This is a genomic window from Pseudomonas sp. NY11955 (assembly GCF_048068035.1).
Classification (GTDB): domain Bacteria; phylum Pseudomonadota; class Gammaproteobacteria; order Pseudomonadales; family Pseudomonadaceae; genus Aquipseudomonas.
In genome coordinates, this window is record NZ_JBLUPS010000019.1 from 1 (window position 1) to 100,096 (window position 100,096).

The 100,096-nt window shown below is 63.7% G+C and carries 80 protein-coding genes and 1 other RNA gene; 41 read left to right on the forward strand and 40 right to left on the reverse strand.

Translation table 11 applies throughout. The features are described 5' to 3' along the window. Window positions 1–348: 348 nt before the first annotated feature. On the reverse strand, window positions 349–1,698 hold the full coding sequence (locus ACNFBR_RS25550) for an NCS2 family permease (protein WP_416737307.1): 1,350 nt from the start codon (window positions 1,696–1,698) through the stop codon (window positions 349–351). 283 nt (window positions 1,699–1,981) lie between these two features. Here ACNFBR_RS25550 and ACNFBR_RS25555 point away from each other — a divergent pair, with 283 nt between their 5' ends. Together ACNFBR_RS25555 and aqpZ are read left to right on the forward strand one after the other, a co-directional pair. Further along, entirely contained in the window at window positions 1,982–2,737 is a 756-nt protein-coding gene (locus ACNFBR_RS25555) for a GntR family transcriptional regulator (protein WP_012273431.1), read from the forward strand. A 223-nt stretch (window positions 2,738–2,960) separates the two neighbouring features. Further along, the gene (aqpZ, locus tag ACNFBR_RS25560; protein WP_016711724.1) at window positions 2,961–3,659 is read left to right on the forward strand and encodes an aquaporin Z; all 699 of its coding nucleotides are present in this window, start codon (window positions 2,961–2,963) and stop codon (window positions 3,657–3,659) included. On the opposite strand, the gene guaD is transcribed toward aqpZ, so the two are convergent. From guaD to xdhA, 4 genes are all read right to left on the reverse strand, one after another. Next, window positions 3,656–4,960 (reverse strand): guanine deaminase, encoded by a 1,305-nt coding sequence (gene guaD, locus ACNFBR_RS25565; RefSeq protein ID WP_416737309.1) that lies wholly within the window; start codon window positions 4,958–4,960, stop codon window positions 3,656–3,658. The two genes, aqpZ and guaD, sit on opposite strands and share 4 nt — an antisense overlap. 10 nt (window positions 4,961–4,970) lie before the next feature. Further along, the gene (gene xdhC / locus ACNFBR_RS25570) at window positions 4,971–5,816 is read right to left on the reverse strand and encodes a xanthine dehydrogenase accessory protein XdhC (RefSeq protein WP_416737310.1); all 846 of its coding nucleotides are present in this window, start codon (window positions 5,814–5,816) and stop codon (window positions 4,971–4,973) included. A 145-nt stretch (window positions 5,817–5,961) separates the two neighbouring features. After that, on the reverse strand, window positions 5,962–8,361 hold the full coding sequence (gene xdhB / locus ACNFBR_RS25575; protein ID WP_416737311.1) for a xanthine dehydrogenase molybdopterin binding subunit: 2,400 nt from the start codon (window positions 8,359–8,361) through the stop codon (window positions 5,962–5,964). Then, window positions 8,354–9,808 carry a xanthine dehydrogenase small subunit gene (gene xdhA, locus ACNFBR_RS25580; protein WP_416737312.1) on the reverse strand — a complete coding sequence of 485 codons (1,455 nt, stop codon included), beginning with the start codon at window positions 9,806–9,808 and terminating at the stop codon, window positions 8,354–8,356. The genes xdhB and xdhA overlap by 8 nt, the downstream gene beginning before the upstream one ends. A gap of 268 nt (window positions 9,809–10,076) precedes the next feature. Here xdhA and ACNFBR_RS25585 point away from each other — a divergent pair, with 268 nt between their 5' ends. The 6 genes from ACNFBR_RS25585 to ACNFBR_RS25610 all read left to right on the forward strand — a co-directional run bounded on the left by ACNFBR_RS25585 (window position 10,077) and on the right by ACNFBR_RS25610 (window position 19,541). Then, on the forward strand, window positions 10,077–10,736 hold the full coding sequence (locus ACNFBR_RS25585) for a GntR family transcriptional regulator (protein ID WP_416737314.1): 660 nt from the start codon (window positions 10,077–10,079) through the stop codon (window positions 10,734–10,736). Between the two features lie 3 nt (window positions 10,737–10,739). Then, the gene (smc, locus tag ACNFBR_RS25590; protein ID WP_416737315.1) at window positions 10,740–14,228 is read left to right on the forward strand and encodes a chromosome segregation protein SMC; all 3,489 of its coding nucleotides are present in this window, start codon (window positions 10,740–10,742) and stop codon (window positions 14,226–14,228) included. 205 nt (window positions 14,229–14,433) lie between these two features. Then, a complete protein-coding gene (gene zipA, locus ACNFBR_RS25595; protein WP_416737317.1) occupies window positions 14,434–15,324 on the forward strand; it encodes a cell division protein ZipA in 891 nt (296 codons plus the stop codon). A 218-nt stretch (window positions 15,325–15,542) separates the two neighbouring features. Further along, a complete protein-coding gene (gene ligA, locus ACNFBR_RS25600) occupies window positions 15,543–17,873 on the forward strand; it encodes an NAD-dependent DNA ligase LigA (RefSeq protein ID WP_416737318.1) in 2,331 nt (776 codons plus the stop codon). Window positions 17,874–18,103: 230 nt separating this feature from the next. After that, an RNA gene (gene ffs, locus ACNFBR_RS25605) (signal recognition particle sRNA small type) lies at window positions 18,104–18,200 on the forward strand. 258 nt (window positions 18,201–18,458) lie between these two features. After that, window positions 18,459–19,541 carry a type I restriction endonuclease gene (locus ACNFBR_RS25610; protein ID WP_416737319.1) on the forward strand — a complete coding sequence of 361 codons (1,083 nt, stop codon included), beginning with the start codon at window positions 18,459–18,461 and terminating at the stop codon, window positions 19,539–19,541. 664 nt (window positions 19,542–20,205) lie between these two features. On the opposite strand, the gene ACNFBR_RS25615 is transcribed toward ACNFBR_RS25610, so the two are convergent. Both ACNFBR_RS25615 and ACNFBR_RS25620 read right to left on the reverse strand, forming a co-directional pair. Beyond that, the gene (locus ACNFBR_RS25615; RefSeq protein WP_416737321.1) at window positions 20,206–20,631 is read right to left on the reverse strand and encodes a hypothetical protein; all 426 of its coding nucleotides are present in this window, start codon (window positions 20,629–20,631) and stop codon (window positions 20,206–20,208) included. A gap of 98 nt (window positions 20,632–20,729) precedes the next feature. Then, window positions 20,730–21,140, reverse strand: coding sequence for a helix-turn-helix domain-containing protein (locus ACNFBR_RS25620; RefSeq protein WP_416737322.1), 411 nt, complete (start codon window positions 21,138–21,140; stop codon window positions 20,730–20,732). 82 nt (window positions 21,141–21,222) lie between these two features. Here ACNFBR_RS25620 and ACNFBR_RS25625 point away from each other — a divergent pair, with 82 nt between their 5' ends. After that, window positions 21,223–21,711, forward strand: coding sequence for a DUF2938 domain-containing protein (locus ACNFBR_RS25625; protein ID WP_416737323.1), 489 nt, complete (start codon window positions 21,223–21,225; stop codon window positions 21,709–21,711). Window positions 21,712–21,725: 14 nt separating this feature from the next. On the opposite strand, the gene ACNFBR_RS25630 is transcribed toward ACNFBR_RS25625, so the two are convergent. Together ACNFBR_RS25630 and ACNFBR_RS25635 are read right to left on the reverse strand one after the other, a co-directional pair. After that, window positions 21,726–21,905: a hypothetical protein gene (locus tag ACNFBR_RS25630; protein ID WP_416737324.1), complete on the reverse strand. Its 180-nt coding sequence runs from the start codon at window positions 21,903–21,905 to the stop codon at window positions 21,726–21,728. A gap of 32 nt (window positions 21,906–21,937) precedes the next feature. After that, window positions 21,938–22,132 carry a hypothetical protein gene (locus ACNFBR_RS25635; protein WP_416737325.1) on the reverse strand — a complete coding sequence of 65 codons (195 nt, stop codon included), beginning with the start codon at window positions 22,130–22,132 and terminating at the stop codon, window positions 21,938–21,940. A 456-nt stretch (window positions 22,133–22,588) separates the two neighbouring features. On the opposite strand from ACNFBR_RS25635, the gene ACNFBR_RS25640 reads away from it, so the two are divergent. Continuing rightward, window positions 22,589–22,858, forward strand: coding sequence for a hypothetical protein (locus ACNFBR_RS25640; RefSeq protein WP_416737326.1), 270 nt, complete (start codon window positions 22,589–22,591; stop codon window positions 22,856–22,858). A 348-nt stretch (window positions 22,859–23,206) separates the two neighbouring features. Here the strand turns inward: ACNFBR_RS25640 and ACNFBR_RS25645 are convergent, their stop codons facing one another. Then, entirely contained in the window at window positions 23,207–23,971 is a 765-nt protein-coding gene (locus ACNFBR_RS25645) for a substrate-binding periplasmic protein (protein ID WP_416737327.1), read from the reverse strand. Window positions 23,972–24,095: 124 nt separating this feature from the next. Here ACNFBR_RS25645 and dnaX point away from each other — a divergent pair, with 124 nt between their 5' ends. From dnaX to recR, 3 genes are all read left to right on the forward strand, one after another. After that, window positions 24,096–26,159 carry a DNA polymerase III subunit gamma/tau gene (gene dnaX, locus ACNFBR_RS25650; RefSeq protein WP_416737328.1) on the forward strand — a complete coding sequence of 688 codons (2,064 nt, stop codon included), beginning with the start codon at window positions 24,096–24,098 and terminating at the stop codon, window positions 26,157–26,159. 64 nt (window positions 26,160–26,223) lie between these two features. Next, the gene (locus tag ACNFBR_RS25655) at window positions 26,224–26,559 is read left to right on the forward strand and encodes a YbaB/EbfC family nucleoid-associated protein (protein ID WP_003254305.1); all 336 of its coding nucleotides are present in this window, start codon (window positions 26,224–26,226) and stop codon (window positions 26,557–26,559) included. Window positions 26,560–26,702: 143 nt separating this feature from the next. Further along, complete coding sequence (recR, locus tag ACNFBR_RS25660; protein ID WP_025754785.1) at window positions 26,703–27,305, forward strand: recombination mediator RecR; 603 nt, start codon at window positions 26,703–26,705, stop codon at window positions 27,303–27,305. Between the two features lie 139 nt (window positions 27,306–27,444). Here the strand turns inward: recR and ACNFBR_RS25665 are convergent, their stop codons facing one another. The 16 genes from ACNFBR_RS25665 to ccoN (ACNFBR_RS25740) form a co-directional block, all read right to left on the reverse strand. Further along, window positions 27,445–27,993, reverse strand: a complete 549-nt coding sequence (locus ACNFBR_RS25665; protein ID WP_009683910.1) for an adenine phosphoribosyltransferase — start codon at window positions 27,991–27,993, stop codon at window positions 27,445–27,447. Window positions 27,994–28,048: 55 nt separating this feature from the next. Beyond that, the gene (gene fnrA / locus ACNFBR_RS25670) at window positions 28,049–28,783 is read right to left on the reverse strand and encodes a Crp/Fnr family transcriptional regulator FnrA (RefSeq protein WP_012273416.1); all 735 of its coding nucleotides are present in this window, start codon (window positions 28,781–28,783) and stop codon (window positions 28,049–28,051) included. 186 nt (window positions 28,784–28,969) lie between these two features. Further along, window positions 28,970–30,352 carry an oxygen-independent coproporphyrinogen III oxidase gene (hemN, locus tag ACNFBR_RS25675; protein WP_416737329.1) on the reverse strand — a complete coding sequence of 461 codons (1,383 nt, stop codon included), beginning with the start codon at window positions 30,350–30,352 and terminating at the stop codon, window positions 28,970–28,972. A 185-nt stretch (window positions 30,353–30,537) separates the two neighbouring features. After that, window positions 30,538–31,221: a sulfite exporter TauE/SafE family protein gene (locus tag ACNFBR_RS25680; RefSeq protein ID WP_416737330.1), complete on the reverse strand. Its 684-nt coding sequence runs from the start codon at window positions 31,219–31,221 to the stop codon at window positions 30,538–30,540. Beyond that, on the reverse strand, window positions 31,214–31,429 hold the full coding sequence (ccoS, locus tag ACNFBR_RS25685) for a cbb3-type cytochrome oxidase assembly protein CcoS (RefSeq protein ID WP_416737331.1): 216 nt from the start codon (window positions 31,427–31,429) through the stop codon (window positions 31,214–31,216). Before ccoS ends, ACNFBR_RS25680 begins: the two co-directional genes overlap by 8 nt. Further along, window positions 31,408–33,882: a heavy metal translocating P-type ATPase gene (locus tag ACNFBR_RS25690; RefSeq protein WP_416737333.1), complete on the reverse strand. Its 2,475-nt coding sequence runs from the start codon at window positions 33,880–33,882 to the stop codon at window positions 31,408–31,410. Before ACNFBR_RS25690 ends, ccoS begins: the two co-directional genes overlap by 22 nt. Before the next feature lie 156 nt (window positions 33,883–34,038). After that, window positions 34,039–34,566 carry a FixH family protein gene (locus ACNFBR_RS25695; protein WP_416737334.1) on the reverse strand — a complete coding sequence of 176 codons (528 nt, stop codon included), beginning with the start codon at window positions 34,564–34,566 and terminating at the stop codon, window positions 34,039–34,041. Between the two features lie 15 nt (window positions 34,567–34,581). Next, window positions 34,582–35,997 (reverse strand): cytochrome c oxidase accessory protein CcoG, encoded by a 1,416-nt coding sequence (ccoG, locus tag ACNFBR_RS25700; protein ID WP_416737336.1) that lies wholly within the window; start codon window positions 35,995–35,997, stop codon window positions 34,582–34,584. 290 nt (window positions 35,998–36,287) lie between these two features. Then, window positions 36,288–37,265, reverse strand: coding sequence for a cytochrome-c oxidase, cbb3-type subunit III (ccoP, locus tag ACNFBR_RS25705; protein WP_416737338.1), 978 nt, complete (start codon window positions 37,263–37,265; stop codon window positions 36,288–36,290). After that, entirely contained in the window at window positions 37,262–37,459 is a 198-nt protein-coding gene (locus ACNFBR_RS25710; RefSeq protein WP_012273408.1) for a CcoQ/FixQ family Cbb3-type cytochrome c oxidase assembly chaperone, read from the reverse strand. The genes ccoP (ACNFBR_RS25705) and ACNFBR_RS25710 overlap by 4 nt, the downstream gene beginning before the upstream one ends. A gap of 5 nt (window positions 37,460–37,464) precedes the next feature. Further along, complete coding sequence (ccoO, locus tag ACNFBR_RS25715) at window positions 37,465–38,073, reverse strand: cytochrome-c oxidase, cbb3-type subunit II (RefSeq protein WP_016488340.1); 609 nt, start codon at window positions 38,071–38,073, stop codon at window positions 37,465–37,467. Next, entirely contained in the window at window positions 38,073–39,515 is a 1,443-nt protein-coding gene (ccoN, locus tag ACNFBR_RS25720; protein WP_003254284.1) for a cytochrome-c oxidase, cbb3-type subunit I, read from the reverse strand. Before ccoN (ACNFBR_RS25720) ends, ccoO (ACNFBR_RS25715) begins: the two co-directional genes overlap by 1 nt. A 613-nt stretch (window positions 39,516–40,128) precedes the next feature. Beyond that, entirely contained in the window at window positions 40,129–41,070 is a 942-nt protein-coding gene (gene ccoP, locus ACNFBR_RS25725) for a cytochrome-c oxidase, cbb3-type subunit III (protein WP_416737339.1), read from the reverse strand. After that, the gene (locus ACNFBR_RS25730; protein WP_336335866.1) at window positions 41,067–41,261 is read right to left on the reverse strand and encodes a CcoQ/FixQ family Cbb3-type cytochrome c oxidase assembly chaperone; all 195 of its coding nucleotides are present in this window, start codon (window positions 41,259–41,261) and stop codon (window positions 41,067–41,069) included. The genes ccoP (ACNFBR_RS25725) and ACNFBR_RS25730 overlap by 4 nt, the downstream gene beginning before the upstream one ends. Window positions 41,262–41,266: 5 nt before the next feature. After that, window positions 41,267–41,875 (reverse strand): cytochrome-c oxidase, cbb3-type subunit II, encoded by a 609-nt coding sequence (ccoO, locus tag ACNFBR_RS25735; RefSeq protein ID WP_264360190.1) that lies wholly within the window; start codon window positions 41,873–41,875, stop codon window positions 41,267–41,269. A 13-nt stretch (window positions 41,876–41,888) separates the two neighbouring features. Continuing rightward, the gene (gene ccoN, locus ACNFBR_RS25740; RefSeq protein WP_416737340.1) at window positions 41,889–43,313 is read right to left on the reverse strand and encodes a cytochrome-c oxidase, cbb3-type subunit I; all 1,425 of its coding nucleotides are present in this window, start codon (window positions 43,311–43,313) and stop codon (window positions 41,889–41,891) included. Between the two features lie 50 nt (window positions 43,314–43,363). Between ccoN (ACNFBR_RS25740) and ACNFBR_RS25745 the strand changes: the two genes are divergently transcribed. Next, window positions 43,364–44,056, forward strand: a complete 693-nt coding sequence (locus ACNFBR_RS25745; protein WP_416737341.1) for an alpha/beta family hydrolase — start codon at window positions 43,364–43,366, stop codon at window positions 44,054–44,056. A gap of 99 nt (window positions 44,057–44,155) precedes the next feature. On the opposite strand, the gene ACNFBR_RS25750 is transcribed toward ACNFBR_RS25745, so the two are convergent. Together ACNFBR_RS25750 and ACNFBR_RS25755 are read right to left on the reverse strand one after the other, a co-directional pair. Further along, a complete protein-coding gene (locus ACNFBR_RS25750; RefSeq protein ID WP_033699336.1) occupies window positions 44,156–44,440 on the reverse strand; it encodes a pyrimidine/purine nucleoside phosphorylase in 285 nt (94 codons plus the stop codon). A gap of 72 nt (window positions 44,441–44,512) precedes the next feature. Beyond that, window positions 44,513–45,064: an exonuclease domain-containing protein gene (locus ACNFBR_RS25755; RefSeq protein ID WP_416737342.1), complete on the reverse strand. Its 552-nt coding sequence runs from the start codon at window positions 45,062–45,064 to the stop codon at window positions 44,513–44,515. Between the two features lie 171 nt (window positions 45,065–45,235). On the opposite strand from ACNFBR_RS25755, the gene ACNFBR_RS25760 reads away from it, so the two are divergent. Together ACNFBR_RS25760 and ACNFBR_RS25765 are read left to right on the forward strand one after the other, a co-directional pair. Beyond that, window positions 45,236–46,036 carry a substrate-binding periplasmic protein gene (locus ACNFBR_RS25760; protein WP_416737379.1) on the forward strand — a complete coding sequence of 267 codons (801 nt, stop codon included), beginning with the start codon at window positions 45,236–45,238 and terminating at the stop codon, window positions 46,034–46,036. A gap of 63 nt (window positions 46,037–46,099) precedes the next feature. Continuing rightward, window positions 46,100–47,113 (forward strand): GNAT family N-acetyltransferase, encoded by a 1,014-nt coding sequence (locus ACNFBR_RS25765; protein ID WP_416737343.1) that lies wholly within the window; start codon window positions 46,100–46,102, stop codon window positions 47,111–47,113. Window positions 47,114–47,279: 166 nt separating this feature from the next. On the opposite strand, the gene ACNFBR_RS25770 is transcribed toward ACNFBR_RS25765, so the two are convergent. Further along, complete coding sequence (locus ACNFBR_RS25770) at window positions 47,280–47,810, reverse strand: RNA polymerase factor sigma-70 (RefSeq protein ID WP_012273397.1); 531 nt, start codon at window positions 47,808–47,810, stop codon at window positions 47,280–47,282. Between the two features lie 305 nt (window positions 47,811–48,115). On the opposite strand from ACNFBR_RS25770, the gene ACNFBR_RS25775 reads away from it, so the two are divergent. Further along, on the forward strand, window positions 48,116–61,069 hold the full coding sequence (locus ACNFBR_RS25775) for a non-ribosomal peptide synthetase (protein WP_416737344.1): 12,954 nt from the start codon (window positions 48,116–48,118) through the stop codon (window positions 61,067–61,069). Between the two features lie 71 nt (window positions 61,070–61,140). On the opposite strand, the gene dsbG is transcribed toward ACNFBR_RS25775, so the two are convergent. The 3 genes from dsbG to dsbD are packed head-to-tail and all read right to left on the reverse strand — an operon-like array spanning window position 61,141 to window position 64,452. Continuing rightward, complete coding sequence (gene dsbG / locus ACNFBR_RS25780; RefSeq protein ID WP_416737346.1) at window positions 61,141–61,899, reverse strand: thiol:disulfide interchange protein DsbG; 759 nt, start codon at window positions 61,897–61,899, stop codon at window positions 61,141–61,143. Between the two features lies 1 nt (window position 61,900). After that, window positions 61,901–62,737, reverse strand: coding sequence for a prolipoprotein diacylglyceryl transferase family protein (locus ACNFBR_RS25785; protein WP_416737347.1), 837 nt, complete (start codon window positions 62,735–62,737; stop codon window positions 61,901–61,903). Further along, complete coding sequence (dsbD, locus tag ACNFBR_RS25790) at window positions 62,737–64,452, reverse strand: protein-disulfide reductase DsbD (protein WP_416737348.1); 1,716 nt, start codon at window positions 64,450–64,452, stop codon at window positions 62,737–62,739. Before dsbD ends, ACNFBR_RS25785 begins: the two co-directional genes overlap by 1 nt. Window positions 64,453–64,732: 280 nt before the next feature. Here dsbD and ACNFBR_RS25795 point away from each other — a divergent pair, with 280 nt between their 5' ends. From ACNFBR_RS25795 to ACNFBR_RS25830, 8 genes are all read left to right on the forward strand, one after another. Beyond that, a complete protein-coding gene (locus ACNFBR_RS25795) occupies window positions 64,733–67,564 on the forward strand; it encodes a xanthine dehydrogenase family protein molybdopterin-binding subunit (protein ID WP_416737349.1) in 2,832 nt (943 codons plus the stop codon). Next, window positions 67,557–68,093 (forward strand): (2Fe-2S)-binding protein, encoded by a 537-nt coding sequence (locus tag ACNFBR_RS25800; RefSeq protein WP_416737350.1) that lies wholly within the window; start codon window positions 67,557–67,559, stop codon window positions 68,091–68,093. The genes ACNFBR_RS25795 and ACNFBR_RS25800 overlap by 8 nt, the downstream gene beginning before the upstream one ends. A gap of 2 nt (window positions 68,094–68,095) precedes the next feature. Beyond that, window positions 68,096–69,307, forward strand: coding sequence for a cytochrome c (locus tag ACNFBR_RS25805; protein WP_416737351.1), 1,212 nt, complete (start codon window positions 68,096–68,098; stop codon window positions 69,305–69,307). Between the two features lie 3 nt (window positions 69,308–69,310). Beyond that, window positions 69,311–70,282: an XdhC family protein gene (locus tag ACNFBR_RS25810; protein WP_416737352.1), complete on the forward strand. Its 972-nt coding sequence runs from the start codon at window positions 69,311–69,313 to the stop codon at window positions 70,280–70,282. Further along, a complete protein-coding gene (locus ACNFBR_RS25815; protein WP_416737353.1) occupies window positions 70,279–70,869 on the forward strand; it encodes a nucleotidyltransferase family protein in 591 nt (196 codons plus the stop codon). The genes ACNFBR_RS25810 and ACNFBR_RS25815 overlap by 4 nt, the downstream gene beginning before the upstream one ends. A 46-nt stretch (window positions 70,870–70,915) precedes the next feature. After that, a complete protein-coding gene (locus ACNFBR_RS25820) occupies window positions 70,916–71,599 on the forward strand; it encodes a response regulator (RefSeq protein WP_416737354.1) in 684 nt (227 codons plus the stop codon). Continuing rightward, on the forward strand, window positions 71,596–72,918 hold the full coding sequence (locus ACNFBR_RS25825) for an ATP-binding protein (protein ID WP_416737355.1): 1,323 nt from the start codon (window positions 71,596–71,598) through the stop codon (window positions 72,916–72,918). Before ACNFBR_RS25820 ends, ACNFBR_RS25825 begins: the two co-directional genes overlap by 4 nt. Window positions 72,919–73,118: 200 nt before the next feature. Next, window positions 73,119–74,510: an aspartate aminotransferase family protein gene (locus ACNFBR_RS25830; protein WP_416737356.1), complete on the forward strand. Its 1,392-nt coding sequence runs from the start codon at window positions 73,119–73,121 to the stop codon at window positions 74,508–74,510. A 40-nt stretch (window positions 74,511–74,550) separates the two neighbouring features. Here the strand turns inward: ACNFBR_RS25830 and ACNFBR_RS25835 are convergent, their stop codons facing one another. Both ACNFBR_RS25835 and ACNFBR_RS25840 read right to left on the reverse strand, forming a co-directional pair. Beyond that, window positions 74,551–75,519, reverse strand: a complete 969-nt coding sequence (locus tag ACNFBR_RS25835) for a siderophore-interacting protein (RefSeq protein ID WP_416737357.1) — start codon at window positions 75,517–75,519, stop codon at window positions 74,551–74,553. A gap of 73 nt (window positions 75,520–75,592) precedes the next feature. After that, window positions 75,593–76,714 (reverse strand): cupin-like domain-containing protein, encoded by a 1,122-nt coding sequence (locus tag ACNFBR_RS25840; protein ID WP_416737358.1) that lies wholly within the window; start codon window positions 76,712–76,714, stop codon window positions 75,593–75,595. 141 nt (window positions 76,715–76,855) lie between these two features. On the opposite strand from ACNFBR_RS25840, the gene ACNFBR_RS25845 reads away from it, so the two are divergent. Next, the gene (locus tag ACNFBR_RS25845; RefSeq protein ID WP_416737359.1) at window positions 76,856–77,824 is read left to right on the forward strand and encodes an alpha/beta hydrolase; all 969 of its coding nucleotides are present in this window, start codon (window positions 76,856–76,858) and stop codon (window positions 77,822–77,824) included. A gap of 38 nt (window positions 77,825–77,862) precedes the next feature. On the opposite strand, the gene ACNFBR_RS25850 is transcribed toward ACNFBR_RS25845, so the two are convergent. Both ACNFBR_RS25850 and pvdM read right to left on the reverse strand, forming a co-directional pair. Then, window positions 77,863–79,155, reverse strand: a complete 1,293-nt coding sequence (locus tag ACNFBR_RS25850; protein WP_416737360.1) for an aminotransferase class V-fold PLP-dependent enzyme — start codon at window positions 79,153–79,155, stop codon at window positions 77,863–77,865. Between the two features lie 17 nt (window positions 79,156–79,172). Next, a complete protein-coding gene (gene pvdM / locus ACNFBR_RS25855; RefSeq protein WP_416737361.1) occupies window positions 79,173–80,519 on the reverse strand; it encodes a pyoverdine-tailoring dipeptidase-like protein PvdM in 1,347 nt (448 codons plus the stop codon). A gap of 187 nt (window positions 80,520–80,706) precedes the next feature. Here pvdM and ACNFBR_RS25860 point away from each other — a divergent pair, with 187 nt between their 5' ends. After that, window positions 80,707–82,308: a PvdJ/PvdD/PvdP-like protein gene (locus tag ACNFBR_RS25860; RefSeq protein ID WP_416737362.1), complete on the forward strand. Its 1,602-nt coding sequence runs from the start codon at window positions 80,707–80,709 to the stop codon at window positions 82,306–82,308. A 166-nt stretch (window positions 82,309–82,474) separates the two neighbouring features. Here the strand turns inward: ACNFBR_RS25860 and ACNFBR_RS25865 are convergent, their stop codons facing one another. Genes ACNFBR_RS25865 through ACNFBR_RS25875 form a run of 3 tightly spaced genes read right to left on the reverse strand, consistent with a single transcriptional unit; the run spans window position 82,475 to window position 87,031 of the window. Further along, the gene (locus ACNFBR_RS25865) at window positions 82,475–83,890 is read right to left on the reverse strand and encodes an efflux transporter outer membrane subunit (RefSeq protein WP_416737363.1); all 1,416 of its coding nucleotides are present in this window, start codon (window positions 83,888–83,890) and stop codon (window positions 82,475–82,477) included. A 3-nt stretch (window positions 83,891–83,893) separates the two neighbouring features. Continuing rightward, window positions 83,894–85,858 carry a MacB family efflux pump subunit gene (locus ACNFBR_RS25870; RefSeq protein ID WP_416737364.1) on the reverse strand — a complete coding sequence of 655 codons (1,965 nt, stop codon included), beginning with the start codon at window positions 85,856–85,858 and terminating at the stop codon, window positions 83,894–83,896. Beyond that, window positions 85,859–87,031, reverse strand: a complete 1,173-nt coding sequence (locus ACNFBR_RS25875; RefSeq protein WP_416737365.1) for an efflux RND transporter periplasmic adaptor subunit — start codon at window positions 87,029–87,031, stop codon at window positions 85,859–85,861. A 238-nt stretch (window positions 87,032–87,269) separates the two neighbouring features. Here ACNFBR_RS25875 and ACNFBR_RS25880 point away from each other — a divergent pair, with 238 nt between their 5' ends. The 5 genes from ACNFBR_RS25880 to ACNFBR_RS25900 all read left to right on the forward strand — a co-directional run bounded on the left by ACNFBR_RS25880 (window position 87,270) and on the right by ACNFBR_RS25900 (window position 90,587). Further along, a complete protein-coding gene (locus ACNFBR_RS25880) occupies window positions 87,270–87,746 on the forward strand; it encodes a sigma-70 family RNA polymerase sigma factor (RefSeq protein ID WP_416737366.1) in 477 nt (158 codons plus the stop codon). Between the two features lie 168 nt (window positions 87,747–87,914). Further along, window positions 87,915–88,394 carry a histidine kinase gene (locus ACNFBR_RS25885; protein ID WP_416737367.1) on the forward strand — a complete coding sequence of 160 codons (480 nt, stop codon included), beginning with the start codon at window positions 87,915–87,917 and terminating at the stop codon, window positions 88,392–88,394. Window positions 88,395–88,466: 72 nt separating this feature from the next. Then, window positions 88,467–89,792, forward strand: coding sequence for an MFS transporter (locus tag ACNFBR_RS25890; RefSeq protein ID WP_416737368.1), 1,326 nt, complete (start codon window positions 88,467–88,469; stop codon window positions 89,790–89,792). Between the two features lie 94 nt (window positions 89,793–89,886). Further along, window positions 89,887–90,183 carry a type II toxin-antitoxin system MqsR family toxin gene (locus ACNFBR_RS25895; protein WP_416737369.1) on the forward strand — a complete coding sequence of 99 codons (297 nt, stop codon included), beginning with the start codon at window positions 89,887–89,889 and terminating at the stop codon, window positions 90,181–90,183. A 2-nt stretch (window positions 90,184–90,185) separates the two neighbouring features. Continuing rightward, window positions 90,186–90,587, forward strand: a complete 402-nt coding sequence (locus ACNFBR_RS25900) for a type II TA system antitoxin MqsA family protein (RefSeq protein ID WP_416737370.1) — start codon at window positions 90,186–90,188, stop codon at window positions 90,585–90,587. Window positions 90,588–90,659: 72 nt separating this feature from the next. Here ACNFBR_RS25900 and ACNFBR_RS25905 read toward each other — a convergent pair whose 3' ends face one another. Next, a complete protein-coding gene (locus ACNFBR_RS25905) occupies window positions 90,660–92,342 on the reverse strand; it encodes an electron transfer flavoprotein-ubiquinone oxidoreductase (protein WP_416737371.1) in 1,683 nt (560 codons plus the stop codon). A gap of 532 nt (window positions 92,343–92,874) precedes the next feature. Between ACNFBR_RS25905 and ACNFBR_RS25910 the strand changes: the two genes are divergently transcribed. The 9 genes from ACNFBR_RS25910 to ACNFBR_RS25950 all read left to right on the forward strand — a co-directional run bounded on the left by ACNFBR_RS25910 (window position 92,875) and on the right by ACNFBR_RS25950 (window position 99,998). Further along, window positions 92,875–93,624, forward strand: coding sequence for an electron transfer flavoprotein subunit beta/FixA family protein (locus ACNFBR_RS25910; protein WP_207830090.1), 750 nt, complete (start codon window positions 92,875–92,877; stop codon window positions 93,622–93,624). Further along, the gene (locus ACNFBR_RS25915) at window positions 93,625–94,554 is read left to right on the forward strand and encodes an electron transfer flavoprotein subunit alpha/FixB family protein (protein WP_416737372.1); all 930 of its coding nucleotides are present in this window, start codon (window positions 93,625–93,627) and stop codon (window positions 94,552–94,554) included. It abuts the gene before it with no gap. Window positions 94,555–94,776: 222 nt separating this feature from the next. Next, window positions 94,777–95,598 (forward strand): substrate-binding periplasmic protein, encoded by an 822-nt coding sequence (locus ACNFBR_RS25920; protein WP_416737373.1) that lies wholly within the window; start codon window positions 94,777–94,779, stop codon window positions 95,596–95,598. Between the two features lie 9 nt (window positions 95,599–95,607). Continuing rightward, a complete protein-coding gene (locus ACNFBR_RS25925; protein WP_416737374.1) occupies window positions 95,608–95,961 on the forward strand; it encodes a DUF4398 domain-containing protein in 354 nt (117 codons plus the stop codon). Further along, on the forward strand, window positions 95,958–96,770 hold the full coding sequence (locus ACNFBR_RS25930; protein ID WP_416737375.1) for an OmpA family protein: 813 nt from the start codon (window positions 95,958–95,960) through the stop codon (window positions 96,768–96,770). The genes ACNFBR_RS25925 and ACNFBR_RS25930 overlap by 4 nt, the downstream gene beginning before the upstream one ends. 215 nt (window positions 96,771–96,985) lie before the next feature. Further along, the gene (locus tag ACNFBR_RS25935; protein ID WP_416737376.1) at window positions 96,986–98,428 is read left to right on the forward strand and encodes a PLP-dependent aminotransferase family protein; all 1,443 of its coding nucleotides are present in this window, start codon (window positions 96,986–96,988) and stop codon (window positions 98,426–98,428) included. Between the two features lie 64 nt (window positions 98,429–98,492). Continuing rightward, window positions 98,493–98,975, forward strand: a complete 483-nt coding sequence (locus ACNFBR_RS25940) for a hypothetical protein (RefSeq protein WP_416737377.1) — start codon at window positions 98,493–98,495, stop codon at window positions 98,973–98,975. 129 nt (window positions 98,976–99,104) lie between these two features. Then, window positions 99,105–99,359, forward strand: coding sequence for a YkgJ family cysteine cluster protein (locus tag ACNFBR_RS25945; protein ID WP_416737378.1), 255 nt, complete (start codon window positions 99,105–99,107; stop codon window positions 99,357–99,359). Between the two features lie 33 nt (window positions 99,360–99,392). Further along, window positions 99,393–99,998 carry an START domain-containing protein gene (locus tag ACNFBR_RS25950; protein WP_416737380.1) on the forward strand — a complete coding sequence of 202 codons (606 nt, stop codon included), beginning with the start codon at window positions 99,393–99,395 and terminating at the stop codon, window positions 99,996–99,998. Window positions 99,999–100,096: the final 98 nt, after the last annotated feature.

A 100,096-nucleotide genomic window follows, 5' to 3' on the forward strand; every position in this document is an offset into this window, starting at 1 on the left:
GTGAGATCGAGCGCCGCCCGCGCGGCGCATCGCGAGCGAAGCTCGCTCCTACATTTGTTTCGGGCCAATCATGCCTGTGGGATTTGCGCGCGAACGCCTTGGCGCATGGCTCGATATCGCGTCGTACAAACAAGGCGGTCGCGCGCGCCTGTCACAGGCGTTACTGGCCAAAACAAATGTAGGAGCGAGCTTCGCTCGCGATGCGCCGCGCGGGCGGCGCTCGATCTATGCACCACCTCAAAACCCAAGGCGGGCACCTGGTGGCCTCGACCCTACCTCTCGGCGAGCACATCTGCGGCTAAACCAGAAAAGGGCGCCGAAGCGCCCTTTTGGTCGGCGTATCAGTGCTCAGAGGAACACGAACTTGGCAATGAAGATCGCGCACAGCACCCACAGGCTGGCGGAGATTTCCTTGTATTTGCCAGTGCCCGCCTTCAATGCCACATAGCTGATGAAGCCCAGGGCAATACCGTCGGCGACCGAGAAGGTCAGCGGCATCATGATCACCGTGACGATCGCCGGAATGCTGTCGGTGGCTTCATCCCAGTGGATATGCGCCATGCTGCCCATCATCAGCATGGCCACGTAGATCAGCGCACCTGCAGTCGCATAGGCCGGAATCATGCCTGCCAGCGGGGCGAAGAACATGGCGGCGATGAACAGGATACCGACGACCACAGCTGTCAGGCCCGTACGACCGCCTGCCGCTACGCCCGCGGCACTTTCCACATAGCTGGTCACGGGCGGCACACCCACCACCGCACCGAACACGCTCGATGCACTGTCGGCCTTCAACGCCTTCGACAGGTTCTCGATGCGTCCGTCCGGCGCCACCAGGTTGGCCCGTTGCGCAACGCCCATCAGCGTGCCGGCGGTGTCGAACATGTGCACGAACAGGAAGGCCAGCACCACGCTGATCATGCTGACATTGAACACGCCTGCCACGTCCATGGCCATCCAGGTCGGTGCCAGGCTCGGCGGCATCGACATCACCCCGCCGAACTTCACCAGGCCCAGACCCCAACCGGCCAGGGTGACGCCAATGATGCTGATCAGGATCGCACCGAACACCCGCTTGTAGCTGAGGATGGCGATCAGCAGGAAGCACACGGCCGCCAGCAGCGGCCCTGGCTCATGCAGCGAGCCCAGCTTGATCAGCGTGGCGGGGCTGTCGACGATGATGCCTGCCGTCTTCAGGCCGATCAGCCCGAGAAACAATCCGACGCCGGCCCCCATGGCATGGCGCAGGCTGACCGGGATGCTGTTGAGCAACCATTCGCGCACTTTCGACAAGGTCAGGAACATGAACAGCACGCCCGAGACGAACACCGCCCCCAGCGCCGTTTCCCAGTTGTAGCCCATGGTGCCGACCACGGTGTAGGTGAAGAACGCGTTAAGCCCCATGCCCGGCGCCAGGCCCACCGGCCAGTTGGCGTACAGGCCCATCAGCAGGCAGCCCAGCGCGGCGGCGATGCAGGTGGCGACGAAGGCGGCACCATGGTCGATGCCGGCGTCGGCCATGATGTTGGGGTTGACGAAGATGATGTAGGCCATGGTGATGAAGGTGGTCACCCCGGCGATCATTTCGGTTTTGACGGTGCTGCCGTGTTGCTTGAGTTTGAAAATCCGCTCCAGCCAGCTCGTTTCGAGCGGTGGGGCAAGATCCAGCGTAGGGGCTTCGGATTTGCGGCTTTCCACAGCGAGTACTCCTCAAGTCTTTCTTGTTGTTATGGAGCCAGTTTCCTGCGCAATGCACTTGGCGGCTCCGCGAGGGAAGGCAGACGTCCGACCGTTTTGTTGACTCATGGGTCAAGAAGTTGCTCGGTGGATTATGCTTTTGTGTACAAAGAATGCAAATAATGTTTTATGTTTTGTGTGCGCAATGCGTCGTACAACGGCTATATAGGTAAAACGCCCCCTGCGGAATCGCCTCAGCCTGTGTACAATGGCGCCATACTTTCTCTTCGTGCCTCGAGAGCCCATGAACGAACAGCTGCAACCTCTGAAGAAACCTGCACGTGTCGGCAAGGCCGGCCGCAGCGGTACCCAGGACGACATCGTCTACGCGCATATTTTCGAGGCGATCCTCGAGCAGCGGCTGGCACCGGGCACCAAGTTGAGCGAGGAAGCGCTGGGCGAAATCTTTGGCGTCAGCCGTACCATCATCCGCCGCGCCTTGTCGCGTCTGGCCCATGAAAGCGTGGTGCTGCTGCGGCCTAATCGCGGCGCGGTAGTCGCCAGCCCGACCGTGGAAGAGGCACGCCAGGTGTTCTTCTCGCGGCGCATGGTCGAACGCGCCATCACCGAGCTGGCCGTACAGCACGCCACCCTCGACCAGCTCAACGAGCTGCGGCAAATGGTGCGTGAAGAGCGCGACAGCTTCTCGCGCGGTGATCGCGGTGCCGGCATTCGCCTTTCCGGCGAGTTCCACCTCAAGCTGGCCGAAGCCGCGGGCAATGCACCGCTGGTGAGCTTCCAGCGCAGCCTGGTGTCGCAGACCTCGCTGATCATTGCCCAGTATGAAAGCGGCAACCGCTCGCATTGCTCATATGACGAGCACATGCAGTTGATCGATGCCATCGAAGCGCGCGATGCCGAGCAGGCGGTGAGCCTGATGATGCATCACATGGACCACATCGACAGCAAGCTGAACCTGGACGAGGAGAGCGCCTCGGACGATCTGCACGCGGTGTTCTCGCACTTGCTGAAAAAGCCCAAGGTTTCGGCCAAGGGTTGATCGTTTGCCTGGGGCTGCTTTGCAGCCCATTCGCAGCACAAGGCTGCTCCTACAGAAATCGCGTAACCCTGTAGGAGCAGCCTTGTGCTGCGAATGGGGCGCGAAGCGCCCCCCAGCCATTACTGGCCATCAGCCAAACGTCTGCTAAATTCTTGTGAGCAAACCTTCATCAAGCAGTTGGGCTTGCGCATTCGTTGCGTTCAACTTCTTGAGGAATGGATTCATGAGCATGTCCCTCGGTAAGCGAATGGGTGCCGAACTGGTCGGTACTTTCTGGCTGGTGCTTGGTGGCTGCGGCAGTGCGGTACTCGCAGCCAGTTCTCCTGTAGGCATCGGCGTACTCGGTGTCGCTTTCGCCTTCGGCCTCACTGTGCTGACCATGGCGTTCGCCATCGGCCATATCTCCGGCTGCCACTTGAACCCCGCCGTCTCGTTCGGGCTGGTGGTGGGCGGGCGCTTCCCGGCCAAAGAGCTGCTGCCCTACGTGATCGCGCAAGTAATCGGCGCCATTCTGGCGGCAGGAGTGATCTATCTCATCGCCAGCGGCAAGGCTGGTTTCGAGCTGTCCTCGGGGCTGGCTTCCAATGGCTATGCCGACCATTCGCCTGGTGGTTACACGCTGGGCGCGGGCTTTATCAGTGAAGTGGTGATGACCGCGATGTTCCTGGTGGTGATCATGGGCGCGACCGATTCCCGCGCACCAGCAGGCTTTGCGCCCATCGCCATTGGCCTGGCCCTGACGCTGATACACCTGATCTCCATCCCGGTGACCAACACCTCGGTCAACCCCGCGCGCAGCACGGGGCCAGCCTTGTTCGTCGGTGGCTGGGCCCTGCAGCAGCTGTGGCTGTTCTGGGTGGCGCCGCTGATCGGGGCTGCAATCGGCGGCGCGCTGTACCGGGGCCTGGCGAAAGAACCTTAGCGCTGGTGCACGCAGCGCCCGGCGGCGTAGGTTTCACGCACCGTGCGGTCATCGCCCAGGGTGGTGAGCACGAACAAGGTTTCTTCGATGCTGTTGGACTGCTGAATGCGGTAGTCCAGCAGCGGCGTGGCCTTGTAGTCCAGCACCACGAAGTCGGCGTCGTTGCCCGGGCGCAGGCTGCCGATGCGGTCATCCAGGCGCAGCGCGCGGGCGCCGCCGAGGGTGGCCAGGTACAGTGACTTGTAGGGGTGCAGGCGGGCGCCTTGCAGCTGCATCACCTTGTACGCCTCGTTCAGCGTGTTGAGCAGCGAGAAGCTGGTGCCGGCGCCCACGTCGGTACCCAGGCCCACGTTGACCTTGAAGCGCTCGGCTTGGGGCAGGTTGAACAGGCCGCTGCCCAGGAACAGGTTGGAGGTGGGGCAGAAGGCCACGGCCGAGCCGGTTTCGGCCAGGCGTTGGCACTCGTCGTCGCACAGGTGCACGCCGTGGGCAAATACTGAGCGCTCGCCCAGCAGTTCGAAGTGGTCGTATACGTCCAGGTAGCCTTTCTGCTCGGGGAACAGCGACTTGACCCAGTCGATTTCCTTGAGGTTTTCCGACAGGTGCGTGTGCATGTACACGCCGGGGTGTTCCTTGAGCAGTTGGCCGGCCAGGGTCAGCTGTTCCGGCGTGCTGGTGGGCGCGAAACGCGGGGTGACCGCATAGTGCAGGCGACCTTTGCCGTGCCAGCGCTCGATCAGCGCCTTGCTTTCGGCATAGCCGGACTCTGCCGTGTCGGTCAGGTAGTCCGGGGCGTTGCGGTCCATCATCACCTTGCCGGCGATCAGGCGCAGGTCCAGGCGCTCGGCTTCTTCGAACAGCGCATTGACCGATTCCGGGTGCACGCTGCCGAACACCAGCGCGGTGGTGGTGCCGTTGCGCAGCAACTCCTTGAGGAAGATCTTCGCCACCTGGTCGGCGTGCGCTTTATCGGCGAACTGCTTTTCGCAGGGGAAGGTATAGGTGTTCAGCCAATCCAGGAGCTGTTCGCCGTAGGAGCCGATCATGCCGGTCTGCGGGAAATGGATGTGGGTGTCGATGAAGCCTGGGGTGATCAGCGCATCCTGGTAGTGCTCCACCGGGATGCCGGCGCCCAGCGTCGGCAGCAGGTCGCTGGCGTGGCCAATGGCGCTGATGCGGCCATCGTCGACCACCAGCAGGCCGTCTTCGAAGTATTCATGGGAAGCCTCCAGGCCCACCTCGGCCGGGTCGGCGATGCTGTGCAGGATGGCGGCACGGTAGGCTTTGCGGGTAACGGTCATAACACACTCGTCAAATGGCTTGGCTGCGCCGGGAGGGCGGCAGCAACTGGGCAATGGGGCCGGCATTGGCACCAGCGTCGTGCTGGCCGAAGCAGGCGTTGTAGGTGGCGATGATTTCACCGGCAATGGACACGGCGATCTCGATGGGCAGCTTGCCCTTGACCTCGGCCAGGCCCATCGGGCAGCGCATGCGCGCCATCACGGCTTCGTCGTAGCCGCGCTCGCGCAGGCGGTGTTCGAATTTGACCCGTTTGGTTTTCGAGCCAATCAGGCCGAACCAGGTGAAGTCGTTGCGCTTGAGAATGGCGGCGGTCAGCTCCAGGTCGAGCTGGTGGTTGTGGGTCATGACGATGCAGTAGCAGCCTGACGGCAGCTCCGCGACTTCGTCGACCGGTTCCTCACTGACCACCTTGGTCACCCCGTTGGGGATGAGTTCGGGGAATTCCTGTTCGCGCGAGTCGATCCAGCGTACCCGGCAGGGCAGCGCGGCGAGCAAGGGTACCAGAGCCCGGCCGACATGGCCCGCGCCGAACACGGCGATCTGCGCCTGCACGGCGGCCATCGGTTCGAACAGCAGCACGGTGGCGCCGCCACAGCACTGGCCCAGGCTGGCGCCGAGGCTGAAGCGCTCCAGGTGCGGGGTGGTGCGTTGCTCTTCGAGCATTTGCCGGGCGATGTGCAGGGCCTTGTATTCCAGGTGGCCGCCGCCGATGGTGTCGAACAGGCCGCTGGTGCTGACCACCATCTTCGAGCCTGCGTTGCGCGGGGTTGAGCCGCGCTCCTCGATGATGGTTACCAGTACGCAGGCTTCGCCGCGGGACTGGTGGTCGGCGAGGGCGTTGATCCATTGGTGCATGATGCAACCTCTCTACGTTGCGCCGCAGATCCTGTGGGAGCAGGCTTGTCGAGGCGTCGAACCGCCGCGAACACCGGCAGAGCCGGTGCCATTCACGGTGTCGTCTTCTTCGCGGGCAAGCCCGCTCCCACAGGGTTCCTCGCTGTCAGTGGGTGACGGTTTCCAGCTCTTGAGCCGATGGTTTGTGTTGGGTCACCGCCTTGCGCATCTGCTCGCAGCCCCACAGCACCCGCTCCGGTGTCGCGGGTGCGTCGATGTTTGGCTGCACCCGGTAATCGGCAAGGCTGGCCACGGCATCCTTGATCGCACACCAGGCGGCGATGCCGAGCATGAACGGCGGCTCACCCACGGCCTTGGAGTGGAACACGGTGTCCTCCGGGTTCTTGCGGTTTTCCACCAGCTTCACCCGCAAATCCAGCGGCATGTCGGCCACTGCCGGGATTTTGTAGCTGGCCGGGCCGTTGGTCATCAGCTTGCCTTTGGCGTTCCACACCAGCTCTTCGGTGGTGAGCCAGCCCATGCCCTGGATGAATCCACCCTCCACCTGGCCGATGTCGATCGCCGGGTTCAGCGAATCGCCCACGTCGTGCAGGATGTCGGCACGCAGCATCTTGTACTCGCCGGTCAAGGTGTCGACGATCACTTCCACGCAGGCGGCACCAAAGGCGTAGTAGTAGAACGGCCGGCCGCGTGCCTGGCTGCGGTCATAGAAGATCTTCGGCGTGCGGTAGAACCCGGTGCTGGACAGCGACACCTGGGCGAAGTAAGCCTGCTGCACCAGTTGCTCGAAGCTGACGATCTGGTCGCGCACGCGCACATGGCCGTTGCGGAACTCGACGTCTTCCTCGGTCACCTGATAGTGCCGTGCGGCGAACTCGGTCAGGCGCCGCTTGAGGATTTCAGCGGCATTCTGCGCCGCCTTGCCGTTCAGGTCGGCACCGCTGGAAGCAGCGGTCGGCGAGGTATTGGGCACCTTGTCGGTATTGGTGGCGGTGATCTGGATGCGGCTGAAATCCACCTGGAAGATCTGCGCCACCACCTGTGCCACCTTGGTGTTCAGGCCCTGGCCCATCTCGGTGCCACCGTGGTTCAGGTGGATGCTGCCATCGGTGTAGATGTGGATCAGCGCACCGGCTTGGTTGAGGAACGTGGCGGTGAACGAAATGCCGAACTTGACCGGCGTCAGCGCCAGGCCCTTCTTCAGTACCGGGCTGTTGGCGTTGAAGCGGCGGATCGATTCGCGGCGCTCGGCGTAGTCGCTGCTGGCCTCCAGGTCGGCGGTCATCTCTTCGAGCATGTTGTGCTCGACGGTCTGGTAGTAGTGGGTGACGTTACGCTCGGTCTTGCCGTAGTAGTTGGCCTTGCGCACCGCCAGCGGGTCGCGGCCCAGGTGGCGGGCGATATGGTCCATGACCTGCTCGATGGCGACCATCCCCTGCGGGCCGCCAAAGCCGCGATAGGCCGTGTTGGACGCGGTGTTGGTTTTGCAGCGGTGGCCGTGCACGGTGGCATCGCCCAGGTAGTAGGCGTTGTCCGAGTGGAACATGGCGCGGTCGACGATCGAGCCGGACAGGTCGGGTGAATAACCACAGTTGCCGGCCAGGTCAAAATTGATGCCGTGCAGCCGGCCGTTATCGTCGAAGCCCACGTCGTACTCGACGTAGAACGGGTGACGCTTGCCGGTCATGGTCATGTCTTCGACCCGTGGCAGGCGCATCTTGGTCGGCTGGCCGGTCAGGCGCGCAACCACCGCGCACAGGCATGCCGGGCTTGCCGCCTGGGTTTCCTTGCCGCCAAAACCGCCACCCATGCGGCGCATGTCCAGCACCACCTTGTTCATTGGCACGTCGAGCACTTCGGCGACCAGTTTCTGCACTTCGGTGGGGTTCTGCGTGGAGCAGTAGACGATCATGCCGCCGTCTTCGGTAGGCATCACCGAGGAAATCTGAGTTTCCAGGTAGAAGTGTTCCTGGCCGCCAATGTGCAGGGTGCCCTGAATGCGGTGCGGGGCGCTGGCCAGGGCGGCAGCGGAATCGCCACGCTGGTGGGTGTGGCTGTCGAGCACGAAGTGCTTCTTGCGCAGTGCCTCGACCACGTCCAGCACGGGTTCAAGGTCTTCGTACTCGACGATGGCGGCCATGGCCGCGCGGCGTGCGGTTTCAAGGTCGCGGGCAGCGACGGCCAGCACTGGCTGGCCGAAGAACTCGACCTTGTCGATGGCCAGCAGTGGGTCGCCGGCCACCACCGGGCCGATGTCCTTCAGGCCGGGGATGTCTTCGTGAGTGATGGCGATGCGAACGCCGTCGAAGGCATAGCATGGCGTGGTGTCGATACGCAGGATGCGCGCATGGGCACGGTCGGCGGTGCGCGCATAGACATGCAGCTGGTTGGGGAATTCCAGGCGATCGTCGATGTACAGTGCCTCGCCAGACACATGCTTGTCGGCGCTGTCGTGCTTGACGCTGCGGCCCACCCCAGTGGTCAGGTCCTGTCTGAACAGCTCGGCCATCTCGGCCTGGCTCTTGGCTACGTGATGGTTAGACATAGGCGGTCACCCGGGTTTCGATGTACGGCGTTTGCTGTTCGATGAAGTACTTGCGCAACAGGTTCTGCGCGGTCAGCAGGCGGTATTCCTTGCTGGCGCGGAAGTCGCTGAGCGGGGTGAAGTCCTCGGCCAAGGCTTGGCAGGCACGCTCGATGGCGGCCTGATCCCACGGCTTGCCGCGCAGCGCCGCCTCGCAGGCGCGGGCGCGCTTGGGGATCGCCGCCATGCCGCCGAAGGCGATGCGCACACCGCTGACCACGCCGTTTTCGATGCTCAAGTTGAATGCCCCGCACACGGCGGAGATGTCATCGTCCAGGCGTTTGGACACCTTGTAGGCGCGGAATGCCCAGTCGCGGGTGGCACGCGGCACGATGATCTTCTCGATGAACTCGCTGTCCTGGCGGGCGGTGATGCGGTAGTCGATGAAGTAATCTTCCAGTGGCATCACCCGTTGGCGCTCGCCTTGGCGCAGGACGATTTGCGCATCCAGGGCGATCAGCAGGGGTGGCGAGTCGCCGATCGGCGAGGCGTTGCCGATATTGCCGCCGAGAGTGCCCTGGTTGCGGATCTGCAGCGAGGCGAAGCGGTGCAGCAGGGCGCCGAAGTCGGGGTATTCCTCGTTCAGTGCGCCGTAGCAGTCGGTGAGTGGCGTGGCGGCCCCGATTTCCAGGTGGCTGGCGGTTTTCTCGATGCGCTTGAGCTCCGCCACATGGCCGACGTAGATCATGACCGGCAAGGTCCTGTGGAACTGGGTGACCTCCAGCGCCAGGTCGGTACCACCGGCCAGCAGGCGGGCTTCGGGGTGCGAACTGTACAGGTCGGCCAGGTCGGCCACGGTCAGCGGCACCAGGCAGCGCTTGTCGCCACTGTTGAGCTCGCCGGTCTGGGTTGGGGCAATGGCTTTTAGGCGGCTGATGGTTTGCGCCTGCTGGGCATCGAACTGATCGCTGCACGGCTGGCGGCAGCTTTGCTCGGCGGCGTCGAGGATCGGCCGGTAGCCAGTGCAGCGGCACAGGTTGCCGGCCAGGGCTTCCTGGGCTTGGTGTAAGTCGGGGCCATTGCTGTTCTTTTGCAGGGCAAACAGCGACATGACGAAACCTGGGGTGCAGAAGCCGCATTGCGAACCATGGCAATCGGCCATGGCCTGTTGCACGCTGTGCAGCTGGCCCTGGTGCTTGAGGCCTTCGACGCTGATCAGTTGCTTGCCGTGCAGCGACGAGACGAAGGTCAGGCACGAGTTCAGGCTGCGGTAGCGCAGGCTGTCGTTGCCTTGTTCGTCCTGGGTCAGTTCACCGATCACCACGGTACAGGCGCCGCAGTCTCCGCTGGCACAGCCCTCCTTGGTACCGGGTTTGCCCAGGTGCTCGCGCAAGTACTGCAGCACCGTCATGTTCGGGTCCAGGGCGTGCTCACTACGCAGCTCCTGGTTGACGAGAAACTGGATCACGGGGATGGCCTCGCAATGGTTTTATTGTTGTTGGGCGGACTCTAAGCAAGACCTGTCTAGCAGGTCAATATTTTTCTGACTTTAAGGTCAAGAAATTGCTCATGTCCATGCCCGGCCGAACACATTGCCCATATCCCAAGCATAGATCGCGCCGCGCGCCTGGCTGTCTGGCAGGTCAAATAAACCGCTTGGCCCCTCTGCGCGATTACCGCCCAAGTACGCTACAATCCGCCCCTTGTGCCCAGTTCAATGATTTTGAAGGAAAACCATGACGTTCAAGGCCCCGGACAGCCTCTCCGAGCAGATTGCCGATTACCTGGCCGAACGCATCATCCGCGGCGAGCTGGCACCAGGCGAGCGTATCCAGGAGCAGAAGGTTACCCAGGCGCTCAACGTCAGCCGCGGTTCGGTGCGCGAAGCATTGCTGATCCTCGAACGCCGCCACCTGGTGGCGATCTTGCCGCGCCGGGGTGCCCATGTGACCGAACTGGATGAGCGCAGTGTGCGCAGCCTGTGCGCGCTGATGGGCGAGTTCTACATCCTGCTGGGCAACGCGGTTGCGCAAAAATGGCGCACCGAAGCCGACTTGCGCCCATTTCTGGAGATTCAGCAGCGCCTGCAGCGTGCCCATGACCAACTCGACATCAAGACGTTCGTCGCCGAAAGCTTTGCGGTCATGCGCGCGGCCTTTCCGTTCGCCGACAACCCGTTCCTGCAGGAAACCGTGGAAAACCTGCAGCCAGCCATGAGCCGTGCCTACTACCTGTCGCTGGACCAGCGCCAGGCCAACATGATCGACTATCTCGACCTGTTCGCCCGCCTGCTCGAAGCCGTGGTCGCCCGTGACCTGCCGCGCATTCGCGAGGTGCTCACCGCCTATGGCCAGCGCAGCTGCGAACTGGTGCTGGCGGCACTGGCCCGAGGCTGACCGATGCGCCTGAAGTGCATTCGTCTGGCCGGGTTCAAGTCGTTCGTCGACCCGACCACGGTCAACTTCCCCAGCAACATGGCAGCCGTGGTCGGCCCCAATGGCTGCGGCAAGTCCAACATCATCGACGCAGTACGCTGGGTGATGGGCGAGAGTTCGGCGAAGAACCTGCGCGGCGAGTCGATGACCGACGTCATCTTCAATGGCTCCAGTGGTCGCAAGCCGGTCAGCCAGGCCAGCATCGAGCTGGTGTTCGACAACAGTGAAACCACCCTGGTCGGCGAATATGCCGCCTACGCCGAGATTTCGATCCGCCGCAAGGTGACCCGCGACGGGCAGAACAGCTATTACCTCAACGGCACCAAGTGCCGCCGCCGCGACATTACCGACATTTTCCTCGGCACTGGCCTGGGGCCGCGCAGTTACTCGATCATCGAACAGGGCATGATCTCCAAGCTGATCGAAGCCAAGCCCGAGGAACTGCGCAACTTCATCGAAGAAGCGGCCGGCATCTCCAAGTACAAGGAGCGCCGCCGCGAGACCGAGAGCCGCATCCGCCGAACCCAGGAGAACCTGGCACGCCTGACCGACCTGCGCGAAGAGCTTGAGCGCCAGCTGGAGCGCCTGCATCGCCAGGCCCAGGCGGCCGAGAAGTACCGCGAATACAAGGCCCAGGAGCGCCAGATGAAAGCGCGCCTGTCGGCCTTGCGCTGGCGCGACCTTGACGAGCGGGTACGCCAGCGCGAGTCGGTGATCGGCGACCAGGACGTGTCCCATGAGGCGTTGGTGGCCGAGCAGCGCAATGCCGATGCCAGCATCGAACGCCTGCGCGACGGCCATCACGAATTGTCCGAGCGCTTCAACCAGGTGCAAGGCCGTTTCTATTCGGTGGCCGGTGACATCGCTCGGGTCGAGCAGAGCATCCAGCACGGCCAGCAGCGCTTGCGCCAGTTGCAGGATGACTTCAAGGAAGCCGAACGCACGCGCCTGGAAACCGAAGCGCACCTGGGCCACGACCGCACCCTGCTGGCCACCTTGGGCGAAGAGCTGGCCATGCTCGAACCCGAGCAGGAAATGACCCTGGCCGCCGCCGAAGAAGCCGCTGTCGCACTCGAAGAGGCCGAGCTGGGTATGCACGGCTGGCAGGAACAGTGGGACAGCTTCAATAGCCGCTCCGCCGAACCGCGCCGCCAGGCCGAAGTGCAGCAGTCGCGCTTGCAGCAGTTGGAAGCCAGCCTAGAGCGCCAGGCTGAACGCCAGCGCAAGCTGGGTGAGGAGCGCGAGCAACTGGGCAGCGACCCGCAGGACGCCGCCATGCTTGAATGGGCCGAGCAATTGGCCAGCAGCGAAATGTTGCTGGAAGAATTGCAGTTGTCCGAAGAACAGGTGGTCGAGCGCCTGGAAGACGCGCGCGAGCAATTGCAACAGGCCACCCAGGCCCAGCAGCAGGCGCAGGGCGACTTGCAGCGTCTGGGCGGTCGCCTGGCCTCGCTGGAGGCCTTGCAACAGGCTGCGTTGGAGCCGGGCGCAGGTGCTGCGCAGTGGCTCCACGGCCAAGGGCTGGAGCGACAGCCGCGGCTGGCCGAAGGCTTGCGGGTGGAGCCCGGTTGGGAGATGGCCGTGGAGACGGTGCTTGGCGCCGATCTGCAGGCCGTGCTGGTGGACGATTTCAACAATCTCGATTTTGCCGGTTTGGAGCAGGGCGAGTTGCGTTTACTGCTGGCCAGCGGCAGCAGCTTGCCCTTGCCCGGCAGCCTGCTGGAAAAGGTCGAGGGCGGTATCGACCTGGCGCCCTGGCTGGGCCAGGTCAAGCCTGTGGAGGACTTGGCCCAGGCACTGGCGCAGCGCATGTCGCTCGGCGAGGGCCAGAGCCTGGTCAGTCGCGATGGCTACTGGGTTGGCCGGCATTTCCTGCGGGTGCGCCGTGGTGGCGAGGCTGAAGGTGGCGTGCTGGCGCGCGGCCAGGAAATCGAACGTCTGGGCCAGGAGCAGCTGGAGCAGGAAGCGGCGCTGGAACAGCTCGATCAACAGCTGCAGGCCCTGCGCGAGCAGCAGTTGGGGCTGGAGGAACAACGCGAACAATTGCGCCGCCGCACCCAGGAAGAGAACCGCCTGCACGGCGAGCTGAAGGCCAGCCTTTCGGCCAGTCGGGCGCGTGCCGAGCAGGTCGAGCTGCGGCGTCGGCGCCTGCAGGAGGAACTGAGCGAACTGGAAGAGCAGCGCGCCCTGGAGCACGAGCAGCTGGGCGAAGCACGCCTGCTGCTGCAAGAGGCCCTGGAGCTGATGGCCCAGGATACCGAGCAGCGCGAACAGTTGATGGCTCGCCGCGACACCCTGCGCGAAAGCCTCGACCGGGTGCGCCAGGAGGCTCGCCAGCACAAGGACCACGCCCACCAACTGGCGGTGCGCCTAGGGTCGCTGCGGGCCCAGCACGATTCCACCCGCCAGGCCCTTGAGCGTCTGGAACAGCAGGCCGCACGCCTGACCGAGCGCCAGGAGCAACTGAGCCTGAACCTTGAGGAGGGCGAGGCGCCGCAGGAAGAATTGCGCCTGAAGCTGGAAGAGCTGCTGGAGCGGCGCATGAGCGTCGACGAGGAAATGCGCCAGGCCCGCCTGCACATGGACGAAGCCGACCGCGAACTGCGCGATGCCGAAAAACGGCGTACCCAGGCCGAGCAGCAGGCCCAGTTGCTGCGTGGCCAGCTGGAGCAGCTGCGCCTGGAGTGCCAAGGCCTGGATGTGCGGCGCAAGACCCTGCAGGAGCAATTGCTGGCCGATGGCTATGACCTGCAAGGCGTGCTCGCCACCCTGGAGGCCGAGGCCAGCGAGCAGGGTACCGAACAGGAGTTGGAGCAATTAGAGGCACGCATCCAGCGCCTGGGGGCAATCAACCTGGCGGCCATCGAAGAGTATGAGCAGCAGTCCGAGCGTAAACGCTACCTGGACGCCCAGGACGCCGACTTGGTTGAAGCGCTGGAGACGCTGGAAAACGTCATTCGCAAGATCGACAAGGAAACCCGCAACCGCTTCAAAGATACCTTTGATCAGATAAATGCCGGATTACAGGCACTTTTCCCAAAAGTTTTCGGTGGTGGCAGCGCTTATCTGGAACTGACGGGCGAAGATCTACTCGATACAGGGGTGACGATCATGGCGCGTCCGCCGGGCAAGAAGAACAGCACCATCCATCTGCTGTCTGGCGGTGAGAAAGCACTGACCGCCTTGGCGCTGGTGTTCGCCATCTTCAAGTTGAACCCCGCACCGTTCTGCATGCTCGACGAGGTCGATGCGCCGCTGGACGATGCCAACGTCGGGCGCTATGCGCGTCTGGTCAAGGAAATGAGTGAAAGCGTGCAGTTCATCTACATCACCCATAACAAGATTGCCATGGAGATGGCGGATCAATTGATGGGGGTGACCATGCATGAACCCGGTTGTTCACGTCTTGTTGCAGTTGATGTGGAGGCGGCAATGGCCATGGTCGACGCTTGAAGCGCGACGATGGGGGCACATTCTGTAGCGAAATGCCCCCGTCATGTGCGACAGACGGTGTAAAGTTGTCTTTGGTCGTGCTAGCTTAATGTCACTCGTTTTTTGCGTGGGTAAAACGCCTGTCAGAACATAGAGTTGGCGCCACGTGTTAAAGGGCTTTGAACCCTTTGTTTTCAAGCATATTTTTATAGAGGCACGGGATTACATGGAAATCGGTCTGCGCGAGTGGCTGATCGTCATCGGCATCATTGTCATTGCCGGGATTCTTTTCGACGGCTGGCGCCGCATGCGCGGCGGGAAAGGCAAGTTGAAATTCCGTCTGGATCGCAGTTATTCCAACCTGCCGGACGAAGAGGGCGGCAGTGCCGAAGTGCTCGGCCCGTCGCGAGTGCTGGACACCCACAAGGAGCCTGAGCTGGACGAAAGCGACCTGCCGTCGCTGAGCGCTTCTGGGCGGGATCGCGAGCGCGAGCCCAAACCGGCCAAGGCCAGCAAGCGTGGCAAGCGCGCCACCGCGGCTGCCGATGTGCAGCAGGGTGACCTGAACCTGAGCGCCGAGCCGCGCGAGCCCGACCTGTTTGCCGACAGCGATGATGACTTTGCCGCCGACAACACCCGCGGCAACGCTGCGCCGGCTGCCAGCAGCGTCAAGGACTTGCCGCCAGCCGAAGAAGTGCTGGTGATCAGCGTGATCTCCCGCGACGAGGGCGGCTTCAAGGGCCCGGCGTTGCTGCAGAACATCCTGGAAAGCGGCCTGCGTTTCGGCGAAATGGACATCTTCCACCGGCACGAAAGCATGGCCGGCCACGGCGAAGTGCTGTTCTCCATGGCCAACGCAGTCAAGCCTGGCGTATTCGACCTGGACGACATCGACCACTTCAGCACCCGCGCAGTGAGCTTCTTCCTGGGGCTGCCGGGCCCGCGCCATCCGAAGCAAGCCTTCGACGTGATGGTGGCCGCCGCGCGCAAGCTGGCCCACGAACTGAACGGTGAGCTCAAGGATGACCAGCGCAGCGTGCTGACCGCCCAGACCATCGAGCATTATCGCCAGCGCATTGTCGAGTTCGAGCGCCGTGCGCTGACCCAGAAACGCTGACAGATCCAGACGAAAGAGCAGCCTGAGGGCGTGCTGGTCGGTTCAGGTATCGTTGTTGCCTGTTCCGGCCTCTTCGCGGCACAAGGCCGCTCCTACAGGCGACCGCGTTCCCTTGTAGGAGCGGCCTTGTGCCGCGAAGAGGCCGGAACAGGCAACACCAATCCTGACCCCATGCCCTTCCTGGCTGCTCTTTTGCTTTGCAAGAGAAGACAACGCCCATGACCGCCGAAACCCGTATCCACGAACTGCGTGCCGAACTCGACCAGCACAACTACCGCTATTACGTGCTCGACGAGCCTAGCGTGCCCGATGCCGAATACGATCGCCTGTTCAACGAGCTCAAGGCGCTGGAAGCCGAACACCCACACCTGGTAACCCCTGATTCGCCCACCCAGCGCGTTGGCGGTGCTGCCTTGGCCGCGTTCAGCCAGGTGCGCCACGAAGTGCCCATGCTCAGCCTGGGCAACGCCTTTGAAGAAGCCGACCTGCGTGAATTCGGCCGCCGCGTGGTAGAAGGCCTCGACCAACCCGGCGCGGTCGACTACAGCTGCGAACCCAAGCTCGACGGCCTGGCCGTGAGCCTGCTGTACCGCGACGGCCAGTTGGTACAGGGCGCCACCCGTGGCGACGGCACCACCGGCGAAGACATCAGTGCCAACGTGCGCACCGTGCGCAACATCCCGCTCAAGCTGCAGGGTGAGGGCTGGCCAGCGATACTGGAAGTGCGCGGCGAGGTGTACATGAGCAAGGCCGGTTTCGACCGGCTCAATGCCACTCAGGCCGAAGCCGGTGGCAAGACCTTCGCCAACCCGCGCAACGCAGCTGCTGGCAGCCTGCGCCAGCTGGACTCGAAAATTACCGCCAGCCGCCCGCTGGAATTCTGCTGCTATGGCGTTGGCCAGGTGTCCGAGAGCATTGGCGATAGCCATATCGGCGTGCTCGAACAGCTCAAGGCCTGGGGTATGCCGATTAGTCGCGAGCTCAAGCACGCGGCGGGTATCGAAGAATGCCTGGCCTATTACCGTGACATCGGCGAGCGGCGTAATGGCCTGCCGTATGAAATCGACGGTGTAGTGTTCAAGGTCAACAGCCTGGCTGCCCAGCGCGAGCTGGGCTTCCGCGCCCGAGAGCCGCGCTGGGCGATTGCCCACAAGTTCCCGGCCATGGAAGAGCTGACCGAGGTCCTGGACGTCGAGTTCCAGGTTGGCCGTACCGGTGCGGTGACGCCTGTGGCGCGCCTGAAACCGGTCAAGGTGGCGGGTGTGACCGTGTCCAACGCCACGTTGCACAACATGGACGAAATTGCCCGCCTGGGGCTGCGCATCGGCGACACGGTGATCATTCGCCGTGCTGGTGACGTGATCCCGCAGGTGATGCAGGTAGTGCTGGAGCGCCGTCCGGACGATGCCCGCCCGGTAGAAGTGCCGAGCGAGTGCCCGGTGTGTGGTTCGCAGGTCGAGCGTACCCAACTGGTCAAGCGCAGCAAAGGCAAGGAAACCACCAGTGAAGGCGCGGTGTACCGCTGCGTTGGTCGCCTGGCCTGTGGCGCCCAGCTCAAGCAGGCGATCATCCACTATGTGTCGCGCCGTGCCATGGACATCGACGGCCTGGGCGAGAAGAGCGTCGAGCAGTTGGTGGACGAAGGCCTGATTGGCTCGCCGGCTGACCTGTACAAGCTGGAGTTCGAGCAGATCGTGGGTCTTGAAGGCTTCGCCGAGGTGTCCAGCAAGAAGTTGCTCGATGCTATCGAAGCCAGCAAGCGTCCGAGCTTGGCGCGGTTCATCTACGCGTTGGGCATTCCGGACGTCGGCGAAGAGACCGCCAAGGTGCTGGCGCGCTCGCTGGGTAGCCTGGCGCGTGTACAGCAGGCATTGCCGCAGGTGCTGACTTATCTGCCGGACATTGGCCTTGAAGTGGCATACGAGATCCACAACTTCTTCGAAGACGAGCACAACCAGAAGGTTATCCAGCAACTGCTCGATAGCGGCATGCAGCTACAGGACGAAGGCGAGCTGGCAGTTGAATTCGCTGCCAGCACCACCCTGGCCGGGATGATTGCCAAGCTCGACATCGCCTCGGTGGGCCCGACAGGTGCCGAAAAGCTGGTGGCCAAGCTCGACAGCCTGGACAAGATCATCGCGGCCGATGGCATTGACCTGCGCCAGGCTCTGGCGGCGAAGCAGGCCGACGCGGTGCGTGAGTTCTTCAAGGATGAAGCGAACCAGAAGTTGGCCCGGGACATCGAAGCGCAGTTGCTGGCGTTTGGCATGCACTGGAGTAGTGAGAAGAAGGTTGCCGAAGGCCTGCCGCTTGCTGGCCAGACCTGGGTGCTGACCGGCACCCTGGAGCGCATGAGCCGCGACATCGCCAAGGACAAGCTGGAAAGCCTGGGGGCCAAGGTGGCGGGTTCGGTTTCTGGCAAGACCCACTGCGTGGTGGCAGGGCCGGGTGCGGGCTCCAAGTTGGCCAAGGCTGCTGAGCTGGGGGTGAAGGTGCTGGACGAAGAGGCCTTTGTCGCATTCCTGGCAGGGCAGGGCATCACTGTCTAGAGGCACTTGCAGGTGCTGGCTTGCCGGCGATCACCGCGGCGCCTTCTTCGCGGGCACGCCCGCTCCCACAGGTCTTGTGCCGAACTTGCCATCGGCGCTAGCCCTGTGCCAGCTAAACCCGGACAAGTCATTGAGAAATGATGACTTTTTCTGCTTCAGAGGTTGTATCTGCCCTCAAGACCGGTACAATGGCGCCACTCGCTGCTCAGCGAGGCATGTAGTGGTGGCCCCATCGGTCCCCCCGCATTGATTACCCGTTAACCTGGTCAGGCCCGGAAGGGAGCAGCCATAGCGGGAACATCGAGTGCCGGGGTGTGGCTGGTGGGGCTGCCTCCATTCCAGGTCTTTGAATTTTCAAGGATTTCTCGCATAAGAATCTTGCAGTTGAACAGCGCTTGGGTATGCCTAAGTGGTGCGTTATCGCAAGTCTCGCCTTCTCTTCAGCTCTCTCAGTCTGTTGGCTTGTAACGGCCCCGAGGCCCCTGCTTGATCCTGCTTAGCTTGCTCCCTTTACTCCCGTTTGATTGGTAATTGCCATCATGGCGCAGTGCTACTAGGATGTGGCATCTGAGCGAGGAGCTAGAGATGGAATTCATAGAGCGACTGAACGCGTTATCAGCCAAAATCCGCCAGCAGGGCCCTGCTATTCAAACTGAAGAGGCAACCAAAATTGCCTTTGTCATGCCCTTCATCAACTCCGTCCTGGGCTACGACGTCTTTGACCCTTCAGAGGTGACCCCAGAGTACGTCTGCGACGTTGGAACAAAAAAGGGAGAGAAGATCGACTACGCCATCATGAAAAATGGCGAAATCCAGATTCTGATTGAGTGCAAGAAGATCGGTGAGCCACTGCACATCAATCATGCAAGTCAGCTTTTCCGATATTTCCATGTCACCACGGCCCGTATCTCGATCCTTACCAACGGCCAGGTTTATCGATTCTTTACTGATCTTGATGCTCCTAATAAGATGGATGAGAAGCCATTCTTGGAGCTGGATCTTCTAGATATAGATGAGCACGCTCTTCCTGAGCTGCAGAAACTGACTAAGTCCGCATTCGATGTAGACTCTATTATCAGTGCCGCTGGTGAGCTGAAGTACGTTGGGCAGATCAAAAAAGAGATGGCCTCGCAGTTCAGTCAGCCAAGCGACGACTTCGTTAAGTTTTTCGCTACTCGGGTCTACGACGGGATCATCACCCAGAAGGTTAGGGAGCAATTCACAACCTTGACCCGTAAGGCTGCAATCCAGTTTTTGGGGGATCAGATCAATGATCGGTTGAAGTCGGCTATGAGTGGCGCGGTTGAGCCGTCATATGCGATGGAGGTTGTCGAAAATAGCCCAGTTTCGGAGCCTGCTGAAGATAGTCCTGAAGACCAGATCCAGACGACGCTTGAGGAATTGGAAGGATTCCACATCGTCAAGGCAATCGTAAGGGCGGTTGTTGATGCGAAGCGAATCGTCCATCGAGATACGAAGAGCTACTTTGGTGTCTTGCTTGATGATAATAACCGTAAACCTATCTGTCGTCTGCACTTCAATCGAAGTCAGAAATACATTGGTCTATTTGATGCTGACAAAAATGAGACCCGCCATCCTATCACCTCATTGGATGAGATTTATGGGTTTGCAGAGCAGTTGAAAGGTGTCATCTCCTTGTACGAATAAGAATGCATGTCTCCTCATGCCGAGGGCAGATAGATGACCTCGGTATGGGGTGTTCAGCGAGTCTTGGGTTGGGACGCCATCAGCAATGCGATTTGTACTATTATTTCTTGGAATTTCCCTTCTTGCTTCCTGCAGCATGAAGTCTATTGATGAGTTGAGAGAATCGCTGCCTGCCGAAATTTACAAAAGTGAGCGCTCTCCGGAGTCACTGGCGGAGTGCGTCGTTGGTGTGTTCAACGGTAGTGCGCGGGGATTTGAAATGATCCGGTTCGATGGTGCCAAAAGCTACCGTCAGGGAAACAGGATTACTATTACGGCGATAACCGGGTATCCAATGTACTTCTTGGATGTCACACCAAATAGCCAGGATAATAACGGTTCTTTAGTTGAAGAGCGAAGTCTTGAGCGAATGCCAATTGGCTACCTCGAACGGTTTCAAGGTCTCACCAGGAGCTGCCTACTCTGAGAGATAATGCTTCTGCCAACCTTGGCTGGGGCCGGAGATGGCTGTGGTCGTTGAACCTGACGGTAAAATTTAGCACTTGGCTGAAAGACTCCAGTATCTTCAGTCTCGAAACCGTTGTTACATCGTTGATCAAAGGCCAAAGCGTTGGAATGTCTCGCCAAGGCCTTAGATCGAGTATTGCGCTAATCAGCAGAACCCTTACAGGTTGTACTTTTCATCGATCCTGCGTTTGTCGAGCGTGTATCGCTTGAGGTCGATCACGTCAGACTCCAACTTGGTATCAAGCTCGTCCATGTCATGCTTTTTAAGCGCTGCAACGTGAGCTTTGGTGGCTTGGTAGTTGATGAACTCTGCAGCGTCATGCCCACTCACTGGGTCCCAGAGAATGGAAAGCGGCCAGAACAACAGGTTCACCACGCCAAAACCGTAGGCGCGACCATAGAACGAACCGCCACCCGGAAGCAGGCCTAGGCCGGCAGCAAGCCCAGGGCTTTTTTCTTCAACCGCGAGGTTTTTGGCGCGGTAGCTGGCAAGTTCCGACTCTTGGGCCGAATTGAGGCCGGTAGCGCAACCGGTGGTCAGCGTTATAAGGGCGGCAGCGGTCAGATTTCTAATTGTGGACATGCAACATTTCCTAAGCGTAAGTGCTGTTCTCGCGCGCGGGAGGGCGGCGAGGCGCGTAACTTTACACTGAGTAGTGGCTTATTAGAATCATTTCGCCATCATTTCGCTAAGGTAGTGCAGCCCTTGTTTTTACCAAGCCCTGCAGCCGAGAGCTTCATTAGCCTTTGGAATTTCGGGCATGCCAAATGATCCTCTTCCGGACACTGTGCTGCGTGCCGCAAGCCCTTGCTCATCGCCTGCAACCGTCTGATACGCGCATCCAGTTCGTCCGCCTTGGCCATCAGCATCTGCCGGTCCACCTGCAGGTCCACCAACATCGCCCCCACTTCATCCAGCGAAAACCCCGCAGCTTGCCCCAGGGCGATCAGTGCTAAACGGTCTGCCACATCGGCCGCAAACTGCCGTCGTTGGCCACGCCCGGCCAGTGACTTGAGCAAGCCTTTCTTCTCGTAGTAACGCAGTGTCGATGCGGGTACGCCTGTGCGTTTGGCGACGTCGGCAATGTCCATTTCGGGCCCTTGACTTGAAGTTGACTTCAACTTCTATGCTGCGCGGCATGGTGATGAGCGTCAATCTTGGAGGGACTTTTCAATGACGTTAACTGCGATGTTTGCCGCTGCCTTGCCGATTGGTGTCGGTGCCACGGTGGTCATGGACCTGTGGGGGCTGCTGCTCAGGCGGCTGGGGGTTGCCACGCTGAACTTTGCCATGGTCGGGCGTTGGGCGGGGCATTTGCTGAGCGGGCGTGTGCGGCATCAGGCGATTGCCAGGGCGGAGCCGGTGCGGCATGAGCTGGTGTGGGGGTGGGTGATTCATTACGCGATCGGTGTGCTGTTCGCGATGCTGCTGGTTGCGGTCGTGGGGGAGGGCTGGTTGCTGTCGCCCACCTTGGTGCCCGCGGTCGTTGTCGGTGTGGGTACGGTCGTGGCGCCGTTGTGCTTCATGCAGCCGGTGATGGGGGCCGGGTTCTTTGCGTCCAGGACGCCTACGCCTGCTCGTAACTGCCTGAAGAGCCTGGTAACGCATTTTGTGTTTGGCGTGGGGTTGTACTTGAGTGCGGGTTTGCTGGCTTTGGTGTGAGGGCGGGAGCTCGGTCAGAGCGAGCGCACAATCAGCATGCCTGCTACCAGCAGTACCAGGGCAAACCCTGCACCTATGCTAAACGGGACCAAAGCCTCCCAAGGGGAGGATTCTCTGAGCTTGCGTATCTCCTCGGCAAGCATCTCGGCTTCGCTGTGTAACTGCTCGGAGTGGTTTTGGGCAGGCTGGGGCATTTGTAACTCCTAACATCCGGATTGATGAAGTTTCAAAGTTTGCTGGTCAACGCCATGATGCCCGCGACGGCCGTCACGACCGTCGCTCCAACCAACAGCGGGTACCAGAATGTCTCTCGCTTGAGCTTACGCGTTTCTGCCACGAGTTTGTGAGTCTCGGCGACAAGCTTGCTGTTTCCAATTTGTAACTTTTCAAGTTCGAGGTGTTCACGATCATCCTGAAGCATCGGCCTGTCTATTCGTTGCGGCGATGTGCCATGGGCTATGCATGATTGTGTGCGGTTTTGGGTTGGGGGCGAAATCGCCGTCTTCCCGTGGATGTTGTAGTCCAACTGCCCTCAGTATCGTCCTTCATCTCGCGGCTGAGGATTTTCTAGACGAATCTGATATCAATTTAAGAAAGCTCCTACGTATCAGTCAGGTGCAGCGAATTATCCTACGATCTCCGTCGACTCCCGTCTGATTGTCCCGGGAAACCCCGCCCACTAGGCTTTTGCGGTCGCTGTCAGTTCAGCGATCGGGTGTGGAAGCCTGGGTGGTTTGGTAGCTGTCTATATGACAGTTGTACGTGGGAGGTCTTCGGGCCTGCCAGGTTTGCCATACCCCTGGTCTTCCACCCCGCGTACAACTGTCACCCTAAGTGTGGAAGCGAAAGGGTGTCCTCAGCCTGGTATGGTGAAGTCATGAAAAAACTGGTCCCCGATCCACCCCACATTTTCGATCTTCCCAAAGGTAAATCTCTTTCCCGCGCCATCAGCGAAGGCATCGTGCCGATGGAGTTCGCGATGATGAATGTTTCCCATTACTTGATGTTCGCCTACAGCGATAGCCGCCGGGCGCTTGAGCGCATTCAGGATGAAGAAACCAGGCAGCTATTGGAGCATGGGCTGCGGGCCATGCAGATTGCCTGGGGGCAGGCGGATGCAGTGGCGTTGGCGGTTGAGCGGCGGTGAAGTTACCGGTGCTGAGCGTTGGCGTGTAATCGTGTGATGGCTGCTGGGTGCTTGGCTTGGGTTGTTTGGCGCCTGTGAGATCGAGCGCCGCCCGCGCGGCGCATCGCGAGCAAGCTCGCTCCTAAATCTGTTTCGGGCCAGTTAATCCTGGGGCAGATGCGCACGACCCTTTGGCGTCCACCCCGATTATAGTGCGGAGCAAACAAGGCGGTCGCGCGCGCAGGCGCAGGCGATACTGGCCCGAAACAGATGTAGGAGCGAGCTTGCTCGCGATGCGCCGCGCGGGCGGCGCTCGGTCTCACAGGCAACAAAAAACGATCGGCGTACACCTGTCAGCCCTAACCAAGATCAAGGCTGGGCCACCGGAGCATCCCAAACCCCCACCCCCCCATACCGCTGCAAAATCCGCTCAATCTCCCCCGACTGCTTCATCCGCACCAGCGCCCGTAGCACCCCCTGGGTGGGTATCGCCGGGTCATTGCGCACCATGCACCCCAGGTCCTGTTCTTCCAGCACCGCCAGCGCCTGCAATCGCTGCTCAGCTGGCAACCCCTGGTTGAACCACTGCAACGACAGCTGGTTGCTCACCGCATGTCTATAGCGCCCGGCCTGCAGCTTCTGCAGCACCAGCAACTGGCTGCGGCTGTCCTCACGGTGCAGCCGGCCTTGGTCCAGCAGCGGTTGCAGGGTCGAATAGGTGTACCCCAGCACCGTGCCGATGGCCTGGGGCGGCAGTTGCTCCGGCGGCATCGGCGCGCTGTCGCCGACACGCCCCACCAACAGGTCACGCTGATGAATCAGCGGGATACTCCAGACAAAATCCCCCGGACGATCATTGAACCACTGGGTGCTGACATAGCAGCGCACATCGATATCACCGCTATTCATGGCTTCCTGCAGGCGCAGGCGGGCCATCACGTGGTACTGGGGCCGCACGCCCACTTCCTTGGCCAGCGCCTCGATCAGCTCGAACACCAGGCCTTCCACGGGCTGGTCAGCTTCGATGCGCACCAACGGCATGCTCCAGCTCTCTGCGATAGAGAAACGCAGCACCGGCTGTTCAGCCAGGCTGTGGGCGGACCAGAGCAGCAGAAGGGCCAGCAATATTGGCAAAGGCGTATCCTCCTTGAACAACGCGCCTGCATCCAAGCTTAGACGACTCGCGCAGGGTGCAATTTTGCCCCCGCTCCGCTAGCATTAGCGATCTTCCGCTCTATCAGGCTACGATGGTTTTTCGATGAGTTATCAGGTTCTTGCACGTAAATGGCGTCCGCGCTCGTTCCGCGAAATGGTCGGCCAGACCCATGTGCTCAAGGCCTTGATCAATGCCTTGGACAACCAGCGCCTGCACCATGCCTACCTGTTCACCGGTACCCGAGGTGTGGGCAAGACCACCATCGCCCGTATCATCGCCAAGTGCCTGAACTGTGAAACCGGCATTACCTCCACGCCGTGCGGCACCTGTTCGGTGTGTCGGGAGATCGACGAAGGCCGTTTCGTCGACCTGATCGAGATCGACGCCGCCAGCCGCACCAAGGTCGAAGACACCCGCGAACTGCTCGATAACGTGCAGTACGCCCCCAGCCGTGGGCGCTTCAAGGTCTACCTGATCGACGAAGTGCACATGCTCTCGACCCACTCGTTCAACGCCTTGCTCAAGACGCTGGAAGAGCCGCCGCCCTACGTCAAGTTCATCCTCGCCACCACCGACCCGCAGAAGCTGCCCGCCACCATCCTGTCGCGTTGCCTGCAGTTCTCGTTGAAGAACATGAGCCCGGAGCGGGTGGTCGAGCACCTCAGCCACGTACTGGCCGCCGAAAACGTGCCGTTCGAGCCGGATGCCCTGTGGCTGCTGGGCCGTGCCGCCGATGGCTCGATGCGTGACGCCATGAGCCTGACCGACCAGGCCATCGCCTTTGGCGAAGGCAAGGTACTGGCCGCGGATGTGCGGGCCATGCTGGGTAGCCTCGACCATGGCCAGGTCTATGGCGTGCTGCAGGCGCTGCTCGAAGGCGACGCCAGGGCTTTGCTAGAGGCCGTGCGCAACCTGGCCGAGCAAGGGCCTGACTGGTCGGGCGTGCTGGCCGAAATGCTCAATGTGCTGCACCGTGTGGCCATTGCCCAGGCACTCCCCGAAGCGGTGGACAACGGCCAGGGCGACCGTGAGCGGGTGTTGGCACTGGCTTCGGCGTTGCCGGCCGAGGATGTGCAGTTCTATTACCAGATGGGCCTGATTGGCCGCCGTGACCTGCCATTGGCGCCGGACCCGCGTGGTGGTTTCGAAATGGTCCTGCTGCGCATGTTGGCGTTCCGCCCGGCCGACGCGGACGACGCGCCGAAACCGGTGCTAAAGCCAGTGGGGATCAGCCAGGCCACAGCTGATCCTGCAGCCCCGGTGGCAGCCTTGGCATCGGCCGAGCCTTCACCGCCTGCCGCGGTCGTGCCGCCTGAGCCTGTGGTGGCCGCTGCGCAGTTGGAAGTGCCTGCACCGGCCACGGCCGACCATGTGCCGGAGGCCGAGCCAGAGGTTGAACTGAAGGCCGAGATCGAGGCCATTTCCGTGCCCGAACCGGTCGCCGAGGTGGTCGACCTGCCGTGGGAAGAGCCTGCACCCGCGCCGGTACCAGTTGCAGCTGCGCCTGCCCCGGCACCGGCGCCTGTCGTTCCGGCAGCGCCCCCGCAGGCCGCGCCAGCGCACGATGAGCCGCCTTTCGACCCGTCCGCCTACGCCGCCGTAGGCATGGACCGTGACGATGAGCCGCCGCTGGATGATGACTATTACAGCGGCGAAAGCGACCCGGTCGGTTTCAGCTACCTCGACGAACTGGCGGAGCATGTCCAGGAGGAAGCGCCCAAGCCTGCGGCTCAACCGCTGCCAGCCGCCAAGCCGGCCACCGGTCTGGCCCTGCAATGGCTGGAATTATTCCCACAGTTGCCTGTGTCCGGGATGACAGGCAACATCGCCGCAAACTGTACGCTGATTGCCGCCGATGGCGACGATTGGCTGCTGCACCTGGACCCGGGCCAGGGCGCGCTGTTCAATGCTACCCAGCAGCGGCGCCTGAACGAGGCGCTCAACCAGCACCTGGGGCGTACGCTGAACCTGCGCATCGAGCTGATTCTGCCCGAGCAGGAAACCCCGGCCCAGGCTGCAGCGCGCAAGCGTGCCGAGCGCCAGCAGGACGCGGTCACTTCGATCGAGCAGGATCCGTTGATCCAGCAGATGATCAAGTTGTTCGGCGCCAAGGTGCGGCAGGATACTATTGAGCCTGTAGAAGCCCTGGTCGATCAGGGCCAGTAACGGATAACCATGCGGCCGGCCCAGTGCCAGGCCGCATCACATGACCCAATCGAGGTATACCCCCATGATGAAAGGTGGCATGGCCGGCCTGATGAAGCAGGCCCAGCAGATGCAAGAAAAGATGCAAAAGATGCAGGAAGAGCTGGCCAATGCCGAAGTCACCGGCCAGTCCGGTGGCGGCCTGGTGAGCGTGGTGATGACCGGTCGTCACGACGTCAAGCGTGTCAGCATCGACCAGAGCCTGATGTCGACCGATGAAGACGACAAGGAAGTGCTCGAAGACCTGATCGCCGCTGCGCTGAACGACGCGGTGCGCAAGGTAGAGCAAAGCAGCCAGGAAAAGATGGGCGGCATGACCGCCGGCATGCAACTGCCGCCGGGCTTCAAGATGCCGTTCTAAAGGCATTGCGATTGCCAAAACCGCCGCTGACAACAGTGGCGGTTTTTTTTGCAGAGATTTCAACCCAGGCGCGGTCTACTGATTTGACGGCAATGCCCCCGCTGGGTATAAACCGCCTCTTATTGAATTGTCAGGCCTTTCCCATGAGCTTCAGCCCCCTCATTCGCCAACTGATCGATGGCCTGCGCATCCTGCCCGGTGTCGGCCAGAAAACCGCCCAGCGCATGGCTTTGCAGCTGCTCGAGCGTGACCGCAGCGGCGGCCTGCGCCTGGCCCAGGCCCTGACCCAGGCCATGGAAGGGGTAGGCCATTGCCGTCAGTGCCGCACCCTGACCGAGCAGGAGCTGTGCCCGCAATGTGCCGACACGCGCCGTGACGATACCCAGCTGTGCGTGGTCGAGGGGCCGACCGATGTGTATGCGGTGGAACAGACGGGCTACCGTGGCCGTTACTTCGTGCTCAAGGGCCACCTGTCGCCGCTGGATGGCCTGGGGCCGGAGGCGATCGGCATTCCGCAACTGATGGCGCGGATCGAAGAGCAGGGCACCTTTACCGAGGTGATCCTGGCGACCAACCCGACGGTGGAAGGGGAGGCGACGGCGCATTACATTGCGCAGTTGCTGAGCGAGAAGGGGCTTGTGGCTTCGCGGATTGCCCATGGCGTGCCACTGGGCGGGGAGCTGGAACTGGTGGATGGCGGGACCTTGGCCCATGCCTTTGCCGGGCGGCGGCCGATTTCGCTCTGATTCATTGGGGCCGCTTTGCGGCCCATTCGCGGCACAAGGCCGCTCCTACAGGGGTTCGCGAAATATCCGAAAATTGCGCCGTCCCTGTAGGAGCGGCCTTGTGCCGCGAATGGGCTGCGAAGCAGCCCCAAAAGCCAACTCAATATTCGCTAAGCGAAAACTCGGTCAGGCAAAAAGTCGGCACACCCGCCGCTTGCAGCCGGCGCGACCCGTCCAGCTCCGGCAGGTCAATGATCGCCGCCGCCTCGAACACCTGCGCCCCGGTACGACGCACCAGGTTGGCCGCTGCCAGAAGCGTGCCGCCAGTCGCAATCAAGTCATCGAAGATCAGCACCGAATCGCCTTCGCACAGGCTGTCGGCATGCACTTCCAGGAAGGCTTCGCCGTACTCGGTCTGGTAACCCTCGCTCAGCACGTCAGCCGGCAGCTTGCCCTGCTTGCGGAACAGGATCAGTGGCTTGTTCAACTGGTGGGCGATGATCGAGCCGATCAGGAAGCCCCGCGCGTCCATGGCGCCGATGTGGCTGAACTCAGCCTCGACATAGCGCTCGATGAACTGGTCGGCCACATAGCGAAGCCCGCGTGGCGACTGGAACAGCGGGGTGATATCGCGGAAGATCACACCCGGTTTGGGGAAGTCCACTACCGGGCGGATCAGGGCTTTGAGGTCGAAGGCGTCGCTGTGCATCGTTGCGGGTATCCTGGGAAAACGAATGCCCAAGTATACCCGCTAAACACCGGCCTCAGGCCTCGATTGCACCACCGGCCAGCGCACATAGCTGGATCGGGTCGAGGATATGCACTTCCTTGCCTTCAGCGCGCAGCAGGCCGTTTTGCTGGAAGCGAGTGAACACCCGCGACACGGTTTCTACCGCCAGGCCCAGGTAATTGCCAATTTCGTTGCGCGACATGCTCAGGCGGAACTGATTGGCCGAATAGCCGCGGGCGCGGAAGCGTGCCGACAGGTTGACCAGGAAGGTGGCGATACGCTCGTCGGCGGTTTTTTTCGACAGCAGCAGCATCATTTGCTGGTCGTCGCGGATTTCCCGGCTCATGACCCGCATCAGCTGGCGGCGTAGCTGAGGCAGCTGCACCGACAGCTCGTCAAGCCGCTCGAACGGGATCTCGCACACCGAGGTTGTTTCCTGGGCCTGGGCCGATACCGGGTAGGCCTCGGTGTCCATGCCCGACAGGCCGACCAGCTCGCTGGGCAGGTGGAAGCCGGTGATCTGCTCTTCACCGCTGTCGCTGAGGCTGAAGGTTTTCAGGGCGCCGGAACGTACTGCGTAGACCGAGCCGAAATTGTCACCCTGGCGGAACAGGAACTCGCCTTTCTTCAGCGGGCGGCCGCGTTTGACGATTTCATCCAGTGCATCCATGTCTTCCAGGTTCAGCGAAAGAGGCAGGCACAGGGGGGCCAGGCTGCAATCCTTGCAATGGGCCTGGTTGTGTGGGCGCAGTTTGACTGGCTCGGACATTTGAATCGATCCTTGTGGGAAAGCACACATAAGTCGTAAGGGTAACCCACGACATAGGGTGTAGGCCAGTGTGCGCGATGATGGTGCGCGCTGGCGAAACCCCGACAGGTGGCCTGCCGGGAGTCCTTGTACGCCCATAGTGTGCTTGGCAAGGACACTTGTCCATGCGGTCGAACGCCTCGGTTTTCAGATCACCCGCGAGAAGCGCTGGCGGTTTTGCATCGCCAGGTAGGCGTCGAACACCATGCATACCGAGCGCGCCAGCAGGCGGCCGGCCGGCAGAATGCGAATGCCCTTGTCGTCCAGGCTGATCAGGCCGTCGCGCTGCAAGGTCAGTAGCTCAGGCCAGAGGTCGTTGAAGTAGCCACGAAAATCGATGGTGAAGGCCTGTTCGATGGGTTCGAAATCCAGCTCGAAATGGCAGATCAGCTGCTGGATCACCGCCCGGCGTACACGGTCGTCGTGGTTGCACAGCAAGCCACGCTGGGTGGCCAGCTGGGCGTTGGACAGGCTGTCCTGGTAGGTGTTGAGGTCACTGCTGTTCTGGCAGTACAGGTCGCCGATCTGGCTGATCGCCGACACGCCCAGGCCAATCAGGTCGCAGTGACCGTGGGTGGTGTAGCCCTGGAAGTTGCGCTGCAGGGTGCCTTCTTCCTGGGCAATGGCCAGCTCGTCGTCCGGCAGGGCGAAGTGGTCCATGCCGATGTAGCGGTAGCCGGCGGCGGTCAGTTGGTCGATGGTGGCGTGCAGCATCTCAAGCTTGGCAGTGGCGCTGGGCAGGTCGTTGCTGTCGATGCGCCGTTGCGGCATGAAACGCTCGGGCAGGTGGGCATAGTTGAACACCGACAGGCGGTCGGGCTGCAGGCGGATCACCTCGTCGACGGTGCGGGCAAAGCCTTCCGGGGTTTGCTTGGGCAGGCCGTAGATCAGGTCGAGGTTGACCGAGCGGAACTGCAGCGTGCGTGCCGCCTCGATCAGGGTGCGGGTCTGCTCCAGGCTCTGCAGGCGGTTGACCGCGCGTTGCACGGCCGGGTCAAGGTCCTGCACGCCCAGGCTGACGCGATTGAAGCCCAGTTCGCGGAGCAGGCCCATGGTCGACCAGTCGGCTTCGCGGGGGTCGATCTCGATGCCATAGTCGCCGGAGTCGTCGTCCAGCAAGTGGAAGTGCTGGCGCAGGGTGGCCATCAGCTGGCGCAGTTCCACATGGCTGAGGAAGGTCGGTGTGCCGCCGCCAAAATGCAGCTGCTCGACCCGCTGTTTAGGGTCCAGGTGGCAGGCGATCAGCTGGATCTCCTGTTCCAGGCGCTGCAGGTAGGGCGCGGCACGGGCGCGGTCCTTGGTGATGACTTTGTTGCAGGCGCAGTAGTAGCAGATGTTGGCGCAGAACGGCACATGCACGTACAGCGACAGCGGGCGCACGGCCCGACGGCTCTCGCGCAGGGCGTGGAGCAGGTCGAACGAGCCCACCTCGCTGTGCAGTTGCACGGCGGTCGGGTAAGAGGTGTAGCGAGGCCCGGCCAGATCGTAGCGGCGGATCAGGTCGGTATCCCAACGAAGGTCGTCGAGCATGAGGGCGGTCCCCGGAAAGAGCAGCAGTGCACCGGAGTCTATGGCTGTCTGTGGGGATCCGTGTTGACTTGTATCAAGGGCATTGGGGCTGCTCCGCAGCCCTTCGCGGGCTCGCCCGCTCCCACAGGGGGCGCATGTTCCTGTGGGAGCGGGCAAGCCCGCGAAGGGCCGCAAAGCGGCCCCCGTCAATGCCCCATCAACCAGTGCTGGTGTGGCCCTGGCAGGGTCCAGAGGCCAAACAGCATCACCAGCATCCCGCCAGCTACCCGCACGCTGCGCCGCCGCAACAACGCGTTCACCCGCTCCGCCGCCAGCCCCGTGGCCAGCAAAACCGGCCAGGTACCCACCCCGAACGCCAACATCAACGCGGCGCTGTGGCCGGCATTGCCCTGGCTGGCCGCCCACAGCAGCGTGCTGTACACCAACCCGCACGGCAGCCAGCCCCACAGGGCACCCAGCAGCAACGCCCGGGGCAGACTGGACACCGGCAGCAAGCGCGATGCCACTGGCTGGATATGCCGCCAAAGCCCGCGGCCCAGCGCTTCGATACGGGTCAGCCCGCTCCACCAGCCGGCCAGGTACAGACCCATGGCAATCAGCAGCAGCGCCGCCACCACCCGCAGCGCCAATGCCGCCGGGCTGCTGGCCACGGCCCAGCCGGCCAGGCCCAGCAACAAACCGGCACTGGCATAGCTGAGAATACGCCCCAGGTTGTAGGCCAGCAGCAGGCGCAGGCGCTTGCCCCGTTGTTCGGGTGGGATGGCCAGGGTCAGTGCACCCATCAGGCCGCCGCACATGCCCAGGCAGTGGCCGCCACCGAGCAGGCCAAGGACCAGTGCCGAGCCAAGCAGAGGAAGCAGGTCAGGCACGGGGTGGTGGTTCCTTGTCGGCGTCGGCCGGGGCGTCGTCGGGTTTCACCGCCGCTTGGTGGCGTGGGTCCTGGTCGTCGAACAAGATGCTGTGGGCGGGGCCTTCAAGGTCGTCGTACTGGCCGCTGTCCACCGCCCAGAAGAAGATGTACACAGCCACGCCGACCAGCAGCAGGGCTGCGGGGATCATGACATAGAGGGCGGGCATGGCGACTTCCTCCCAGGCAAGGGCGCATCGTGGGGCGGCGAGCCCGATACCAATGGCATGCGGGTCAGGCGCAGGGCGTTGAGCACTACGATCAGCGAGCTGACCGACATGCCGATGGCGGCCCATACCGGGGTGATCCAGCCGAGCGCGGCAAACGGCAACATCAGGCCATTATACAGGGTCGCCCACAGCAGGTTTTCGAGGATGTTGCGGCGGGTGCGGCGCGCCAGGTCGAAGGCTTGCACCAGCGCCTGCAGGCGGTTGGACAGCAGCACGGCATCGGCACTGGTTTTGGCCAGGTCGGTGGCGCTGCCCATGGCGATGCTGATGTCGGCGGCGGCCAGCACCGGCACATCGTTGACGCCGTCACCGAGCATCAGCACCTTGCACCCTTGTGCCTGCAGCGCCTTCAGCCGGTCCAGTTTGTCGTCCGGGCGCAGGCCGCCAATGGCCTGGTCGATGCCCAGTTGCGCGGCCACTTCGGCAACCATCGGTGAGCTGTCCCCCGATAGCAGCAGGGTGCGCCAGCCACGCGCCTTGCAGGCCGCGAGCAGGGCCGGGGCATCATCGCGCAGGCGGTCGTCCAGGCCGAACCAGGCCAGTGGCCCCTGGCGGTCGCCCAGCAGCAGCCACTGGCCGCGTGGCTCCGGCACGCCGGGGATTTCCGTGCCGCTCAAGGCGCAGACGAAGGTGGCTTGGCCTATGCGCAAGCGCTGGCCGTCCACTAGCCCCTCCAGCCCCAGGCCGGGCACGGTCTGGACATCCTCGGCAGGCGTGGCGGTACGGCCGAAGGCGCGGGCGATGGGGTGTTCGGAGCGGTTTTCCAATGCGGCGGCAAGGGCCAGGCAGCGGTCGGCTGGCTGGCTGCCGAGCGGGCGAATGCTGCGCAGGGTCAGGCGGCCTTCGGTCAGCGTGCCGGTCTTGTCGAAGATGACCGTGTCGATCTGGTTCAGGCCTTCCAGCACATGGCCGCGGGTCACCAGCAGGCCGAGCTTGTGCAAGGTACCGGTGGCCGCGGTAAGCGCTGTTGGCGTGGCCAGGGACAGCGCGCAAGGGCAGGTCGCCACCAGCATCGCCAGCACGATCCAGAACGCCCGCGTTGGGTCCAGGTGCCACCACCACAGGCCGATGGCCACGGCGGCCAGCAGTGAAAACAGCAGGAACCACTGCGAGGCGCGGTCGGCAATCTCCGCCAGGCGCGGTTTTTCGGTCTGGGCGCGCTCCAGCAGGCGCACGATGGCCGACAACCGTGAGTCGTGGCCGAGAGCTTCGACTTCCACGTTCAGGGTGCTTTCGACATTCAGCGTGCCACCGGTCACCCGTTCGCCAACCCGGCGCGGTTGCGGCAGGTATTCGCCGGTCAGCAGTGATTCGTCGACACTGGAGCGGCCCTCGACGATGCGCCCGTCGGCGGGGATTACCGCACCTGGCAGCACTTGCACGGTGTCACCGCAGTGCAGCTCGCTGAGCAGGATGCGTTCGCTGCGGCCGATGGCGTCCAGGCGCAGGCACGAGGCCGGCAGCAGGTTGACCAACTGCGCGGTGGCCGCGGCCGTGCGTTCGCGGGCACGGCGCTCCAGGTAGCGGCCAGTGAGCAGGAACAGGGCGAACATGCCCACCGTGTCGAAATACAGCTCGCCGCTGCCGGTGATGGCCGTCCAGATGCCGGCACCGAAGGCCAGGCCAATGGCCAGTGACACCGAAACGTCCATGGTCAGGTGGCGGGTGCGCAGGTCGCGCGCCGCGCCTTTGAAGAACGGTGCACAGCTGTAGAACACGATGGGAATGGTGAGGAACAGCGCCACCCAGCGCAGGATGGTGTGCAGCTCGGGCGACAGGTCGATGTTGAATTCCGGCCAGGTGGCCATGGTTGCCATCATCGCCTGGAACCACAGCAGCCCAGCCACGCCCAGACGACGCAGGGCGCTGCGGTTTTCTCGGGCCAGCTGTTCGGCGGCCTGGTCGGGCTGGTAGGGGTGGGCGGCGTAGCCGATCTGGCGCAGTTCGGCCAGCAGGCGCGAGAGCGGAATCTGCTTGTCGTCCCAGTTCAGCAGCAGCCGGTGGTTGGACAGGTTCAGACGTGCCTCGGCGACGCCGGGCAGGTTGCGCAGGTGCTTTTCGATCAGCCAGCCGCAGGCGGCGCAGCTGATGCCTTCGACCAGCAGGGTGGTTTCGGCCAGCGCGCCTTGGTGGCGGACGAAGGTTTGCTGCACGTCGCTGCGGTCATAAAGGGCCAGCTCGTCATGCAGTTGCCTGGGCAGGGCCTCGGGATTGGCGCTGTTGTCACTGCGGTGTTGGTAATAGTGTTCCAGGCCACCGGCGACGATCGACTCGGCCACCGCCTGGCAGCCGGGGCAGCAGAACTGTCGGGGCTGGCCGAGGACCACGGCGGTGAAGCGGCTGCCGGCGGGGACGGGCAGGGCGCAGTGGTAGCAGGGGGTGGGCTGGGTCATTACTTCATTGCCTTACACAAATCGGCCGGTCGGGCACGCATCCCTGTAGGAGCGGCCTTGTGCCGCGAAAGGGCTGCAAAGCAGCCCCAACAAACCATGCTGCGAAGCCGAGGTCGTGGGGCCGCTTCGCGCCCCTTTCGCGGCACAAGGCCGCTCCTACAAGTGCTCTGCGCCTTGAATGGCTTCATCACCCAGTTGCAATGTAACCCCGTGTTCGACTTTTTCCTCCTCGAACAAGCGCCACACCTGGCTCCCTTCGCTGCCCAGCAGTTCGACAAAGCGGCGCCCGTCGACCTTGTCTTCCAGTTGCCCCACGTAGCGCCCTGCCTCGACCCGGCTCAACAGCACCTTGCGGTCTTTCTCTGGCTGGGTGGGTGAAATCAGGTTCAACTCCAGGCTTTGCGGGTCGCTGCTACCGGTCAGGCGCAGGTCCACTTCGCCCGTCAGTTCGTCCAGGTGCACGCTGGCCTTAAGGCCCAGGTTCTGCGCCAGCAACTCACGGTCCAGCGAGCGGTTGATGCCCTTGCCGGCCTCGTAGTAGTTGTCGTTCACCAGGTTGTCCGGGTTGTTCACGGCGATGCTGACCATGGTCAGGCTCAGGCACACCGAAGTGGTGAGGATGCCAATGATGATCCAGGGCCAGAGGTGCTTGTACCAGGGGCTGGCGGCGGTGGCGGCAGGCATTGTGGGTTATCTCTCTTAGCGGATCTGTGGGCCGATGAACCGGCTCTTGGCTTCAACCTGGGCGTCGCTGTCGTCGGCGCTCTTGAGGATGAAGGTGATTTCATTGGTGGTCGATGGCAACTTCTCGGGGGCGACCGACAGTTGCACCGGCAAGCTGACGATATCACCCGCGGCCACGCGGATCTCGCGCTGGCCTTCGAGTTTGAGGTCCGGCAGGCCGGCGGCATCCAGCACGTAGACGTGGTCGCGCTGGTCCTTGTTCATCACCTTCAGGCTGTACACGTTCTCGATCCGGCCCTGAGCGTTTTCGCGGTACAGCACGCGGTCCTTGCTGACGTCGAAACCGACCAGCGAACGGGTGGCGAAAGCGGTGGCCAGGCCGATGATCATCACCAGCAGTACCACGGCATAGCCGATCAGGCGCGGGCGCAGCATGTGGGTCTTCTGCCCGGACAGGTTGTGTTCGGTGGTGTAGCTGATGAGCCCTTTGGGGTAGTTCATCTTGTCCATGATGCTGTCGCAGGCGTCGATGCACGCGGCGCAGCCGATGCACTCGATCTGCAGGCCGTCACGGATGTCGATGCCGGTAGGGCAGACCTGTACGCACATGGTGCAATCGATGCAGTCGCCCAGGCCTTGGGCCTTGTAGTCGGCGTCTTTTTTCCGTGGCCCGCGGGTTTCGCCACGGCGCGGGTCGTAGGACACGATCAGCGTGTCCTTGTCGAACATCACGCTCTGGAAGCGTGCGTAAGGGCACATGTAGACGCACACCTGCTCGCGCAGCCAGCCGGCGTTGCCATAGGTGGCGAGGGTGAAGAAACCGACCCAGAAGTAGGCCCAGCCATCGGCCTGGCCCGTGAAGAACTCGATCACCAGTTCACGGATTGGCGAGAAGTAGCCGACGAAGGTCATGCCGGTGACGAAGCCAATCAGCAGCCACAGGCTGTGCTTGGCGAACTTGCGCAGGAACTTGTTGCCGCTCATGGGGGCTTTGTCGAGCTTCATGCGCTGGTTGCGGTCACCCTCGGTGACCTTTTCGCACCACATGAAAATCCACGTCCATACGCTTTGCGGGCAGGTGTAGCCGCACCAGACGCGGCCTGCGTATACGGTGACGAAGAACAGGCCGAAGGCGGCAACGATCAGGATGCCCGACAACAGGATGAAGTCTTGCGGCCAGATTGTGGCGCCGAAGATGTAGAACTTGCGTTCGGGCAGGTTCCACCACACGGCCTGGTGGCCGCCCCAGTTCAGCCACACGGTGCCGAAGTACAGCAGGAACAGCACTGCCCCACCGACCATGCGCAGGCGACGGAACAGACCGGTAAAGGCGCGGGTGTAGATTTTTTCGCGGGAGGCGTAGAGATCGACGGAATCCTTCCCTTTGTTGGCAGGCGGGGTTACATCATGTACCGGAATTTGCTTGCTCATCATCAAGTCCCACGGCAGTGGAGAAACGCCGCGGCCAGTGCGTGCCGGCCGCAGTCTCGCGCAATCTGCTAGCGCTCTGCGGTCCATGATACGCCGCTGTTGGCGGTATGGGGCCGCACTGCGACGTTTAGTCGCGTTGGGTTCGTGGTGTGAATCGTGTTATGGCGGGTGTCAATTGATCCAGGTCATCAGCCTGTGAGAAATGCTTGACTGTACCGGCCTCTTCGCGGCTGAAGCCGCTCCCACAGGGGTCGTAGGAGCGGCTTCAGCCGCGAAAGGGCCGGGCCTGCTTACTCAGCCTTGGCCGGTTCGGCCTGGTGCGACAGGCTGTAGACATAAGCCGCCAGCAGATGCACCTTGTCATTACCCTGCAGTTGCTCCTGGGCCGGCATCTGCCCTTGGCGACCATAACGAATGGTCTGCTGCAGCTGGGCAAAGCTCGATCCGTAGATGAACGCCTGCGGGTGGGTCAGGTTCGGCGCGCCCATGGCGGGTGTGCCTTTGCCTTCCGGGCCGTGGCAAGCCACGCAGTTGGCGGCGAAGATCTTCTGCCCGTTCTCGGCATCGGCCTTCGCGCCTTCTGGCAGCGTGCGGCCATCGAGCTTGCTGACCACGAACGCCGCCACGTCAGCCACACCCTGGTCGCCGATCACCTCGGCCCAGGCCGGCATCACGCCATGGCGGCCGCCCATGATGGTGGTTTTGATGGTGTCTGGCTCGCCGCCCCAACGCCAGTCGTTATCGGTCAGGTTGGGGAAGCCGAAGGCGCCCTTGGCGTCGGAACCGTGGCACACCGAGCAGTTCGAGGCGAACAGTCGCGCGCCCATTTTCAGTGCTTGCGGGTCCTTGGCCACGTCCTCGATGGGCATGGCGGCGAACTTGGCGAAGATCGGCCCAAAACGGGCGTCGGCCTTGGCCATTTCCTTTTCCCACTCGTGCACGCCGGTCCAGCCCGGCTGGCCGTTGGAAAACTCGGTCTGCTTGTCGTTATCCAGGTACGAATAGCCCGGCAGGATGCCTTTCCAGTTGCCCAGGCCCGGGTACAGCACCAGGTAGCCGAGGGCGAAGATGATGGTGCCGACGAACAGCCAGAACCACCATTTCGGCAGGGGGTTGTCGTACTCCTCGATGCCATCGAAGGCATGCCCGACGGTTTCGTCGGTAACCTCTTCGCGCTGGCCCTTGCGGGTCGACAGCAGCAGCCAGGTCAACGAGAAGATGGTGCCCAGGGTCAGGACGGTAACGTACAGACTCCAGAAGGTTGTCATTGTTGTTTGCTCCCAGAAGCTTTTGCGTGCTCTTGCTCGACGTGGCGGCAGGCCTCGGGGTCATCCGCGAAGGGCAGTTGGGTCGCTTCGTCGAAGTCCTTTTTGCGCCGTGGGTTGAACACCCACAGCGCCAGGCCCACGAAGGCCACCATCACCACGACGGTGCCCAGGCCGCGAATCATCCCGATATCCATCAGCGTCACCGTTTGCTCTTGATGATGGTGCCAAGACCCTGCAGGTACGCGACGATGGCGTCCATTTCGGTCTTGCCCTTGACCGCGTCACGTGCGCCAGCAATGTCGGCGTCGGTGTACGGGGTACCGAGTGTGCGCAGCACTTCCAGCTTTTTCGCGGTGTCCTTGCCGTCGAGCTTGTTCTCGACCAGCCACGGGTAGGATGGCATCTTCGATTCCGGTACTACGTTGCGCGGGTTGTACAAGTGCGCACGGTGCCAGTCATCGGAGTAGCGGCCACCGACGCGGGCCAGGTCCGGCCCGGTGCGCTTGGAGCCCCACAGGAACGGGTGGTCCCACACGCTCTCGCCGGCCACCGAGTAGTGGCCGTAGCGCTCGGTTTCTGCGCGGAACGGGCGAATCATCTGCGAGTGGCAGCCTACGCAGCCTTCGCGGATGTAAATGTCGCGGCCTTCCACTTCCAGCGCGGTGCGCGGCTTCATGCCTTCCACCGGTTTGTTGGTAACGTCCTGGAAAAACAGCGGGACGATCTGGGTCAGGCCACCGACGCTCACGGCGATGACCATGAAGAAGGCCAGCAGGCCTATGTTCTTCTCGACGGCTTCATGCTTCATCAGTGCGCTCCCACAACGACGATCTTGGCGGCTTCCTCAGCCTGTGCCGGGTTGGCGGCACGCACGGTACGGAACACGTTGTAGGCCATCAGCAGCATGCCGCTGGCGAAGAACGCACCGCCCAGGGCGCGGACGATATAGCCAGGGTGGCTGGCCTGCAGGGCTTCGACGAAGGAGTAGGTGAGGGTGCCGTCATCGTTGATGGCGCGCCACATCAGGCCTTGGGTGATGCCGTTGACCCACATCGAGGCGATGTACAGCACGGTACCGATGGTGGCCAGCCAGAAGTGCGCGTTGATCAGGCCGATGCTGTGCATCTGCTCGCGGCCGTAGAGTTTCGGGATCATGTGGTACACGGCGCCGATCGAAATCATTGCCACCCAGCCGAGGGCGCCGGCGTGGACGTGGCCGATGGTCCAGTCGGTGTAGTGCGACAGCGAGTTCACGGTCTTGATGGCCATCATCGGGCCTTCGAAGGTGGACATGCCGTAGAACGCCAGCGAAACGACCAGGAAGCGCAGGATCGGGTCGGTGCGCAGTTTGTGCCAGGCACCGGACAGGGTCATCATGCCGTTGATCATGCCGCCCCAGCTTGGTGCCAGGAGGATGATCGACATCACCATGCCCAGCGACTGCGCCCAGTCAGGCAGGGCGGTGTAGTGCAGGTGGTGCGGGCCGGCCCAGATGTACAGGGTGATCAGCGCCCAGAAGTGCACGATCGACAGGCGATACGAGTAGATAGGCCGTTCGGCTTGCTTGGGCACGAAGTAGTACATCATCCCCAGGAAACCGGTGGTGAGGAAGAAGCCCACGGCGTTGTGGCCATACCACCACTGGATCATCGCGTCGGTGGCGCCGGAGTAGGCCGAGTACGACTTGAACAGGCTCACCGGCAGCGAGATGTGGTTGACGATGTGCAGCATCGCGGTCACCACGATGAAGGCGCCGTAGAACCAGTTGCCGACATAGATGTGCTTGGTCTTGCGCTTGACGATGGTGCCGAAGAACACCAAACCGTAGGTCACCCAGACGATGGCCAGCAGGATCGCCAGCGGCCACTCGAGCTCGGCGTATTCCTTGGTGGTGGTGTAGCCCATCGGCAGGGTGATCAGCGCGCCGACGATCACTGCCTGCCAACCCCAGAAGGTGAAGGCGGCCATGCTGTCGGAGATCAGCCGGGTCTGGCAGGTGCGCTGCACCACGTAGTAGCTGGTGCCGAACAGCGCACAGCCCCCGAAGGCGAAGATCACCAGGTTGGTGTGCAGCGGGCGCAGGCGGCCGAAGCTGGTCCAGGGCAGGTCCAGGTTCAGTTGCGGCCATACCAGCTGCGAGGCGATGAAGACGCCGAGGCCCATGCCAAGGATCCCCCAGACCACCGTCATGATGGCGAACTGGCGGACGACCTTATAGTTATAAGCAGTCGGACTGATTGCTGTGCTCATTCTAAGGTTCCACGGTTTTGATGTTCTTGTTGGTCGAAAAATCGGCGCCAGTATTGATAACCAGCACGGTTACCGCAACGCAACTTTGGTACGCCGACCCGTGTCCGAGCCCGTTCACTGATGTCCCGCAGTGATCGGGTCTGGACGATTGTACACAAATAAATATTTGTAATGTGTACCGTTTTTCATCTTTTTCTGATCGAACGGTCAAGCTTTTTCGGGGCGGCGACAGGCTATGCGCCGCGTCTGCTTCGGTCCTTTCGGCGCGAAGCCCACTGAGGCAACAAGCTTAGTTCTGTTCGGAGGGGGTGCAAGGGAGGGGGTGGAGCGGGAGGGGGGCTTGAGTGTTGTGGTGGGGCGGATATCGAGCGCCGCCCGCGCGGCGCATCGCGAGCGAAGCTCGCTCCTACATTTGTTTCGGGCCAGTAACGCCAGCGCCAACGCGCGCGCCCGCCTTGTTGGTACGACGTGATATCGAGCCATGTACCAAAGCGTTCGCGCGCAAATCCCACAGGACTAACTGGCCCGAAACAAATGTAGGAGCGAGCTTCGCTCGCGATGCGCCGCGCGGGCGGCGCTCGATCTCACAGACGCCGAACCTCTCTCGGCGAACTCACTTGGCAGTCACAGTTTCAGCAGCACCCTCCTGCGACAGGCTATACACGTAAGCCGCCAGCAGGTGCACTTTGTCATTGCCCTGGATCTCGGCCTGCGCCGGCATCTGCCCCTGGCGACCATAACGAATGGTCTGTTGCAGCTGGGCAAAGCTCGACCCATAGATGAACGCCTGCGGGTGAGTCAGGTCGGGCGCGCCCATGGCTGGGGTGCCCTTGCCTTCAGGCCCGTGGCAGGCCACGCAGTTACCGGCGAAGATCTCCTTGCCCTTGGCCGCGTCGGCCTTGATCCCTTCCGGCAGGGTGCGGTCATCGAGGTTGGTCAGCACGAACGCTGCCACATCGGCCACGCCTTGCTCGCCGATCACTTCAGCCCAGGCCGGCATCACGCCATGGCGGCCGTTCATGATCGAAGCCTTGATGGTCTCCGGTTCGCCGCCCCAGCGCCAATCCTTGTCGGTGAGGTTGGGGAAGCCGTAGGCGCCCTTGGCGTCCGAGCCGTGGCACACCGAGCAGTTGGATGCGAACAGGCGGCTGCCCATCTTCAGCGCCTGTGGGTCCTTGGCCACTTCTTCCACGGGCATGGCGGCGTACTTGGCAAAGATCGGCCCGAATTTGGCATCGGCCCTGTCCATTTCCTTCTGCCATTCATTCGCCCCGGTCCAGCCATTTTCATAGCCCGGCAGGATGCCTTTCCAGTTGCCCAGGCCTGGGTAGAGGATCAGGTAGCCAACCGAGAACACCAGGGTGCCGACGAACAACCAGAACCACCACTTGGGCAGCGGGTTGTCGTATTCCTCGATGCCGTCGAAGCTGTGGCCCATGGTCTGATCGGTGGTGTTCTTGCTCTCGCCCTTGCGGGTGGCGAGCAGCAACCAGGTCAGGCCAATCAGGCTACCGATGGTCAGTACGCTGATATACGTACTCCAGAAGGTGGTCATTGCCCGTTACTCCTTTTTGCAGCAGGTTCCTGTCCGGCAGGGGGCAGGCGGTCGTCGACGAAGGGCAGCAGGCGCGCTTCGGCGAAATCACGGTCACGGCGGCGGTTGAAAACCCACAGCGAGAGGCCAATGAAGGCGATCATCACCACCAGGGTGCCCAGGCCGCGGATCATGCCGATATCCATTTCCATCGCACTCACCTCTTGTTCTTGATCGCGGTGCCGAGCACCTGCAGGTAGGCGACCAGCGCATCCATCTCGGTCTTGCCCTTGACCGCGTCGCGGGCACCGGCAATGTCGTCGTCGGTGTACGGCACGCCCAAGGTGCGCAAGGTGCGCATCTTGACGTCGGTATGGCTGTTGTCGACCTGCTGGGCGACCAGCCACGGGTACGACGGCATCTTCGACTCCGGCACCACGTTGCGCGGGTTGTACAGGTGCGCACGGTGCCAGTCGTCCGAGTAGCGCCCGCCGACCCGGGCCAGGTCTGGCCCGGTGCGCTTGGAGCCCCACAGGAACGGGTGGTCCCATACGCTTTCACCGGCCACCGAGTAGTGGCCGTAGCGCTCGGTTTCGGCGCGGAACGGGCGGATCATCTGCGAGTGGCAGCCCACGCAGCCTTCGCGGATGTAGATATCGCGGCCTTCCAGCTGCAGCGCGGTGTAGGGCTTCATGCCTTCCACCGGCTTGTTGGTGACGTCCTGGAAGAACAGCGGGACGATCTGGGTCAGGCCGCCGATGCTGACGGCGAACACCATCAGCAGGGCCATCAGGCCGACGTTTTTCTCGATGACTTCATGTTTCATCAGGCGTTTCTCCTCAAGCCAACTGGGCGTTCGCAGGGGCGACGTCAAGCGCTGGCGAACGCACGGTGCGCCAGGTGTTCCAGGCCATCAGGAACATGCCGCTGAGGAAGATCGCGCCGCCGACGAAGCGCACGACGAAGCCGGGGTGGCTGGCCACCAGGGTTTCGACGAACGAGTAGGTGAGCGTGCCGTCGCTGTTGACCGCCCGCCACATCAGGCCCTGGGCGATGCCGTTGACCCACATCGAGGCGATGTACAGCACGGTGCCGATGGTGGCCAGCCAGAAGTGCGCGTTGATCAGCCCGAGGCTGTACATGCGCTCCTTGCCGAACACTTTGGGGATGGTGTGGTACAGCGCACCGATCGAGATCATCGCTACCCAGCCGAGGGCGCCGGCGTGCACGTGACCGATGGTCCAGTCGGTGTAGTGCGACAGCGAGTTCACGGTCTTGATGGCCATCATCGGGCCTTCGAAGGTGGACATGCCGTAGAACGCCAGCGAAACGACCAGGAAGCGCAGGATCGGGTCGCTGCGCAGTTTGTGCCAGGCGCCCGACAGGGTCATCATGCCGTTGATCATGCCGCCCCAGCTCGGTGCCAGCAGGATCAGCGACATCACCATGCCCAGCGACTGCGCCCAGTCGGGCAGCGCGGTGTAGTGCAGGTGGTGCGGGCCGGCCCAGATGTACAGGGTGATCAGCGCCCAGAAGTGCACGATCGACAGGCGATAGGAATACACCGGGCGTTCGGCCTGCTTGGGCACGTAGTAGTACATCATCCCCAGGAAGCCCGCGGTCAGGAAGAAGCCCACCGCGTTGTGGCCGTACCACCACTGCACCATGGCGTCGGTGGCGCCGGCGTAGACCGAGTACGACTTGGTCAGGCTGACGGGCAGTTCCAGGTTGTTGACGATGTGCAGCAGTGCCACGGTGAGGATGAAGGCACCGAAGAACCAGTTACCCACGTAGATATGCTTGGTGTTGCGCTTCATCAGCGTGCCGAAGAACACGATGGCGTAGCCCACCCAGACGATGGTGATCAGGATGTCGATCGGCCATTCCAGCTCGGCGTATTCCTTGGAGCTGGTGTAGCCCAGCGGCAGGCTGATGGCCGCCAGCACGATCACCAGTTGCCAGCCCCAGAAGGTGAACGCGGCCAGGCCCGGTGCGAACAGGGTGGTCTGGCAGGTGCGTTGCACCGAATAATAGGAGGTGGCGAACAGCGCGCAGCCGCCGAACGCGAAGATCACCGCATTGGTATGCAGGGGGCGCAGGCGGCCGAAGCTGGTCCAGGGGAGGTCAAAGTTGAGGGAAGGCCAGGCGAGCTGGGCGGCGATGAAGACGCCGAGCCCCATCCCGACGATTCCCCACACCACCGTCATGATGGCGAATTGGCGGACCACCTTGTAGTTATAGGCGGTACTGCTGGTTGTGTTCATGTATGGGTTCCCATCCACGGTTATTTGGCAGGCTTTACAGCGAGGCAAGCATGATTAATGGGCAAAGTGCCGGTATTGACGGGGATCAATGGGCGAAGGTCGCAAATGTCCCAGGCTTGCGCTGCGATCTTGCGCGGGGCGAAGGGAAAGATGGCTACAAGGGCTGTTTGATCCTGGCCCATGGCGCGGGTGCGCCGATGGACAGCGGGTTCATGGACGAAATGGCGCAAAGGCTTGCGGCGCTTGGGGTAGCGGTAGTGCGCTTCGAGTTTCCGTACATGGCCGAGCGCAGGGTTGGCGGCGGCAAGCGGCCGCCCAACCCACAGAAGGTGTTGCTGGAATGCTGGCGCGAGGTGTACCGGCAGGTGCGACCTTTGGTCGCGGGAAAGTTGGCCGTGGGTGGCAAGTCCATGGGCGGGCGCATGGCCAGTTTGCTGGCCGATGAATTGGGCGCGGACGCGCTGGTGTGCCTGGGGTATCCGTTCTACGCGGTGGGTAAACCCGAGAAGCCGCGGGTCGAGCACTTGGCCGCGTTGAAAACCCCGACGTTGATCGTGCAGGGCGAGCGAGATGCGCTGGGTAACCGCGAGGCGGTGGCAGGGTATGCGTTGTCGCCGGCGATCGAGGTGAGCTGGCTAGTGGCGGGTGACCATGACCTGAAGCCGTTGAAGGCCTCTGGGTTCAGCCATGAGCAACATATGCAGGCGGCGGCTGAGAAGGTTGCTGATTTCCTGGGGAAATAGTGCTGGATGCTTCGCGGGCGTGCCCGCTCCCACAAGGACTGCAGCGCAGCACCCTGTGGGAGCGGGTTTACCCGCGAAGAGGCCGGTACAAGCCGGCGCTTAGTCGCGGTACTCGCACAGGTAAGCGGTATCCACCGCCACCTTCAGCTGGAACTTGCTGTCGGCGGCAACATTGAACTTGTCGCCGGCATTGAAGGTTTCCCAGTTGTCGCTACCTGGCAGTTTCACGGTCAGTGCGCCCGATACCACGTGCATGATCTCGCGCTTGGCAGTGCCGAACTCGTATTCGCCCGGGGCCATGACGCCGACAGTGGCCGGGCCTTCTTCGCCCGCGAATGCGATCGACTTGACGGTGCCGTTGAAGTACTCGTTGACCTGGAACATGGGCGACTCCTGAAAAGGGGATGAAAAAGGGCTGGCCAGTATGCCCAAGCCCACAGGCCTCGTCATCTGCTTTCAGGGGCTGTTGGCGGGCAGGGTCAAGGGTAATAGCCGCGCCGTGTTGCGCGCATCTTCCAGGGCCCGGTGCTGCTGCCCGCAAAAGTGCATGCCGGCCAGCTGCAGGGCACCGTTCAGGCCGGTCGGGCGCTGCAGATGGCGGGCTTTGGCAAAGCGTTGCTTCAGGTTGATGTGAGGCAATGTGCGCAGCAGGCTGTCGAGCCCATGCTGCTGCCATTCCTGGTGCAACTGCTGGCGGTCGTAGTCGCCCCAGCTGACCCAGGCCTGAAGTTGCCCACGGTGGTGCCCGAGCCATCGTTCGAAGTTTGCCCATACCTCGCGAAATGGCGCGGCGCTGTCCACGTCTATCTGGCTGATATGGGTCAGCTCACGGCAGAACGGGGTCAGTTGCGGCCGCCGCCGTGGCCTTACGAAACGCTGGAAATGGTCGACCTCGCGGCCTTCGCGGGTGACCAGGCTTGCACCAATTTCAATGACTTCCATCTCTGTGACCGGCCACCCACCCTCGTCGGTGGTGGCTTCCAGGTCGATCACCAACCAATGGCCCATACCAGGCTCCCTTGCAGATCCTGCTAGAGCGTAGCCAATGTCTGGGCATACGGCACCCTATGGCATTTTGCCGCCTGCTTTGGCACAAAGAGCAGGCTCCGGCAGTTGTGCCGCCCCTGGAAAACGCCTAGCTTAAGCGAACCCAGGCATGAACCGTGATGAGTGTCCGTCTTGACTCCAGCGCCCGGCCAAAAGGCCTTGTCCACCCTGATGCTGCTGGCCGTGTTCTGGTTGGCGGCACCGGCATGGGCGGGCGATGCTGTTGAGGTGAAGATTGGCGCGGCGCATTTCCCGCCCTACACGGTGCGCCCCGAACAAGGCGCCGACACCGGCCTGTTGCCGCAACTGGTCGACGCGCTCAACCGCTTGCAGCAGGGTTATCACTTTGTCCTGGTGCCCACGTCCATCCAGCGGCGTTTCGGTGACTTCCAGCAAGGCCGCACCGACATGGCTATTTTCGAGAACCCGCAGTGGGGCTGGGAGCAAATTGCCCACCAGACCGTGGACATGGGCCTGGAGGATGCCGAAGTGTTCGTCGCCCGCCAGGCAAACGGCAGCGACCCGCATTACTTCGATGACCTGCGCGGTAAACGCCTGGCGTTGTTCAATGGCTACCACTACGCGTTCGCCAACTTCAACCCCGACCCGGGCTACCTGCGCAAGACGTACAACGCGACCCTGACCTATTCCCATGACAGCAACCTGCTGATGGTGCAGGCAGGCCGTGCCGATATCGCCCTGGTCACGCGCTCCTACCTCAGCGATTTCCTCGCACGCAACCCGGCGAGCAAGGCGCAGCTGGTGCCTTCGCAACGCATTGACCAGGTCTATCACCACTACGCCTTGCTGCGCCCGGGGGCGCCTATTGGCGAGCAATCGTTCGCCGGCCTGCTGCGAGACCTGCGCAACAGCGGTGAACTGGCGCGGATCTTCGAGCCCTACCGCATCACGGTCTCGGCCCCCGGCGACTAAATTCACGCAGCGCGGCAACGTTCACAGCAGTGAGCCTTTTCTTCATTTTCGTGAGTCAAGCCCATGCCGTTCGATGCCGCTTCGCAGCCCCAGTCACCGCCACGTTGGCGCAGTCTCAGTGCCGAGGAGGGTGACAGCTGGCTGAGCCTCACCCTTGAAGGCCGTCCACTGATTCAGGTTCGCCTCGAGGCGGGCGCCACCCTGCACGTCCACCTTGATCGGCTGTGCCCCGAGCGCCCTTATCAAGCCTTGTGGGCAGCCTGCTATTGGTTGCTGTCCCGCGACACGGCATGCCAGCGCCTGGTCTGGCATTTGCCCGAGGTGCAGCCCCAGGCGCTGGCCAGTGGCTTGCTGCTGGTGGCTGAGCAGCCCGGCCAGTATCTGTGCGAGCGGGCGCTGTTCTGGCAGTTGCCACAGCCTTGGCTGGGTGAGTCGATGGCGGCGGTGTACCCGCAGCAGATGCAGATCAGCCATGGCAAGCGCCACCCGCGTCGCGCGCCCAAACCCCGTGGCGAAGTGTATCGGCGCTTCGATGCGCGCCTGGGTAGCTGGGTGTCGCTGCGTACGCTGGAGATCGAACACGACCTGGAGCGCTTCAACCGCTGGCAGAACAACCCGCGTGTGGAAGCGTTCTGGCAGGAAGGTGGCACCCTTGCGCAACATCATGAGTACCTGAGCAAGCTCGAGGCCGACCCGCATACCCTGACGCTGATTGGCTGCTTCGATGATCAGCCGTTTGCCTACTTCGAGGCGTACTGGGCCAAGGAGGACCGCATTGCGCCGTTCTACCCGGCCGATGACTACGACCGCGGCATCCACATGCTGGTAGGGGAGGAGAGCCATCGCGGGCCGCACAAGGTGGCCAGCTGGCTATCGGCGCTGGTGCACTACCTGTTCCTGGATGACCCGCGCACCCAGCGGGTGGTGGCCGAGCCGCGCGCGGACAACGGCAAGATGATCGGCTACATGCACGACCAGTGCTTCCATTGCGACAAGGAGTTCGACTTCCCGCACAAGCGCGCGGCGCTGATGATTCTGGGGCGGGAGCGGTTCTTCGATCGTTGCAAGCTGGTTTGAGGGGTGTGGCAGCTCCTGCAGGGGATGGTGGTCTCTTGTAGGAGCAGCCTTGTGCTGCGAAGAGGCCGGCAAAACAAGCGATGTGTTGTGCCGGGTCTGGCCTCTTCGCAGCACAAGGCTGCTCCTACCTCGGGCCGGGCAGGTCTGCAGGACGTCGCAAAGGGGTTCAGGCCTGCCGATTGGCTGTCTTGCGGCAGTGCACCAGCGCATCGCGAATCATGAAGTTGACCAGTGTCGGCGACACCCCCAGCTCCTTGGCGATGTCTTTCTGTGGCACGCCATGCAGGCGGTACATCTCGAACGCATAGCGGGTACGCTGCGGCAGCTCGTTCAGCGCCTCGGCAATGTCGTCCAGCGCGGCAAGGTTGATATGGGTCGCTTCGGGCGAGGCGTTCTGGATGACCACATTCAGGCCTTCCTCCTCGGTGCCGGAATACTTCAGCTCCATCGCCTGCTTGCGGTAGTGGTCGATCGCCAGGTTGCGCACGATCTGGAACAGGTAGCTGAGCTGCGCCTTGAACGACGAAGTGATCTGCGGAGCTGCGCTGAGCCGGAAGAAGGCGTCCTGCACCACATCTTCGGCACGCGAGCGGCAGCCGGTGATGCGGGCAGCGATCTTGACCAGGATGCTGCGGTTGTCGACGAAGGCCTGCAGTAATGGTGAATCGCACTTACTTGTGGATAGTTGTTCCGCCATGGAAATCACCTTGTCACAGAGGGGAAAGGAGGCACCCGGGGCTGGGAAGCTTCCTACGACGTGCGACAAACTATTCATAATGATAATGATTGTCAAATACGAAACGTAATTAGTATCTGTATCTTTCAGTTCTAAGGCCGTCGTGTGAAACCGTTCACCCCTGGCCCCGGCTACACCCGCACAATCCCGCTAATTTCTGCACCCGCCCATCCGTTCCCCTGTGTACATCCTCGGCCGCCATTCGCTGTCCGCCCACGTTCGCGGAGCAGCCGGCACGCCCCAACAGACACTGGCAGGAACACCCCATGACGGACGCCTTCGAACTCCCGCACTCGCTGGTCCAGGCCCTGGCGCAACGCGCTGCGCAAACCCCGGACAAGATCGCCCTGCGCTTTCTGGCCGACGCCCCCGGCGAGCAGGCCGTGCTCAGCTACCGGGACCTCGACCAGCGTGCGCGCACCATCGCCGCCGCCTTGCAGGCCCGTGCCGGTTTCGGCGACCGTGCAGTGCTGCTGTTCCCCAGTGGCCCGGACTACGTCGCGGCGTTCTTTGGCTGCCTGTATGCGGGCGTGATCGCGGTGCCGGCCTACCCGCCGGAATCCGCGCGCCAGCACCACCAGGAGCGTTTGCTGTCGATCATCGCCGACGCCGAACCGCGCCTGCTGCTGACCGTGGCGGCCTTGCACGGCAGCCTGCAAGGCCTGGAGGCGCTGGCAACGGGCAACGCGCCCGAGCTGCTGGCCGTGGATGGCCTGGACCCGGTATTGGCCGCCAATTGGCAAGCGCCCACGCTCAAGGGCGATGACATCGCCTTCCTGCAGTACACCTCCGGCTCCACCGCGCTGCCCAAGGGCGTGCAGGTCAGCCATGGCAACCTGGTGGCCAACGAGCAACTGATCCGTTGTGGCTTTGGCATCGACCTCAACCCCGATGACGTGATCGTCAGCTGGCTGCCGCTGTACCACGACATGGGCCTGATTGGCGGCCTGTTGCAGCCGATCTTCAGTGGTGTGCCCTGCGTGCTGATGTCGCCGGGTTACTTCCTGGCCCGGCCGCTGCGCTGGTTGCAAGCCATCAGCGAGTACGGCGGCACCATCAGCGGCGGCCCGGATTTCGCCTACCGCCTGTGCAGCGAGCGGGTCAGCGAGGCCTCGCTGGCCGGGCTCGACCTGAGCCGCTGGCGGCTGGCCTATTCCGGCTCCGAGCCGATCCGCCAGGACAGCCTGTCGACCTTCGCCGACAAGTTCCAGGCTTGCGGCTTCGACCCGCAGAGCTTCTTTGCCAGTTATGGCCTGGCCGAAGCCACCCTGTTCGTCAGCGGCAGCCGCCGAGGCCAGGGCATCGCTGCACTGGAGCTGGATGCCGAAGCCTTCGCTGGCAACCGCGCCGAGCCGGGTAAAGGCAGCGTGCTGATGAGCTGTGGCTACCCGCAGCCTGGGCATGCGGTGCGCATTGTCGAGCCGCAGCACTTGCAGGTGCTGGGCGACAACCAGGTCGGTGAAATCTGGGCCGGTGGCCCGAGCATCGCCCTGGGTTACTGGCGCAACCCTGAAGCCAGCGCCCGTACCTTCGTCGAAATGGACGGCCAGACCTGGCTGCGTACCGGCGACCTGGGTTTCATGCGCGAAGGCGAAGTGTTCGTGACCGGGCGCCTCAAGGACATGCTGATCGTGCGTGGGCAAAACCTGTACCCGCAGGACCTGGAAAAAACCCTTGAGCGTGAAGTCGAGGTGCTGCGCAAAGGCCGTGTGGCGGTGTTCGCCGTCGAGCATCAGGGCGAGGAGGGCATCGGCGTGGCGGTGGAGATCAGCCGCAACGTGCAAAAGGCAATCAAGCCTCAGGACCTGATCAAGACCCTGCGCCAAGTCATCGCCGACGCCTGCCGCCAGGCCCCAGCCGTGGTCCTGCTGCTGAACCCCGGTGCGCTGCCGAAGACGTCCAGCGGCAAGTTGCAGCGCTCGGCCTGCCGCCTGCGCATGGACGATGGCAGCCTGGATTGCTATGCCCGTTTCCCGCAGGTGAGCGAAGCCGTTGCCAGTGAGGCTGCCGAAGACCCATTGCAAGCACGTATCGCCGCGGTGTGGCGCGACATCCTCAAGGTAGAGGCGGTGGCGGCAGACGACCACTTCCTGTTGCTGGGCGGTAACTCCATCGCCGCTACCCAGGCCACTGCGCGCCTGGCCGATGAGCTGGGCATCGATCTTGGCCTGCGTACCCTGTTCGAGATGCCGGTACTGGCCGACTACAGCAAGGCCGTGGCCGCGATCATCGCCGAAGGCGGCGCACAGGCAGGCCCAATCGCCACCCTTGAGCGCGCCCAAGCGTTGCCCCAGTCATTGGCACAAAACCGTCTGTGGTTACTGTGGCAACTGGAACCACAATCGGCGGCCTACAACATCCCGGCCGGCCTGCACCTGCGTGGCGAGCTGGATGAAAGTGCCCTGGAGGCGGCCTTCCAGGCACTGGTGACGCGCCATGAATCATTGCGCACCGTGTTCAGCGAAGTGAACGGTCAGGCCCTGCAGCACGTTCTGGCGCCGCAGCCATTCGGGCTCCAACGCCTAGATCTTGAAGGGCAGGCCCATGAGCAGGTGGCTGCGCTGCGTGAAGCCGAAGCGCGCCAGCCGTTCGACCTCACCCAGGGCCCACTGCTGCGGGTAACGCTGGTGCGCCTGGGCGACGAAGATCATCAGCTGTGGGTGACCCTGCACCACATCGTCGCCGACGGCTGGTCGCTGAACATTCTGCTCGACGAATTCGCCAAGCTGTACGCCGCTCGCTGCCAAGGCCTGGAGGCCAACCTGGCGCCGCTGACCCTGGGTTACGCCGACTATGGCACCTGGCAGCGCCAATGGCTGGCCGAAGGTGAAGCCGAACGGCAATTGCAATACTGGAAGGCCCAACTGGGTGATGAGCTGCCGGTGCTCGACCTGTGCACCGACCATTCGCGCGCCAGCCAGCGTGAGCACAGCGCTGCGCGCTTCAACCTCAAGGTGCCCGCCAAGCTCGGCGACGCGCTCAAGGGCCTGGCCCGCGAGCAGCAGGCTAGCCTGTTCATGGTCCTGCTGGCCGGTTGGCAGGCGCTGCTGCAGCGCTACAGCGGCCAGGCCGATATTCGCGTCGGCGTGCCCAACGCCAACCGCCCGCGCCTGGAAACCCAAGGCATGGTCGGCTTCTTCATCAACACCCAGGTGCTGCGCGCGCAGTTCGATGGCCGCCAGTCGTTCAACCAGTTGCTGGCCCAGGTACGCCAGGCCACTTTGCAAGCCCAGGCCAACCAGGACCTGCCGTTCGAACAGCTGCTCGAAGCCCTGCCCGAGGCGCGTGAACAGGGCCTGTTCCAGGTCATGTTCAACCACCAGCAACGTGACCTGTCGGCGCTGCGCCGCCTGCCGGGGCTGCTGGCCGAAGAGCTGCCGTGGCACAGCCGCGAAGCCAAGTTCGACTTGCAGCTGCACAGTGAAGAAGACCACCAGGGCCGCCTGAGCCTGGCCTTCGACTATGCCGCCGAGCTGTTCGACGCGACTACCGTCAAGCGCCTGGCCCAGCACCTGCTGGCGCTGCTGGAGCAAGTGTGCGCCATGCCGCAGCGGGCGCTGGGCGAGGTGCAATTGCTCGATGAGCCCGCCCGTGCACAGCTGCTGGGTTGGGGCCAGGCGCCAGCCGCCGCACCGCGGCACTTGCTGGTCGAGCAACTCAATGAGCAGGCCCGCCTTACCCCGCAGCGCACCGCCCTGGTGTGGGAGGGTGGCAGCCTGGACTACGCCGAGCTGCACCAGCAAGCCAACCGCCTGGCCCACTACCTGCGTGACAAAGGCGTCGGTCCCGACACCTGCGTGGCCATTGCCATCGAGCGCTCGCCGCAGTTGCTGGTCGGTTTGCTGGCCATTCTCAAGGCTGGCGGTGCTTACGTGCCGCTGGATGTCGACTACCCGGCCGAACGCCTGGCCTACATGCTGGCCGACTGCAACGCCGGCCTGCTGCTGAGCCACAGCAGCCTGCTGGGCAAACTGCCGCAGGTCGCCGGCGTCAGCGCCATTGCCCTCGACCAGTTGCACCTGGACAGCTGGCCCAGCCAGGCCCCCGGCCTGCACCTGCACGGCGACAACCTGGCCTACGTGATCTACACCTCCGGCTCCACCGGCCAGCCCAAGGGCGTGGGCAACACCCACGCGGCGCTGGCCGAACGCTTGCAGTGGATGCAGGCTACCTACGCCCTGAACGACAGCGACGTGCTGATGCAGAAAGCGCCGATCAGCTTCGATGTGTCGGTGTGGGAGTGCTTCTGGCCATTGATCACCGGCTGCAAGCTGGTGCTTGCCGGGCCGGGCGAACACCGCGACCCGCAGCGCATTGCCGCACTGGTACAGGCCCATGGTGTGACCACGCTGCACTTCGTGCCGCCGCTGTTGCAGGTATTCGTCCAGGAGCCGCAGGCGGGCGCCTGCAGCAGCTTGCGCCGGTTGTTCTCGGGCGGCGAAGCGCTGTCCGCCGCGCTGCGTGACCGCGTGCTGCAAGTGCTGCCGCAGGTGCAACTGCACAACCGCTATGGCCCGACCGAAACTGCCATCAACGTCACCCATTGGCACTGCCAGGCGGCGGACGGCGAGCGCTCGCCGATTGGCCGCCCGCTGGGCAATGTGCTGTGCCGCGTGCTCGACGATGAGCTTGAACTGACTGCGCCCGGCGTACCGGGCGAGCTCTACCTCGGTGGTGCAGGGCTGGCCCGTGGCTACCTGGGTCGCCCAGGCCTTACCGCTGAGCGCTTCGTGCCCCAGGCCGACGGCAATGGTCAGCGCCTGTACCGCAGCGGCGACCGCGCGCGCTGGCAGGTGCAGCATGAGGCGCTGGAGTACCTCGGCCGCCTCGACCAGCAGGTAAAGGTGCGTGGCTTCCGTGTGGAACCTGAAGAGGTGCAGGCCTGCCTGCTGGCGCAAACGGGGGTCGAACAGGCGCTGGTGCTGATTCACAAGGACGCCGTTGGCGCGCAACTGGTCGGCTATTACAGTGGCAGCGCCCAGCCTTCCGACTTGCTGGCCGTGCTGGCTGAGCAATTGCCCGCCTACATGGTGCCGGCGCAACTCATCGCGCTGGCGCAGATGCCGCTGGGCCCTAGCGGCAAGGTCGAGCGCAAGGCACTGCCGGCCCCGGTCTGGCAGCAGCGTGAACACGTCGAGCCGCAAACCGAGCTGCAGCAACAGGTTGCGGCCATCTGGCGCGAGGTGCTGAACCTGCCGCGCATCGGCCTGCAGGACGATTTCTTCGCCCTCGGCGGCCACTCGTTGCTGGCCACCCAGATCGTTTCGCGCACGCGCCAGGCCTGCGATGTCGAATTGCCGCTCAAGGCCCTGTTCGACGCCAGCGAGCTGGGTGCCTTCTGTACCGAGATCGCTCGCATTCGCGCCGCCGGTGAGCGCAACCTGCAAGGTGAAATCGCCCGGGTCGACCGCCGCCAGGCGGTGCCGCTGTCGTACTCGCAGCAGCGCATGTGGTTCCTCTGGCAAATGGAACCGAACAGCCCGGCATACAACGTAGGCGGCATGGCCCGCCTGCGCGGTACGTTGCATGTGGACGCCTTCGAGCGGGCGCTGCAGGCGCTGATCGTGCGCCACGAAACCTTGCGCACCACGTTCCTCAGCATTGACGGCGTGCCGTACCAGTGCGTGGCCGATGACAGCGGCCTGCACCTCGACTGGCAAGACTTCAGCGCCTTGTCAGCCGACGCCCGCCAGCAACGCTTGCAGCAACTGGCCGACGATCAGGCCCATCAGCCGTTCGACCTGGAGCGTGGTCCGCTGCTGCGCGCCTGCCTGGTCAAAGCCGACGAGCGTGAGCACTTCTTCGTGCTGACCCTGCACCATATCGTCACCGAAGGCTGGGCCATGGACATCTTCGCCCGCGAGCTGGGCGAGCTGTACGAGGCCTTCGTCGATGACCGCGAGTCGCCACTGGCGCCGTTGCCGGTGCAATACCTGGACTACAGCGTGTGGCAACGGCAATGGCTGGAGAGCGGCGAGGGCGCTCGCCAGCTGGCTTACTGGAAGGATCGCCTGGGTGACGAGCACCCGGTGTTGGCATTGCCCGCCGACCGCCCGCGCCCGGCGGTGCAGAGCCACCGCGGCGAGCTGTACCGTTTCGAACTCGACCCAGCGCTGGTCGCCCGCGTGCATGCCTTCAACAGCCAGCGCGGCCTGACCCTGTTCATGACCATGACCGCCACCCTGGCCGCCTTGCTGCACCGCTACAGCGGCCAGCGCGACCTGCGCATCGGTGCGCCGGTGGCCAACCGCATCCGCCCGGAAAGCGAAGGCCTGATCGGCGCCTTCCTCAACACCCAGGTGCTGCGCTGCGAACTGGACGGGCAGATGACCGCCAGCGAGCTGCTGGAGCAAATGCGCCAGGCCGCCATCGAAGGCCAGTCGCACCAGGACCTGCCGTTCGACCAGTTGGTCGAGGCCCTGCAGCCGCCGCGCAGCAGCGCCTACAACCCGCTGTTCCAGGTGATGTGCAACGTGCAGCGCTGGGCCTTCCAGCAAAGCCGCCTGCTTGCCGGCATGCAGGTGGATTACCTGGTCAACGATGCCAGTGCCACCAAGTTCGACCTGTACCTGGAGGTGACCGACCTCGACGGCCGCCTGGGCTGCTGCCTGACCTACAGCCGCGACCTGTTCGACGAGCCGCGCATCGCGCGCATGGCCGAGCACTGGCAGCAACTGCTGGTTGGCTTGCTCGACAACCCGCAACAGCGCCTGTGCGAGCTACCGATGCTGAGCAGCGCCGAACAGCAGGTGCTGGTGGGCCAGTTGCAGGGCGAGCACGATTTCGAGCTGGACCAGACCTTGCACGGCCTGTTCGCCGCCCAGGCGGCGCGCACACCCCAGGCGGGTGCGCTGACCTTCGCCGGCCAGCACATGACCTATGCCGAACTCGATCAGCAGGCCAACCGCCTGGCCCGCGCCCTGCGCGAGCGCGGCGTCGGCCCGCAGGTGCGTGTGGGGCTGGCGCTGGAGCGCTCGCTGGAAATGGTCGTCGGTCTGCTGGCCATCCTCAAGGCTGGCGGTGCCTACGTGCCGCTCGACCCCGAGTACCCGCTCGATCGCCTGCGCTACATGATCGAAGACAGCCGTATCGGCCTGCTGATCAGCCAAGCTGAGCTGCTCCAGACCCTGGGCGAACTGCCTGAAGGGGTGGCGCGCTGGAGCCTGGAGCAAGACACCGCCAGCCTGTCGGCCTACAGCGATGCGCCGCTGGACAACCTCAACCTGCCGCAGCACCAGGCTTACCTGATCTATACCTCAGGCTCCACCGGCAAACCCAAGGGCGTGGTGGTCAGCCATGGCGAGTTCGCCATGCACTGCCAGGCGGTGATCGCCGCATTCGGTATGCGCAGCGATGACTGCGAGCTGCATTTCTATTCGATCAACTTCGACGCTGCCAGCGAGCGCCTGTGGGTGCCGCTGCTGTGTGGTGCCCGCGTGGTGCTGCGTGCCCAGGGCCAGTGGGGTGCCGAGGAGATCTGCCAGTTGGTGCGTGAGCAGCGGGTGAGCATTCTGGGCTTCACCCCCAGCTACGGTAGCCAGCTGGCGCAGTACCTGGGCGGGCAGGGCGAGCAACTGCCGGTGCGCCTGGTGATCACCGGCGGCGAAGCGCTGACCGGTGAGCACCTGCAGCGTATTCGCCAGGCCTTTGCGCCGCAGCGGTTCTTCAACGCCTACGGCCCGACCGAAACCGTGGTCATGCCACTGGCCTGCCTGGCGCCAGAGACGCTGCCCGCGGAGCTTGGCAGTGTGCCGATCGGCCGCGTCATCGGTAGCCGTACAGCCTACATCCTCGACGAAGACTTGGCCTTGTTGCCGCAAGGCGGCATTGGCGAGTTGTATGTCGGTGGTGCCGGCCTGGCCCAGGGCTATCACGACCGCCCCGGCCTTAGCGCCGAGCGCTTCGTCGCCGACCCGTTCAGCAGCGAAGGGGGCCGCTTGTATCGCACCGGCGACCTGGTGCGCCTGGGCAGCGATGGCCTGGTCGAATACGTCGGGCGTGCCGACCAGCAGGTGAAGATTCGCGGTTTCCGCATCGAGCTGGGCGAAATCGAGAGCCGCCTGCAGGCGCATGCCGATGTCGACGAGGCCGTGGTGCTGGCCTTGGACTTGCCGGGAGGCAAGCAACTGGTGGGTTATCTGGTGTGCAAGCAGGCCACTGCCGCTAGCGAGGCGCAACAGCTGCTGCGCGAAGCAGTGAAAGCCGATGCTCGCCAGCACCTGCCGGACTACATGGTGCCTGCACACCTGGTGCTGCTCGACAGCCTGCCGCTGATGGGCAACGGCAAGCTCGACCGCCGTGCGCTGCCGCTGCCGGACCTGGAGCAGGCACGTCAGCAGTACCAAGCCGCTGGCAACGCGGTGGAGGCGCAACTGGCGCAGATCTGGCGCGATGTGCTCAACGTCGCCCGGGTTGGCGTGCAGGACAACTTCTTCGAACTGGGCGGCGACTCGATCCTGTCGATTCAGGTGGTCAGCCGCGCCCGCCAGGCCGGCCTGCAGTTCACCCCGCGTGACCTGTTCCAACACCAGACCATCCAGACCCTGGCGGCTGTGGTTCAGCACAGCGAAGCCGTCCCCCGCATCGAACAGGGCCAGCGCCAGGGCCAGAGCGGGCTGACGCCTATCCAGCACTGGTTCTTCGACAGCGAAGTGCCACAGCCACAGCACTGGAACCAGGCGGTACTGCTGAAAGCGCGTCAGCCGCTGGACGAAGCCGCACTGGCACAGGCACTGGCTGCGCTGGTGCAGCACCACGACAGCCTGCGCCTGCGTTTCAGCGAGGCCCAGGGCGGTTGGCAGGCTCAGTACGCGCAGCCCGCTGCCGAGCAACTGCTGTGGAGCGCCACCGTCGCCGACGTTGCAGACTGCCAGACGCTGTACACCGACCTGCAGCGCAGCCTCGACCTGCAACAAGGTCCGCTGCTGCGTGGCTTGTTGGTGCGTGACGGGCAGGGCGGCCAGCGCCTGTTGCTGGCGATCCATCACCTGGTGGTCGATGGCGTGTCCTGGCGGGTGCTGCTGGAAGACCTGCAGGCGCTGTACCGTGGCCAGCCGCTGCCGGCCAAGACCCACGCCATGGGTGACTGGGCCGCGCGCCTGGCCAGCTACGCCGGCAGCGATTCGCTGCGCGACGAACTGGGCTGGTGGCAAGGCCAGCTGGGCGGTGTGCGCCGCGAACTGCCGTGCGATCATCCGCAGGGGGGCAACCTGCATCGCCATGCCCGCACCCTGGCCATCGGCCTGGACGTGGAGCAGACCCGACAACTGCTGCAGCAGGCCCCGGCGGCCTATCACACCCAGGTCAACGATTTGCTGCTGACGGCGCTGGCACGCGCTTTGTGCCGCTGGAGTGGCGATGAAGAAGTGCTGGTGCAACTCGAAGGCCACGGCCGTGACGGGTTGTTCGAAGATATGGACCTGACCCGCAGCGTCGGCTGGTTCACCAACGCCTATCCACTGAGCCTGCGCCCACTGCCAGGCGAAGACGACGTGGCGCGCGCCGGTTCGATCAAGCGCATCAAGGAGCAACTGCGCCAGGTGCCGCACAAGGGCTTGGGCTACGGTGTACTGCGTTACCTGGCCGACTCGGCCGGGCGCGAGCAGATGGCGGCCTTGCCACAGGCACGTATCACCTTCAACTACCTGGGCCAGTTCGACCAGCAGTTCGACAGCGCGGCGCTGTTCCAGCCGCTGGAGGCACCGACCGGCCTGGCGCATGACCTCGATGCGCCACTGCCCAACTGGCTGAGCGTCGATGGCCAGGTGTATGGCGGCGCCCTGCAACTGCGCTGGACCTTCAGTGCCGAGCGCTACGACGAGCGCACCATCGCAACCTTGGCCGAAGCCTATCGCCAAGAGCTGCTGGCGCTGGTCGCCCATTGCCTGGCCGATGGCAACGGTAGTTTCACCCCGTCGGACTTCCCGCTGGCGCACCTGACGCAGGCGCAGATCGACGCCTTGCCGGTGCCGGCTGCGCAGATCGAGGATGTCTACCCACTGACGCCGATGCAGGAAGGCATGTTGCTGCACACCCTGCTGGAACCGGGCACTGGCCTCTACTACATGCAGGACCGCTACCGCATCAACAGCGCCCTTGACCCTGAGCGTTTCGCCCAGGCCTGGCAGGCTGTGGTGGCGCGCCATGAAGCGTTGCGCGCCTCGTTCAGCTGGAACAGCGGCGAGGCGATGCTGCAGATCATCCACAAGCCGGGCCACCTGGCGGTGGACTACCAGGACTGGCGCGGCCTGGCTGACGACGCCCAGGAGCAGCGCCTGCAGGCCCTGCACAAGCAAGAGCGCGAGGCCGGTTTTGCCCTGCTCAGCGAAGCCCCGTTCCACCTGCGTCTGGTGCGTGTGGCCGACGAGCGCTACTGGTTCATGATGAGCAACCACCACATCCTGATCGATGCCTGGTGCCGCTCGCTGCTGATGAACGACTTCTTCGAGGTCTACCAGGCCCTTGGCGAAGGTCGCCAGGCCCAGTTGCCGGTGCCGCCGCGTTACCGCGATTACATCGGCTGGCTGCAGCGCCAGGGCCTGGATGACGCACGCGCCTGGTGGCAGGCCAACCTGGCCGGTTTCGAACGCGCCACGGCCATCCCCAGCGATCGCCCGCTACGGCATGACCACGCCGGCAGTGGCATGGTCGTCGGCGACTGCTATACCCGCCTGGCGGTAAGCGATGGCGTGCGCCTGCGCGAATTGGCCCAGGCTCACCAGCTCACCGTCAATACCTTCGCCCAGGCGGCGTGGGCCCTGGTGCTGGCGCGCTATAGCGGCGACCGCGATGTGGCCTTTGGCGTGACCGTGGCGGGGCGCCCGGTCAGCATGCCGCAGATGCAGCGCACCGTCGGCCTGTTCATCAACAGCGTTGCCCTGCGTGTGCAACTGCCCGCCGGCGGTGAGCGCTGCAGCGTGCGCCAGTGGTTGCAGGGTTTGCTGCAAAGCAACATGGAGCTGCGCGAGTACGAATACCTACCGCTGGTGGCGATTCAGGCGTGCAGCGAACTGCCCAAGGGCCAGCCGCTGTTCGACAGCCTGTTCGTGTTCGAGAACGCGCCGGTTGAAACCGCCGTGCTCGACCACGCCCAGCACCTGAATGCCAGCTCTGACTCGGGCCGCACCCACACCAACTTCCCGCTGACGGCGGTGTGCTACCCAGGTGATGACCTGGGCCTGCATCTGTCGTTCGACCAACGCTACTTCGACTACCCGACCGTCGAGCGCCTTTTGGCGCAATTCAAGCGCCTGCTGCTGGCGCTGGTGCAGGGCTTCGATGGAGAGGTGGGCGAGCTGCCGTTGCTTGGCGACGATGAACAGCGCTTCCTGCTGGAAGACTGCAACCGTAGCGAGCGGGCTTATCCTCTGGAGCAAAGCTACGTCGCCCAGTTCGAAGCACAGGTGGCCGCGCATCCTGAGCGTACCGTGGCCCGCTGCCTGGAGGCGTCCTATGACTACGCCGGGCTGAACCTGGCGGCCAACCGGCTGGGCCATGCCCTGGTGGCTGCCGGCGTCAGCGTGGACCAGCCAGTGGCCCTGCTGGCTGAACGCGGCTTGCCGCTGCTGGGCATGATCGTTGGCAGCTTCAAGGCCGGCGCCGGCTACCTGCCGCTGGACCCGGGCCTGCCAGCGGCGCGCCTGCAAAGCATCATCCAGCTCAGCCGCACGCCGGTACTGGTGTGCAGCGCGGCCTGCGCCGAGCAGGGGCGACAGCTACTGGCCGAACTGGACACCGTGGGACGGCCACAGCTGCTGGTATGGGAAGACATCCAGGCCAGCCCGATTGCCAGCCACAACCCAGGCATTCACAGCGGGCCGGGTAACCTTGCCTATGTGATCTACACCTCAGGCTCCACTGGTCTGCCGAAAGGGGTGATGGTCGAGCAGCGCGGCATGCTCAACAACCAGCTGAGCAAAGTGCCGTACCTGGCGTTGAGCGAGCAGGACGTGATTGCCCAGACCGCCTCGCAGAGTTTCGACATTTCGGTGTGGCAGTTCCTTGCCGCGCCGCTGTTCGGGGCCAAGGTGGAGATCGTGCCGAATGCCATCGCCCACGACCCGCAAGGGCTGCTGGCGCATGTGCAGGCCACCGGCATTACCGTGCTGGAAAGCGTACCGTCGCTGATCCAGGGCATGCTGGCCAGCGATCACCAGGCCCTGGACGGGCTGCGCTGGATGCTGCCGACCGGCGAGGCGATGCCACCAGAGCTGGCGGCGCAGTGGCTGCAGCGCTACCCGCTGATCGGCCTGGTCAACGCCTACGGCCCGGCGGAATGCTCCGATGATGTGGCGTTCTTCCGTGTCGATGCCGCGTCGACCCAAGGCAGTTACCTGCCGATCGGCACCCCGACCGACAACAACCGCTTGTACCTGTTCGGCGAGGACCAGGCGCTGGTGCCGTTGGGCGCGGTGGGTGAGCTGTGCGTGGCCGGCACGGGTGTTGGTCGCGGCTATGTCGGCGACCCGTTGCGTACCGCGCTGGCGTTCATCCCTCACCCTTACGGTGCACCGGGCGAGCGCCTGTACCGCACCGGCGACCTGGCGCGGCAGCGCCCGGACGGTGTGCTGGAGTACGTGGGGCGCATCGACCATCAGGTGAAGATACGCGGCTACCGCATCGAGCTGGGCGAGATCGAAGCTCGCCTGCACGAGCAGGCGGAAATCCGCGACGCTGCGGTAGGCGTGCAGGAGGGTGTCAACGGCAAGCACCTGGTGGGTTACTTGGTGGCGCATCAAGGCATTACTGCCGACGCCGGATTGCTGGAACAGCTGAAGCAGCGTTTACGAGGCGAGTTGCCGGAATACATGGTGCCGCTGCACTGGGGCTGGTTCGACAGCCTGCCGCACAACGCCAACGGCAAGCTCGACCGCAAGGCGCTGCCGGCCATCGATATCGGCGGCCAGCACAGCCAGGCCTATCAGGCGCCGCGCAACGAGCTGGAGGAGGTATTGGCGGGGATCTGGGCCGATGTGCTCAATGCCGAGCGGGTGGGGGTGCATGACAACTTCTTCGAGCTGGGCGGGCATTCGCTGTTGGCCACGCAGATCGCCTCGCGGGTGCAGAAGCAGTTGCAGCTGAATGTGCCGTTGCGGGCGATGTTCGAGTGCAGCACGGTGGAGGAGCTGGCTGAGTATGTGCAGGGGCTACAGGGCAGTGCGCTGGATGATGACAAGGTCGACCGGCTCAGTGACCTGATGGCGGAGTTGGAGGGGTTGTAGGGCTAGGGTTCGCCTTGGGTTTTGCAGGGCGGCGCTCGATTTCCGCTCCACTGCAAAACTCAAGACATGCACTACCGCTTGCCGAGAATCTTCCCAAGCATCTCCGGCCGCGGCGCCCCTTGCTGGCTCTGCAGGTTGCCCTGCTCATCCTGATAAAAAATCGCCGGGGTCGCCTGCAACCCCAGCTCTTCCATCAACGCCATGTTCGCCGCCAGCTTCTGCTGCACGGCCTCCGGCACCTGCTCCAATGCCTTCAGCTTGCTGGCCTTGCCGGCCTTCTCATGCTCCTGCAAGGCCTTGGCCGGGTCTTTCGCCGCCAGCAGCGCCGCCGACTTGCCTGGGCTGTCCTCGCGGATGATGCCGACCATGATATGGCGCAACTGCACCTTGCCCGACTCCACCCACGGCCTTGCCTGCTCCCAGAACATGTTGCAGTACGGGCAGTTGGGGTCGCTGAACAGGTACACCTTGCGCGGCGCGTCGGCCTTGCCATCGGCGATCCAGGCGGTCTTTTCCATCTTGGCCCAGATTGCCTTGCTCATCGGCGCATACACCAGCTTCTCCAGTGGCTCGGCGCTAAGGTCCTTGCCCTGTTCGTCGAACAGGCTGCCGACCAGCACATGCTTGCCGTCGGGGGTGAGGTACAGGGCCAGGGCGTTGTTCTGGTATTCGGCAGCGTAGCCGCGCAGGCCGTTTGGCGCATCGAAGCTGCCTTTGATCACGGCCCCCTTGGCTTGCAGTTGCTGAACGGCCTTGGGCAGTTCTTCGGCCTGCAGGGCAGGGGCGGCCAGCAAGGCCAGGGACAGGGGCAGCAGTGCAGTCAATCGCATGTCAGTTTCCTTGTGCGGCAGGGGCAGGCGCAATGGCCCGGTCGAAGGGTTCCAGGGCGTGGCGCAGGCTGGCCCGGGACAGCTCGCCCAGGTGGCTGCCGACCAGCCGCCCGTCGGCGTCGTAGAACAGTGTGGTGGGCAGGGCCATGGAGCCGACCCGCTGGGCCAGCAGGCCGGTGCCGTCGAACAGCACGTGGGTCAGGCTCAGGCCGGTGGTGGCGAGGAAGGTGCTGACGTTTGCCGGGGTCTCGCCCTGGTTGACGAACAGGAAGGTCACGTGTGGGTAGTCGCTTTGTGCCTGTTGCAGCACCGGCATTTCGCGACGGCAGGGCGGGCACCAGGTGGCCCAGATGTTGATCACCAGCGGTTTGCCGCGGTAGCTGTGCAGCGCGACGGGTTGGCCGGCGGCGTTGCGCAGGCTCAGTTCGGGCAGCTCGGTGCCCTTGCTGTACAGGTGCCCGCCAAGGCTGGCCAGGCCCCAGAACAGTGCGCCGCTGAACAGCGCCCAGCCCAGTGGGCGGCGCAGGCCAGGGTGGCGCCAGCCTTGCCACAGGGCGCCAAGGACGATGCCGGCCAGGCCCGACCAGAACAGGAAGCCGCCATCGCGAATGTCGATGATTTGCAGCGGGTCGCCCTGGTACATCGGCCAGTAGGCCAGCACGAAGCCGGCGCGGGCACACAGCAGGCCGATCAGGAACAGGTTGAAAAGCGCCGATTCCGGGCTTTCGCCGCCACGCCGGGCGACCCACCAGCCGACCACGCTGGCGATCAGCAGGGCGCTGAGCATCAGCAGGTGGTTGAGGGCCATGGTCAGTGGCCCGAGTGTTACGGTCAGCATCAGCCTTGGCTCCTGGTCTGGGTCCAGTGCTGCTGGAACGCGGCGGCGTCCACTTCACCGGTGATGCGCCGTGCGCGGCGCTCTTCGCCTTCCGGGCCGATCCAGATGATGCTTGGCGGGCCAGGTACCTGGTAGCGCTGCAGCAGGGCTTTGCTGGCCGGCGTGTCGGCGGTCACGTCCAGGCGCAGCAGGTGTACGCCGGCCAGGCCGGCCTGCACGTCGCTGCGGGCGAACACCTGCTTTTCCATGACCTTGCACGACACGCACCAGTCGGCATAGTAGTCGAGCATCACCCACTGGCCACGGGCCTTGGCCGCATCCAGTTCACGTTGCAGGTCTTCGGGGCGGCTGACGGTGACGAAGCTGTCTTCGGCATGCTGGGCGGCGGCCGGTGCGGTACCCGTGCCGGCGAACGGGCGCAGCGGTTGCCAGAGGTCGTCGCCGCCGGCTGCCGCGCCTACCAGCAACAGGCCGCCCCACAGGGCGCCCAGCAACGGTACCGCGCGCAACGCCGGCAGCCGCTGCAGGGCCGGCCAGGCGGCCCAGGCCAGGGCAATCAACCAGGCGCCGCTCAGGGCCAGCAACAAGGTAGCAGGCAACAGGCTGCGCACGGTGTACAGCGCCATGGCCAGGAACACGAAACCAAATACACCCTTGACTCGGTCCATCCAGGCGCCAGGGCGCGGCAGGTAGCGGTTGCCCAGCGTCACCAGCAACAGCAGCGGCACGCCCATGCCCAGGCCGAGGCTGAACAGCACCAGCGCCCCTTGCAGCACATCACCGCTCTGCGCGATGTACAGCAGCGCGCCGGCCAGTGGGGCGGTCATGCACGGGCCAAGCAGCAGGCCGGACAAGGCCCCGAGCAACGCTGCGCCATACAGGTTGCCGCCACGGGTGCCTTGCCCGGCGCGGTCCAGGCGGTCGCGCAGAGCGGCGGGCAGTTGCAGTTCGAAGGCGCCGAACATCGGCAGCGCCAGCAGCACGAACAGGCCCGCCAGGCTGCCCAGTAGCCAGGGTTGTTGCAGCCAGGCCTGCAGGCTGGCGCCAAGCAGCGCGGCGACCACACCCAGGGCGGCGTACACCAGGGCCATGCTCAACACATAGACCCCGGCCAGCACCCAGCCACGGCGGGCGCTGGCGCCATTGCCCAGCACCAACCCGGCAAGAATGGGCAGCATCGGCAGCGAGCAGGGGGTAAAGGCCAGCAACAGGCCAAGGCCGAAGAATGCCAGCAGGCTCCAGGCCAGGTGGCCTTGTTGCAGGCCACTGGCCAAGGCCTGGTCGCTGGCTTGCTCGGCGGCCGGCGCCACGCTGCCGCCCAGGTCGATCTGCGTGGTTTGTGGCGGGTAGCACAGGCCTGCGTCGGCGCAGCCTTGCCACCCCAGGCGCAATTGCCCCTGGGCATTGGCCGGCAGCAGCAGTTCAAGCTGGTCGCGGTAAACCGCGCTGTCACCGAAGAACTCGTCATGGTGGTTGAGCGCTGGCGGCAGTTGGGGGTGCTGCTCGGAGGGCAGGCCGTCGAACTTCAGGCGCTTCTGGTACAGGTAGTAGCCCGGCTTGATCTGGAAGTAGAGCCGCATCTGGCCGTCGGCCTGGCGGTCGTGGGTGAGCACGAAGGCCTGGTTGACCGGCAGGAAGTCCGGTTTTACAGCGAACGGGTTGGCCTGCAACGGGCCGGCCAGTAGCAGTGTCAGGAAGAGCAGGAAAACGCGCATGTCTTCGCCTTGGCAGATCTAGAAATGGGGCCATGCTGGCTGGGGTCGATTAACCCAAGGTTAACCCGGTCCTACAACGACGGCGCGACGGATCCGTGCGTCAGTCCGGACACATTGCGACATATTGTCGGCTTGACTTTGCTTATGCCCATATTCTTGTTGTAAAGTTGACGTAGAAGTCAGTTTTTCCTGACTCGCGTGACAAGGTTCTCACCCTTCCGAGTCCCCCGCACAAGAATCAAAAAGATGGGCAGACCCCCTGCTGCCCAGAGGATCAAGCATGTCCAACCGTGATATTTCCCGGCGCGCCTTCTTGCAAGGCGGCCTGATCGCTGGTGTCGGCGTGACCATGGCGCCACTTGGCAGCCAGGCATTCGCTGCGCTGATGGAGGAACGCGTCACCACCTCGCCACAAAAGTGGATGAACCATGACGGCAAGGCGCGTTTCCGAAACGATGCCTTGTCCAAGGTCTGCGGCGAAAAGGTGTTCGCCCGTGACATCCGAGCCAAGGACATGCCCGGCTGGCCCACGCAGCAGGGGCATGCGCTGTTGCTCAAGGCAACCAAGGCCGACCGTATCTATGCCGGCCATGATCTGAGCCTGCTCGGTGCCGAGTTGCAGCCAGACCGGGTTGTCACCGCCGCCGACCTGGAAAAGGATGGCATCGCCTGGCCTGAGGCCCATTCGCCCGACCCGCTGTTGCCGCCCGGCAAGGTGCCGATGTTCATCGGCCACCCGGTGGCGATCCTGATCTGGCACGACTTCGAGCGTTTCCGCCAGGCCAAGCGCAAACTGCAGTTCAACGAGCAGGCGATCCGCTACGGTGCCCAGGCGCCGCTGTACCAGCGTGACCCTTATGGCAGCTTCCGCTTCGTGCGGGTGGGCGGTGCCACCCCGTTCGATGACGATGAATTCTCCAGCCTGAAGAATTCCATGCTGTTCCCCACCATCCTCAACCGGAAACCGGTGTGGTCGAAGCAGCCGAACCAGCATGGCGACCTGACCGAACAGGGGTTGTTCTACGCCAAGCGCATGGCCGAGCAACTGGACAACCCGCCCGAAAACTGGCTGGTGTTCGACGAGCGCTACAAGACGCCGTCCATCGAGCCTGCCGCGCTGGAGCCGGACAACGGCAATGGCTGGTACGACCTGGCCACAGGCACGCTGCATTTCGTGGTCGCGACCCAGTGCCCGTTCGAAGTGGCGCAGGAATGCGTGCACATGATCAAGCCGTCGCGCTTCGCCCTGAACACGCTGAACATGCACCCGGGCTACACCGTCGGCTACGGCTCGAAAGACAACAACATCTTCGTCTTCTACGCTGCCGTGGCCGCGCTGTATGGCGCTGGCGTGCCGATCCGCCTGGCCAACGACCGCTACGAGCAGTTCCAGAGTGGCATCAAGCGCCATGCCTTCGACATTCGCTACCAGTTGGCCGTGGACAAGAAGGACAACAGCTTCAAGATCTTCCGCGCCGACATGAGCTGCGATGGTGGTGGGCGCATCAACTACAGCCCGTCGGTGGCGGCGGTGGGGGCTACCGCTGCGCAGTCGATCTACTACATGCCGCAGAACGACCTGTCGGTCACCGCCTACCATTCCCGTGGTGTCGAAGCTGGCTCCATGCGCGGCTACGGCACCCTGCAGAGCATGGCGGCGACTGAAATGATGGTCGACGAGATCGCCGGCCGCCTGGGCGTCGATGCCATCGACCTGCGCCGCGCCAACGCGCTGAAATCGGGCATGAAGAACACCCAGGGTGCGGTGCCGGCAGGTGCCTTGCGTTTGTACGAAATTCTCGACAAGGCCGCTGTGCATGAGTGGTGGCGCAATCGCGACACGCGCAAGCAGCAGATGGACGCCCAGGACCAGGACCACTGGTACGGCGTGGGCTTTGCCATCTGCCAGAAAGACTTCGGCACCGGCTCCGAAGCGCCCATGGCCAGCATCGAATTCAGCCGCGACGGGCGCATCAGCCTGCGTCACATCGGCACCGAACTGGGCACTGGTATGTCCACCTCCCAGGCCCTGGTGGTCAGTGACTTCATGGGCCGCTCGGCTGACGAGGTGAGGACGGCGGTCACCGAATGGCCGGAGCTGCAACTGAGCACCAGCGGCAACCCGTACCTGATCAGCCAGGCCGAGCAGGACGCCGCGCTGCGCAACCCACGTTGGGTCGGCAAGCTGGCGTCGCCCTCGTCGGCGACCAACTCGGCCTTCTACTTCAGCCATGCCACCCGCGAAGCGGCGCGCGTGCTGTTCAACCACGGCCTGTGGCCGGCGGCCATGGCCATCTGGAGCCAGGGCCCGCATGGCGGCCAGGCCAACCCGCTGGTGGTGCGCCGCGAAAACGCGGTATGGGTCAACGGTGAGCTGACCGGCAACGGCCTGGCGCCGATCCCGTTCGCCCAGCTGGCGCAGAAGGCCCACGACATGGGCTTTGTCACCGGCGTGAGCGTGCACGGCTTCAACCGCTGGAGCTGGGCCGAGGCCGACTTCGTCATCGACGGCGTGCGAGAGCGCTTCCCGCTTGACGCCGTGGCGGTGAAGTACGGTGATGGCGCGGTGAACGCCAAGAAAGCGCAGATGAGCAGCCACGGCTACCACCTGCTCGACCGGCAGAACGCCGCCTACCCCGACACCCAGTTGAACAACGCCATGGTCACCTACTACAGCCCGGTGGCGACCATCATCGAGGTCAAGGTCAACAAGGGCACCCATGAGGTGCAGGTGCTCAACCACCACAGCTGGGTCGAGTGCGGCCGGGTGCTGGTGCCGGAACTGGTCAAGGGCCAGCTCGAAGGGGGTATCGCCATGGGCATCGGCCATGCGCTGACTGAAGAAATGCCCATGTACGAGGGCGGGCCCGGGGAGGGCGACTGGAACTTCAACCGCTACCGCCTGCCGCATGCGCGCGATGTGGCGGTGTGGAAGCAGACCAGCGAAATCCTCCCGCCGCTGTCGCCGACCGACCCATCCAAGGGCATCGCCGAGGTGGTGATGATTCCGGTCGTCGGTGCCATCGGCAACGCCGTTGCCCATGCCATCGGCAAGCGCGTGCGCGATCTCCCCATCACCCCAGCCCGTATCAAGGAGGCCCTCAATGGCTAACCGTCCACTGCAACTGACCCTCAACGGTCAACCGGTCGGCCCGGTCGAGGTCCCTGCTGACCTGGCGATGATCGACTACCTGCACGAACACCAGAACCTCACCGGTTCGCGCCTGGGCTGTGGCCAAGGCATCTGCCACGCCTGCGTGGTAATCGTCGACAACCCCGACGGCACCAGCGAGGAAGTGCGCACCTGCATCACCGGAGCTCATTACTTCGAGGGCAAGAAGGTGCGCACCATCGAAGGCCATGCCAAACCGGACCAGGCCGGCAACCTCACGCTGAACCCGATCCAGCAGAAGTTCGTCGACCTGTTCGCCTTCCAGTGCAGCTACTGCGCACCGGGCTTCGTCAACGCCGCCACGGTGCTGGTGGAAACCGCCCAGCGCCAGCCGCTGAAGAAGAGCGAAGTGGAAGACCGCATCGAGGCCAGCCTCGGTCACCACATTTGCCGCTGCACCGGCTACGTGCGTTATTACGACGCCACCCGCAAGGTGCTCAATGACCTCGGCCTGGTCAAGGAGGGTTGAGCATGGGCTTCGTACGTAGCGCATTGGCGCTGGGCTTGGGCCTGGCCGTCAGCTCGTTTGCCCTGGCCGCCGACGAGGCTCAGGTCAAACGTGGCGAATACCTGGCCCGCGCGGCCGACTGCATGGCCTGTCACACGGCCGAAGGCGGTGCGCCGTTTGCCGGTGGCCTGCCGATTCATTCGCCGTTCGGTACCATTTATGGCAGCAACATCACCCCGGACAAACAGTACGGCATCGGCAACTACAGCGCCGACGAGTTCTTTGCCGCCGTTACCGAGGGCAAGCGCAAGGACGGCGCCAACCTCTACCCGGCGATGCCGTACACCTCGTATCACCTGATCAAGCGTGAAGATTCGGACGCCATCCTCGCTTACCTGATGACCATCCCGCCGATCAACCGCCCGGCCCCGCAGACTGCGCTGCGCTTCCCGTTCAATGTGCGGATGGGGCTCAGTGGCTGGAACATGCTGTATGGCAAGAGCGTGCAGTTGCAGCCAACCGAGGGCAAAAGCCCGGCCTGGCAGCGTGGCCAGTACCTGGTCGAGGTCATGGGCCATTGCGGCGAATGCCATACCCCGCGCAACCCCATCGGCGCGTTGCAGCAGGACCTGCGCCTGACCGGCGGCCTGCTGGGTGGCTACCTGGCGCCGAGCCTGCTGGCCCAGGACCTGGCCGAGCGCGGCTGGACCCAGCCGGACCTGACCACCTTCCTCAAGCATGGCATCAGTGCCCAGGGCAGCATGTTCAACGAGATGTTCCCGGTGGTGCACCACAGCACCCAGCACCTGGAAGACGCCGACCTGGCGGCCATGGCCACCTACCTGCTGGGCGACCAGCCACCGCCGGCCAAGGCCATCCAGGCCGTTGCCCTGGAGCAGATGAGCGACAGCGCCAAGCGCGGCCACCAGCAATACTTGAACGTCTGCGCCGGTTGCCACGGGGTCGACGGCGAGGGCAAACCGCACATCGCCGTGGCCATGCGTGGCAATACCGTGTTGCGCCAGGGCGATTCGCGCAACCTGGTCAAAGTCATCCTCGAAGGCATCCGCGAACAGCAGTTCACCGGCTTCGAGCGCATGCAGCCGATGCCGGGCTTTGCCGACAAACTCGATGACCAACAGGTGACGGATATGGTCAACTACCTGCGCCAGGCCTGGGGTGGATTGCCCGGTGACCTGAACGTACAGCAGCTCGCCGAGCTGAAGGCGGAGTAAAGCGTGCAGCATCTCGATCTCCAGGTGATCCGCCAGGCCTTGCAGTGGTCCTGCAGCGGCCAGCGGGTGTGGTTGTGCACGGTGCTCGCCACCTACGGCTCGGCGCCTCGCGCGCCGGGCTCGCTGCTGGCGGTGAACGCCAGTGGCCAGTGGCAGGGTTCGCTGTCCGGGGGCTGTGTCGAAGACGACTTCCTGGAACGCGTAGCCCTGGGGGAATTCCCGGAACCGGTGGCCATCGTGCGCTACGGTGATGGCAGCGATCCGCGATCGAGCATTCGTCTGCCGTGTGGTGGCGTGCTTGAAGTACTGGTGGAGAACCTGCCGGCCGAGTGCGAGGTGCAGGCGCACCTGCGTGAGCTGGAAAGCGCACTGCTGGGCCAGCGCCGGGTGCTGCGCGAAGTGCGCCTGCCCGAAGGCGCGCGCCACCTGGTCGACGACCACTGCCAGGGCCCGCGTGTCGAGCGTGAAAGCGACCGCGTGCGCCTGCGTGTCGGTGCCGCTCAGCGCCTGCTGCTGGCCGGCTACTCCAGCGTCGCGCATTACTGCGCCGAGTTTGGCAAAGGGATGGGTTTTGAAGTCATCCTGTGCGACCCGCGTGACGAGGTGCTCGAAGGCGTGGTGCTGGACGGCATCGAGGTGCGCCGTGAGCTGCCGTCGGAATTCATCGCCAATGGCGGTTGCCATGCCGACACGGCGGTGGTTGCATTGACCCATGATCCGAAAATCGATGACCTGGCCATGCTTGAAGCCGTGCGTACCGAAGCGTTCTACATTGGCGTGATGGGCTCCAAGGCCACCTCCGACAAGCGTCGTGAACGCCTGCAGCGGATAGGTGGCCTGGGTGACGACGAGTTGGCGCGTATTCACGCGCCGATCGGCCTGAACCTGGGCAGCAAGACCCCGGCCGAAATCGCCCTGGCGGTACTGGCCGATATCCTGCGTTTGCGCAACGGCATCGGGCGGGCAGCGTTGTGAGTGTGGTGGCGTTGGTGCTGGCGGCGGGGCGCAGTGTGCGCTTCGGCGCTGACAAGCGCCGTGCACTGTTGGCTGATGGGCGCAGTTTGTTGGTGCACAGCGTCGAGCGGGCCTGTGCAGTGTTCGATGATGTGCGGGTGGTGCTACGTGAAGGGGAGCGGGGTGAGGACCTGGGGTTACCGGGCAAATGCCGGATCATTTCCAGCCCGGATTCGGGGTTGGGGATGGGCCATAGCCTGGCGGCCGGCGCCGCTTCGCTGGGCGACAGCGATGCGATAGCGGTGGCGGTTCTGTTGGGGGATATGCCTTGGCTAGCCCCGGAAACGCTCGCCAAACTAAGGGCCGTAGCGCAAGCCTCGTCCATCGTCCTGCCACTTCATGATGGGCAACAGGGGCACCCCGTGCTGTTTGGTCGCGATTTCTGGTCGGTGCTCACAGGCCTGACGGGCGATGAAGGGGCGCGCTCGGTGGTGAGAGCGCATCCGGCGAGTTGCATCAGGCTTGAAATGCAGGACCCCGGGATCTTGCAGGATGTGGACCGACGCCCATCCCCAATCACCCCGCAACAGTCCATAATCCGCCCTTAATCCCCCTATAGTGCAATGCCAGCCACACCACTGCGGGAGCCCCACCATGCACGTTCTGCTCTGCGAGGACGACGACCTGATCGCCGCCGGCATCTGCGCCGGTCTTACCGCCCAGGGGCTGACCGTGGACCGCGTAGGCAACGCCGCCGATGCGCGGGCGATGCTGCAGGCCGCGCAGTTCGACGTGATGATTCTCGACCTCGGCCTGCCTGACGAAGACGGCTTAAAGCTGCTGCGCCGCCTGCGTGAGAAGGGCGAGACATTGCCCGTGCTGGTGCTCACCGCCCGCGATGCCGTTACTGACCGTGTAGATGGCCTGCAGGCCGGCGCCGACGACTACCTGCTCAAACCGTTCGACCTGCGCGAGCTGGCCGCTCGCCTGCACACCCTGCTGCGGCGGGTGGCCGGGCGGGCGGTGAACGTGATCGAACACGGCCCGTTGCGTTACGACCCCAGCAGCTGCGAGGCGACCCTGGCCGGGCAACCGGTTGACCTGTCGCGCCGCGAGCAGGCCTTGCTCCAGGCACTGTTGCAGAACCCCGGGCGGGTGTTGTCCAGCGAGCAGCTCAAAGACTGCGTGTACGGTTTCAGCGACGAAGTCGAAAGCAACGCCCTGAACGTGCATATCCACCACCTGCGGCGCAAGCTGGGCAACGGCATCGTCGAAACCGTGCGCGGCCTGGGCTACCGCCTGGGCCCGGCGCAGGCACCGAACGAGGCCGCATCATGAGCCTGCGGGTACGCCTGAGCCTGATCCTGGGCAGTGCCTTCGTGATCATCTGGGTACTGGCCGCCGCGTGGATGCTGCGTGACCTGCGCCAGCAAATGATGTTTTCCCTCGACCAGCGCCTGGTGGCCTCGGCGCGCATGGTCGCCGGGCTGATCGACCAACTGCCGCAGCCGCTCACCGCCAAGGGCGGGGAGGCGCATTTTTCCGCCGACCAGTTCAGCGTACCGGACGGCATGGCCTGCCAGGTCAGCTCGCTGCGTGGCGAGATCCTGGCCAGCAACCACAAGCACGATGGCGCCATGGACGACGAGCGCAGCGGCTTCCGTGACCAGACCATCGACGACGCACTGTGGCGCACCTTCACCTACAACCACGGTGATGTGCGCATCACCACCGCCGACCGGCACATGGAGCGCGAAGCGCTGAACCAGTCAATTCTGCTGGCCGCTTCGGCGCCGGTGCTGATGGCCCTTCTTGGCAGCCTGGGGCTGCTGTGGATTGGCCTGGGTAAGGGTTTGGAACCGCTCAACCGCATGCGCGATGCGTTGCGCCGAAGACGCGCGGACAGTGTCGAGCCGCTGCAGGTGGCGGGCATGCCCAGCGAACTGCAGCCGTTGCTGGAAACCCAGAACCAGCTGTTCCTGCGTATCGCCCAGACCATCGAGCGCGAGCGGCGCTTGACCGACGATGCCGCCCATGAGCTGCGCAGCCCGCTGACCGCGATCAAGACCCACCTGCAGGTGGCGCGCATGACCGACGGCGCCGTGCGCGAACAGGCGCTGGAGCATGCCGAGCAGGGCACCGACCGCATGCACCGCACGCTGGAGCAGTTGCTGATGCTGGCGCGGGTGGAAGGCAGCCTGTCGTTCGAAGATGGTGTGCAGTGCAGCGCCGAGCAGGTGGCGCGGCAGGCGGTGCAGGACGCCGGTGGCGGCGACAACCGGCGCATCGTGTTGCGCCTGCCGGAAGAAGCGACGCAAATCTACCTGGGCATGCCGGCACCGCTGGCGGTGGCCGCGCTGCGCAATCTGTTGGACAACGCCCTGCGCCATGGCGGCGATGAGGCGGTGGAGCTGGAGGTGCAGATGGCTGATGGCCAGGTGGGCTTCATGGTGCGCGACCATGGGCCGGGGATTGCCGAGGCGGATCTGGAGCACCTGACCGAGCGCTTCTGGCGCAATGGGCAGAGTGGTGGCTGTGGGTTGGGGCTGGCGATCGTACAGGCGATCGTGCAGCGTTGTGCCGGTAGCCTGCGGTTCGACAGCCGTAGCGATGGGTTGCGGGTACTGTTGCAAGTGCCGGCGCGTTCGGCCACTTGATCATCGCTGCCAGTGCTGGCCCTTTCGCGGGCTTGCCCGCTCCCACAGGCAGGCTCTGTGTAGTACCTGTGGGAGCGGGCAAGCCCGCGAAAGGGCCGGCACAGGCAGAGTAAAATTCAGTAACAACCGCTAAATCCTCCCAGCACTCAAGCGTTTCCCAAGCGATAACCGCTCATTCGCTTGCTTGCGAGGATTCACCCATGTCCACCGCTTCCAGCCTTGCCCAGGTTCCGCCGGCCAGCGTGCCGCAGTCCTTGTACGAATTCACCGACTCGCCCTTGCTGCAACGCCAGCAGCAACAGGAATCCAATGCCCGCAGCTACCCACGGCGCATTCCGCTGGCGCTCAAGCGCGCCCGCGGTATTTACGTGGAAGATGTCGAAGGTCGCCAGTTCATCGACTGCCTGGCCGGTGCCGGCACGCTGGCGCTGGGCCATAACCACCCGGTGGTGGTCGAGGCGATCCAGCGGGTACTGGCCGATGAGCTGCCCCTGCACACCCTGGACCTGACTACGCCGGTCAAGGACCGCTTTGTCCAGGACCTGTTCGGCATCCTGCCCGAGGCGCTGCGCCGTGAGGCCAAGGTGCAGTTCTGTGGCCCGACCGGCACCGATGCGGTGGAGGCAGCGCTCAAACTGGTGCGCACGGCCACCGGCCGCAGCACCGTGCTGGCGTTCCATGGCGCCTACCATGGCATGAGCCAAGGGGCGCTGGCCCTCATGGGCAGCCATGGGCCGAAACAGCCGCTGGGCGCCTTGCTCGGTAACGGCGTGCAGTTCATGCCGTACCCGTACGACTACCGCTGCCCGTTCGGCCTGGGTGGCGAAGCCGGGGTCAAGGCCAACCTGCATTACCTGGAAAACCTGCTGCTCGACCCGGAAAGCGGCGTGCCGTTGCCGGCGGCGGTGATCCTTGAGGTGGTGCAGGGTGAGGGCGGGGTCGTTCCGGCGGATATCGCATGGCTCAAGGGGGTGCGCCGGATTACCGAGCAGGCCGGTGTGGCGCTGATCATCGACGAGATCCAGAGCGGCTTTGCCCGTACCGGGCGGATGTTCGCCTTCGAGCATGCCGGCATCGTGCCGGACGTGGTCACCTTGTCCAAGGCGATTGGCGGCAGCCTGCCACTGGCGGTGGTGGTTTACCGCGAATGGCTGGACACTTGGAAGCCGGGTGCGCATGCCGGCACGTTCCGTGGCAACCAGATGGCCATGGCGGCCGGTTCGGCGGTGATCAACTACCTGACCGAGCACCGCCTGGCCGAGCATGCCGAGGCCATGGGGCTGCGCTTGCGTCAGCACCTGTTGCAGTTGCAGCGGGATTATCCGCAGTTGGGTGATGTCCGTGGGCGCGGGTTGATGCTCGGGGTGGAGCTGGTAGACCCGCAGGGCAGGCTGGATGCCTTGGGTCGCCCGCTGGCCAACCGCGAGCTGGCGGCGAAGGTGCAGCGTGAGTGCCTGAAGCGTGGGCTGATTCTTGAGTTGGGTGGGCGCCATGGTGCGGTGGTGCGTTTTCTGCCGCCATTGATCATCAGCGCCGAGCAGATCGATGAAGTGGCACAGCGCTTCGCCGAGGCATTCATCGCGGCAGCTTGATCCATCCCGGGGGCGCAAAGCGCCCCCGGCTATCTCAACGTCAATCGAAGGTTCTTCCGGCTCGCCAGTACCCCATCAAGGTCAGGCATTCCCGCTGCAGCCCGCGCTCTTTGATCAGGTACCGGCGAATATCCATCACCGTCGCCGACTCACCCGCCACCCAGGCATGGAACGCACTGCTGGCGCTGCTCGCCTGCTCCCACAGAATGCGCGTCTCGATATCCACTTCTTCCAGCTTCGCCCGCGGCTCGGCATGCCCTTGCGGCAGGCTGGCCAGCTCGCGCACGGCATGCTGCATGGCCTGGCCGTGTTGGCACTGCAGCACTTCGCGTGGCAGCCAGTGCAGCGCGGTGGCGTTGCCATGGCGCAGGTCCAGGCAATCAGCCTCCAGCGGCACCTCGATGAACGCCTGCACCGCCAGGTCGGGCTGGTTGTCGGCCAGCTGCTCAAGAATGCCGGCGATTGCCGGCAGCGCCGTTTCGTCACCGACCAGCAGCACATTGCGTACACCCTGCGGCGGTTTCCATTCATAGCCGCCGGGGTCGCCTGCATAGGCCAGGTTGGGTGCGACCATCTGCAGGCCGTCACCCACTCGCGCGTGAGTGGCCCAGGCCGAGGCGGGGCCGTTGACACCATGCAACACGAAGTCGACCTCCACCTCCAGTGCCTCGCGGCGCAGGGCTCGGATGGTGTAGGTGCGCATCGGTGGGCGCTGGGCCGGCGGCAGGGCGCTGTGCGCAGCCTTCCAGTGCAGCGCGTTGCTCAGGTTGGGCAATGAGCCGTCGGGGGCGGGAAACAGCAGCTTGACGCGCTGGTCCGGCGCCAAGGTATGCATCTGGGCGACATCCGGGCCGGTGAACACCAGGCGGGTCAGCGACGGGCTGAGGTGGATGCGCCGGGCAAGCACCAGGTCGAAGATACGGTAGGCGGCGGTGGCCGGCGCGCGGCCTTTGATCAGGCGGCGCAGGCCTTGTTGCAGCGCTTGGGTGATGCTGGCGGAGCTGGACATGCGGGGGCTCTCTTGCAAGCGGTTTCCTCTAGGGACGAGCCGCTGGCGCCGCAAATTAAGCCCGCCTCGGCAGTTACCAGCCGCGCCCGGAGTTCACCCAGAAGTTCACCGACAGCGAGGTGGACACCGACTCCACCTGGTGGAACCAGCCCTCGGGCAGGAACAGCAGGTCGCCAGCCTGCAGCACCACGCGCAGGAACGGCACGTCGCGCGCCGCCGGGAAGCGCTGGTAATCCGGCGCATCGGGGTTGAAATCGCAGCCATCGAGGCCGCCCTTGGGGCTGGTCGACCAGGTGCCCAGGGCAGGGCGGTGATGGGGGGCGGCGAGGATGAACGACTTCTGCCCCCAGACCTGGGCGAACAGGTTGTCGGTATCGTCGCGGTGCAGGGGTGTCAGGGTGCCCTTGGGGCCGATCCAGATGCGCGGCGCGATGAACTTTTCGCGGCTGAAATACTGCGGGTGGCGGATCAACGTCAGCAGCTTTTCCGGCACGATGTTGTTGCCCATGTAGGCCGGGGTTTCTCCGGCTTTGGCCGGGGTGTCCAGCGAGGCGATGAACGCGGCCATGGAGGTGGAGCGGAAGTCGCGGTCGGTGGAGAAGGTTTTCTTCACGTAGTCACCGTGCCGGGTGATGCCCTGCAGTTCCGCGAAGTGCTCCAGCGAGGCCTGGCGGCCCATGGTGAACAGCGGCCAGTCCTGCAGGGCATCGCTGATGACCACCGGGGTGCCGTGCACCAGGTACTCGCTTTGGAAGCGTGACAGCGGCATGTCGCTGCGGGCAACGCGTGCCACCTCGCGCTGCACCGGCCGCGCGGCCGACACCCGCTCGCTGAGACGGGCCGGGGTCGGGTAGCGCTGGTTCATCGACACCTTGCCCGCTGCGGCACCGCGGCGGGCGTTACTGATGATCTGCGGCAGCAGGGTGGCCAGGCCCATGTTGCCAGTGATCTTCAGGCGTGCGCTGGCGAACAGTTCCTCGACGTTGGCGGTGCCGCCCATGATGCCCAGGAAGTCACGCTCAGCCACCTCGATGGTGACATCCGGCGCGTTGTGCCGGCCCGCGCCGGTGCGGCTGCTGTCGCGTACTTCCGACCAGAAGGCCTGGTCCTGGCCGAAGACGAACTGGAATACGCCTTCTATGCCGACGGCATGGGCGTTGGCGAACAGTTTGCTGAGGATGCTCTGAAGGTCCACGGTGTGCCTCTGGCGGTCTTTCGTTGTGCAGGGATAACGAGCGCCTGCGCCAACGATTTAGCCGTGTGGCGGGTAATTTTTCAGCGTGCTGCTACGTCCCGTAGGGATGTTCGAGTCACATTGTCCACCCAAGGAACCCACATGGCACTGCACCCTGATCTGGCGGCATTTCTGGAACTGGTCGAGTTTGGCCGGTTGACGGGCAGGAGCCTGCCCATGCACGCGATGGACGTGGCCCAGGCCCGGGCCGAGTTCGCTGGCAGCTCGCAGGTACTCGACCCGAGCCCGCCGGGCAACGTCACGGTCAACGAACTGCAGGTTACCGCGCGCGACGGCGCCCAGCTGGCCGCGCGCTTGTATCGCCAGGGTGAGGCCGGTGCTGCCTTGCAGCCGGTGATTTTCTACCTGCACGGGGGCGGCTATGTGGTTGGCAGCCTCGACTCGCACGATTCGGTGTGCCGCCGCCTGGCGGCCCTGGGCGATTTTGCGGTGCTGGCGGCGGATTACCGGCTGGCACCGGAACAGCAGTTCCCGATGGCCTTGCACGATGTGCTGGATGTCGCCAACTGGCTGGCCGAACAAGCAGCGGCACTGGGCCTGGACAGCCGCCGGGTGGTGTTGGCGGGGGACAGCGTAGGTGCCAGCCTGGCGGCGGTGCTGGCCATTACGGCGGTCGAGCATCCCGAAGCGCTGGCGTTCAAGCCGCTGGCGCAACTGCTGTTCTACCCGGTGACCGATATTTCCTGCCAACGCGCTTCGCATCGCGAGCATGCCGAGGGCTATCTGCTGGAGACGCCCACGCTGGAGTGGTTCTACCAGCACTATGCACCGCAGCCCGAGCAGCGCCTGGACTGGCGGGTATCGCCGTTGCTGTCGACGTTGCGTACACCGCTGGCGCCGGCTTACCTGTTCGTGGCCGAGTATGACCCGTTGCATGATGAAGGCATCGCGTACCGTGACTGGTTGCTGGCGGGGGGCACAGCAGTGACCTTTGCGCGGCAGGAAGGGCTGACCCATGACTTCTTGCGCATGTCGGGGATCGTGGGGCAGGTGGAGGGGATTTATCGGGATGTCGGGGAGTGGTTGCAGCGGGTCGCTGGCCAGTCCTGACTTGGGATCGCCGGGGCCGCAAAGCGGCCCCCACGGCTTCACCCGCGAACGCGCTTCTGCAACACCTCCACCAACCGTTCGATCTCGGCCTCGGTGTTCAGCAACCCAGGCGCCGTGCGCACCACCGGTCCCGCATCCCGCGATACCGCATCCACCACAATGCGCTGGCTGTTAAGGTGCTTGGCCACCTCATCGGCATCCTGCCCTTTGACCCGGAAGAAGCTGAACCCCGCCGAATAGCGGGCGCTGCGGGGTGTCACCAGTTCGATCCCCGGCAGTGCCTCCAGGCGCTGCTTGAGGGCGTCATTAAGCCCATGGATACGCGCCTGCACCGCCGCCTTGCCCAGTTGCAGGTGCAGTTCGAACGCCTTGCCCAATGCCCAGCGATGCTCGAACGCGTGGTAGCCGCCTGGTGTCATCACCGTGGCGAAGTCTTCATTCTCCGAGAACGTGGCGATGGTCGGGGTCAGCTGTTTCAACTCGGTCGATGCCGCGCAGATGATCCCGGTCCCTCGCGGCCCGAACATCCACTTGTGGGTGCCGGCAATGAAGTAATCGCAGTTGAAGTCGGCAAAACGCACGTCTTCGACACCAAAACCGTGCACGCCATCGATCACATAGATGATCTGGTCGTTCTCGTCACGCTGGCGGTTGACCTCGCGCACCAGCTTGCCAATTTCGCCCACAGGCAGTTTCACGCCACTGCCCGAGTGCACCCAGGTCATGCCCAGCACCCGGGTTTTCGGCCCGATGGCGGCTGAGATGGTGGCCAGCACCTGGTCGCTACTGACCTTGGCGGGGTCTTCGAACAGGCGCAGGCGCCGCACAGGCGTGCCGTCGCGCGTGGTGCGAAAACCCATGGTATGGCGCGCGGCCGAATGCTCGTGCACGGTGGTGAGAATTTCCTGCCCTGGCGCAATCTTCAGCCCGCCATAGATCAGCCCCAGGCCCTCGGTGGTGCTACCGGTCAGGGCGATTTGCCTTGGGCTGACTTCAAGATAGCGTGCAGCCCATTCACGCACGGCGGCTTCGTGCTTCCATTCCGACTGGCTGTCCCAGTCGACCATGCGTGCCGGTTGGCGGTCGAACTGGGCGCGCAGGGCCTCGATAGCTTCGCGCACGGGCCTTGGGTGCGAGGTGATCAGGAAATTGGCGAAGTGTGCGTAGGTCGGGTCCAGCTCGAACAGCCCGCGAAACGCGGACCAGTCATCGGCCGAGGCGGGTTTGACAGGTGCCGCGTGGGCGGCGGGCAGCAACGGGCCAGGGCCGGTCAGTGGCAGGGCGGCAGCCAGCAGGCCGGCCTGCTTGAGGAAGGTTCGACGGTGGTTCATCACAGTGCTCGAAAGTGTCAGGGAGACGAAGTGGCAACAGGCAGCGCGGCGCGCTGTACCTGCTCCCACACACGCAGGAAGTTGCCGCCCCAGAGCTTGGCAATATCCGCTTCGGAGTAGCCGCGACTGATCAGCTCGGCGGTGACGTTGCGTGCGTCACCGGCGTTCTGCCAGCCGTCGATGCCGCCACCTTCGTTGAAGTCCGAACTGAGGCCGACATGGTCGATGCCGACCTTGCGCACGGTGTAGTCGATGGCATCGCCATAGTCCTTGAGCGTGGCGGGCGGTTCTTCGTCGAGAATGCCGTACAGCTCGTTGGCGTACTGGCCGACCTTCTGCTCGGGCCAGCCGGCGATTACCGGGTCGCCGGGCATCAGCGCGTAGTTGAGATTGGCCAGCGGCGGCAGGTCGTAGCGGGCGCGCAGGGCGTTGAGTTTGTCCTGGGTCTTGCTGCTGAGCGGCTTGAGGTAGGTGGAGAAGGCTACCAGCTGGATCACCCCGCCGCTGTCCTTGATCAGTTGCAGCTCCTTGTCGGAAAGGTTGCGGTTGATGTCGACCATAGCCCGTGGCGCGGAGTGCGAGGCCACCAGTGGCGCGCGGCTGAGGGCGGCCACCTGGGCCAGCGCCTTGCTCGACATTTGCGACACGTCGATGATCACGCCCAGGTCATTCAGCCGTTGCACGGCGCGCTTGCCGGTCGCTGACAAGCCTTCCAGTGCATCGACGGTGTCATTGAAGAACGGCAGCGGGCGCGAAGAGTCGGCCCAGCTGTTGTTGCCCACGTAGCTGAAGCCGAACATGCGCACACCGCGCGCGGCCCAGCGGTCGAGCTGGTTGATGTCGTCACCCAGCGCATAGGCGTTGAGCATGCTGAGAAACACCGCGAACTTGCCTTCGCCGTGCAGGCGCCGCATGTCTTGCGGGGTATAGGCAATACCGACCTGCTGCGGAAAGTCGCGAACCATCGCGGCAATGGCGCTGTAGCGCACTTCCTGGGTGTGGCGGGCGGCCTCGACGAAGCCTGGGGTCGGGCGGTGCGGGCCATCGTTGCCGGTCCAGGATTCTGGCCAGGCGAAGATGGTCAGGGCGGCGCCCGACAGGCGCCCGCGTGCAGCTTTGGCCAAGTCGAAGCGGCCATCGCCATCCTTGTCGGCCTCGCTGCCTTCGGTGCCGAAGGTCAGCGGCAGGGTGATGTGGCTGTCGAACGAGATGATGCGTTCCTGCAGGTCGTTGGCCTGGCGGGTCACCTCGCGGGAATAGCCGGCTGGGGTGGCGAAGTAGTGCCAGGCGGCATACCCGGCGCCGGCGGCAAGCGCCGCGGCCAGGCTTATAAACAGGGCTTTCTTCCAGCGTGGAGTCGTCATCTTGGTCTCAGTTGGTTCACCGTCGAGGGATGGGCACAGAGGCCGCCGCTACCTGCAGTGAACGAGCTCGCCAGGCAAAAATTTAGCCAGTGCCATCGGCCGTGCGCCGCTAAATTTCGTGGGCTGTGCAACGTTCTAGCCTTGGACGGGCCGTGCTCCATGGCCGCAATGAATGCACAGGTATGCAATGACGATTTCCCGACGCGGTTTCATCGCCGGTGTGGCATTGACGGGTGTGGTGGTGCCTGGCGCGCTGGGTGCACTGTACGTGCAGCGCCAGCGGGAAGAAGCCGAGGCGTTCCCGGAAACCCCAGGCGAGGCCGTGGTCGAGCTGGCCGACACCCCCTTGCAGCAGTTAGGCGACACCCTGCGTGGTATCTGGCGCTGGACCCTTCAGGGCAAGGATGCGGGGTTGGACGGCCTGCCGGCAGGTGAGCTGGAGCTGTTCCTGGATGTGGCGGCCAGCGGTCGTGCCCTGCGTGGTTATCTGGATACCCCTGAGCGCCTGCGCGGGGACGAGGAACCGCGCTACCGGGTGGTCGGCGACCTGTTGGCGGACAAGCCGGGTACCTTGCGCTGGCGGCTGTTTTCAGCCCAGGCGCGCTATGAATGCCATATCGTGCTCGATGAAGTCTGGGGCCGGTTCGGCAATGCCGGCCCGGCCACCCTCAACGGGCGCATCGCACGCATGGACCGCGCGCTGACATTACCGGTTGAGGACAACCACTTCCTGGCGTTGAAACGCACCTTCCCCGAGGCGCGCGAGCGTACCCCGCTGAACCCGCAACTGCTGGCCTGGCTGATCGCCCCGGAGCATCGCTTGTTCCATCAGTTGTGGCACTCCTCGCGGGACAAATGGCACAAGCTGGACAAGAGCAAGCAGGGTGCCCTGCGAGGCCTGGGCTGGCAGCCTGGGCCGCGAGATCGCGAGCGTGACGCACGCGGTCGACACAAGGACCGCAATGGCTCGGGCGAGGACTTCTTTTTCATGCACCGGCACATGCTTGGCAGCGCCCGTGCCCTGCAAGACCTGCCGTCCTGGTCGCGCTTCCCGCTGCCGCAACCGGAGCTGGAGCGTGACCGCGCAGGCTTTGCCCGCTATTTCGACAACCACGACGGCAACGCCCTGCCACCTACCTGGCTGGCCAGTGGTGACGAGGAGTACACGCAGTGGGTGCGCGACATCAAGACACCAGATACCTATCACGGTAATTTCCAGGTCTGGGAGTCGCGCTATACCGATCCTGAGTACCTGAGCACTCTGACCCTGGGCCAGTTCGGCTCGGAGGTCGAGTTGGGCCTGCACGACTGGTTGCACATGCGCTGGGCATCGGTGCCACGCGACCCCGCCAACGGCATGCCGGTACCGACGGCGCGTACACCGGACGATTTTGCCGAGCGTTGGTTCGCGGCGGACAACGACTTCCTCGGTGACCCGTTTTCTTCCCATGTGAACCCGGTGTTCTGGCATTTTCACGGTTGGATCGATGACCGCATCGAGGACTGGTTCCGTGCCCATGAGAGGTTGCACCCGGGGGAGGTACGGCGCCTTGAAGTCAACGGTGTGCCATGGTTCGCGCCGGGGCGCTGGGTCGAGGTGGCGGACCCTTGGCTGGGGCCGGATACCCACGGCTGTTCCACCGTGCCGGGGCTGCGGCCTGGGCGCAGTGTGGAGATGGACCCGGAGACCATGAAGTTGGCGTTGCGTATCATCTACAGCGATGACGATCTGTTCGACAAGCTACGGCCCAAGGTGCCGCAGCGGCCTTGGTATGCACGTAACCTGTAGGAGCAGCCTTGTGCTGCGAAAGGGCAATTGCTGTCGAAGCGAAGAGGCCGGTAAGGCGAAAGACTGTAGTTGGCAGTTATGGCCTCTTCGCAGCACAAGGCTGCTCCTACAGGTACGGCGTCGACCAGTTGTCTTGCGCTGTACCTGTAGCTTGCGGCGATAGGGGCTACTGCCCCACCTGCCACCCACCCCCTAGTGCCTTGTACAACGCCACACTGCCTTGCAACCGGGCCAGACGCAGTTGCGCCTGCTGGTCCTGCGCCACATACAACGTGCGCTGGGTCTCCAGCACGCTCAACAAGGTCTCGGCCCCTGCGCCATAGCGCTGCTGTGCCAGCTCGAACGCCAATCGCGCCTGCTGCAGCTCCTCGTCCTGCCACTGCCGCTGGCGGTCTACGCCCTGGATCGCATTGAGCGCTTTCTCGACATCGGCAAAACCCGCCAGGATGCTGCCGCGATAGGTCTCCAGCAATTCCGCCTGTTCGGCCTCGGCCAGCTCATGGGCAGCGCGTAGCCGGCCGTTGTTGAAGATGGGGGCCACCAGGCCGCTGGTGAGGGTGTAGTAGGAACTGTCGAGCAAATGGGCAAAGGTGTTGGCGCCAGCGCCGACGTTGGCCCCCAGGGTCAGCTTGGGCAGCATGGCGGCGCGGGCAACCTGCACATTGGCACTGGCGGCGGCCAGCCGGGCCTCTGCCGCGGCAATGTCCGGGCGGCGAGTGAGCAGCTCGCTCGGTACGCCGCTGCCAATGCTTGGCCATTGCAGGGCTTCTATCGCTTCCTGGCTGGCGGGTAAGGACTGCACCGGGTCACCAAGCAGGGTCGCCAGGGTGACACGGCTGTCGCGCCACTTCTGTTCCAGCAACGGCAGCTGGCGTTGCTGGGTAGCCACCAGGCTGCGCTGCTGGGCCAGTTCCAGGCGCGTGGCGGAACCGCTGCGCTGACGTGCTGCGACCAGGCCCAGCACGTCCTCGGCATTGCGCAGGTTAAGGCGGGCAATGCGCAGTTGCTCTTCCAGGGCCAGGCCCTGCAGGTAACTGTCGGCGACGGCGCTGACCAGGGTCAGCTCGACGGTCTGGCGGTCGAAACGGCTGGCGTCGAGGCTGCGCAGGGCATTGTCGCGGGTAGCGCGCAGGCCGCCCCAGAAGTCGATTTCGTAGCTGGCGCTGAGCTGAGCGTCGAACGAGGTGCTGGTGCGCTCGCTGCGGCTGACGTCGAGCTGGTCATTGCCGTCGCCATGCAGCAGGCGCTGGCGGTTGCCGTTCAGGCCCAGTTGCACTTCTGGCAGCAAGGGGGCGCCGGCCATGACCGCGCGGGCCTGGGCCTGGCGCACCCGCGCGGTGGCGGCGGCCAGGTCGTGGGCGTTGTCCAGGGCATGCTGTACCAGGCGGTCCAGTTCACGGCTGGCAAAGGCTTGCCACCACTGTGCTGTCGGCAGGTGTGCCGAAGGCGCCGTGGCGTCGCCTTGCCAGGCGATTGGCGCGACGATGCCGCTGGTGGGTGTGGGTGGTGTGCTGCAGGCGGCAAGGGTTGCACACAGGGGCAAGCACAACGTCAACAGGCTGATGCGGCTAGGCAATGTCATGGGCTATTCGCTGGTAAGGGCTTTGACCGGGTCGAGGCGGGCGGCCTTGCGCGCTGGCATGAAGCCGAACACGATGCCGGTGACGACGGCGCAGGCGAAAGCGCCGAGCATGGCGGGCAGGGCGAAGGCGACGGCCACCTCGGCCAGCATCAGGCCGCCGCCGATGGCCAGGGCCAAGACGATGCCGGCCAGGCCGCCGACCATCGACAGCATCACCGCCTCGCTGAGGAACTGGCGCAGGATGTCGCGCTGGCGCGCGCCGGTGGCCATGCGTATGCCGATTTCTCGGGTGCGCTCGCGCACGGTCATCAGCATGATGTTCATCACGCCGATGCCACCCACCAGCAGCGAAATCGCGGCGATTGCCCCCAGCATCAGCGACAGGCTGTTCTGCGTGCGTGCCTCGGCCTGGATCAGTGCGGCGTCGTTGGTCAGTTCGAAGTCCTGGCGGCCGTTGTGGCGTTGGCGCAGCAGTTGGTCGATGGCGGCTTCGGCCTGGTTTACCCGGGTGGAGTCGAGGGCGGCGACGGCGATGTAGTCTGGGTCACGCTGGCCGAACAGGCGGATGGCGGCAGCGGAGTAGGGCACGGCGATGCGCCCGTCGCTGTCCTGGTCGCCGGAGCTTGCGCCTTTGCCTGCGAGAATACCGATCACCTGGAACGGCACATTGCCGATCAGAATGTACTGCCCCAGCGGATCGCGGCCAGGGTCGAGCATCTTCTCTCGGACTTTTTGGCCGATCACCGCCACGGCAGCCGCATTGGCCTCGTCGGATTCGCTGTAGAAACTGCCCTGCACCGCCGGCCAGTTGAAGATTTCCGGGAAATAGGTGTTGTTGCCGCCCACGTAGAACGTCTGGCTGTTGTTGCCATGGCGCACCATCAATTTTTCGCCGATCACCGGCATCACGTGCTTGACCTGTGGCAGTTGGCCGATGGCCGCCACGTCGTCGAGTGTGATGGTGCCGGCGGGCTCGCCCAGGGTTGCCGGCTTGCCGTTGAGGTAGAGGATGTTCGAGCCGAAGGCGGCCATCTGCGCCATGACCTGGCGCTTGCTGCCTTCGCCCACGGCCAGCATCACCACCACCGAGGCCACGCCGATGACGATGCCCAGCAGGGTCAGGGCGGTGCGGAAGCGGTTGACCCACATCACCCGCCAGGCGGCCTGCAGGGCTTCGAGCAGCTCGCCTTTCCATGCCCCGCGCAAAGTGGCGCCGCGGTCCAGGCGCTGGCGCAGTTGCTCGGCTTGCAGGCCTTGACCGCTGTCGATCACGGGCTGTTCGCTGGCCGAGTCACTGATGATCAAGCCGTCGCGAATCTCGATCACCCGCTGCGCCCGTGCCGCCACTTCGCGGTCATGGGTAATCAGGATGATCACATGGCCCTGGCTGGCCAACTCGTCGAGCAATGCCATCACCTCGGTGCCACTGTGGCTGTCGAGCGCGCCGGTGGGCTCGTCGGCGAGGATGATATGGCCGCCGTTCATCAGCGCGCGGGCAATCGACACCCGTTGCTGCTGGCCGCCGGACAACTGGTGCGGGCGGTTGCCGGTGCGGCTGGCCAGGCCCAGGCGGCCGAGCAGGGCGCTGGCGCGGGCATGGCGCTCGTCGGCGTCGATGCCGGCATAAATGGCCGGCATCTCGACGTTTTCCTGGGCCGAGCCCGAGGGGATCAAGTGATATCCCTGGAACACGAAGCCAAACGCTTCGCGGCGCAACCAGGCCAGTTCGTCGCTGTCCAGGTCGGCCACGTCCTTGCCGGCGAAACGGTAGCTGCCAGAGGTGGGGCGGTCGAGGCAGCCGAGAATGTTCATCAAGGTCGACTTGCCTGAGCCGGAGGCGCCGACGATGGCGACGAACTCGCCGGGGTGGATGCTGAGGCTGATGCCATGGAGGATGTCGACCTTGGGGGTATCGACACCGCCGTAGGATTTACGGATGTCGACCAGTTCGATCAGAGGTGCGCTCATTCAGCCTCCACTCACGGCGGGGGCGCCAATGACCAGGCGCTCGCCTTCGTTGAGGCCGTCCAGCACTTGTACCCGCAAACGGTCGCTGAGCCCGGTGCGCACCTGGCGCTGTTCCACCTTGCCGTCGCCGGTCAGCACACGCGCCAGGCGCAGTCCGTTGGCGTCGTCCAGCGCGGCCAGCGGTACGGTCAGCACCTGACTGGCGCTGCCTGCGACGAAGAATACTTGTGTGGTCATCTCGGCCATCAGCGCGCCGTCGGGGTTGTCGACGTCCAGCAGCACGCTGTACTGCACCACTTGGCTGCCGGTGCTGCCATTGCTGACGCTGGCCGGGCTGCCGCCACCTTGGCTGGCCTGCTCCAGGGGCTTGGGCGGGATTGGCAGCACCTGGCGCACGGTGCTGGTCCAGCGGCGCTTGCCGCCGGCCAGGGTGGTGAAGTAGGCGGTCATGCCCGGTTTGACCTTGCCGATGTCGGCCTCCGACACCTGGGCCCACACGGTCATCGGCGAGAGTTTGGCGATGCGCAGGATCAATGGGGTTTGCTGCTGGGCGTTGAGGGTTTGCCCTTCACGGGCATCCACCGCCACCACCGTGCCGTCCATGGGCGCGTAGATACGCGTGTAGCCCAGTTCGGCTTCATCGCTGCGCAGGCTGGCCTGGGCCTGGCGGATCTGCGCCAGGAACATGTCGATGCGCGCCTGGGTGACCTTCAGCTGCGCGGCGGCGGTTTGCACGTCTTCGTCACGGGTGGCGCCGGCCGCGGCCAAGTCGCGCTGGCGCTTGAGCTGTTGCTGGGCCAACAGGTATTGCGCGCGTTGTTCGGCTAGTTGGGCCTTGAGGTTGTCGATCGAGAAGCGCCCGGCATCCAGCCGCGCCTGCTGGGTGGAGGGGTCGATCTCGACCAGCAGTTGGCCTTTGCGCACGGTGTCGCCGACTTCGACGTGCAGCTTGTGGATTTGCCCGGAGGCCTGGGCGCCAACATCCACGTAGCGCCGCGGTTGCAAGGTGCCCAGCGCGGTAACGCTGCTTTCGATGTCGGCGCGGGTCACGGTGACCGTGCTCAGCGGCTGGGCGCCATAGGGCAGGGCCTTCCAGGCCAGCAGGCTGCCCAGGCCGAGCAGGCCCAGGCCAGTGAGCAGCACACGGCGACGGGTGTTGGTTAAAGGTCTCATGCAGACATCCAGCCAAGGGGTGTGGGCACGCGCACTCAGTGGCAGGCGCGAACCGGGTGCCAGATAGACGAAAGCGGTGAAGGGGGATTTAGCGGGAGCGGGCGAACGCAGGTCTTGCCTGCCCTTGTTGCTGAGAATAATTATAATTTGTAAGATCGCACGTTGACATCACTCGGTCCCGCGTCGCTGCCTGAAAGGGCTTTCTGGCAAGCGCTGGCAGGGCATCTCAGGTAACGTCGTGGAACATTACTATCGCGAACTGGTGGGCTTCCTTTCCGCGCGTCTGGGCAGTCGCCAGGCCGCCGAGGACGTGGCACACGATGCTTACCTGCGGGTGCTGGAGCGCACCGACGCCGAGCGCATCGAGCACCCCCGCGCCTTCCTCTACCGTACCGCGCTCAACCTGGTGGTCGACCGCCACCGGCGCCATCTGGTGCGCCAGGCCGAGCCGCTGGAGGTGCTGGACAGCGACGAGCGTTGGCACAGCCCGGCCCCCGCCCACGACATGCAACTGGATCAGCGCCTGGCGCTGATGCAGCGTGCGCTGGATGAGCTGGGCAAGGTATGCCGCGACTGCTTCCTGCTGCGCAAGCTCGAGGGCCTGTCGCACCAGCAGATTGCCGAGCACCTGGGCATTTCCCGCAGCCTGGTGGAAAAGCACATCGTCAATGCCATGAAGCACTGCCGGCTGCGCATGCGCCAGTGGGAGTGCTGATTGCCGAGTTAAAGGCAAATGCAAATTCCGTCAGTCAATCACTTGATTTATGCGCATTTCCCGACTTCTATCAAGTAAGACCCCTGCCGGGCTTGGTGCTGGCAGTAGCCGTAACTGGCGCAGTTTGGTCATGGAATGCACCCATTACCCCACTGCCCAGGTCCGACCATGGCAAACAAGACCCTGCGCATCCTCATTGCCGACGCACACCCGTGCCAGCGCCTGCAGCTGGAGCGGCTGCTCAATGGCCTGGGCTATTACCGGATAGCCCCCGTGGACAGCTTCGAGGAACTGCAGCGGCTGGTGCAGTGTGCCTTGCAGCCTTTTCACCTGCTGCTGGGCAATATCGAGCTGGCCAGCCATGCCGGGGTTGACCTGGCGCGTTTCTGCCGCGTCAGCACTCAGATCCAGCACGCCCTGCTTTACCACTCTGCCCAGTTGAAGGTGCCCGCGGTGCCGCAGGCCGAGCGCCAGGCAGTGAGCCTGAGCCTGCCACAGGTGCCCGATAACGAGGCGTTGGAGTCATTCATGGCGATCATCGATGCACCGCTGCTGCTCGGCAAGTTGCCGCTACCGGGAACCTTGCCGGCGAATACCGCGCGGCAGCGGCCGCGGGCCAACTTCGCGCATACGGTGTTCAACCGCTAGCGGCGCCGTAGTCGGGGCAACAGGGCGGCTATTTGTTATGCTCTTGCCCTTTGCCGATTTGCGGAACCTGCCATGACTGCCATCGATACCGCTCGCCCGCCCCGGTTCAGCCGCGGCGACCACCGGACCCTGGGCCTGGCGGCGCTGGGCGGCGCGCTGGAAATCTACGACTTCATCATTTTCGTGTTCTTTGCGCTGACCCTCAGTCAGTTGTTTTTCCCGCCCGAGATGCCCGAATGGCTGCGCCTGCTGCAAAGCTTTGGCATCTTCGTCACCGGCTACCTGGCGCGGCCGCTGGGCGGCATCTTGATGGCGCACTTCGCCGATCACCTGGGGCGCAAGCGGATATTCAGCCTGAGTATTCTGATGATGGCGCTGCCATGCCTGCTGATCGGGGTAATGCCGACCTACGCCGACATCGGCTATGCCGCGCCATTGATCCTGCTGGCCTTGCGTATCCTGCAGGGCGCGGCGGTGGGGGGCGAGGTGCCGAGCGCCTGGACCTTCGTCGCCGAGCACGCGCCTGCCGGGCGGCGCGGCTATGCCCTGGGCTTCCTGCAGGCTGGGCTGACCTTCGGCTACCTGCTGGGGGCGCTGACCGCGACCTTGCTGGCCCAGGTGTTCACCCCGCAGGAAATCCTCGATTACGCCTGGCGCTACCCGTTCCTGCTGGGCGGGGTATTTGGTGTGATCGGCGTGTGGCTGCGCCGCTGGCTCAGCGAAACACCGGTGTTTCTCGCCCTGCGTGCGCGTCAGGAGCAGCCAGTGAAGTTTCCGCTGCGGCGGGTGCTGGGCGAGCACCGTCAGGCATTGATCCCAGCCGCGCTGTTGACCTGTGTGCTGACCTCGGCTGTGGTGGTGCTGGTGGTGATCACGCCGACGGTGATGCAGCAGCGTTTCGGCATGAGTGCCGGGCACACCTTTGCCTTGAGCAGCGTAGGCATCGTCTTCCTCAACATCGGCTGCGTGCTGGCCGGGCTGTTGGTTGACCGCGTGGGCGCCTGGCGTGCACTGATGTTCTACAGCCTGCTGCTGCCGCTGGGGATCGGCGCGCTCTACGCCAGCCTGGTAGGGCAGTGGGGTTTGACCTGGCTGGCCTATGCGCTGGCAGGGTTGAGCTGCGGGGTTGTGGGGGTGGTGCCGTCGGTGATGGTCGGGCTGTTCCCGGCCGAGATCCGTGTTTCGGGCATTTCCTTCACCTACAACGTGGCCTACGCGCTGTGGGCCAGTACCACGCCGCTGGCACTGATTGCGCTGATGCCGTGGAGCCCGTGGGTGTGTGTCGGGTTTTGTCTGATCATGGGTACGGTGGGGCTGCTGACGGCCTTGTATTTCGGGCGTCGGGAGCCACTGGCGTTTTCGGCGGAGCCGATGCCGATCATGTGTGGTGACAAATGAGCCGATAACGGCCACAGGGCATTGAGGCATCCTTCCGGGCGGGGGTTATTGGAATAACCTATTAGCCAAATTTAACCTGGAAGGTTAATTTCTCATGGAAAAGAGAACACCTCATTGTCCGCTGGAGCGGGTAAAAGCCCTGGTTGCGGAAAGACGCATCAGCCCTACGGGTGCTGCATTGAGGGGCGCCAAGGCACTGGGGATGGATTATCCGGGCATCCTCGAGGTGATCGCCGGTTTGAAGCGAGATGACTTCTACAAGAGCATGACCAGCCACATTGACCATCGGATTTGGCAGGATGTGTATCGCCCGCTTACGGCAGTTGGGAACGTTTATCTGAAAGTTTCCGTGGTAGACGAAGTGCTCATCGTGTCTTTCAAGGAGATGTAAACATGAGATGTCCAATTTGCGGCGGTGCGGAGCTTGCACCTGACACTCAGGGTATGCCCTTTAGTTACAAAGGAGAGGCAACCGTAATCCCTGACGTCAGTGGCGATTATTGTTCCGCCTGTGGTGAGTGCGTACTTAGCCATGATGAAGCCATGCGTGTCAGCAGCCTGATGACGGCATTCGAGCGCCAAGTCAACGCGACTGTTGTGGACCCTTCCTTCATTGTCTCCATGCGCCGGAAATTCGACCTTGACCAGCGTCAAGCGGGGGAAATTTTCGGTGGTGGGGTAAATGCTTTTTCTCGCTATGAAAACGGCAAGACCACGCCACCCGTGGCGCTGGTGAAACTGCTGAAGCTGCTGGATCGCCACCCAGAGCTTTTCGAGGAAGTACGTACAGCCTGATGTTGGCGGCTAACAAAAAGCCCTTGGTTCGCGAAAACCAAGGGCTTTTTGTTAGCGCTAGGGTAGGGCCCCTTACATGTTCGGGTAGTTCGGCCCGCCGGCGCCTTCAGGGGTGACCCAGGTGATGTTCTGGGCCGGGTCCTTGATGTCGCAGGTTTTGCAATGCACGCAGTTCTGCGCGTTGATCTGGAAGCGCTTGTTGCCGTCTTCCTGAGTGACCACTTCGTACACGCCCGCCGGGCAGTAGCGCTGGGCCGGCTCGTCGTACAGCGGCAGGTTGCTGGCGATCGGAATGCTTGGGTCGGTCAGCTTCAGGTGGCAGGGTTGTTCCTCTTCGTGGTTGGTGCTGGAGAGGAATACCGAGCTGAGCTTGTCGAAGCTGAGCTTGCCGTCCGGTTTCGGGTAGTCGATCTTCTTCGAGTCCGCCGCGAGCTTGAGGCAGGCGTAGTCCGGCTTGGTGTCGTGCAGGGTGAACGGCAGCTTGCCGCCGAACCAGTTCTGGTCGATATAGTTGAACGCGCCACCGAGCAGCGGGCCGAACTTGTGCAGCGCCGGGCCGAAGTTACGGCTGGCGAACAGTTCCTCATGCAGCCAGCTGGCCTTGAAGGCATCGACGTAAGTATTCAGCGCATCGCCGCCTTCGCTGCCGGCGATCAGTGCGTCAGCCACGGCTTCAGCCGCGAGCATGCCCGACTTCATCGCGGTGTGGCTGCCCTTGATCTTGGAGAAGTTCAGAGTGCCCAGGTCGCAACCGATCAGCGCGCCGCCGTTGAAGACCATCTTCGGCAGCGAGTTCAGGCCGCCTTTGCAGATGGCGCGAGCGCCGTAGCTGATACGCTTGCCGCCTTCGAGGTACTGGCTCATCACCGGGTGGTGCTTCAGGCGCTGGAACTCGTCGAATGGCGACAGGTATGGGTTGGCGTACGACAGGTCGACGATCAGGCCGACCACCACCTGGTTGTTTTCCAGGTGATAGAGGAACGAGCCACCGGTGTTGTCCTTGGCCATTACGTCCAGCGGCCAGCCGGCGGTGTGCACCACCAGCCCCTGCTCGTGCTTGGCCGGGTCGATTTCCCAGATTTCCTTCAGACCGATGCCGTAGTGCTGCGCGTCGGCTTCGCTGTCGAGGTTGAAGCGCTTGATCAACTGCTTGCCGATATGGCCACGGCAGCCTTCGGCGAACAGGGTGTACTTGGCGCGCAGTTCCATGCCCGGGGTGTACAGGCCGTCTTTCGGGTTGCCTTCACGGTCTACGCCGAGGTCGCCAGTGACGATGCCACGGACTACGCCGTTGTCGTCGAACAGCGCTTCCTGGGCGGCGAAGCCCGGATAAATTTCCACGCCCAGGTTCTCGGCCTGCTGGGCCAGCCAGCGGCACAGGTTGCCCAGCGAGATGATGTAGTTGCCATGGTTGTGCATGGTCTTGGGCACGAACAGGTCAGGCACCTTGGTCGCGCTGCCGGCATCTTTGAGCACGTAGATGTCATCGCGCTTCACTTCGGTGTTCAGCGGCGCGCCGAGTTCCTTCCAGTCGGGGAACAGCTCATTCAGGGCGCGCGGTTCGAACACCGCACCGGAGAGGATGTGGGCACCGACTTCAGAGCCTTTCTCCACCACGCAGACGCTGATTTCGCTACCGGCTTCGGCGGCCTTCTGCTTCAGGCGGCAGGCGGCGGACAGGCCCGCCGGGCCGGCGCCGACGATGACCACGTCGAATTCCATGTATTCGCGTTCCACTGGTTCTCTCCTACTCATCAAGGCTCGTGCTGTTGCTTGGTCTTATGGGTGCTTGCGCGCAGTGGCTCGTCACGGGAGCGAAACTGTAGCTGCGCAAATGACGGACTACACCGTTTTGTCTTGGCCGCGCATTATATCTACACCACTTGGCGGGTCCAATACAAACGTTTGTTTGAATTTGCCGCAGGCCAGTAAAATCACAGGTACGCGGCTGGAGGGTGACCGATTTGCCGTATTGACCGGATTGGGTGTTACGGTCAAGATACGAGCGGTTTTACGTTCGCCGTAGGCTTGCAGCCGGGCGCAGGTACACCTCTAAAGACCAGGTGTGGAGCAGGGTTTTGCGGGCTTAGGCCGGTTTGTAGTGGAGTTTACACGCCACGACAGAAAATGACCCGTGAGTATTTATCGCGATGGTCCGAACAAGACTGTTCGGTCACTGTGAAGTTACCGCCTCCCGACACGTCTTTAGAGGTGCCCTTGTACCCACGCGCATCGCCGGGCTCAGCCCCAGGCGACTATCTATTCACCGGAGAGTAACGAGGAATCCATGAAGGTTCTTGTAGCTGTCAAACGAGTGGTCGACTACAACGTCAAGGTTCGCGTCAAGGCGGACAACTCCGGCGTCGACCTTGCTAACGTCAAGATGTCCATGAACCCCTTCTGCGAAATCGCCGTGGAAGAGGCCGTCCGCCTGAAGGAAAAGGGCGTTGCGACCGAGATCGTCGTCGTTTCCGTTGGCCCGGCCACTGCCCAGGAGCAACTGCGTACCGCCCTGGCCCTGGGTGCCGACCGTGCCATCCTGGTAGAAGCCGCTGACGAACTGAACTCCCTGGCCGTGGCCAAGGCGCTGAAAGCCGTTGTCGACAAAGAACAGCCGCAGCTGGTCATCCTCGGCAAGCAGGCCATCGACAGTGACAACAACCAGACCGGCCAGATGCTGGCCGCGCTGACTGGCTACGCCCAGGGCACCTTCGCCTCCAAGGTCGAAGTCGCTGGCGACAAGCTCAATGTCACCCGTGAAATCGATGGCGGCCTGCAGACCGTTGCGCTGAACCTGCCCGCGATCGTCACCACCGACCTGCGCCTGAACGAGCCGCGCTATGCGTCGCTGCCTAACATCATGAAGGCCAAGAAGAAGCCGCTGGAAACCGTTACTCCAGACGCGCTGGGCGTTTCCCTCGCCTCCACCAACAAGACCGTGAAAGTTGAAGCCCCGGCTGCCCGCAGCGCTGGCATCAAGGTCAAGTCGGTGGCCGAACTGGTCGAGAAGCTGAAGAACGAAGCGAAGGTAATCTAAATGACTATCCTGGTTGTCGCTGAATACGAGAACGGTGCCGTAGCACCTTCCACCCTGAACACTGTTGCCGCAGCCGCCAAGATCGGTGGTGATGTGCACGTGCTGGTCGCAGGCCAGAGCGTCGGTGGCGTTGCCGAGTCCGCTGCCAAGATCGCTGGCGTGGCCAAGGTGCTGGTTGCCGACAACGCAGCCTACGCTCACGTCCTGCCAGAGAACGTCGCGCCGCTGATCGTCGAGCTGGCCAAGGGTTACAGCCACGTACTGGCCCCGGCCACCACCAACGGCAAGAACATCCTGCCGCGCGTTGCCGCGCTGCTGGATGTGGACCAGATCTCCGAGATCATCTCGGTCGAGTCCGCCGACACCTTCAAGCGCCCGATCTATGCCGGTAACGCCATTGCCACCGTGCAATCGAGTGCGGCTATCAAGGTCATCACCGTGCGTACCACCGGCTTCGACGCCGTGGCCGCCGAAGGTGGCTCGGCTGCCGTCGAGGCTGTTGGCGCTGCGCACAACGCTGGCATTTCGGCCTTCGTTGGCGAAGAGCTGGCCAAGTCTGATCGCCCAGAGCTGACTGCTGCCAAGATCGTCGTTTCCGGCGGCCGTGGCATGGGCAACGGTGACAACTTCAAGCATCTGTACAGCCTGGCCGACAAGCTCGGCGCCGCTGTGGGTGCCTCGCGCGCCGCGGTCGACGCAGGCTTTGTGCCGAACGACATGCAGGTCGGCCAGACCGGCAAGATCGTTGCGCCGCAGCTGTACATCGCTGTCGGTATCTCGGGTGCGATCCAGCACCTGGCCGGTATGAAGGACTCCAAAGTGATCGTTGCGATCAACAAGGACGAAGAAGCGCCGATCTTCCAGGTAGCCGACTACGGCCTGGTTGCCGACCTGTTCGAAGCGGTTCCGGAGCTGGAAAAGCTGGTCTGATCCGCCTGCTTCACTTATAAAGAACCCGGCCCCTCACAGGGCCGGGTTTTTTTTGGCCTTTTCCGATGCGGCGCTTGGTGCGGTTCCTGTAGGAGCAGCCTTGTGCTGCGAAGAGGCAGTCACAAATGTTTGGTCATACCGGCCCTTTCGCAGCACGAGGCTGCTCCTACAGGTACGGCGTCTACCTGATGGGCCGGGGCCGAGCAATACAAGGAGTGAGCAATGGTGCTGCATAAAGCAGGCAGGGTGCTGGCATGCCTGGCAGTGTTGGTGTCGCCGCTGGCCATGGCAGCCAGCAAGTGCGAACGCCTGGTGGCAACCGGCAGTCCTGATGCGCCGCCCTATTCGTGGCAAGACCCGAAAGACCCGAAACACCTGATTGGCGCCAACGTCGACTTGTTGCGCCAAGTGGCGAGCGAACTGGGCGTGAAGGTCGAGGTGCTGAGCGCCGGCCGTCGTGAACAGGCGCTGGAGGAGGTGCGCAGCGGGCGCATGGACCTGCTGCTCGACACCCCCATGCAGGTGGAGCAGCTGACTGCGCTGGACTACCTGCATCCGCCGTTGCAGCTCAACGAGTACCTGGTGTGGACCCGTCACGACGCACAGTTGACCTTCGATGGCCCTGCGGACTTGGCAAAGTATCAGGGCAGTTTGTCCGAGCGTGCGCGCCTGACCCCGGCCTTCACGGCGTTCGCCAAGGCCCAGCTGAAACTGGTGCCGGCGCAGAACCTGACCCAGGCGTTCCAGAAACTGGTGCTCGGCCAGGTGGACTATGTGCTGGCTGGCCGATACTCCGGCATGGCCATGGTCCAGAGCCTGGGGATGAGCAATGACCTGATCGCCCGCGGCCTGCCGGTGGATCGGCCGGGCCTGTACCTGGCGCTGTCGCACAACTCGGCGTGCAATGACAGCTGGTTGCGTGGGCAATTGGCAAAAAAACTGACAGAATTGCCGATCTCCGGTGCGTCCGAGGCTGTGCTGCAACGTAATGTCGAGCGCTGGAAAGCGCAGTTGCAGGTGCCGGCGGACGCCCCCAAACACTAGGAAGATTGCGTGAGAACCCAACCACTAATCCTTGCCCTGGCCGTGCTCGGCCTGGCTGGCTGCGCCAACGACCCGGCCCCTGACGAGCAGATGCGCATTTCCGAACAGGCACTGGAACAGGCCAAGGCCGTCGGCGCCACCGAGCAGGTCGAAACGCTGAAACTGGCTGAAGATAAACTGGCCCGCGCCAAGACCAACATGCTGACCGAAGACTACCGCGACGCGCGCATGCGCGCCGAGCAGGCCGAGCTGGATGCGCGCCTGGCCGAAGCCCAGGTGCTGAACCAGAAGAGCGAAGAGCAGCTGCAACTGCTGCAGTCGCGGGTCAAGCGCCTGCGCAAGCAGTTGGAGGTGCAGCCATGATCCGTCGTATGCCATTGGCTGCGCTGGCTATGCTGGTATTGGCGGCGGGTTTGCAGGGCTGCGCCAGTCAGCGCAGCAGCGCCGCGCTGGATGAGGCCACCGCAGCCTTCCAGAAGGTCAAGGATGATTCCGATGTGCTGCGCAGTGCACCGCGTGACGTGATCCGTGCCGGCGAGTCGCTGGCCCGTGCCGAGCGCTTGTCCAGTTACATTGGCACCGGATCCGATGTGCGGCATTACGCTTACCTCAGCCAGCGCTACAGCGAGATTGCCAGCGAGCATGCCAAGCTGGCGCTGAATCAGGAGCGCCAGGCCAAGCTCGACCTGGAGCGCCAGCGTCTGCAGCTGGCTTTGCGCGAGGCCAAGTTGGCCAGCGTGCAGCAGCAGGGTAAGTGGGTCGAGTCGCAAATCGCCGCATTGGCTTCGGAGCAGACCGACCGTGGCCTGGTGATGACCTTGGGTGATGTGCTGTTCGATACCGGCAGTGCCGACCTGAAAAACTCGGCCAGCCGAACTGTGCTCAAGCTGGTGCAGTTCCTGCAACTCAACCCCCGTCGTGTAGTGCGTATCGAGGGCTATACCGACAGCACCGGCCTGGCCGAGGACAACCTGAAGCTGTCGCGCGACCGGGCGCAGTCTGTGGCCGACATGCTGGTGGACCTGGGTATCGACGAAAAACGCTTGCAGGTCGAGGGCTACGGCGACCAGTACCCGATCGAGGCCAATGCCTCGGAGCGGGGCAGGGCGCAGAACCGCCGGGTGGAGATCGTATTCTCCGACGACAAGGGCAAGCTCGCGCCAGCGCGCTGAGTCTTGCCAGCTCCCACAGGTGCGCGCAGCCTTGTGGGAGCTGGCGAGTCCGCGAAGGCGCGCAAAGCGTTCCCGCTTTTTGTCGGTCTAATCGTTTCGATAGCTATCACGCTGTTGTATTGTCGACTATGTTGCAATCTGTCCCAGTACACTTTGCAACTGTTACGGTATCCTCTACCGTCAGTGCCCCGTACAAGAACAACGAGCCTGTCGCCATGACCAACCTGCTGCTGTACCAGCGTATCGCCCAGCAACTGGCCGATGACATCCGTCGTGGTGTCTACCAGCCAGGCGAGCGGGTACCTTCCGTGCGCAAGATGAGCGCTCAGCTCAATGTCAGCCATGCCACGGTGTTGCAGGCCTATGCCAACCTCGAGGATCAGGGGCTTATCCGGGCACGGCCGCAGTCTGGCTACTATGTGCACCAGACCCCGGCCTTGACCGCGCAAACCCCGGACATCGCCCGGGTGGAGCGCCCTGGGCTGGTCACGCGCGCCAGCATCATTCAGCAGGTGCTGACCGAGGCGCGACGCGATGGCGTGTTCCCGTTTGGCGCCGCGGTACCGCATGTTGACTACCTACCCGTGCGCGCCCTGCATCAGCAAATTGCCAAAGTGACGCGTTTCCATAGCCCGCGTGCTTTCAGCTACATGTTCAGCCCAGGTTTCGAACCATTGCGCCGGCAGATCGCCATTCGCATGCGCGATGCCGGCGTGCTGGTTGACCCGCGTGAAGTGATCGTGACCCATGGGTGCGTCGATGCCCTGCAAATGTCGCTGCGCGTGCTGACCCGCCCGGGCGACCTGATCGCCGCCGAATCACCGACCTATTACGGTTTGCTGCAGTTGGCTGACCTGCTGGGCCTGAAAGTGATCGAAATCCCCAGTGATCCGTCCACTGGCATCAGCCTTGAGGCCTTGCAGTTGGCGGCCAACCAGTGGTCGATCAAGGCCTTGGTGCTGACGGCGCGCCTGAGCAATCCGCTAGGCGGCACGATCCCGGAAGAGCGGCAAAAGCAACTGCTGCGCCTGGCCTCGGACTTCGATATCCAGATCGTCGAGGACGATATCTATGGCGAGCTGATGTTCGAGCAGGGCAAGACCAAGGCGCTGAAGGCGTTCGACCGGTTGGACCGGGTGATCTACTGTTCGAGCTTCTCCAAAACCTTGTCCCCTGGCGTGCGCGTGGGTTGGATGATCGCTGGGCGTTACCAGGACGAGATTCAGCGCCTGCAGACCTTTACCACGCACTCGGCCTGCAGCGTGACGCAGATGGGTGTGGCAGCCTATCTGGAAAATGGCGGCTACGACCGGCACCTGCGCTACATACGCCAGGAATATCGCAAGAACCTCAGTGCCTATCAGCTGGCGGTGCAGCAGCACTTCCCCGAAGGTACCCAGATGACCCGGCCGACAGGCGGTTTCATCCTCTGGGTAAGCCTGCCGGGGCGGGTCAATACCCAGGAGCTGCATGTGCGTGCGCTAGAGCAAGGCATCAGCATTGCACCGGGTCTAATATTCAGTAACACAGAGCAGTTCAACCACTGCATCCGCCTCAATTGCGGCATCCCGTGGAACAAAGAGGCCGAGCGGGCGGTGATTACGCTCGGTTTGCTGGCGCAGCAGTTGTGCAGGGAGCCTGCGCTCACACCTTTGTAAGGCTTGCCAGCCGCCTGTGGAACAGGGAGCATACGCACCTTTCCTGTCAGCCTGTCCATTTGCCATGAATGCTTTACGCCATTTTGCTCTGATCTTGTGCCTGGCACCGCTCTGCTACCTGGGTAGTCCAGCCTTGGCTGCGCAGCCGGCAAGCCAGGCACAGGCCGCTCAGGGTAAGCAGGTGCCCAAAAAGGTGGCAGCCAAGCCTGTGCAGAAACAGGCGGCAAAACAGGCCGGCAACAAGAAGGCCAAGCCAGCGCACAAGCCAGTCAGCAAAGCTGTTGCCAAGCCCTTGCCCAAAGCAAAGCTGGACCTCAGCCTGCCGGTCGATATGGTCAACAGCCTTGAGCCGAATGTGGGCACGCCTTCGCCCATCCAGCGGCGCAAACCTTTGCTGCCGCCCATGTTCACTGAAAAGCCTGAGACCAATGACAGCCCGTTCCAGCTCAATGGTCGGCTGATCAACAACGAAATGCAGCTGCAACTGCGCAATGACAGCCGCCATGACGTGGAAGGGGCGGCCATCGATTTCGAGTACCGCCAATAGGTTTGAACTGACTGCTGGGTCACGGCGGATTTCATCGTGCCAGCAATTTCAAACGCCTGTTTGAGCGGTTACTATCCAGGGACGTTCGTCCCGTTTTGTTCCAGGGAGTCCTGATTTTGGTGAAAAGCCATGAATTGCCGTGAGGGCTGCGGTGCCTGCTGCATCGCCCCGTCCATCACTTCCGCGATGCCGCGCATGCCCAGCGGCAAGCCGGCGGGCGAACGCTGCCTGCACTTGACTGCGGCCAACCTCTGCGACCTGTTCGGCAAGCCTGAACGGCCCGCGGTATGTGGTGGTTTCAAGGCGGACATCGAGGTGTGTGGCAGTGACCGTGACGAGGCGATCAGGATTCTGGGTTGGTGGGAGCAGATGACGGCGGCGTGACAGGCTGGATCTTCGACAACAAGGATAAACATGATGAGATCGTTCAAGCGTATTGCACTGCTGTGTGGCGTGGGTGTTCTGCTGTCGCCTGCGGCCTGGGCCGAAAACTGGCAAGTGGCCAAGGACGAGGAGGGGATCAAGGTGTCCCTCAGCGAAGTGGCTGGTTCCAAGTACAAGGCTTACCAGGGGGTTACCCTGATCAAGGCGCCTTTGGCCAAGGTGCAGGCACTGCAGGAAGACGTGGTCGGGGCCTGCACATGGATTCATGAGTGCAAATCGCAGAAGTTGCTCAAGCATGAAGGTGACCAGAGCTGGACCTATACCCAGTTCAATACGCCATGGCCGGTGACGCCGCGTGATTCGGTGCTGCATGTGACCACGGTCAAGGGAGCTGATGGTAGCCTGACCCGTAACCTGATCGAAGAGCCGACCTATATCCCGGAAGAGAAGGGCTTTGTACGGGTGGCCAAGGTCGAGGGCTTCTGGAAGCTGGTGCCCAAGGGCGATAGCACGGAAGTGACCTACCAGGTGCACACCGAGCCGGGCGGTAGCGTGCCGGCGATGGTGGCCAACAAATTCGTGGTCGATGCGCCGTTCAATACCCTGAAAGGGTTGCGTGAGCGGGCTGAGAAGAACTGAGGTCTTCGGTTTACCTGTGCCGGCCTCTTCCGGGGGTGGCCCCCGGGGAGGCCGGGCCAGGATGGAAAAAAAAAGGGGCCCGAGGGGGGCCGTGTTGT

Excerpts from the sequence above, each read along its gene's own strand:
- ACNFBR_RS25555 (WP_012273431.1), top strand. The coding sequence starts at position 1,982 with ATGAACGAACAGCTGCAACCTCTGAAGAAACCTGCACGTGTCGGCAAG.
- aqpZ (WP_016711724.1), top strand. The coding sequence starts at position 2,961 with ATGAGCATGTCCCTCGGTAAGCGAATGGGTGCCGAACTGGTCGGTACT.
- guaD (WP_416737309.1), bottom strand. The coding sequence starts at position 4,960 with ATGACCGTTACCCGCAAAGCCTACCGTGCCGCCATCCTGCACAGCATC.
- xdhC (WP_416737310.1), bottom strand. The coding sequence starts at position 5,816 with ATGCACCAATGGATCAACGCCCTCGCCGACCACCAGTCCCGCGGCGAA.
- xdhB (WP_416737311.1), bottom strand. The coding sequence starts at position 8,361 with ATGTCTAACCATCACGTAGCCAAGAGCCAGGCCGAGATGGCCGAGCTG.
- ACNFBR_RS25585 (WP_416737314.1), top strand. The coding sequence starts at position 10,077 with ATGACGTTCAAGGCCCCGGACAGCCTCTCCGAGCAGATTGCCGATTAC.
- smc (WP_416737315.1), top strand. The coding sequence starts at position 10,740 with ATGCGCCTGAAGTGCATTCGTCTGGCCGGGTTCAAGTCGTTCGTCGAC.
- zipA (WP_416737317.1), top strand. The coding sequence starts at position 14,434 with ATGGAAATCGGTCTGCGCGAGTGGCTGATCGTCATCGGCATCATTGTC.
- ligA (WP_416737318.1), top strand. The coding sequence starts at position 15,543 with ATGACCGCCGAAACCCGTATCCACGAACTGCGTGCCGAACTCGACCAG.
- ACNFBR_RS25610 (WP_416737319.1), top strand. The coding sequence starts at position 18,459 with ATGGAATTCATAGAGCGACTGAACGCGTTATCAGCCAAAATCCGCCAG.
- ACNFBR_RS25615 (WP_416737321.1), bottom strand. The coding sequence starts at position 20,631 with ATGTCCACAATTAGAAATCTGACCGCTGCCGCCCTTATAACGCTGACC.
- ACNFBR_RS25620 (WP_416737322.1), bottom strand. The coding sequence starts at position 21,140 with ATGGACATTGCCGACGTCGCCAAACGCACAGGCGTACCCGCATCGACA.
- ACNFBR_RS25625 (WP_416737323.1), top strand. The coding sequence starts at position 21,223 with ATGACGTTAACTGCGATGTTTGCCGCTGCCTTGCCGATTGGTGTCGGT.
- ACNFBR_RS25630 (WP_416737324.1), bottom strand. The coding sequence starts at position 21,905 with ATGCCCCAGCCTGCCCAAAACCACTCCGAGCAGTTACACAGCGAAGCC.
- ACNFBR_RS25635 (WP_416737325.1), bottom strand. The coding sequence starts at position 22,132 with ATGCTTCAGGATGATCGTGAACACCTCGAACTTGAAAAGTTACAAATT.
- ACNFBR_RS25640 (WP_416737326.1), top strand. The coding sequence starts at position 22,589 with ATGAAAAAACTGGTCCCCGATCCACCCCACATTTTCGATCTTCCCAAA.
- dnaX (WP_416737328.1), top strand. The coding sequence starts at position 24,096 with ATGAGTTATCAGGTTCTTGCACGTAAATGGCGTCCGCGCTCGTTCCGC.
- ACNFBR_RS25655 (WP_003254305.1), top strand. The coding sequence starts at position 26,224 with ATGATGAAAGGTGGCATGGCCGGCCTGATGAAGCAGGCCCAGCAGATG.
- recR (WP_025754785.1), top strand. The coding sequence starts at position 26,703 with ATGAGCTTCAGCCCCCTCATTCGCCAACTGATCGATGGCCTGCGCATC.
- ACNFBR_RS25665 (WP_009683910.1), bottom strand. The coding sequence starts at position 27,993 with ATGCACAGCGACGCCTTCGACCTCAAAGCCCTGATCCGCCCGGTAGTG.
- fnrA (WP_012273416.1), bottom strand. The coding sequence starts at position 28,783 with ATGTCCGAGCCAGTCAAACTGCGCCCACACAACCAGGCCCATTGCAAG.
- hemN (WP_416737329.1), bottom strand. The coding sequence starts at position 30,352 with ATGCTCGACGACCTTCGTTGGGATACCGACCTGATCCGCCGCTACGAT.
- ccoS (WP_416737331.1), bottom strand. The coding sequence starts at position 31,429 with ATGCCCGCCCTCTATGTCATGATCCCCGCAGCCCTGCTGCTGGTCGGC.
- ACNFBR_RS25690 (WP_416737333.1), bottom strand. The coding sequence starts at position 33,882 with ATGACCCAGCCCACCCCCTGCTACCACTGCGCCCTGCCCGTCCCCGCC.
- ACNFBR_RS25695 (WP_416737334.1), bottom strand. The coding sequence starts at position 34,566 with ATGCCTGCCGCCACCGCCGCCAGCCCCTGGTACAAGCACCTCTGGCCC.
- ccoG (WP_416737336.1), bottom strand. The coding sequence starts at position 35,997 with ATGAGCAAGCAAATTCCGGTACATGATGTAACCCCGCCTGCCAACAAA.
- ccoP (WP_416737338.1), bottom strand. The coding sequence starts at position 37,265 with ATGACAACCTTCTGGAGTCTGTACGTTACCGTCCTGACCCTGGGCACC.
- ACNFBR_RS25710 (WP_012273408.1), bottom strand. The coding sequence starts at position 37,459 with ATGGATATCGGGATGATTCGCGGCCTGGGCACCGTCGTGGTGATGGTG.
- ccoO (WP_016488340.1), bottom strand. The coding sequence starts at position 38,073 with ATGAAGCATGAAGCCGTCGAGAAGAACATAGGCCTGCTGGCCTTCTTC.
- ccoN (WP_003254284.1), bottom strand. The coding sequence starts at position 39,515 with ATGAGCACAGCAATCAGTCCGACTGCTTATAACTATAAGGTCGTCCGC.
- ccoP (WP_416737339.1), bottom strand. The coding sequence starts at position 41,070 with ATGACCACCTTCTGGAGTACGTATATCAGCGTACTGACCATCGGTAGC.
- ACNFBR_RS25730 (WP_336335866.1), bottom strand. The coding sequence starts at position 41,261 with ATGGAAATGGATATCGGCATGATCCGCGGCCTGGGCACCCTGGTGGTG.
- ccoO (WP_264360190.1), bottom strand. The coding sequence starts at position 41,875 with ATGAAACATGAAGTCATCGAGAAAAACGTCGGCCTGATGGCCCTGCTG.
- ccoN (WP_416737340.1), bottom strand. The coding sequence starts at position 43,313 with ATGAACACAACCAGCAGTACCGCCTATAACTACAAGGTGGTCCGCCAA.
- ACNFBR_RS25745 (WP_416737341.1), top strand. The coding sequence starts at position 43,364 with ATGATTAATGGGCAAAGTGCCGGTATTGACGGGGATCAATGGGCGAAG.
- ACNFBR_RS25750 (WP_033699336.1), bottom strand. The coding sequence starts at position 44,440 with ATGTTCCAGGTCAACGAGTACTTCAACGGCACCGTCAAGTCGATCGCA.
- ACNFBR_RS25755 (WP_416737342.1), bottom strand. The coding sequence starts at position 45,064 with ATGGGCCATTGGTTGGTGATCGACCTGGAAGCCACCACCGACGAGGGT.
- ACNFBR_RS25765 (WP_416737343.1), top strand. The coding sequence starts at position 46,100 with ATGCCGTTCGATGCCGCTTCGCAGCCCCAGTCACCGCCACGTTGGCGC.
- ACNFBR_RS25770 (WP_012273397.1), bottom strand. The coding sequence starts at position 47,810 with ATGGCGGAACAACTATCCACAAGTAAGTGCGATTCACCATTACTGCAG.
- ACNFBR_RS25775 (WP_416737344.1), top strand. The coding sequence starts at position 48,116 with ATGACGGACGCCTTCGAACTCCCGCACTCGCTGGTCCAGGCCCTGGCG.
- dsbG (WP_416737346.1), bottom strand. The coding sequence starts at position 61,899 with ATGCGATTGACTGCACTGCTGCCCCTGTCCCTGGCCTTGCTGGCCGCC.
- ACNFBR_RS25785 (WP_416737347.1), bottom strand. The coding sequence starts at position 62,737 with ATGCTGACCGTAACACTCGGGCCACTGACCATGGCCCTCAACCACCTG.
- dsbD (WP_416737348.1), bottom strand. The coding sequence starts at position 64,452 with ATGCGCGTTTTCCTGCTCTTCCTGACACTGCTACTGGCCGGCCCGTTG.
- ACNFBR_RS25795 (WP_416737349.1), top strand. The coding sequence starts at position 64,733 with ATGTCCAACCGTGATATTTCCCGGCGCGCCTTCTTGCAAGGCGGCCTG.
- ACNFBR_RS25800 (WP_416737350.1), top strand. The coding sequence starts at position 67,557 with ATGGCTAACCGTCCACTGCAACTGACCCTCAACGGTCAACCGGTCGGC.
- ACNFBR_RS25805 (WP_416737351.1), top strand. The coding sequence starts at position 68,096 with ATGGGCTTCGTACGTAGCGCATTGGCGCTGGGCTTGGGCCTGGCCGTC.
- ACNFBR_RS25820 (WP_416737354.1), top strand. The coding sequence starts at position 70,916 with ATGCACGTTCTGCTCTGCGAGGACGACGACCTGATCGCCGCCGGCATC.
- ACNFBR_RS25825 (WP_416737355.1), top strand. The coding sequence starts at position 71,596 with ATGAGCCTGCGGGTACGCCTGAGCCTGATCCTGGGCAGTGCCTTCGTG.
- ACNFBR_RS25830 (WP_416737356.1), top strand. The coding sequence starts at position 73,119 with ATGTCCACCGCTTCCAGCCTTGCCCAGGTTCCGCCGGCCAGCGTGCCG.
- ACNFBR_RS25835 (WP_416737357.1), bottom strand. The coding sequence starts at position 75,519 with ATGTCCAGCTCCGCCAGCATCACCCAAGCGCTGCAACAAGGCCTGCGC.
- ACNFBR_RS25845 (WP_416737359.1), top strand. The coding sequence starts at position 76,856 with ATGGCACTGCACCCTGATCTGGCGGCATTTCTGGAACTGGTCGAGTTT.
- ACNFBR_RS25850 (WP_416737360.1), bottom strand. The coding sequence starts at position 79,155 with ATGAACCACCGTCGAACCTTCCTCAAGCAGGCCGGCCTGCTGGCTGCC.
- pvdM (WP_416737361.1), bottom strand. The coding sequence starts at position 80,519 with ATGACGACTCCACGCTGGAAGAAAGCCCTGTTTATAAGCCTGGCCGCG.
- ACNFBR_RS25860 (WP_416737362.1), top strand. The coding sequence starts at position 80,707 with ATGACGATTTCCCGACGCGGTTTCATCGCCGGTGTGGCATTGACGGGT.
- ACNFBR_RS25865 (WP_416737363.1), bottom strand. The coding sequence starts at position 83,890 with ATGACATTGCCTAGCCGCATCAGCCTGTTGACGTTGTGCTTGCCCCTG.
- ACNFBR_RS25870 (WP_416737364.1), bottom strand. The coding sequence starts at position 85,858 with ATGAGCGCACCTCTGATCGAACTGGTCGACATCCGTAAATCCTACGGC.
- ACNFBR_RS25875 (WP_416737365.1), bottom strand. The coding sequence starts at position 87,031 with ATGAGACCTTTAACCAACACCCGTCGCCGTGTGCTGCTCACTGGCCTG.
- ACNFBR_RS25885 (WP_416737367.1), top strand. The coding sequence starts at position 87,915 with ATGGCAAACAAGACCCTGCGCATCCTCATTGCCGACGCACACCCGTGC.
- ACNFBR_RS25890 (WP_416737368.1), top strand. The coding sequence starts at position 88,467 with ATGACTGCCATCGATACCGCTCGCCCGCCCCGGTTCAGCCGCGGCGAC.
- ACNFBR_RS25895 (WP_416737369.1), top strand. The coding sequence starts at position 89,887 with ATGGAAAAGAGAACACCTCATTGTCCGCTGGAGCGGGTAAAAGCCCTG.
- ACNFBR_RS25900 (WP_416737370.1), top strand. The coding sequence starts at position 90,186 with ATGAGATGTCCAATTTGCGGCGGTGCGGAGCTTGCACCTGACACTCAG.
- ACNFBR_RS25905 (WP_416737371.1), bottom strand. The coding sequence starts at position 92,342 with ATGAGTAGGAGAGAACCAGTGGAACGCGAATACATGGAATTCGACGTG.
- ACNFBR_RS25910 (WP_207830090.1), top strand. The coding sequence starts at position 92,875 with ATGAAGGTTCTTGTAGCTGTCAAACGAGTGGTCGACTACAACGTCAAG.
- ACNFBR_RS25915 (WP_416737372.1), top strand. The coding sequence starts at position 93,625 with ATGACTATCCTGGTTGTCGCTGAATACGAGAACGGTGCCGTAGCACCT.
- ACNFBR_RS25920 (WP_416737373.1), top strand. The coding sequence starts at position 94,777 with ATGGTGCTGCATAAAGCAGGCAGGGTGCTGGCATGCCTGGCAGTGTTG.
- ACNFBR_RS25930 (WP_416737375.1), top strand. The coding sequence starts at position 95,958 with ATGATCCGTCGTATGCCATTGGCTGCGCTGGCTATGCTGGTATTGGCG.
- ACNFBR_RS25935 (WP_416737376.1), top strand. The coding sequence starts at position 96,986 with ATGACCAACCTGCTGCTGTACCAGCGTATCGCCCAGCAACTGGCCGAT.
- ACNFBR_RS25940 (WP_416737377.1), top strand. The coding sequence starts at position 98,493 with ATGAATGCTTTACGCCATTTTGCTCTGATCTTGTGCCTGGCACCGCTC.
- ACNFBR_RS25945 (WP_416737378.1), top strand. The coding sequence starts at position 99,105 with ATGAATTGCCGTGAGGGCTGCGGTGCCTGCTGCATCGCCCCGTCCATC.
- ACNFBR_RS25950 (WP_416737380.1), top strand. The coding sequence starts at position 99,393 with ATGAGATCGTTCAAGCGTATTGCACTGCTGTGTGGCGTGGGTGTTCTG.